The following is a 114,671-nucleotide window of genomic DNA, read 5'->3' as shown; positions in this document are numbered from 1 at the left end:
TGCCACTTATGTCAGCGAAGCCTGTTCAAAGCTTGCGCAGTTCGATCTGCCGCAGCGCCTGGTTGTGGACTTTAGCCACGCAAACTGCCAGAAGCAGCACCGCAAACAACTGGAAGTAGCTGAAGATATCTGCAAACAGATCCGCTCAGGCAGCAAGTTTATCGCCGGCATTATGGCCGAAAGCTTTATTGAGGAAGGCAACCAGCCAATGACGGATATTTCAAATCTGAAATACGGTCAGTCCATCACAGATCCATGCCTGAGCTGGGAGCACACCGCAGAAATGCTGGATATGCTGTCTGCTGCAGTAAAAGAAAGCCGATAATAGGGAGAGAAAAGATGCCTTCATTTGATATTGTTTCTGAAGTCGATACGGTTGAACTAAGAAACTCAGTAGACAACTCCAACCGTGAGCTATCAACCCGCTTCGATTTCAGAAATGTTGATGCCAGTTTCGAACTTAATGGCGAAGTAGTAAAGCTGGGTGCTGAAGATGATTTTCAGCTTAAACAGATGATGGATATCCTGCGCAACAATCTGGCAAAACGCGGTGTTGATGCCAAAGCGATGGAAGTTAAAGACTCTGTTCACTCAGGTAAAAACTGGTATCAGGATGTGGAGTTTAAGCAGGGCATTGATACGCTGACGGCCAAAAAAGTCGTTAAGACGATTAAAGATGCGAAGATCAAAGTTCAGTCATCGATTCAGGGCGACAAGGTTCGCGTAAACGGCAAAAAGCGCGATGACCTGCAACAGGCGATTGCTTTGATTAAAGAGTCGGAACTGGGACAGCCGTTTCAGTTTAATAATTTTAGGGATTGATGTACCCGCACCGCCCGTATTGCTCTCGTTCCCACGCTCCAGCGTGGGAATGCATATCTAGGCATAATATGGCACGAAACACTTTCAGCTCCACCATACTCTAATCAGATGAAAAACAATGTTTTTGCTGATAACTGACAGCTCTACCCAACCACTTTCAATACCTGAACACCCTCAACAAACTCCGCCAGTTCCTCACTTCTCTCAACCTCCCCTTTTTGCATAAAAATGCAAATCGAGTTAACACTGTCTATCTCTGCTTTATCCAGTTTGTCTTTAAGATCGTGGACTGAATAGTACTCTCGTCGCTCTGCGTCCCTGCGGCATAAATCAATAAACTCGGGCGGGCAGGTTTTCGGGTGAAGAATAAGCTCCGCTTTCTGCATCAGGCGGAGCGCTTTGATTGATAACAGCTCCACATCACTGCCATATTCAATGGCATTAAGTGACATTGTCACTCTGTATTCATGATTTAACTGCTCTGTATATAATTGTGCTATTTTCTCTTTATTATCAGCCTGTTCTAACTCAGGCATAGCGAAGAACCGCTCCCAGAAAATCCGCCTTTCTTCTACTGTCGGAAAAGTTTTCTTTATTTCCTCTCTCTGCTCTTGTGCAAAGTCGGCCAGCACCGACACATTCTGCGGTAAAGCCGCTTCCAGACGCTCTCTTATATTTCTTACCAGCACAGGTGAACTGCCACCGCTGGAAATCCCTATCTGAATCCGGCCTCTGTTTACAATAGAGGGCGTAATAAAGTCACAATAGTCTTTATCATCGACAACATTGACCAGTATATTCCCGGCCTTCGCATCAGCATGCACCTGGTGGTTTAAATCAGAATCATCTGTGGTTGCCCAAACCTGAACAAAACCCTGCATATATTTACTGTCGTAGCGCTCCTTGACCCATTTACATTTTTTATCATCCACATAACTATGCAGTGTCTCTGTCAGCTCAGGGGAAACCAGAGTGATCTCAGCCCCTGCCCTGACAAGCGTTTCGACTTTGCGGGAAGCCACTTCGCCCCCGCCAACAACCAGTACAGGTTTACCTTTTAAATCCATATACAGAGGAAAATATTGCATCGCGTTCCTTACCTAAAATAATGAACTCTGGCACAGCGCACCAAAGGTGTGCACCTAAGTGGCGAGAATGACCAGGCTTCAATTTTTTACTATCAAATTTAAATACCGCATCTGTGTGATATTTTGTTTTGCACCACCAAATCAGGACTAAATAATGACTAATTCTTTTCCGACCTACTTTATGCTCTAAATCACCAAGGTGGTGCGATTTTGCACTATTTACACGGGAGCCAGTATTCGCCATCCTAGTAATCGTTCGGTTCTGATGATTTCACTGCATGTTCAATGATTTTAACGACATTTTACGAAATCAAAACACCGTACAGATAAATATTATAAGCCTTTATAAATGACTTTAGCACTTATCAAGGCTCTGCAAAACACAACAGATTACAAACATGTATCAGGTGTTACCTGGTTCAAAGTGGATACTACAGGAAGGATACAAATGGCGAATAAACTGACTATTATTGCTGCAGCTGTAGCAGCATCAACTGCTCTGATGTCTAACACGGCATCGGCAGCAGAAGGCACACTGGATAAAGTAATGAAAGAAGGCATGCTAACTTGTGGTGTGAGTACTTCTCTTGCTGGTTTCTCTATTCCAAATGAAAAAGGTGAATGGGAAGGTATCGACGTTGCTTACTGTCAGGCTCTGGCTTCTGCAGTTTTAGGTGATAAGACTAAAGTTAAATACGTTCCGCTGACAGCAAAAGAGCGCTTTACTGCACTTCAGTCAGGTGAGATTGATGTTCTTTCTCGTAACACAACCTGGACTCTGCACCGTGATACTTCACTGGGTCTGAACTTCGTAGGTGTAACTTACTACGATGGCCAGGGCTTTATGGTGAAGAAAGATCTTGGTATTAGCAGCGCTAAAGAACTGGATGGTGCATCGGTATGTGTTCAGTCTGGTACCACAACAGAGCTAAACCTTGCTGACTACTTCCGTGAAAACGGCATGTCTTACAAGCCGGTTGTATTTGACACAGCAGCACAGACTTCTTCAGGCTTCGACGCTGACCGTTGTGACGTACTAAGTACTGACCAGTCTGGTCTTTACGGCCTGCGCATAACACTGACAAACCCGGATTCAGCAATGGTTCTGCCGGAAATTATCTCTAAAGAGCCTCTTGGCCCGGTTGTGCGTCAGGGTGATGACCAGTGGTTCAACATCGCGAAGTGGACACTATCTGCAATGATAAACGCAGAAGAGTACGGCATCACTCAGGCAAACGCTGACCAGATGCTTAAATCTAAAGATCCAAACGTTAAGCGTATTCTTGGTGTAGACGGCCCTAAAGGTAAAGGCCTGGGTATCCGCGACGACTGGGGCTACCAGATTGTTAAGCAGGTTGGTAACTACGGCGAAGTATTTGAAGCTCAGGTGGGTGAAGGCTCTCCACTTAAAATCGCTCGCGGCGTGAACGCGCTATGGAGCAAAGGCGGCTTTATGTACGCTCCACCAATCCGTTAATTCATAACTGAATAAGTTAAATGTAAGGGCGGTAGATGCCGCCCTTTTTTTATGGATTTTGAGGTCATAGCTGTATGGAACTTACAACAAGATTAACACCAGATGGGGACGCCGAAACAGCCAAAAAGGCCATCGAAGACAAAGCGTCCAAAAGCGCAAACCTTCTTTATAATCCCACTTTTCGTGCTATCGCCTTTCAGGCTATCGCGATTCTTGCTCTGGTTTATTTCTTTTATAACATTATCAACAATACCCTGAGTAACCTGGATGCCCGTGGTATCGCAACGGGTTTTGACTTCCTGTCACAGGAAGCGGGCTTTGGGATTGGCCTGACGTTGATCGAATACGATGAAACCTTCTCATATGGCCATACCTTTGTGGTTGGTCTTCTTAATACCGTTCTGGTTTCATTTTTAGGTATTATTTTTGCCACTATTATCGGCTTTACCGTCGGTGTGGCAAGACTCTCTTCAAACTGGCTGGTTAGCCGTCTGGCTGCAGTCTATATCGAGACATTTCGAAATATCCCTCTGCTGCTTCAGATCTTCTTCTGGTATTTCGCCGTGCTGCAGGCTCTGCCATCGGCAAGACAGAGTATCAGCCTTGGTGAGGCAATATTTCTAAATGTTCGCGGTCTGTACTTCCCTGCTCCTGTATTTGAGCAAGGCAGTGATATTGTTATCGGCACTTTTCTGATCGGCATCATATTTACTGTCATTATCGGCTTCATTGCGAAGATGCGACAAAAAGAGACCGGGCAGCAGACTTCGATGCTGAAAGTCGGGCTTGGGCTGATTGTTCTGCTTCCCGCGATAGTTTACCTTCTGGCAGGCTCACCTATCTCTGGTGACTACCCTGTTCTGAAAGGATTTAACTTCAGAGGTGGTGTCAGCATTATCCCTGAGCTTGGTGCTCTGCTGCTTGCTCTTAGCATTTATACGGCATCTTTTATTGCCGAGATCGTGCGTTCAGGCATCAATGCTGTAAACCACGGCCAGACAGAAGCGGCTATGTCTCTTGGCCTGCCAAAGACAAAAACCCTTAGCCTGATTGTGATCCCTCAGGCGATGAGAATCATTATTCCACCATTAACCAGTCAGTTTCTGAACCTGACTAAAAACTCCTCTCTGGCGATGGCCATCGGCTATCCGGATCTGGTTTCTGTATTTGCAGGAACAACACTGAACCAGACAGGACAGGCAATCGAAATTATTGCCATGACCATGGGCGTTTATCTGACTCTGAGTCTTGTGACTTCATTTTTGATGAACATCTATAACCGTAAAGTAGCATTGGTGGAGAGATAAGATGAGAGTACATCAATTTCAGGAAGACCTTCCGCCACCGGCAAATACTGTGGGTATACCGGGATGGCTTCGTAAAAACCTGTTTAACAGCCCGCTAAACACGGCACTGACATTTGTTCTGGGCTATTTCGCATTCTCAATTGTATCGGCGCTGTTTGACTGGGCAATTTTAAATGCAGACTGGGTGGGAACAACCCGTGATGCCTGTACCCGTGAAGGCGCATGCTGGGTATTTATCAGCACACGCTGGACCCAGTTTATGTACGGCTTCTACCCGGAGGCGCAGCTATGGCGACCTCAGCTGTTCTTTGCCACTCTGGCTATTTTTGTTGCCGCACTGGTGTACGAGAAAACACCACAGCGTAAATGGATTGCTCTGTTCTTCCTGAACATCTACCCATTCATTATCGCAGCCCTTCTGTACGGTGGCTTCTTTGGACTGGAAGTGGTTGAGACGCATAAATGGGGCGGCCTGCTGGTTACGCTGATTATCGCTATTGTGGGCATCGTTGTATCACTGCCAATCGGTATTGCACTTGCGCTGAGTCGCCGCTCAGAAATGCCGATTATCCGCAGCATTTCCACTATCTATATCGAAGTATGGCGTGGCGTACCGCTGATTACCGTACTCTTTATGGCATCGGTAATGCTACCGCTGTTTCTGGCCGGCGGCTCGGAAACAGACAAGCTGCTTCGTGCTCTTATCGGTGTGGTTATGTTCAGTGCAGCTTATATGGCAGAAGTGGTTCGTGGCGGCCTTCAGGCGATTCCTAAGGGCCAGTACGAAGCGGCTGATGCGCTTGGCCTTGGCTACTGGCAGAAGATTCGCTTAATTATTTTACCTCAGGCTCTGAAGATCACGATTCCATCCATCGTAAACACCTTTATTGGCCTGTTTAAAGACACAAGTCTGGTTCTGATCATCGGTATGTTTGATGTACTGGGTATCGGACAGGCAGCAAACAACGATCCTAAGTGGTTAGGCTTTGCAATCGAAAGTTATGTATTTGTCGCGTTAGTGTTCTGGGTTTTCTGCTTTGGTATGTCGAGATACTCGATCTATCTGGAAAACAAACTTCACACCGGCCACAAACGTTAATAGAAGATTTAAGGACATATTATGACGCAGCAACTAGAACACGTAATCAAAATCAAAGATATGAACAAGTGGTACGGTGAGTTCCACGTGTTAAAAGACATCAACCTAAAGGTGAAAAAAGGCGAAAAGATCGTTATCTGTGGCCCTTCCGGCTCAGGTAAATCAACCATGATTCGCTGTATTAACCGCCTTGAAGAGCACCAGCGCGGCCATATTCTGGTTAACGGTCATGAGCTGACGGATGACCTGAAAGACATAGAGACAATCCGTAAAGACGTGGGTATGTGTTTCCAGCACTTTAATCTCTTCCCTCACCTGACTGTACTGGAGAACTGTACTCTGGCACCAATCTGGGTGAAGAAGATGCCGAAAGAAGAAGCTGAAGAGCTGGCAATGAAGTTCCTGGAACGGGTAAAGATCCCGCATCAGGCTGAAAAATACCCAGGCCAGTTATCCGGTGGTCAGCAACAGCGTGTGGCTATCGCCCGCTCACTGTGCATGAACCCGAACATCATGCTATTTGACGAGCCAACATCCGCGCTTGACCCGGAAATGGTTCGTGAAGTACTGGATGTAATGGTAGAGCTTGCCAACGAAGGTATGACCATGCTTTGTGTAACCCACGAAATGGGCTTTGCTAAAGAGGTGGCCGACAGAGTGATCTTTATGGATGCCGGTGAAATCATCGAAGAAAACGACCCAATCAACTTCTTCGAAAACCCACAATCTGATCGAACTCAAAACTTCTTAAGCCAGATCTTGAGTCATTAAGATTTTTATATAACAATCAGTTCTAAAGGCGGCATTGCCGCCTTTGCTATATTGGGTTGAAATTTGAAACTTTCGCCCACATAAGTAAACTAAGTAATTAAATAAGTCAGTTATCTTTTGAGGAAGATTATGAACAGTCCAATGGTATCGCGCACTTCTACACAAGAAAGCGTGTTGCAAACGAACAAAGTATTACGTAATACGTATTTCCTTCTTTCCATGACATTGATCTGGTCAGCAATCGTAGCTGGCTTCTCAATGGCAATGAACCTGCCACGTCCTGGCCTAATCATGATGTTGGTTGGCTTCTACGGCCTTCTGTTCCTGGTTGAGAAAAACCGCAACAGCAGCCTGGGTCTGGTGTTTACATTCCTGTTTACCGGTTTCCTTGGCTACACAATTGGTCCAATCCTGAACGCATACATTGGCGCAGGTATGGGCGATGTTGTAGTAACCGCTCTTGGCGGTACAGCCCTTGCGTTTATGGGCGCTTCAGCATACGCGCTAACAACTAAGCGTGACCTTTCATTCCTTAACGGTATGATGATGGCTGGCTTCGTGGTTATCCTTGTAGGTATGATTGCAAACATCTTCCTGCAGATGCCTGCGCTTTACCTTGCAATGAGCGGCATGTTTATCCTGTTCTCAACAGGTGCAATTCTGCTGACAACTCAGGCAATCGTTCGTGGCGGTGAAACAAACTACATCTCAGCAACTATCACGCTGTATGTATCTATCTACAACCTGTTCATCAGCCTGCTAAGCATTCTTGGCGTAATGAACGACGACTAATAAAGTCTGTCACTAATACTTTTCAAAGCCCGGATTCAAATCCGGGCTTTTTTGTCGCTGTTAAAAGCGTTATTCTTGGCAAAATTTCTAATTAAATTATCACTATGTTCGAATACAACGGAAAACAGATAGAAACAGATAACGAAGGCTACCTGCTTAATTTTGAAGAGTGGGAAGAAGGCATGATCCAAATCCTGGCTCAGGAAGAAGGCATTGAGCTGACAGACGAACACCTGGAGATTATCCACTTTGTCCGAAATTTCTATAAAGAGTTTAATACCTCCCCTGCTGTACGTATGCTGGTCAAAGCGGTAGAAAAAGAACACGGGCCGGAAAAAGGCAACAGTAAATATCTGTTTAAGCTGTTTAAGAAGGGGCCGGCTAAGCAGGCAACTAAACTGGCTGGGTTACCTAAGCCGGCTAAGTGTTTATAGGCGGCAGGCTGACTCTTATACACAAGTTTAAGGAGCCAAAGAATGCTCCTCCCCTTAGCCTCGAAAGGCTGGATTTTCGAAGAAGTAACATCGAAGGGGAGGCTGGGAGGGGTTGTTTCTTATGAGCTTAAGTTTTGGTGGTTTAATCATGCACGGCATAACCAACCCCCTCTAACTCCCCCTTCTATTAGCTTTATCAACCAGTTAGGCTTTTTCACTCAAGGGGGAGAACCGTTCTCTGGTCACTTTAATATTTGTGTATAAGAGTCAGGGTGGCAGGAAAAGCATGACGTTCTGACTAAATAAGTCAAGGTTTTCGCTCGTTCCCATGCTCCGGCGTGGGAATGTATATGGACTCCCCCTGTAACACAAGTGGTTTAAGATAATAAGAGTTTATGCAAGTGCACGTATATTCGGTTTCATCATGGGGCGCTACCCCGAACCTTTATGGCTAAATCCACTAACAAGGCTTCTAATCGCAGTCCAGGCATTTATTGCCTCATTCCCACACAGAGTTTGCCTTGTGTGCTGTGCTAACACTTTATCTTAATTACTTGCTATTACGCTGGTTTGTCGTTTGCTCCAAATTCAGCTTTACCTTATTTCAGTTAAGCTAACTTAAGCTGGTAAGGCTGTTTTGATTTCAATATGGCACACGCCATCCTGACTATCTTATTCGCTAGAGCAATAACGACTTTATTCACATGGTTTCTCTCTAACAGAGAGCGTATCCACTGACTAAGTGGATCAGTTTTATCTTTGACATGACTAACTACAGCTCGGGCACCATGAACGACAAGAGCTCTGAGATAACGATCTCCTCGCTTAGTAATGCCAAGGTTGATATTTCTACCTCCACTTCCTGTATGAGCAGGCACTAATCCAATGCTTGCGCTTGCATCCCTACCACACTTATAAGCCGATGCATTTCCTAACCTGGCATACAAAGCACTGCCTGAAATCCATGAAATACCCGGTAACGAGGCTAAAAGCTTACAATCTTCATTTTGTTTTGCCTGATTGGTAAGAGCTTGAGTGGCATCATCAATTTGGGTATCAAGCGCGAGCAACTGTTCTTTAAGATTATTTAGAATAAACCGAGCAGCATGGGTTAATTCATTTTCAGCATTTTCCAACTCAAACGGTAGCTGTTTTCTGAGCGAATTGATTCCTATGGGAAATTTGATGCCATATTCCATCGCAAGCCCCCGGATACGGTTAGCAAGCTGTGTTCGTTGCTTAATATAACCTTCCCGCAGTCTTAGTAAGCAGGCAAGATCTTGCTGTTCAACAGTTTTAACCGGAACGAAATGAATATCTGTCCGCTGACTGGCTTCATAAATAGCCAAAGCATCATTGGGATCATTTTTATTTCCCGAGCGATACTTAGCGGCGATCTGAGCAGGCACGAGTAAGACTTGATGTCCTGCCTGCTGGAACTTTCGACCCCAATAATGAGCCGTTGCACAAGCTTCCATACAAATAACAGCTTTGGGGTGCTTAGCCACCATTGAAATTAACTTTGATTGAGATACTTTTTGATTAGATGAAAGCTTTCCGTGCTTATTAATTATCGCAACTTGAATAACAGTCTTAGCAAGGTCGATAGAAATAGTGATATTCTTGTTCATGGCATGGGCTCCTTTTTAGTTGACACTCTTACCTTAGCCGATATTTTCGACGAAGGTGAGGGAGTCCATGCCATTGCATATCCCGGCTAAAGGTGCCACCGATGATATCGCGTTCTCTGTCCGAATCACTTCACGTGTTTGCTGTTAGTTAAGCGCATAGTTTCAACTCTGGTATGCATTCCCACGCAGGAGATGTATGGACTCCCGGCTCCCTCAGGAGTAGCGTAATAAGCGACCAAACTTTTACAAAAGGAGTCCATACATGAAATATTCTACCGTTATTGCTATTGACCTTGCAAAGAGTGTTTTTCAGGTCTGTAAGATGAATTTCGATGGCAAGATTATTTTTAATCGAGAAATGAGCCGTAAGAAACTGCTGGAATTTTTAGCCAGGGAAAAAGCAACACTGGTAGCAATGGAGTCATGCAGTACAACCAACTATTGGGCTCGATATGCTAAAGAGCAAGGGCATGAAGTGAAGGCTATTGCCCCACGTCGGGCAGCTGCATTCAGGCAGGGCCAAAAAACCGATGCCAATGACGCTATTGCCATTGCTATCGCAGCTACGCAATCTCAAATAAAATCCTGTCGCATACCAACCGTTGAAGAGCAGTGTCAGCAATCCATCGTTCATATGCGAGATCTACTGGTTAGGCAGAAGGTAAGTATAAGTAATCAACTGCGTTCCTATTTACTGGAGTTTGGCATTCCGATCACTAAAGGTGATAAAGCATTGAGAGAAGCCATTCCTTATGTTCTTGAGGACGCTGATAACGGATTAACCGGCCAGTTTAGAGCTTGCCTGAGTCAGATGTATGAGCAGTTTATAAATTTGATAGAGCAAGTAGAAGCTTTTACACAACAACTACAGCAGTCAATAGCGCAAGATAAAGTGTGCAGGCGGTTACAAGCTCTGGAGGGGGTTGGCCCAGTATGCTCAGTTTTATTAAAAGTAGCGTTAGGCCAGGCAGAGCATTTTAGTAAGGGTAGAGAAGCTTCAGCTTGTCTGGGGTTAACACCCGTTCAACACAGTAGTGGTGGTAAACAGAAAATAGGTTCTATCGCTAAAAAGTGTGGTCACAACATGTTGCGTAGTGCACTCTTTCGAGGAGCCTTAACAGTTGTGTGTAAACTGGAAAAACGAGAAGCCCGGACAGGAAAAGAGCAATGGCTTAAAGATCTGACCACAAGGCGAGGCAAAAAAGTTGCAGCTATTGCTTTGGCAAATAAAACGGTGAGAACGGCTCTTGCCATGATAAAAAGTGATGAGGAATATAAGCCACAACCACTTGTGGCTTAATACCAGGTTAGTCAAAAAGAACGTAAGAACAAACAGGTAAGACCAACCTTCAAGAGACTGGCCCATGCTCAGGTAGAAACTACCGTGCGGGAGATAAAGTCATGAAGGTGCGAATACATCGAAGAGGCCGAGGTAGCTCCTCAGTTAGAGCCCGTATATAAGCAAGCATCTGACCTCTGTTCTAATAAACTTTTTGACAACACCCGGGAGTCCATATAAGCATGGGAACGAGAAAATGGTTGTAATTCAATACATTATATTGAACCCCTTATACGCCTTAAACTCAACCTCATCCCAGATTAGCTTTGATACATGTGCCGATCTTGGCCCTACTTTCAGCCACTGGATAAAATCTTCTAACTGATCTTCGCTGCCACAGGCCACAACCTCCACATCACCGTTATCCAGATTTCTGGCATAACCGGTCAGCCCGCGCTTTAGTCCCTCATGGCAGGTGTGATAGCGGAAACCAACCCCCTGCACCATTCCCGTTACAGTGAATTTATAACTTATTTTGGTCATAGCCTAACACCTGTCCCTTTTTGTATTTATTCATAATCTTAGCCTAAGATGGCGTCAGGAAAGTGTGACGAATCAAAAGAGAATTGATTTTCCCTGCTTCATCACCGACAATACCGCCCCATTTAATAAACCGGAACCTCATATGACAGCTTCTATCTTTCTCACCAAAGGACGTGAAAAATCACTTAAACGCAGACACCCGTGGATTTTCTCCCGTGGTATTGAAAGAGTGGAAGGCCAGCCAGAAAGTGGTAAAACGGTAGACGTATACGCAAACAACGGCCAGTGGCTGGCAAAGGCGGCATACTCTCCAAGCTCACAGATCCGTGCCCGCGTCTGGTCATTTGAGAAACAAGACATCAACAAGGACTTCTTTGTTAAACGCATCCAGCAGGCTCAACTGCTTCGTGATGACTGTATTGAACGAGACGGCCTGACAGGTTACCGCCTAATCGCAGCAGAATCTGACGGCCTGCCGGGTATTACCATAGACAAATATCAAAACTTTCTTGTCTGCCAGCTGCTAAGCGCCGGTGCCGAATACCAGAAATCCGTTCTTGTAGAAGCGCTTATCGAATGCTTCCCGGATTGTAATATCTACGAGCGCTCTGATGTATCGGTACGTAAAAAAGAAGGACTGAAAGAAACCGTAGGCGTTTTACATGGCGAAGAGCCGCCAAAATCCGTTGTAATCGAAGAGAACGGCGTCAAAATCTCCGTTGATATTAAAAACGGCCACAAAACCGGCTTCTACCTTGATCAGCGTGACAGCCGCCAGCAGGCAGTGAAGTACGTTAAAGATAAAGAAGTACTGAACTGCTTCTCGTACACCGGTGGTTTTGGTTTGTATGCGCTGAAAGGTGACGCCAAGCGAGTGATTAACGCAGATGTCTCTCAGCCTGCCCTGGATACCGCCAAATTTAACGCAGAACTAAACGAGTTCGACATCTCGAAAAAACGCGCCGTATTCCTGAACGCCGATGTATTTAAGCTGCTTCGCGAATACCGTGATCAGGGCACTAAATTTGATGTAGTGATTATGGACCCGCCAAAATTTGCTGAATCTAAGGCGCAGTTAAATGGCGCATGTCGCGGGTATAAAGATATTAATATGCTGGCAATGCAGATTCTTAAACCGGGCGGAACACTGCTCACTTACTCTTGCTCTGGTCTTATGGATCAGGAGCTTTTCCAGAAAATCCTGGCTGATGCAGCGGTTGATGCGGGTAGAAGCGTTAAGTTTGTTGAAAGATTTGAGCAGGCGGCTGACCATCCGGTTGATAGTGCTTATCCGGAAGGGTTTTATTTGAAAGGGTTTGCTTGTAAGGTTTTGTAATTGTTTTTAGATAGGAAAGGGCTCGGTTGAGCCATCCACAGCAATTTATCTGCGCCTTACTTATGAAACAGGCTCATTTATATGTAGCCTGTAAAGCACCCTGAACTCTACCCACAAAAAAAGGGCCCCGTCGAGCCCTTTGGTTTGCCTTACAAGTCTGTTGGATATATCAAGATATATAGGAATCTCTGTTGTTACTAATCCGTAATCACCCCGTTTGTCTGAAGGTATACTTCCAGATCAGCTAACGTTGTATCCTCAAATATAATAGTCACACTGGATCCGCCCGGTTCGCTCAGAACAAGTTGTGAGTTGGTCATACCTGTGCCACTGTCAACAAATTCTGATAGTGCGCCGGAATGAACATAGTCATCCAAATCTGTACCAGGATTAGCATCAAGCAGATCGCTAATATCGATCTTATCGCCATCAGCAATGCTGAAGTCTTTGATAACGTCGGTAGAACCATCAAGGTCGCTGCTGTACCATTTGAATACATCAGCACCTTCGCCACCGCTCATTACATCCGAACCCTGTCCACCGATCAGAAGGTCGTCACCTTCTTCGCCGTTCAGTTCATCATCACCGCCCTGGCCATAGATAATATCGCCCTGTTCACTACCAGTGAGCAGATCGCCTTCTCCAATCTGAGTTTCATTTGGATCGGTTGGGCTATGCAGCAACTCATGATTTGCTCTTACAAAGTCATACACTTCCTGCTCTGTTGGCTCACCTGTAGTTCCTGTATCCAGTTTGATAAACTCTTTAATCTGAGTAATACCATCCTCATACCTGTGCGCTTCAAATGAATCACCAGGCCAATTCAGATTTTCGGCATAAATTACATCACCGAAAATAATGTCATAACCTAAATCACCATCTAAGGTATCGCCATCAACAGGGAACAGTGAGAAGTTACTAATAGCTTCTGACAGATCATCAACGGATTGAACATCCACCGCCTCACCCGGAACAGCTTCTACCTGACCACCACCTTCAACAGTTACCGTAATAGCATCGTCCCCACGTTCAGTGTTATCGAAGAAATCAATCACATTGGTCTGTGAGTTTCTGATTGAAATGGCATGAACATCTACACCAAAATCAGTCAGCGTATTGAACTCATTCAGTGCTTCCGTAACATCCGCTACGTTGGTTGTGCCACCACTTCCGCTGGTATTGTCATTATGAACCGTTGGCTGACCGTCGGTCAGGAACAGTGCAGTATTGATGTACCCGTCGACTGCGCTAGTGGTTTCACCTGAAGGTGGGTTATACCAATCATTTGCAGCTTCAAATGCCGCTTCATAGTTGGTTGCCCGGCCACTGCTTGGTATCTGCAATACTGTATCTAGCTGTGCCAGTATTTCTGCAGGTGTACCTTCGATTTGCGCTGTCACTGTGCTGGCAAAGGCAATTAATGTAACATTGATAATACCATTGTAATTGCTTAGTGAAGTGAGCATTTGTGTCAGCTCAGCGTTAACATGTGCTAACCGGCTCATACCTCCTAAATTGGAGCTCATACTTCCTGATACGTCTACGATAAGTGCCAGGTTGTAATTGTTCGCTTCACCGCCACCATCACCGATAAGAATATCGTTATGACAGTCGTGGTCTACGATAACGGCTTCACCTTCAACACCACCAACAGTGAGTGTAAAGTTCTCTTCAACTTCCCATTCCCAGTCATGGAATGTTGGAATCGAAGCGGTGAAAGACTCAACACCAGCAGGTACAACTAACTCACCATTTTCTAAAGTAACACCATTACTAAATGTAATGTTTGCAGCCAGGGTATCGTAGTCGACACCAGGCTCTGCCCCATCAGATTCAGGGAAATCACCAAAGTTGCCCAGCTCCCAGCTAAACCTGACCTCATCGAAAGTCTCGTTACTCAATGTGATTTCAAATATAGCAGGGTCGCCTTCCGGCACACGATTACCTTCTAAATCAGGAGTAGGATCTACTCTGATTACCGTTGGATCATCGTTATCAAGAATGTTTGCAACGCCAGAAGCATCATCAACTTTAAGAGTGAAGCTTTCGACAGGTTCATCCTCTGAGTCATCTTCTGTCATTACCCCAACATTAAAGGAGGTCACACCAGGGGGAACATAGATATAATTACCTGAAACAAACATGTCTGGGTGGTTACCCGGTAGGTTCACATTGATGCTGTTCTGATAATCATCACCTTTATCCGCGGAATCATCACCATCCCCTAGCATCCAACTGAAGTAATGTCCTTCGTAAGTTTGGTTGCTCAGAGTTACCGCAAATACTGCTTCCTGTCCCTCAACAACGGTATCTCCGCCAACAACAGGCTCAACAGTCACCACAGTAGGCTCATCATCATCGATAATATTACCGGTACCGGCAACACCACCAACTTCCAGTTCAAACCTTTCAATAAGAGGCTCGTCTATAGTATCGTCAATGGTTGTAACCGTCGCTCTGAACTCTGTAACACCGGCAGGCACTGTCAGCTGACCACCTGATTCGCTGTCATAGGTAAAAGTTACGCCGCTATCAAATACAATTGAGTTTTCGTAGTCGTCTCCCAGAACCGCTTCAATATCATTCAGCGACCAGTCATAAACCATATCAGTAGTACTTGGGTGGCTTAGCTCAATAGTAAAGTCGAGCTTTTCACCCTCAGGGACATAACCGCCCTCGGTTTGCAAATCCGGTTCCACACGAATAATAATTGGAGGTCCATTTTCATCGAGGATTGTCGCAGTACCTGTCTCTCCACCCACAGTTAAGGTGAAGTTCTCGGACTGTTCATAGATTTCATCTGTCAAAGTAGGAACAGATACAGTAAACGAAGTTACTCCGGCCGGCACATTTAAAACCCCGCCGATGCTTCCTTCACCAAGAGGTGAAAAATCAGGTGAACTGACCAGAGTGACACCATTGCTAAAGGTTAGCTCATCGGTATAGTCATAGTCAGGTCCCAGCTCTGCTGTCCCTTCATCCAGCGACCATGCGTACTGAGCGGCAACATCCAGTGGATTGCTTAGCGTAACAGTAAAGACGGCTGTATCGCCTTCATTAACAACATCACCATTAACGTCAACAGCCTGGCTAACAGAAGTAACAAATGCGGTTGCTTCTTCTCTGTTAAAATCGACATCTTGCGTTCTGGAAAGTTCTGAAGCTCCGATACCACTGGTATCAAAAGCGGTTGAAGCGAGTGAAGAGGCGCCAGTACGTTGCACGGTAGCGGAGTCGGTCAAAGCAGAACCTTGCTCACCACCGGCTGCCGGTGCAAACTCTTCGCCTTCTAAAGCGGTAGGATCAACTCCACCCTCTAACTGTGCGAAAAGCGCTGCCAGATCATCATCACTAATTTGAGAAAGGCTTTCATCTCCTTGCTGAACACCTGTTATATCATTTAAATCTACAGAAACCGGACGCTCACCACTTGAGATGATAATTTCTCCCGGTTGCAGATCATTAGGATTGTCAACGAATATCATTTTTCCGTCGGCGTTTATTGCGATGAACTTATTCGTTCCCGCAGAACTATTTTGTAAGGCACTCATAACATCCATCCTTTGCGTCCAAATAGATGTGTGACTAGCTCTCCGACCAATATGTCGCAAAACTATCTACTGTTTCATTAGTAAGTAAGGTAGATAGTTCAATGTTCGTCAAAAGATCACCACGTCGGATATTGTTGTTTTATTTCAATGCGTTAAAGGGTCAATTTTAGACTATTTACTCTATCAGTAAGCACTAATAAAATAATCAATTATAAACAAAAAAGAACAGATAATTTATTTAGTCCGTTTTTCATAAAGTTACTCATTCCCCAACCTGAAGAGCAGATAATAAAACCGAAAACATAGCCAATTGTTAAATTCGAATTTGCGTTTATACAAAAGAAACAATATTTACTAAGTTAATGAAGTTTCTTAGTTATGAGACGAAAAAAAGGACTCAACCGAGTCCTTTTGGGTCCTTACACAAATTTTGGTACAGATAAGTTAGTCCACTATGATGCTATTTTGCTGAACAATATAGTTGAGTAAGTCTCCTGAATTATCGGCCGTATACCCTTCAAAAACGATAGTGACACTATCATCACCATGACTCAGAACCAGCTCTAAGCCTGTGCCATCATCATTTTCATAAAGTGGCAATGTTTTCAGATAGTCCCCTATCTCTTCCTCAGACATATCGGTAAGCAAATCAGAAAAATCTAATACATCACCCTCAACATAATCCGGATCGTCTTCAGATCCTGAAGCAATAGTAAAATCGGAAATGGTATTCACCGAACCATCAAGGTCTTCATTGCTCCAGATAAAAACTTCAGGCCCTTCACCGCCAGTTAAGATATCGCCAGCATAAAAATCATCTTTATTTTGTAAGACGTCCATACCCAAACATCCTTTACATATAAAAGAAGTACTGCTCATTCTGCAAATATCATGAATGCAAAACTTGCTACTGTCTCACTTATAATTTACGTACAAAGTTCATTATTTGTCAAAAAGCTCCGAGCAAATATATTTACATTTAAATTCAATGCATTAGGCGCGCTCATTATCAAGTAATTACTCTAATTATTTTGTTGGATTTAGCCTCTCTTTTTTTACTGTTTTATCTTAGTGGTCAAAATATGATCTTGGACAAGCTAAGTATCAAAATTAAAACAAGTTTAGAAATCTTCTTATAACGCTTTGATAAATTAAATATTGCCTCCTAGACTCTAATTGGAAGTTATCAGTTTGTTATTAATCTTACTTTTGATAAAGGCTCTGCAGCCTGAAGTCCGTCAAAAGTAGTCGCGCGTATATACCCACTAGGAGAAATTAGTTTGAAACGGACTCAACTAACTACACTTGCCTGTTTGATCGCGTTGAGTAGTCCTATTCACGGACAAACACTTGAGCAAGCAATCGCAATAACGCTCGCAACCAACCCCGAACTCAAAGCCGCCTACAACGAATACGTTAGCTACGTTGAAGTAAATAACGGCTCAAAAGGGGCTTACAGGCCATCTATTGATTTAGATGCGGGAATTGGTTACGAAGGTATTAATCCAGCACAAGGAAACGATACTGACTTAACAAGAAAAGAAGCGACAATTAGCCTTACTCAGCTACTATGGGATGGTGGCTCAACCTGGCACAATATGGACAGAACTGCTGCTGATGCTGAATCTGTCAGACTTCAGCTACTTGCAGATGCTTCAGATAAATCACTGAAAGTTGCAGAGGTCTATCTGGATGCAGTAAAAGCGCACGAAGTACTTGCTCTTTCTGAGAGTAACCTTGCCGTGCACAAGAGTATCTACAAGAACATCAAACGCCGCGCCGACTCCGGTGTTGGTTCTACAGCAGACTTAACTCAAATCGAAACCCGCCTTGCCAGAGCTCACGGCAACCTTTTGGCTGCCCAGAACAATATTTATGATGCTCATACCCAGTTTAAAAATATTGTTGGACAGGCTCCGCAAGGGCTTATCTTCCCTCAGGCCGATGCAAAGGCAATCCCTCTGACACTGGAAGAGGCCATTAACCTGGCTAACGAAAAGCATCCTGTTATCAGGATTTCGATGGCAGATGTCGATGCAGCCCGATTCCAGTATAAACAGTCTAAAGGTCCCTTCTATCCAACCTTCTCCATCGAAGCCAAGCAGACCTGGTACGATGATGTTGATGGCATAGAAGGTAGTAGTGATGAAGCAACCGTTATGCTACGTATGAGCTATAACCTGTATAACGGTGGTTCAGACATAGCTCAGAAAGAAGAAATGTCCTATATGCTGAACAAGTCAAAAGACTTAAGAGACAGCGCTTACAGAAATGTAGAGGAAAGCTTAAGGCTTGCCTGGAGTGCGCTTGATCTGACCCTTCAGCAAAAAGAGTTCTTAGCCGATCAGGTAGATACAGCATCTGAAACCGTAGACGCTTATGAGAAGCAGTATCTGATAGGCCAGCGTACCCTGCTGGATCTTCTTAATATGGAAAACGAACTGTTTGAAGCTCGTCAGGATTACCTTGATGCGCACTATGAAGAACAGCTTGCTAAGTACCGCGTACTCAATTCAACAGGCATACTGCTGGAATCACTTCTGGTTGATGTACCTGATGAATGGAACCAACCGGTTGAATATTAAGGAGCGGCTATGAAATTACTACCTTACACTATGTCAGTCCTCGTAGCAGTTACTTCATTTAACCTGCTTGCAGCTGACGATGATGAATATGATTACAGGGCCACACCTGTAGCGAATCAGATAGCGGATCTGATGGACGATGATAAAGACGGTGTAATTAACGCCCGAGATATCTGTCCTGGTACGCCATTTGAAGCACAAATCGACAACGATGGATGTGAAGCGTACGTAGACAACCTGGAAGACTGGGACCTGAAAGTATTGTTTGAACACGATTCTGCCAATATCAACCCGGCTTTCCTGAACGAGCTTAGCAGCATGGTTGAGTTTTTGGAGAAATACCCTGAAACCTCTATCGAGCTACAGGGACACACCAGTATTGTCGGTACCGATGAATACAACCAGGATCTTTCCATTCGCCGTGCAACTGAAGTCAGAGATAAAATTCTTGGTATGGGTATTGATGAAGACCGTGTGAGAATTGTCGGCTACGGTGAAGGCGTAACAGATCGTGCAGGTGAAACCCCAATCGATCACGCAATGAACCGCCGAGTAGTGGCCACTGTTGTTGGTTATGAAAGGGATATTATCAAAGAGTGGAATATCTTTACTAAGCGTAAGAAGTCTGACTCAAGAATTCGTTAAGAATTCTGAATCTTTTAATGTTAGAAAGGGCTCCTCAAAGCCCTTTCTTGTCTGTATTGAATACCAATCAGAATTCATATTTATGCAGCATTGCCTGCTGCTCACCTGCGATATTGGCCACGTTTTCTGAGCTCTTGATCATAGAGCCAAGCTGATGCTTGGTCTGCTCACCCTGCCGGTTAATATGCGCAATACTTTCCTGAACGTTCGCAGTTGCTCTCTCCTGCTGTTCTGTCGCAACAGATATCTGCTCGACACGAAGGCGAATATGGTTAACAGCCTGCTCGATATCGGTAAATGATGTCATAACCTGCTGATTTGAGCTCATCGCGCTCGCCATTTCCTGACGGCTTTCTTCTACAGAGGCTTTGGAGCTTTCTGCCGCCTTAATCAGCTCAGCCATCATTTCACGGATTTTCTCCGTCTGTTCGCTGGTTCCGCTTGCCAGTTTGCGAACTTCATCAGCCACAACCGCAAAGCCACGGCCCTGCTCACCGGCCCTTGCAGCCTCAATTGCGGCATTCAGCGCCAGCAGATTCGTGCTTTCTGCAATGCCACTGATAACATCAACCATTTCGCTGATGCTGGATACTTTGTGATCCAGCTCGTTCATCGCACCTTCATTCACTGTCAGAGTGCGATCCAGAGACTCAAGGCGGTGTGTGTTTTCTTGCAGTACCTGAGTGCCTTTTTCAGAATACTCCGTGGCAGACTGAGACTCAGTGTATGACTCAGACGTTACCTTAGAGATTTCATTGATAGACGCCTGAAGCTGCTCGATTGCCGTCACCATCTCAGACAGTGAGTCATTTTGCTCAAGAAGCAGCTTATCCGTCTGCTCTGCTGCTAAGTGACTGTCACCCGCCGTCGCGTACAGCGTCTCACAGTTCTCGGTCACTGTTTTCAGCGACAAATTCGTTGAATCGATAACCTGATTTAGCTTAGTCCCGATAACCTGAAGTTCATAAGGCCCTCTCACTTTAACCTGACCGGAAAAATCATGTTCCGTCAGACGGCTAAGCTGTCTGGTAATACTCTTTAATCCCTTATTAATCCAGTGGTTCAGATAAATACCGGAAATCAGAACAAACACACCTAAAAACAGGCTGCAGGCAATAACGGTCATGATGATGGAAGCCATTGATTTATTTACAACAGCTCTGCTGTCAGATATCAGGCTTTCCGCTTTTTCAGAAATCGAGTTCAGGGTTGCGATTGTCTGGTTTGCCGCTTCTGTGGCTTGTTGCAGCAATTCTTCCTGCTGCCCAATCACCTCCAGGCGGGAAAGAACCACTTTAAGAACTCCGGTATCAGCAAAGCCTTCCTTAACCATCTCATAAGGTGCAATCAGACTGGCGAACTCATTTACATCCGGATGCCACTGTGCAAAATCATCGAAAGCCAGCTCAATACCTGCTTTTCGGTTTTTCATTTCACGGTACTGTACTTTTGCTTTGTCCAGATCATTTTGCATAAGCAGAACCAGGAAGGTACTTTCCAGCTCACTGGATTGGGAGATAAAACGGTTCGCCGCATCTGAGGCTTCTGGATTGTCCTGAACTAGGAAAGAAGCAATACGGCTCATTTCCGGCCCTATCGAACTCAGACCATATCTGAACGTCGGAACCATTTCGTCCATCTTTGCATTCAGTTCAATGGATTTGTACTGTGCCTGGATGACAGAGCGAGAAAGCCTCTGTAACTGATCCATATTCTGATTCAGCAACGCTTTTTCTTCTGTGGAAATGGCCTGATCAAAGTCATCTGCAATCGCAAACAACTCAGCGATGATTTTGTCCGACTCTTCCGTTAATGTCTGGATCGAAGTTTCTGTACTTTTCAGCGTGTCAATGGATTTTGATTGCAGGCCCTGATTAAGGACTTTCACTTTTTGCAGCACATTCTGAGTTAACTTTGCATTATCCATCGCCAGCGGCAATGCATGTTCAGACAGAGTTTCAAATTCTACACCAATATTGTCTACACCTTTCTTGCTAACCACGGCAAGGCCAATAACAGAGAGGATTATTGCAACAAAAATGGCAACCAGTGTTTGTATCAAAGACAGCGAAAAACGCGACTTATTAACAGTAGTCATGATAATATCCAAAACAGCTCGAACGAGAATAACAGCCGTGATGATAGTTTAGCGGCGTGACATATTTATTACAGCCATTCGCCACGTAGTTTCAATGGGTTATATTATGCACCACATCAATTATCAAAGAAAAACGATTGCACTGTCTGTTATTGCATCGATATTTGTCGTGACCGGCTGCTCAACAAATTCCAGTAATTCTGCTCCTTCCTCTAAATCAATTTCAAAATCAGCTCAAACATTTAAGTTTAACGATAAAAACTCTGCATATCAGAGCGTATTTAAAGAATGGGAAGGCACACCATACCGAATCGGTGGAACCTCTAAATCAGGAGTGGACTGTTCAAGCTTTGTTCAGTCGGTATTTTTAAGCGCAAATAATAAGCTGCTGCCAAGAACAACGGCTCATCAAGTCAAACTGGGCGTAGAAGTTCCGTACAAAAATGCACAGGTGGGTGATTTGGTGTTTTTCAAAACATCCGAAAAATCAAATCACGTTGGGGTCTATCTGGGGGATAACACCTTTATGCATGCTTCCACATCAAAAGGTGTCATTATATCTCGTCTGGATAACCCGTACTGGTCATCCGCTTTCTGGCAAATGCGCCGGGTAGATTAATCGTAGGTAGCAACTGCGGTATCAAACAGGTTTTTAACCAGAGCGATATACTCATCCAGGAATATAATCTGCTCGTTGGTCGCTTTTTTCTGCCAGACACCGGCCAGAACCTCACCAAGATCCTCTACTACGGAATCCGCTTCCTTCAGAAGTTTAAAACGCACACTTGAATGAAGCTCAGGGTTTTGCTGAAACAGTGCCATGATATTTGTCGCGATCATGTCCGTAACCACATCTTCAATGGTTTCATCACCAGTATCGCCTTCACCACAGGTAAATACATTCAGATTAATTGTTAAATGCTCAATAAGAGCCAGATATCCATCTGTATCTACAACCACTTTACTCTCCAAAATTTTGAGCCACACAAATAACAGCTGCGGACTTTTTAAACCATGTTAAAACTAATACTAAATCATTGAAGCGATTGTTACCACATGAACAATCAATCTCTTTGAGCTTAATAACACGCTATATGCTTCTGCCAAATATTACACGGACATTTTTACAGTTTTTGAGCAACTTCAAGATCTATATCCTAATATATAGTGTATGTCGGCTATTTTTAGAAAATATGTCCTAAAATTAACCATATATGACGTAGAACCGGAGAGTCTTAGATATGTGGCACGCTATTTCACAGCAACTTTCAGAAACTTTAATGTTCACTTTTCAGATTAGGGAGCGCAATAGAATTGAAGGTGGAGACATCAGCGAGTGCTACATGATAAGTGACGGTGACCAAAGGTATTTTGTTAAGGTCGGTGACAAAGAGTCTTTGCCTGTCTTTGAAGCTGAAGCGGAAGGCCTTCAGGAACTACGTCTTTCTAACACGGTATCTCTGCCGGAACTTGTCCTTGTCGGTCAGGGAAAAGGCAAAGCATTTATTATCCTCAACTATATGGCAACCAAACCCCTGGAAGACTCCAAGCACAGTTTTGACTTTGGAGTTAAGTTAGCCCACTTGCACCAGTGGGGCGAGCAAAAAGAGTACGGTTTTGACCGGGACAACTATATAGGCGCAACTATCCAACCTAACTCCTGGACCAAAAAGTGGTGCCACTTTTTCTCAGAGCAGAGAATTGGCTGGCAACTGCAACTGCTGGATGAAAAAGGGATTCGCTTTGGTGATATCAGCCATATCGTTAAATCCATTGATAAAATGCTTGCGCACCATAATCCAAAACCTTCGCTTATTCACGGCGATCTCTGGCACGGCAATGTGGCAAACACTGCCTTTGGCCCCGTCTGCTATGACCCCGCCTGCTACTGGGGTGACAGAGAGTGCGATATCGCGATGACAGAGCTTTTTGACGGCTTTGATCCTGAGTTTTATCAGGGATACGAAAGTGTTTCACCTCTCGATTTCGGCTATCAGCAACGTAAAGATATCTACAACTTCTACCATATTCTGAACCACTGCAACCTGTTCGGCGGGCATTACCTGGAAGAAGCAGAGCAGCACCTTGAGAAACTTATAAGTTAATACATTGCGGCTTGTGACTGATTGAGACTATCTTTACCTTAGAGGGGCGATAATTTTTCGATTCCGAATGCCCCTCAAGGTAGAGCAAGATGAAAGACTATACAGAAAGATTCGTTATCTGCCCGCATTGCGGTTTTCAGATAGCCATGACAATAGATGCGTCAAACGGAAATCAGGAATTCTACGATGAATGCCCTGCTTGCTACAAAGCAGTTCATGTAAATATGATGGTTGATGAGCAGTATGACAAAATCAACCTGGTAGTAGATGCTGACGACGAACAGTACTTTTAAACAAGTACTGCTCCCCATATAAAGATGACTTAACTCTGATTAAGTTGTCGGGAGGCGAGCACCCTCTCAACCGTATCAACAATAGCCTGGGTTTGAGGATCAAACTCAATATTCACCCGCTCACCCGTTTTTCTCTGGCCAAACAGTGTTCTCTGCAAGGTTTCCGGTATCAGGTGTACGCTAAACCTTTTCTCTTCTACTTCACCTATGGTCAGTGAACAGCCGTCTATCCCGATATAGCCTTTAGCCAGAACATATCGCATATACTCTTTCGGCAGACTAAACCATACTGTCCGGTTATTTGGCGTGTATATCACTTCATCGATAACTGCCGTAAGCGTAATGTGTCCGGACATACTGTGCCCGCCAATCTCATCTCCGAATCTGGCTGCACGTTCTACATTAACGCAATCCCCGACTTCTAATTCACCAAGGTTGGTATGTTTCAATGTTGCCTGCATCAGGTCAAAGCTAATCTTTTTGCCATCGATCTTAGTAACAGTGAGACAGCAACCATTATGTGCGACAGATGCACCAACGCTTAACCCCTCAGATAACCTATTGCCCATTTCAATTACATGAGTCTGAAACGATTCCTTTTTCTCAATGGAAATAACCCTGGCCATCCCCTGAACAATTCCGGTAAACATTTAAAATTCTCCTAAGTTTCTGTGGTGATATCGCTCACTTTTTTTTATTATGCGCCTGTTCCAAACAACAAGCGCTTTCTTATACCAATACCAGTAATTAGATTGGTATTACTATATCAACTTCAGTTCTAAATTGGATACTTTCGTGCATCGCTATCAAAAAGAAGCTTCAGAATTAATCAAACTCGCCACACCTGTGCTTATCGCCTCTATCGCCCAGACAGGTATGGGCTTTGTCGATACCGTTATGGCCGGTGGTGTTAGTGCCACAGACATGGCTGCTGTCGCTGTTGCATCGAGTATCTGGATGCCAACCATACTCTTTGGTATTGGCCTTCTGATGGCGCTGGTACCGGTAATCGCTCAGCTAAACGGCGCAGGCAAATCAGACAAAATCGCCTACGAAGTACAACAGGGCATCTTTTTAGCCTCTCTTTTGGTCATTCCAACTTTGGCAATTCTTATTCAGACCAAATTTATCGTTGGCATGATGGATGTGGACCCTCTTCTGGCAGAAAAAACCACCGGCTATATGAACGCCATGCTCTGGGCCGTTCCGGGAAGCCTTTTATATCAGGCACTAAGGAGCTTTGCCGACGGTATGGCCCTGACCAAACCGGCGATGTTTATCGGTTTTCTGGGGCTGGCTATTAACATTCCGCTGAACTGGATGTTTGTTTACGGCAAATTTGGCGCTCCGGCTCTTGGCGGTGTAGGATGTGGTGTTGCAACTGCCATCGTTTACACATTGATGTTCCTGTTTATGCTGTTTTACATCATCAGATCAAACCGGCTTAAGCATGTTGGCCTATTCGACAAGCTGCACAAACTGGTCTGGAAAGAGCAAATCCGTCTGGTAAAGCTTGGGGTACCCGTTGCCTTTGCTATCTTTTTTGAAGTTACGCTATTCGCAGTTGTCGCACTTCTGGTCTCTCCTTTAGGACCAACTATTGTAGCTGCGCACCAGGTAGCTATTAACTTCTCTTCACTGGTATTTATGATTCCTATGAGTATTGGCGCAGCAGTAAGTATCCGTGTCGGACATAAACTCGGAGAAGAAAACACCGAAGGCGCAAAAATTGCCACCCATGTCAGCATTGCCCTTGGGCTGCTTCTTGCCGCCATTACCGGTGTAATTACCGTTGTGTTCAGAGAACCTATTACACTACTTTATACCGATGACAGTCAGGTGCTGGCCATCGCAACACAGTTGTTGATAATTGCAGCGATTTACCAGTTGGCAGATTCAGTGCAGGTAATAGGTGCAGGTGCTTTGCGTGGCTATAAAGACATGAAAGCTATCTTTATCTGTACCTTTATCGCCTATTGGGTGCTTGGCCTTCCGACGGGCTGTATTCTGGGGCTCACTGACTTAATCGTTCCGCGCATGGGCGTATATGGCTTCTGGGTTGGCTTTATTGTTGGCCTGACCTCTGCCGCTATTTTGCTCACAATAAGGCTGCGCTGGATGCACCGGCAGGAAGGCAGCGTACAATTAGAGTTCGCATCGCGTTAGTGTTTTGTTTTAGCTCAGTTAAAAATGCTGAGCTTTATATGAGATTTTTTGAGTGTTCTTCACAAATCCGGACTTTTGCCGTGTACTAACAGCATATTGTAATAGTAGAAAACTCAATAAAGCATTTACAATCTGACAGCAATATCTATCAACCAGTGTAACTATGAATTCAGAAAGCTTAATCGTCACCATATCTGGCGTTAAGGGAACTAACCATTTCAGACTAACAAAGAAGGCCATCACAAGATTAAAAATTTTGCTGGTCGCATTACTGGTCACTGCATTATCAGTCGCTACTGTCGTTCTCTTCCTTCTTGATGAAGTCACGATCTCCAAACAGGCTCAATCTACACTTGAGCAGAGATCCAAAGACCTGAATGAAGAACTGGTCGAGTACGAGCAACTTCAGGAGCAACTCAAGCAGCAAGTCGTAGCAAAAGAGCAGGAACTGGAAAACATGAATGACAGGCTCAATGATATTGAGTCTGTCCTTGGCACTTCCTCCAACGAGCTTGATATCGACTCACGCTTAGATCTTGCTGCTGTGAACACAGTGGTTCGCCAGCAAATTTTGCGCATGATTCCAAACGGAAGCCCGGTAAAAACCGGGTATATTTCCTCTGGATACGGAATGAGAACCCATCCGGTCACCAAAAAAAGAAGCATGCACCGCGGAATAGACCTTGCGGTTAACACAGGTACACCAATTTACGCCCCTGCCGATGGCGTGGTGGAAGTGACACGTAAAAGTAATCAGGGGTCAGGAAATTACCTCAGGCTGATGCACTCCTTCGGGATAACGTCTTCCTATTCGCACCTGAAAGCCTTCAAGGTGAAAAACGGAGACTTTGTTCAGAAAGGCGATCTTATTGGATTATCCGGTAATACAGGACTTTCTGCCGGAGCACATTTACACTATGAAGTTCGCTTTATAGGACGCTCTATGAACCCACGACCATTCGTGAACTGGAGCATAGATAATTTTGAATCCATTTTTAAAATTAATAAGGGTATTAAATGGGACTATTTGATAAAAAGAGTGGAGCAGCAGGTAAGCACCACGCTACAACTGTCATCGCAGAAGGCACAGTAATCGAAGGCACTCTGAACCTGACAGGCAATATTCAGATAGACGGACGGGTTAAAGGTAAGATTAACACCGAAAAAACCGTAACCATTAGCCCGTCAGGAAAGGTTGAAGGCGCTATTTTCGCTGATAGCGCCATCGTAAACGGCCACTTTGATGGTGAAATTGTTGCCCGCAATATTGAAATTCTGGAAAAAGGTAAGCTTCAGGGAGAGATCTCTTCTGCGGAATTCACTATTGTTAAAGGCGGCGTATTTTTAGGAAACTCAAAAACCGTCGCCAGTGAAGAGGTTGTAAAACTAAAAGATAATAAATCGGCCCAACAACCTCAAAAACCAGAATCAGGCAAAGCAGCCACAGCAACAAAAGCGAAGTAGTTACTCGGGAGCCCTTTCCCGTTGATAGCGCGCAAATCTGGGCAACCCTGTCACAGTCAGTCCGTTGTATTGAATAGTAATAACCGCTCCTACCGGGGGCGGGTTCTTCCTTTCAGCATCCGTTAATCCCGAACCCACGTACATCTTTTTTCCATCTCCAAGCTCAATATGCAGTGCGCCAACCATCCCGGAGTATTTACCGTTACCCTCTTTGTAGCCAATCACCACAGCTTCCGTATCCTCCGCTTTCTTTAACTTGAGCAGGTCATCGCTTCTTCCTGAAATATACGCCGCGTCGACTTTCCGGAGCATCACCCCTTCCCCGCTCTGCTGCTCTATCTGGCTCAGAAAGTCAAACAGTGCCTGTTTATCCTTGATTTCACGCTGCTCTACCATTTCTATAAATGGCCTGTCCATTTGAACTGCCCAGGCAGACAGAGCCGCGTACCGCTTGCGATAGCTCAAACCAAGATGTTTGGAGTCAAAAAGCATAAACTTAATCTCCTTCCAGTCATCGTCATTGGGCAGCTCATCAAGAACCGTCGACTGAACTTTCGCAAACTGTCCTCTTCCGGCCCACAATTCCCCCTCAATCATAAAATCGGGCAGGTCTTTAACAAACCACGATGGAGCATGAATCTGTTTCCCGGACCGGGTTAACAGCTTGCTTCCATCCCAGATAGCTCTGATACCGTCGAGCTTTTCACTCATCCAGTAACTTTTGACATCAATATCGTCATGGTATGCATTTGCCAGCACTACGGCCGGGGCAAAGCTAGTCGTTTCTGCACTTACATAAACGGGGATAAGGCTAAGTGCCGATAAAATAAGCGGCGTTGTTTTTGATACAGGCATAGGCTTTTACTCTATAAAAATGATCAGAGGCCATTTTTACTATTCACCAATAAACTGAGATAAAGGCCATTGGCTAAGTTGCGAAACACCTTTATTTTATTTTTCAAATAATCCACAAAGTTACATAGAAACTTGATAGAATTCGCGGCTTGTAATACTCACCTTCAAATACCGTGGTAATTCATGATCAAAGCAGTAATTTTTGATATGGACGGTCTGATGATCGACTCCGAACCATTATGGCGACAAGCACAAGAAGAAGTTTTTCAATCATGCGGTGTCAATATGACCCAGAAAGACGCAGAAGAGACAACCGGAATAAGAATCAACGAAATTGTTGATATCTGGTACAGCCGCCAGCCATGGGAGAAATTCAGTAAGCAGGATGTTACCACAGCGATTGTTGAACGTGTTGCAGAAAAAATCCTGATGACGAAACCAGCAATGCCCGGTATTCACAACGCCATTGAAATGGCTAAAGATCAGGGACTGAAACTAGCTGTAGCCTCCTCTTCGCCAATGTCTCTGGTAAAAGCGACCATCAATGCTCTTGGGCTTAACGGCACGTTTGAGGTTCTCAATTCGGCTGAAAATCTGGAATACGCAAAGCCACATCCAGAGGTTTATATCAATACAGCAAAGGCAATGGGTGTGGATCCAAGCGAATGTATCGCTATTGAAGATTCATTTACCGGCCTGCTGGCAGCAAAATCAGCGAATATGAAAACCATTGTTATTCCTGAAGCAGAAGCTTTCGGTGCCGATAAGTGGGTTATCGCAGATCAGAAACTAAGCAGTCTTGAAGAAGTCAGCCAACCGGTTCTGAATACCCTGCTTTAAACCCAGGAGAACAAATAAACACCAATTCGCCGATTATTACGCCAAACAGTTCAAATTAAGAGAAAATTTCCTTGCAAGGCGTAGGACGAGTGGCTAATATTCTTCTCGTTCAAGACACAATGTGGGAGTATAGCTCAGTTGGTTAGAGCGCTTGCTTGACATGCAAGAGGTCGGCAGTTCGAATCTGCCTACGCCCACCAAACCTTTTTTTGTTTTCAATACAGTTGTTTTTCCAAACAATGCTCCCCAAGCCCTTCGCGATCATTATTCAGTAAATCACCACTTTCGCAACACTTGTTAAACATTTTTAACAGCAATTCACTTTACCTTTCAATTAGGTAACGTAACTCAATGTAAACCGTCTCACACTTGAGATGCAACAAAGATGGTAGCCATATGCATATAACAATTCTGTAGAATAATTGCTCAATACAAATCCCTAAGTCGGAGCACACATTTGCACAGATTTATTTACCAAGGCATTAGCAAAACACCTGCAATTCTGCTACCGGTATACGCGGCAATTAGTCTCTATCTTGGGTATTTACTAATTAATACAGGTATTCAGTGCTGGAAATCACAGTATAGTATACAGGCAATATCCGGATGCGTAGATCATGTAAACTTTTCTAGAGAAAATAATGACGTGCATGATATTTTTATCATTGATAAATTCAAAAATGAAGTGAAGTTATCAATTGTTGGAGAGAAGCGAGCTCAGCTACTTAAGGATAACCAGCTAAGTTGCTTCACCTTTAATATTTACCTATATGATGATTTTTGGTCAGACGAAACGCACAAATACGTAGCTAATATTGACCATCTTCAACAGAAAGAGCATTCAATTAGTAAGATAGGCATAGCTGAGTATATTAACCATGTGTTAGAAACAAACGCTCCTGCAGCAGGTCATTCAACTCCTTGACTCGATTATACCAATCCCAGCAATTATCTGTTCATCCTTGCTTGTCAAAATCGCTAATACGCTAATAGTTCAAGGCCTGATTTTCATAACCCAACTTCAAATAACCTGATTCAGGTCAGGTTGTTGGTCACGGCCAACTGTATGCAGAGAAAACTAATGAAGCCTACATCTCTCTTACCAGAATAAGGTACCCTCTAGATGTGCCCGGTTTAAATTGAATTCCCCTCGTACCATTCTCAAAGCAAACCAAAAGAGGGCTTGCATCAATGTTTTCGGGTTGTTCTCTATATTTTAGGTATTGAGTATAGGATGAATAATTAGCAGTAGTATCATTACTTCCACCTCGAGTAAGATATAAAGTCGAACTCCAATAACACACTTCCCCTTCATTTGAAAAATCAGGAAAAACGCCATCATGAATTGTAGGAGAAACGTAAGTATTGCTATCACAGTAAAACTGTGACTTGTCCTGAAAAACTCCACAATAGGTTATACCCATCAGCTCATCGTATGTAGGTATTCGCCAGTCTGAAAAGCCATTTATATCTGCATTCTTTGACACTGTAAAAATATTCGTATCTTTAAATGGCTCTGGGCTGCCGGTACAATACGATTCACCAAAGAGGCTTTCTTCATAATTTTGCCCTAAACTGCATCTCATCCACATCAGGCTGGTTTTTAAATCTTTAGCTACTCCACTATCCGTTATAAAGTGCTTAATCATTTTTTCGGACGCATGGCCAGAGTTAACAAAAGCTAATAAAACAATTGATACCAATACCCATAGTTTTTTCATCTTCACTTACCGTTTACTACTCTTCACCAGAATGGAATAAACTCTGACTATTTAATACTGAATTGTCACCATAACAGTAGACATAGTGTTTCATAATACTGTCAGCAGAAAAGTGTAGCCAAAAAAATTCTGAGGAAATGGTCTAAATCTTAATATTGAGACCACTAGGAATGGACAGACCTGATATCACCCATCAAGACTAACCTCACTCAGAATCTTGTGTGAATGGGTAGCTCTGTAGAATCCAGACAGAGCAATATTTACATAACCATCTCACTATTAAGACATTTTTTGATGGTAGTATGTCCGATGCAACAAGCCAACCAATGAAGTTTTTGTGAGCACATCCCATTACGCTCACTTATGTACAACCAACCGATATTCTGCGGTTGGTTTTTTTTGTAATTTAAAAAAACGCACCATATTTAACCTCAGATCGGTTTAAACCATCGCCATCAACCTTGTCTTTTCTGTGAGAGCGAGACACTTTTTGCGAGGTGGCGATTTCATCGCTATCGAAGCAATATACTTCTGTGCTATGCAAAAAGCACATCATGAACTTATGCACAATTTCAGGGGATAACTTTGTTGACAGTTGGGTGCCTTACGCATTTTGTGAACAAACAGACAACCTTACGTTTACAACTGGTGTAGTATTTTTCACATAAGCATCAAGCAGTAACCTCTAGATCTAAGAATACCCATGATTGGTGGAGCTACCGCAAGAACGATAAATGCTGAGCCAAATGCATCCAAGGTAGCAGGCTGTAACTCCAAATAAGTGGGGTATCAATCCGCACACTAAGGAGCAACGTGTTATGCCTACACAGAAGCAGGAAAGCAATGAGCAAAAAAGCACTCCACAATATCCAGGACTCACAACCGTAATTCATGGCAACGGCGCTGTCGCCCATGTTATGGACTACGTTTGTGGCGGTGTTATCGGATACCCTATCACTCCTTCTACAGAAATCTCCGAGTTATATGAAGCATTCAGGGCACAGGGTGGCTGTAATGTCTGGGGTAAGCATCCGTTCTTCTTCGAGCCTGAAGGCGAGCATTCAGCGCAAAGTGGTGCGCTTGGTGCAGCACTGACCGGCGGAAAGTATATCTCTAACGCCTCATCCAGCCAGGGGATCCTGTACGGGCTGGAATCCCACTATGTTACCGTAGGCAAAAAAGCAGCTGGTTTTGTTTTACATATAGCGGCACGCTCCGTATCCCGTCACTCGCTTAATGTTATGGCCGGACATGATGATGTCTATGCACTGCTTTCCGCAGGTTATACCACGCTATTTGGCAGTAATGCACAGGAAGCGGCCGACCTTGCCGCTATCTCCTACCGGATAAGCGCCCTGTCTCTGATTCCTGTAGCAAACACAATGGATGGCTTTGCCACCAGCCATATTCAGAGCGAAGTGAAACTCCCAGAGCCTGAAATGTTAAAAGAATTCCTTGGTGATCCTGCAAGCCGCATTCTGGCCCCAACAGAAGCGCAAAGAATGCTTTATGGTGCCAAAGGCCGGGTATGGCAGTTACAGCAGTTTATAGAAAAATATCAGGATCAGTTCTGGGTAGAAAAATTGGGGGATTTGAAAGGCTTTATAGAAGCTAACTCAGATGCCATCGAAGCAGATAGTCAGGGGCAGTTCCTTGAAGAAACCAAGGTTTATGTTCCTGAAATTCTGCATAAAAAATGGCAGAGAAACTGGTTAAATGCTTACGAAAAAGATACCCGCCAGTTAGTCCCTGCTCTTGTTGATCCACACAACCCAGGCCTGACCGGTGGTGTACAGAACCAGCCGGATTATCAGGCAGGTATTGTCGACCACAGAAGCCACTTTATGGTGGATGTGCCGCAGTTTATTGAACAGGCCATGCAAGAGTATGGAGACCTGACAGGCCGCTACTACCAGCCTGTAATGGATTATAAGTGTGACGATGCGGATTACGTCATTGTCGGTTTAGGCTCAGTAACCGATGATGCAGAGGCTGTCGCAGGTTATCTGCGTAAACAGGGGCAAAAAGTCGGCGTCATTTCCGTTAAGCAGTTACATCCATTCCCTGAAGCTCAGATAGTTGAAAAACTGGCAGGAAAACAGGTCGTGACTATTTTAGAGCGTTGCGACGAAACCCGCCTGACCGAGCGTATCTCCCGCGCGCTATTTAAAGCACAGGAAAACTCCCGCGATAACAGACACGCCGGCATAAAGGCTCTGGAACAGATTCCACTGCTGAGCACAGGTATTTTTGGCCTTGGCGGACACGATCTTCAGCCTCGTCACCTTATTGCTGCCTTCGATAATATGCGCGCGGACAAAATCAAACCTTTCTTCTATCTGGGAAGCCAGTTCTTTGATAAAAACGCAGAAGGTGCACTAAAAGCGATTCAGGACAGACTTCGTTCAGCCTACCCTGATACTGAATTGATGGCTCTGGAAACCGGCGAAAATCCTAATCTGTTGCCAGATTCAGCTCTAAGGGTGCGTTTCCACTCAGTGGGCGGTTACGGCACCATAGCAACCGGCAAACTGCTTACCGATATTCTGTCCGGTGCACTGGGTATGAACTCCAAATCCATGCCGAAATACGGCTCAGAAAAAAGCGGCGCACCAACCAACTTCTTTATCACCCTGTCACCAGAGCCGATAAAGATCACCAACGCCGAGTTGCAACAGGTGGAAATTGTACTTTCTCCTGACCATAAGGTGTTTATGCACACCAATCCGCTTGCGGGTCTGAGCAAAAACGGCACCTTTATTCTTCAGACTCATCACGAACCTGAGCAGGTCTGGCAGGAGATACCCGCCAGTGCCCGTCAGTACATTCGTGAAAACAATATCGATTTCTTTATTGTCGATGCCTTTAAAGTGGCAAAAGAGCAGGCTCCATCTGCGGATCTGGAAATCCGTATGATGGGGATCGCCTTTATCGGCGCCCTGTGCGGTCACGCTACTCAGGTAACACAAGGCGCGGATCAATCACTGATGCTCGAGCGCATTACCCAGCAGATTGCCAAGAAGTTCGGATCCAAAGGTGAAAAAGTCGTAGCCAGTAATATGGCAGTTATCCGTAAAGGCATGAACGCCACCATGCAAGTCTGCTACAAAGACTTTGATGACGCATCTGCTGAGCAAAGTGGAAACATCACAGCGAAGAAACCAAACCAGACCCAGGCAAGCTGCGGCCTGTTCGATCCTTCCTACTTCAGTAATATTGCAGGCAGCCGCTACGCCGATGGCTCTATCGGTGAAGCGCCGGTTATTCCGGGCTCTGGTATGTTTATGCCTCCTGCAAGCGCAATAACCAAAGATAAAGGCATCTTCAGGCTCAACGTTCCAAAATTCGATGCTGATAAATGTACCGGCTGTATGGAATGCACAATAGCCTGCCCTGACGGCGCGATTCCGACCATGGTTCATGAGCTGCACGATATTGTCTATGTTGCAATTGGCAAACTGGACATTCCGCCTGCGCAGCAGGAAAGACTGAAAGTTCAGATGCCTCCGATTCTGGATGCGGTTCGCCAGTATTACCGCACCGCACCTAAGAATGAATCTCTGCCACTTCACAAAGCTTTTGTCAAAGTGACCGACAGCATGACATTCAGCGAACCTGCGATTTCTGCACATATTGCAGAGCTTAGCGTTGCTCTGGAATCGCTGCCTGTAAGCAGAACTAAACCATTCTTTGACTCTATGGAAAAAGCCGTACCGGGCAGTAGCGGTCTGTTCTCTGTTGCTGTGGATCCAAGCAAATGCAGCGGATGTATGGAATGTGTTGATGTTTGTGGCCCGAATGCACTGCAGAAAGTGCGTCAGACCAGCGAACTGAATAAAGAAATGCACGAACTGTTCGCCACTTTGGCAGAAATGCCGAACACTCCTGCCCGCTTCCTTGAAAAAGGCGTTGCCGATTCTGCCGAATCCAAACGCCTGCTTCTGGACAGAAGCAACTACTACGCCATGAGCTCAGGCCACGGTGCCTGCCGGGGTTGTGGTGAGGTAACGGCTCTGCGTCTGGTCACTTCCATTAACAGAGCATTGCAGCAGCAAAGATATCAGGCACATATTCATAGCCTGGAAACCATGCTCGACAAACTTGAAGAAAAACAGGAAAACATTGCCGACGGCGAACGTAAAGCGCGTATCGCGGACACCATTAATACACTGGAAAAACGCCTGTTCCACTTTGAACACGGCCCGACCGGTAATGGCCCTTCCGATGCTCTGATTGCAAATGCCACGGGTTGCAGCAGCGTTTATGCTTCTACTTTCCCGGCTAACCCATACAATGATCCATGGGTCAACAGCCTGTTCCAGGATACGCCAGCCCTGTCTAAAGGCCTGTTTGAAGGTGAAGCCGCCAATCAGCTTGAGCAGTTTAAAGCGCTGAGAACTGCCAAGCTTGAACTTGAAGATATGTACGATCCGCAAGTGCATGACCACCAGTTGCGCTATCTGGAGTGGAGCCATCTTTCTGATCAGGAACTCGCCCTGCTTCCGACCGTATTCAGTATCGGTGGTGACGGCGCGACTTACGATATCGGCTTTGGCGCACTTTCACGTCTGCTGACGACATCAACACCGATTAAAGTCCTGGTGCTGAATACCGGCAGCTACTCGAATACCGGTGGTCAGGCATCCACCGCCAGTTACACAGCGCAAGACTCTGATCTCAGCCGCTTTGGTAAAGAGCACAGCGGTAAGCAGGAAGCGCGTAAAGAGCTGGGCATTATTGCCACCTTCCACCCTAAAGTGATGGTGGTTCAGACCTCAACGGCTCTGCAAGGGCACTTTATGTCCAATCTGATGGAATACCTGAATTATCAGGATGCTCCGGCACTGTTTGATGTCTACACACCATGTATGGGTGAGCACGGTATCGCAGACGATGCCAGCACACGTCACGCAAGGCTGGCTGTGGAAAGCCGTATGAATCCTGTCTTTGTGCATGATCCGCGTAAAGGGGAAACGCTGGCAGACCGCTTCTCCATTGAAGGCAACCCGGATGTCAATGAAGACTGGGCAACTCATACCCTTAGCTATCTGGACGATGACGGCATGACTCAGCTAAAAGAGGTGCCATTCACCGCCGCTGATTTTGCCCTGTACGAGGGGCGCTTTAAGAAGCACTTCACGGCTATTTCTGATGCAGAAACCCCGGTTGAACTGGCTGAATACGTTAATATGAGCGCTGATGAACGCTTAGACAAAACTCCGTTTATCTGGACCACAGATCAGGAACAGCACCTGATCCGGCTTCAGGTTTCACAGTCCATTGTCGCTCTGGCAGAAGAGCGTCAGCAGAACTGGCATATGCTGCAATACCTGAGCGGTCAGCATATGGACGGACTGGAAGAGCAGTATCAGCTGAAAGTGGACGAATGGAAACAGCGTTACGACCTTGCTCTGGAAAGCAACGAACTGGCGATGGATTCCATTGCCAACGGTCTTGCAGAACTGGCGATGACAGCCGGAGCCTCCGGCGGAACCATTCCGGTAACTCAAGTGGAATCTGAACCGGTTCAGGCTACGTCTGATAAAACTCAGGACGGTGGTAAACCTCTGGTCTCTATCGCTGAAGAAGATCTGCATCTGTGTACTGACTGCAAAACCTGCTATCAGCAACTAAGCGAGCTGTTTGAGAAAACCACCATAGTTGAAGATGGTGAGCCAAGAGCCGTCAGTCATGTTATACCGGGAGCGCTGGATAAAGTAAAAGTCACTCCAGAGCTGATTGCACGGGCTAACCGGATAGCAGACGAGTGTGACGCGGAAATTATCCATGTCAACGCTCCAGCATCGGCGGAGGTGTAATTATGACGACAGTTATCAACCAGCCTCAGCAGGAACTGATGCTCAAACGTATGGAGCAGGATCCACGCCGCTTCCAGCGTATGGTTATCGAAGAGAGCCAGAGGCTTATCCGGGATACCCTAAAAAAAGGCAAGCTTAGTGCGGAGTTCACCAACAAACTTTGGCAGCTTCTGCTTGTCGGTGATGAGCTGAGTATTACTCTGCAACGCTATCTGTGGCGGGTTCCGCTTAAACAGAAACGCTCTTTTGTGGAAGCGCTGGATACGCACCTTTCCGAGCGCTATCCCATGTTTAAAGGGCTATCCGTTGGCTGGCCGGGTTCAAACAATATCCCGCCATACGTAAGGCCACCGGAAGAGAGGCAAAAAGACTTTGACCTGGTGAGCCAGGGGTATCTTGGCTATATGGGTCTTGGATATACGCTGCGCGAAGTAGAGCTCTTTGTCTGGCTGGAAGTGCTGCGGGACAAACAGTGTGAAGATCGCCCCTGCGAAGTGGGCGTTCCGAAATGCAACCGCGACGGTGAACCGGCAGAAGAAAACGATGGAGGCTGCCCAGTAAAAATCCATATTCCACAGGTTCTGAATTTAATGGGCGAAGGCCGCTTTAAAGCCGCCTTTGAATTAATCCGTGATGCCAACCCGCTGCCTAATGTTACCGGACGGGTATGTCCGCAGGAACTTCAGTGTCAGGGGGTTTGTACCCATACCAATAAACCGATAGAGATAGGCCAGCTTGAGTGGTTCCTGCCTCAGAGAGAGCGTGAGCTTTCCGAAGGCAAACCGCCTGAAATGGCAGAGTGCAATCCATGGGTAGCCGCCAGTAAGCCGCCGGTTGCTATCGTTGGCTCAGGCCCTTCCGGCCTTATCAATGCATATCTGCTCGCCAAGAACGGTTACCCTGTCACAGTATTTGAGGCATTCCATATCCTGGGCGGTGTACTGCGTTACGGTATTCCTGAGTTCCGCTTACCTAACCAGTTGATCGATGATGTGGTGGAAAAAATCAAAGCACTGGGAGGCCGCTTTGTTGCCAACTATATCGTGGGTAAAACCGCCACTCTGGAAGATCTGAAACGTGCCGGATTTGTGCGGATTTTTGTGGGCACCGGTGCCGGTCTGCCGCGCTTTATGAATGTGCAGGGTGAACATCTGCTGAATATTATGTCAGCCAATGAGTTCCTGACCCGTATTAACCTGATGCATGCCAATGAGCCCGATTATGAAACCCCGATGCCGGACATGGAAGGCAAAGAGGTAATGATTATCGGTGGTGGTAACACAGCAATGGACGCGGCCCGAAGCGCCCGCCGTCTAGGAGCTAACGTCACCATAGTTTACCGCAGGACTCAGCAGGAAATGCCGGCAAGGGTTGAAGAACTTCACCATGCACTGGAAGAAGGTATTCAGCTTAAAGAACTGCGCGCGCCGTGTGAGTTTAAAGGCAATAAAAAACACTTCCTTACCAGCACGGTTCTGGATGTCATGGCGCTTGGTGAGCCAGACTCTTCCGGTCGCAGGCGCCCTCAGTCCACAGGTGAAACTGAAGAGATGAAGGTGGACTTTGCCATTATGGCGCTGGGTAACAGCTCCAACCCGATAGTGAAAGATGCGAACCCTGATCTGAACACATCGAAATGGGGAACCCTGCTGCTTAATAAAGGCTCTCAGGAAACCTCCATCAGCGGTGTTTACAGTGGTGGTGATGCTACCCGTGGCGGCTCTACTGCCATCAAAGCCGCCGGCGACGGACAAGCTGCCGCTCAGGAAATCATGAGCCAGGTCGACTTCAATAAAAAAGAAGTCGCAGGTCTGGTCGCTAAAGCCAGTCACTATACCGACCTTGGTCAGAAAGCACCTAAAATCACCAAACGCAGACAGCTTACCGATGAAATTGTTGAATTTACCATTCAGTCTCCACTGATTGCACGTTCAGCAAAAGCCGGGCAGTTTGTGCGTGTTCTTCTGGATGAAAAGGGGGAACTGATCCCTCTCACTCTGGCCGACTGGGATGCAGAAGCAGGAACCATTGAACTTGTGGTTCAGGGACTGGGAAGCAGCTCCAAGCTTATCAACCAGATGCAGGAAGGCGAATGTTTCGAAGCTATTGCCGGACCTTTAGGGCAGCCGAGTCATGTTGTTCCTCATGATGATAAGCGCGTCATCTTTACTGCCGGCGGTGTTGGCCTTCCGGCTGTTCACCCGATCATGCAGGCTCATCTTGAAATCGGTAACAGAGTCACCCTTATTTCCGGATTCAGGGGCAAAGCACAAAGATTCTGGACCGATGAAGGCGATAAAGTGGAAACACTTCGCGATGCCTACCCTGACCAGCTTGAAGTCATCTACACCAGTAACGACGGTAGCTTTGGTATACAGGGCTTTGTGACTACACCATTAGAAGAAAGACTTGTTCATCTTAAAGAAGGAACCGGTGAAGCAATAGCTGAAGTAATCACTATCGGGCCTCCTTTGATGATGCGTGCAGTCAGCGATCTAACCAAAGGTTACGGTGTGAAGTGTGTGGCAAGCCTTAACTCCATTATGGTAGACGGTACCGGCATGTGCGGAGCCTGTATGGTGCCTGTGATCATTGACGGAAAACTGGTGCGCAAACACGCCTGTATCGATGGCCCTGAGATGGACAGCCATATCATTGACTGGGATAAGTACCTGCCTAGATTTGAGCAGTTTAAGGAGCAGGAGAAGAGGAGTCAGATTAAGCATAAGTTTATTTCTGAGTAATGCGACTCCCCCACTTCGTCATTCCCGTGAAAACGGGAATCTGATTAAAGCGCGTTGTAGAGCATGAGGTTATTGTTAACTCTACAGCGCGTTGACAGTAGATCCCGGATAAATGCTTCGCAATTTCCGGGATGACGCAAATGAAAGTAACTCAACCTCCTCGTCATTCCCGTGAAAACGGGAATCTGATTGAAGCGCGTTGTAGAGCATGAGGTTATTGTTAACTCTACAACGCGTTGATAGTAGATCCCGGATAAAAGCTTGGCAATTTCCGGGATGACATCAAGGTTATTGCTCTTTGGACTTTTCCAAATACTTCACCATCTCCTCTTCAGGAACCATTCCCCCTCCGGTCGCCCAGACAAGATGCGTTGCATTCTTCATTTTTTCTTCGGTAAATTGCATACGCTGCAAATATTCACGGTTACCCTCCACCACCAGAGGGCCATACATACCAGCAAGTGCAGACGGCTCAAGCTGAATATCTTCACTTTCGCTAAGCTCCCCCAAAAGCCGGTACATACGCTCATCAGAAATGGTGTAATAGCCATCCAGTAACCTTTCCATCGCCCTTCCGACAAAGCCGGATGGACGGCCAACAGCCAGGCCATCAGCGGCGGTAACATTATCAATGCCGATATCCTGAACAGAAATGCCATCATGCAATCCGGTATGCACGCCCAGCAGCATACATGGAGAATGCGTCGGCTCGGCAAAAATACAGTGAACATGATCACCAAAGGCCATTTTCAGCCCGAAGGCCACACCACCGGGTCCGCCGCCTACACCACAAGGCAGATAGACAAATAGCGGATGGTCAGCATCAACCGCTATTCCCTGCTCTTCAAACTGCTTCTTCAGGCGCTCACCAGCAACTGAATAACCAAGAAACAGGGTTTTCGAATTCTCGTCATCAATAAAGAAACAACTCGGATCCTTTTCTGCCTCTTTGCGGCCGTTGGCAACGGCCACACCGTAGTCCTGCTCATACTCAACCACATTTACGCCATGGGAGCGAAGTTTGGCTTTTTTCCACTCACGGGCATCCGCTGACATATGAACCGAAACCTCAAAGCCGAGTTTGGCACTCATTATACCAATGGACATCCCCAGGTTACCCGTTGAACCCACCGCAATACTAAATTGCTTAAAGAAGTTTCTGAACTCTTCGTTAGCCAGCTTACTGTAATCATCGGCTTCCGATAAGATCCCGGCTTCTAACGCCAGTTTTTCTGCATGAGTCAGAACTTCATAAATGCCTCCCCGCGCTTTAATCGAGCCTGAGATAGGCAGATGACTGTCCTTTTTCAGCATCAGTCTGCCATTAATATCTGAGCCGGATTCAGACTCATGCAGCTTCTTCATCTGAGGAATTTCAACTAGCTCAGACTCAATAATACCGGCAGACTTCGCGGTTTCAGGAAACACTCTGGCAAGATAAGGGGCAAAGCGCTTCAGCCTGTCACTGGCATCTTTAATGTCTGTACTGTCAAGCCCCACATAAGGTAATGCCTCACTCAGGCTTGTGATGGCAGGGTTAAACCAGCTCACTTCATTTAGCTGCATAAGTTGTTTAAGCAGAGGAAAATCCCCGGTTATTTTATCAACACTGATAGTTCTCATACTCCCCCCTGAGTAACAGTAAAGCGTAATTATACCAACACCAGTAATTAGCTGTTCAGTGATTGCGCAGGAAAAATCGCTAAGAGCAAGGCAAAATTTGCAGTAACTAGTGGATCTAATTACAAAAATTTTAACGCAGCTATTAGCGATTTTAACAAGCAAGGATGAACAGATAATTGCTGGGATTGGTATTATACAAAGGATTAGATTAATTATTGCTAATCAATCACATAATAAAGTTAACATTTAATCCTATACTATAATCAGAACGCCATAAATTACTTCTGGGGATAATTGACAACCAAATGGAAAAAGCTGACACAAACCTGTTCGCTGATTGCAGCACACCTTTAGAGCTGATTCAGATGGTGCTGGCAGAAATCACCGGCATTGTTGATGAAAAGTATGGGCAGGTGGTTCAGGACAACAGCATTATGATGCCCGAAGTTGGCCGCTATCTGGTGAGTGACGCTCAGCCCGTCTACACCATCGAAGTCAAAATGAAAATGCTTAACCTTTTTAATAAGCTGGAACAGTCTGATTTACTGGATATCAAACAAATCATACAGCTTGAGCACGCCCTGAGTACCAGAGAATCCGTTCTCTCTTTTTCAGACCCTGCATTCTTCAACGCGGTTAAAAAGCTTCAGACAATAAGGCAGGAGCAGTTACTTAATTTTGATCTGATTCAGTTGGAAGACGGTATCGACCATCTGTTTTTTCAGGAAGAAGTTACCCTTCAGAATACAAAAATAAAAACCGAGCTCATCATCGCAATGCATCATCTGCTCAACAATATTAATCACTAACATCAATACAACGCTTTCTTACATCATTCCGCCAACTGAAACAATTGTTGTATTCTCTGTCACCAGTAAGTCTGAGATCCTAAACAAAACAGTAAACAGGAATTCAGATGTTTCGCTTGTCACTCCTCAATCCATGCACCTGCTTTGTCGATAAAGATGGCACTGCCGCCAAAAAGGCCCGAACTGAAAAAGAGCTTCGTAAAGCACTGCAAAACTTAAATCAATTTGAGATCTGGTATCAGCCGCTGGTCTGCCTGGACAGTGGCAAGATCTTTGGTGCCGAAGCACTTTTGCGCTGGAGGCACCCGGAACAGGGATTAATTCCGCCGGATCAGTTTATCCCTGTCGCCGAATCCACCGGGATGATTGTCCCTATCGGCAATATGCTGATTGAAAAGCTGTGCCGACAGCTGAGCCAATGGAAGCCCTTATTATCAGACGAGTTCCATCTCTCCTTTAATTTGTCTCCGGTTCAGCTATACCGTTCCGACCTTTCAAAACATATACAAACAGCAATGGAGAAGCACAATATCTCCCCTGAGCAACTCTATCTGGAGATAACAGAAAACCTGCTGATAAAGGACGAAGAGAAAGCTCTGGCCGTATTAAAACAGCTCAGAGATCTGGGGCTGCAAATATGGCTTGATGACTTCGGCACCGGTTATTCTTCGCTGGCCTATCTGAGACGGTTTGCCCTCGATGGTATAAAAATAGACCGCTGCTTTATCAAAGAGGTCACCTCCTCTTATAAAGACAAAGAGCTGGTTAAAGCCATCATTGCCCTTGCAGAGAAACTCGAACTGGGCGTGATTGCAGAGGGGATAGAATCAACACAGCAATTAAGCTGTCTGAAAGAGTTTAAATGCCCTAACGGGCAGGGTTATTGCTTTTCCAGGCCATTGCCAGGCGGCGAGTTTCAGGCGTTGCTATCGGATTGGTATTACAATCTGTTATAGTATGCCTCCTTCATAAGAATCAGGAATATACAGATGCGGGTGATAGAGTTTTCAGGCAGTCATTACCAGTTGGGTTATCTTATTGGTGAACGGTCAAAGTCCATTTTTGCAACTTATATCATGCAAAGTGAAGGGTTTAAAACCTTAAGTCAGTGGAAAAACACCACCTGGTTTCAGGAAGTGAAGCAGCTTATTGCCACCCGGCAAGCAGATATTCATTCCGAGCTGCAGGGCATAGCCGATGGCGCTGAGCAATCCTATGACGATATCCTGCTCTGGAACTGCCGGGGCGATCTTATTCACTGTGTTCCCGAAGGCTGCACCTCCATCGGTGTCACTCAGGATAAACTGACTCTGGTTGCTCACAATGAAGATGGCGATCCTGAACTGAAGCCCTACATATTTCTGCTTAAAGCTGAACTGGACGCTTCTGCCAGCTTCACTTCGTTTGTGTATCCGGCCTCCGTCCCGGGCCACTCCTTTGCAATGAATGAGCATGGTCTGGCGTTTTCGGTAAACAATATCCGCTTAACCGACTATCAGGCAGGCCTGCCTCGTATGGTAACTGCCCGCTCACTTCTTATGTGCCGGGATTATCAGGAGTTTATTCAGAAGCTTGAATCTCAGACCCGAACCGGCGCCTTCCACTACACTGTTGCTGATCTTACGAACAGAAAAGCATTCAGCATTGAAGCGCCGTTTCAGAAGGTGTCCGCTATTGAAGCCGCCCCGGTACGTGTGCATGCCAATCATTTGGTTCATGACAAGCTTAACCATGTTAATCAGATAATTACTGACTCTTCTGCATCACGGCAAAGCCGAATGGAAGAACTGACTTCAGCCTGCTCAGACAGATTAGTAACAAGCGAAGAGTGCCTGAAAATACTCAGAGACAAGCATGATGAAATCTTGCCCGTATTCAGAACCGCACCGGACGACCCCGATGAAGAAAATACTCTGGCAACCGCTATCTTCAGCTTTAAAAAAGAAGGGCTACTGATGGAGGTATTTGCTCCTGACAGTAACGAGCCTGTCTATACAGAGTTAAACAAGGCTCAACAATAACAAACTGTAAGCGGAGCCTTTTTCGGCTCCCTTTATATTTCTGCCCCGGATTTATATACCGGCCATATGCTCCCTGACCTGCTCTAAATGGTAATCGTGCCTTTCAGTTAAGTACCGTAGCAGATACCCGGCAAACAGAGCGATGTATTTCAGATTCTTATCATTCGCCTGCTTTTGCTCTATATAGCGCAGGATTAACGTCTTCTGAACAGAATAGTCATGAATCAGTCCAAGGTGGTCCTGAACTTTCTTCACTTTTTTTACTCTGGTTTTATCCTGCCCGGGCTGATAGAAACTGCTTGTATACCTTAGCACCTTGACCTTTATTCTGAATCGGTGCAGCTCTTCAATGGGCAACTCCGATAACTTATCCAACCGGTTATCCAGCCATTTCTTCTGTCTGTTAATAAATTTATCTATCAATAACTTCGGGGGTTCCTGCACGGGGATTTCTTCAATGCGGTCAATTAAACGAAAGGCCAGGTCGCTTTGCTGCAAATAATCACCGCTGACAAACCAGGAGCGTATGTTATTTCGCAGCTTTACCATTTCCCACTTCATATCTTCCGTCATCAACTGTTTACCCAGTGATAAGTAGCCGTTTAATTCAAACGAATACTGGTTTAGTTGTTGCAGAAAGACTTCCGTATCCCGGAGTTCACCGGTTGGTTCCAGCAGCTTTTTTAATACGAGGTTAAGATCGGTTGCCAGAGAGGGCTCCAGTACTTTCCTGCTTGCTTTTAGCAGGCTCCGCGCCTGCCTGAGTGCAACCCGGTATTGATGAAGCGCTTCAGGATGTGAATGCTCCAGATAGAGCTTTGCATTCTGATCCGACACAGATAAAAACTCTTTCAGGCCACAGGCAAGAATCTGATTTACCTGCTGATATTCAGGGTTAGCCGAGATCTTATTTGCGCAAATATACGAAATCACACCTTCTCCTTACCTGACCAGGATCCGCATACCACATTAAGTATAGAAAACCAATTCAGCCTCGCCATAAGTATCAGATTTAAGACGTAATATTCTCCGAATCTAAATAAATCATTCATTAAAGATCAATTCATACGAAACAGAACTGTCACAAAAAACAGTAAATATACCACTCAAACGAAACACACAAACACTCGCACGAAACCTTAACTTTTATTACATAGGAAATGGAACAATGAAAAATTTATGGATCGCCGGTGTGCTTTCTGCTGCTGTATCTGGCAGTGCGTTTGCAACAACTGAAGTTACCTGGTGGCACGCAATGGGCGGTCAGCTTGGCGAAACAGTAAACAAAATCGCAACTGACTTTAACGCTTCTCAGGACGACTACAAGCTGGTACCTGTTTATAAGGGTTCATACACTGAAACTCTGACTTCCGGTATCGCAGCGTTCCGTGCAAACGAAGCACCAAATATCCTTCAGGTATTTGATGCCGGTGCGGCGACTATCATGAACGCAAAAGGCGTAGCTAAGCCGGTTGCAGACATCATGACAGAGTCTGGCTATAAGTTTAATTCTGCTGATTACCTTGCTGGTGTACGTAATTTCTACGCTGACAGCGAAGGCAAAATGGTTGGTATGCCATTTAACAGTTCTACGCCTGTTCTTTACTTCAACCGCGATATGCTAAAAGAAGCTGGCGTTGAAGCACCAAAAACTTACGAAGAAATGGAAGCTGTTGCTCAGAAGCTAAAAGCAAAAGGTCACGCTGCATTTTCTCAGTCTCACACTCCTTGGATCTTCTTCGAAAACTTCAAGTCTCGTCACAACCAACAGCTGGCTGACAAGAACAACGGTTACGATGCACCGGCAACAAAAGTACAGTACGCAACTAAGAACCTTCAAATGCACTTCTCTAAGATGAAGGAGTGGGCTGATAAGGGTTATTACAAATACTACGGTAAAGACTGGTCTGCAAACCAGACTCCGTTCGAGCGCAAAGAAGTGGCTATGTGGATCGGTTCTTCAGGCTCATTCGGCGGTCTTCGTCAGCGCGTAGACTTCCACCTTGGCACAACCTTCCTGCCTTACTGGGAATCTGTAAACAAGAACCCTAATGTTACCTTTATCGGTGGTGCTGCTCTGTTCGCGCTTTCTGGCCATGACAAAGCAGAAGATAAAGGTGTTGCAACATTCTTCAACTACCTGACAAGTCCTGAAGTTCAGATGTACTGGCACAAAACTACAGGCTATGTTCCTGTAACCAACGCTGCCTACGAACTGACCAAAGCTTCTGGCTACTACAACGAAAGTCCTGCCGCTGAAGTTGGTGTGCAGCAGCTAAGCCTTCCTGGTGGTGAGTGGACTAAGGGCTACCGCCTTGGTTTCTATCCGCAGATTCGTGAAGTGATGTACCGCGAAACAGACAAGATCTTCTCTGGCGAATCAGAGGTTAAGCCTAGCCTTGAGAAAATCGACGCAGAAGCTAAGCAACTGCTTAAGCGCTTCGCTCGTACTGTTAAGTAGCGCTGTATAACTAAAGGTTTATTTCAGCCATACAGCTCGTTGATAGTAGATCCCGGATAATTGCTCAGGCAATTTCCGGGATGACGTAAATAACTCACCCAAAACTCCTGGAGTTTCCGTGGAACGTAGACAACAATTTCGTCATACTCCTCTGCCCTACCTGTTTCTGGCACCGCAGATTTTAATTATTGCGATCTTCTTTATTTATCCGGCAGCGCAGGCAATGTACCTGTCGTTTATGCTTGAAGATCCCTGGGGATTGTCCTCTACCTTTGTCTGGTTTGAAAACTACACCATGTTGTTTGAATCAGAGGAATATTTAAAGTCTGTCGGTTTTACTCTGTTTTATTCCCTGCTGGTTTCGTTCTTTTCGCTCTCTTTTGCCCTGTTGCTTGCCGTTAAAGCAAACAACATTCTTCATGGCCAAAGCATCTATAAAGTAACCTTAACCTGGGTTTATGCTATTGCACCCGCCATTGCCGGCATGATAGGTACTTTTATTTTTAATCCGCATATTGGTGTATTTACCGACATGTTCAAAGCTGTTGGTGTAGATTTCAGTTATCAGACTAACTCTACCCACGCGATTGTAGTGCTGGTTATCGTCTCTGTCTGGAAACAAATTTCGGTTAATTTCGTCTATTTTCTGGCAGGGCTTCAGTCTATCCCTCACTCGGTAAAAGAAGCCTCAATGCTGGATTGCACCAGCGATAACCGTCGCTTCTGGACTATTACCTTCCCGCTTCTTGCACCAACAGGCTTCTTCCTGCTGGTCATTAACCTGACCTACGCCTTTTTCGATACCTTTGGTGTTATCGATATGATGACGGCGGGTGGTCCTGGCGGCTCCACTACTTCCCTGGTTTACAAAGTGTTCACTGACGGTTTTGTTGGTGCCGATCTGGGTGGCAGCTCTGCTCAGTCAGTGGTGCTTCTGGTGATGGTGCTGGGGCTGACCTACCTGCAGTTCCGCTTTGTTGAAAAACGTGTTCACTATTAAGGTGCGATGAAATGAAGTCGAATAAAATTACAGATCACATCATCCTTATTATCGGTGCTATGGTGATGCTGGCGCCTATCTGGCTGATCTTCGCCAGCTCTACCCATGATTCAAGTACTCTGCTTACAGAAGGTCTGCAGTTTATTCCGGGTGATAAATTTTTCGAGGTGTATGACAAAGCCTGGAATACCGATCAGGGTTTCTCTGCCGGCGTGACTGCCCGCACCATGATTGTAAACTCCATGATCATGGGCCTTGGGTTTGCCATTGGTAAAATTATTATCTCCATGTGCGCTGCTTATGCGCTTGTCTACTTCAGGTTGCCGCATGCCACCGCCTGGTTCTGGCTGATCTTTGTCACTCTGCTTTTACCGCTGGAAGTACGGATCATGCCCTCCTATGAAGTAGTTTCCAATCTCGGTATGCTAAACAGTTACTCCGGCCTGATTATTCCGCTTATAGCTTCGGCGACTGCGACCTTCTTTTTCCGACAGTTCTTTAAAACCATCCCGGACGAACTGCTGGAAGCCGCGCAACTGGATAACGCTGGACCGCTGCGCTTCCTTATCGATATCCTGCTTCCGCTTTCACGCACCATGATGGCAGCGATTTTCATCATTATGTTCGTGGTCGGCTGGAACCAGTATCTGTGGCCAATCATGATGACCACAGATGAAAGTTACAACACTATCGTGATGGGCATTAAACAGATTCTGGCCAATATCAACGAAACGCCGGACCCTAGATACAACTACGCTTTTGCCATGGTCATCCTGGCTATGCTGCCACCCATTCTGGTGGTCATCATTTTCCAGCGCTGGTTTGTTAAAGGCCTGGTAGAAAGTGAAAAGTAAGCAGATAAAGGAATAATAAATGTTAGATATCAAACAACTGGTAAAAACCTACGAAAATGGTCATCAGGCAGTAAAAGGCATTGATTTGGACATAGCTCAGGGCGAGTTTATTGTACTGGTTGGTCCATCCGGATGTGGCAAGTCTTCTATTCTGCGCTCAATTGCCGGTCTGGAAGCGATAAACAGCGGGGAAATCCATCTTAATAACCGACGCGTGGATACTGAAAAGCCAGCGCTGCGTGACATTGCCATGGTATTTCAGAACTATGCACTCTATCCGCATATGACGGTTTACAACAATCTAGCCTACGGTCTGAAAAACCGTGGCGTGGATAAAAACCTTATCGATGAAAAGATTCATAGCGTTGCAAAAACACTGAAAATTGAGCAGTACCTTGACCGCAAGCCGGCAAAGCTATCCGGTGGTCAGCGACAGCGTGTTGCTATGGGGCGCGCGATTGTCCGCGATCCGCAGCTCTTTTTGTTTGATGAACCGCTTTCAAACCTGGACGCCGCTCTTCGCGCTCATATGCGTCTGGAAATTAAAAAGCTGCAACGTGAATTGGGGGTCACCAGCGTCTATGTGACGCACGATCAGGTTGAAGCGATGACACTGGCAGACCGTATCGTTGTGCTGAACCAGGGTGAAATTGAACAGGTCGGCACGCCTCATGAGGTATACCACAAACCAGCCAGCCGCTTTGTCGCCAGCTTTATGGGCAGCCCGGCTATGAACTTTATCCCGGCCCAAATTTCCGGGGGTTACCTTATACTTGGAGATAAGAAGATCTTTGTTCCTGAGTACGCTGATGCAGAAGGTGAAGTGGTTCTTGGTATCCGCCCGGAGCATGCGGAAACCAATCCACTGCCAGATGCCCTGCAGTTGGAAATGAAGCTCAGTGTGGTGGAACCACTTGGTCCGAACCAGCTGGTTCACGGAAAAGTGGAAAACAGTAACTTTATTGCAGTTACTCCAGAAGTCGATTTCGATCTGGATACGCCACTAAATCTGTATGTTGAGCACCATAACCTGCACCTTTATGATACTCAGGGCAAGCGCATCGCGCTAAATCAGCAGTAAGGAACCGCCGTGAGTTTATCATCCAGACAAAACCAAGCCAGGCCGCTACGCGCCAGTTGTCAGTGGCCAGTTGGCAGAGATAAAGCGTCTGTTTGTTGACGAGTCTACTCCGGCATTTAAATCGCTGTGCAGAGCCAGTCAGGTTGAACTGGTTGTGGCAGAATAAGATAAGCACTTTATTATCAGCCAGCTTATAGAAAATTCTGCAAGGGTTAACTACAACTTCTCTGTAGTTAAGGTGAGCAAGTTCAGGAGGGATACGACCTGACTCAGGAAAACTCTCAAGGCGTTCAACCCTGGAAAAAACAGTCTGGACCAGAAGTTTAGCCGCGATATGATTCTCAAGCGCAATATACTCCGCAATCTCATTTAAGTCAGATAATGCCGTTTCAGTCCAGACTATTTCAGCCATTTTGACATTTTATCCTTTGCCTCTTCCTGACTTACCACTCTACCTTCAGCAAACGCCCTTTCTCCACGGGCAATGCCTTCTAAAATCGCAAGTCGTTTCTGCATAAACTCATAATCTTCAACATCAACAAGGTAAGCGGAAGGTTTTCCGTGTTCTGTTATTAGCACAGGCTCTTTCGTATCATGAAGATCTGCCAGGATTTTCGTTGCCTGACGCTTAAGTGAAGTAACCAATTCAACTTTCATTTTTCGCGAATCCGGAAATAAACAAAGTGATACTATTGTATCACTTCAGCAACAAGGTTCCACGCTTAAATAACAAAATCATGGTACGGGCATTTATGGAAGAAGTCCCGCTGACGCTTTCTGATTTTCGGCTCATAAGCCAAAATTGTGGGAAGAATATGCAGAAAGAAAGTAATCATCCGCCCATAAGACTCAGGCTTTGCTCTATGGGCAGATGAAGGAGTGTCAAAATCGCTAATAACTAATAGCTAATGGCAATTTATTGACATTGGTATTAGTAATTAAACTTCGTCACACTGTCACGCATAGTTTCTGTCAGCCTTGCTACCTCAAGTGAAGTGCTGCTACTCTGCTCTGCTCCTGCTGAAGTCTGGGACGAAATATCGCTGATGGAGACCACGTTCTGGTTAATTTCATCTGTCACTGAGCTCTGCTGCTCAGCGGCCGTAGCAATCTGCGCATTCATGGAATTTATCCGTTCAACATTATCCGAAATCCGGTTTAATGCCGTGCCTGCTTCATTGGCCATTTCAACCGTCATCCTGGCCTGCTCAGCGCCCTGCTCCATGCGCTGTAAAGAGCTGTTGCTGCTTTCCTGAAGACTCTGAATCATAGCTTTGATCTCTTCAGTGGACTGCTGAGTTCTGCTTGCCAGAGAGCGAACTTCATCTGCAACTACCGCAAACCCTCTGCCCGCTTCACCGGCACGCGCAGCTTCAATCGCGGCGTTAAGTGCCAGCAGGTTGGTCTGCTCCGAAATACCATCAATAACATCCACTACGCTGCCAATTTCCATACTTTGCTTGGATAGCTGCTCAATAGTACCGGTAGACTCGACGATTTCGTCATTCAGCTTGTTGATCATCTCTATGGTATTTTGCACCACCTGCATGCCTTCGTCGGTGGCTCTTTCTGCTGCATCAGAGGCCTCCGCAGCAGAAGCTGCGCTGTTTGCAACCTCCTGGACCGTTGAAGAGAACTCATGAATAGCCGTTGCGACCATCTGTGTCTGCTGCTCCTGCTCAACCACATTCTGCTTAGTCTGCACGGATACGGCTGAGCCCTCTTCTGCCGCGCTGGCAAGCTGTACAGAGAACTGATCCATATTGCTAATCACATTCTGGAATTCGCTTACGATAACGTCCACGTTATGGGATACATCGGCAAGCTCATCGTTGCCGTCAAGTTCCACTCTTCGAGTCAGGTCGCCTTCAGAGACAATCTGTGCGGTAGTCTGGATACGCTTCAGCGCTCTTCTGATCCTACGGATAATGACCCAGGCCAGAACACTGATGGCACCGGCAGCAATAAGCGCGATAATAGAAAGTTGAAAAATAAAGGTATTTATCTGCGCTTCGGTTTCATCATAAATCTGCCTGGCTGCCTCCACCTGAGCTGCAAGGAACTCACGGGCAAGCCGGCTCACCACTTTATATTTAGGGTTAATTGTGGTCAGCAGCACCCTGTTGGCATTGTTAAAGTTACCTTTATTGATTTCATTAATGGAAACCTTAAATCCCAGGTTTGTCAGAGTCGTCAGCTCTTTAAGTAACTGCTCCGCCAGTTGCTTTTGCTCATCAGTGAGTTCAGAAGCCAGTATCTCCTGACTAACCAGAACTTTCACTTCATTAAGATCGCTCATTACACTGTCAAGGTGCTGAGACGTTGGATGATCATGCATAGCCACAAATTTACCATCCGGATCATGCTGGAAGGCGAGCAGCAGCTCACTTCGGGCAGTATCGATGCGGTTTAACGCTTCATTGGCCCTGTTACTGTTTATCAGGCCCTGAGAATAAAGATGGTGTATGGACCGGGAAGCTTCCTTCATACCACTTATTGAGGCATAAGCGATAATGGATAGCGAAGCTATGACTAATAAGACTATCGTTCGAAGCCTGAAGTTGACGCTGTATAAGTTCATTGTGGTTCCTTAAATAGTACACGCAGCCACTGCGTAAGATTTATTGTTGTGCTTTCGTTATAGTTGTATTGTTTATTTACTCAAAAAGTAAATAACCTTACTTAGCATATGCCAATCATGCTTCAAAATGCCATACGGGGGCGCAATAAAAGTGATGTCTATCAATGATTGTGGCTAATATAGACGGATAGGAACTTATCAGCTTTTGTTATAACATCCCGGGCTCCTCGGACAAACATTCCCGCGAGAACAGATAAGCTGCGCTCCGGCTTCAATGCCCCGCTCAATCCAGTTAATATTCAGGATCCTGCTCACTGAGGTAAGCTCAGTTTTTATCGGCTTCGGAATCTGCACCTCTCCACCACGCTCAACACAGAGTGCACGCAGCTCCGCAGCCAGCTCCTGCCCTCTTCCACCCTGTGCATCAATTGCCGGGTTTAGATCGACTCCGGCGCACAGCACCCGCTTGTTTCCGGCCGGGTCAATCACACCTAAGGACTCACAACAGTAAATCCTTGGTTGGTCATTCACATCCAGAATGGAAAGCTGGGCACAGGAGCAGTCTTTCGGCTCGGACAACATTCGGAATACCGACCAGTGCTGGCAGGGATCATTCACTTCCCGCATATTTCCCCAGGGAAGCGGAATACCATTTCCGCGATATACCGCTTTTAGCTTGCCCGGGGCATGAGCATCAAAATAGTGCCAGTGAGGATATGGGGAAACCACCGTCATTCGCCGCATCGCCACCGAAGGAGAAACGGCTGCAGCTTTATGAACACTCACTTCGTATCCGTGCCTGTCCAGCAGTTGTCTGAAAGGCACTTTGGGGCAGAGCAGTGCGCCGGCAAAGAAACTGGCTTCAAAGCTGCGCCACGCCTGAAGGATATCCTGCGGATTAACCGGAGATCCCTGAGTAACCGCGTCATCTTCGCCCCAACTGTGGCTGCCAAGTGCCAGGGAGCTCACCAGTCCTTCACTGTTGTGCAGCACACAATGGCCGATATAAACAGCCAAATCGTACTTCAGGCGCGTTGGATGATGTCGCAAAATAGTATTTAGATGCACATTACGCGGCGGTTCAAAATAGGAGGTAACAAGCCGGTGGTTGATTACTCCAAACTCATCCAGCACCTCTTTAGGTGCTTCTTCAAACCAGTGCACTTTAAGTCCATGAGCAGTGACCAGTTCCATAATATCTTCCACTTCTACCGGAAGACGCTTAGCACCAACCTCTTCAGCCGCTCTCTCAAGGTCCGGAAAGTGGTTCTGGTGATGCTCCTGATAAGCACGAATAAGCAAGTGTGCAAACTGCCTACCGGTAACGCCGGTTTGAGAAAGCAACTCAGGAATCGCTATCTGCAGCATTTCGTTGGAGAAAAGAAAACTGGGCTCCAGTGGAATGCCGCTCAGCCCTCCCTTTCTTCCTTTTTCGGGTGTAATAGCCTGAGCTTCGGGTTCATCGTCCAGAAACCAGTGGACCTCTTTCTGAAAGACCTTAGCGATAACTTCCAGCATATCCACACTAGGCACTCTTTTTCCACGCTCTATCATGGACAGATAGGAAACCGACGGCGAGTTTTCAGGATCAAGCCTTACGCAGCGCGAGGAGAGATCTTCCATGGTCAGGTGATTACGCTTTCTGAGGTTACGTATCTTTGTGCCAAGGAAGTGCGATTTGCGAACCAGACTCTGTGATGCTCTCATACTGTCACCGCCGTTTGTAAAATTCACATTGTAAAATTTTTGTTGTGAAATTGTATCTAGCTTTTGTGTAATCTACAAATCAAGCAAGCAGACAGTTAGACCAGATCAAACTTTCACGTCTTGCAACGCATTTTAAAGGACTAATTCGAGGACAAGACGATGAATATGCCAGCACTGGATAGCCAGACCAACCAACACCAAAAACGCCACTTTATTGCAGAAGCTGTACTTGCTGTAGAGTCTTTAAAAAACCAGCAAAATCAAGAGAAGCAGCAGAAAGCAATCCACCTTCTGGATAAGATGTTCCCGCTGGATAAAGGCTCACATGAAAACGTAGCCTGCTATATCCGTGACGGCCGCCATCTGATGGCCTATTTTGCTGATGGAACTCACTGCGGCCTGGATAAACCGGGACAGTTTGTTGCCTATACCGGACGCCCGGAGCATCCGTACTCCATCGTACTGCGGGATAAAACCGGCAGTCATATTGAAGTTATATTCAAAAAAGGCTCCAACGAAAGCGGAAGAACGCCCATTGAAATCGCCGATATTCAGCTGGAAACCTGCGCTACTTTTCCGAATATGGAAAGCGAAACACCAGAATGCATGCGCCACTGGGTAAGCCTGATAAAAAGAGATGAAACCGGACATCCGGTTGTCTGTCTGGATGACAAAGATTACACCGCGAAGAATGGAGATGATTACTTTTTGAATTGTTGTTACTAAGGCAAGCCAGTATCGCTTCCTCGCCAGGGATGGCGAGGCTGTGAGGTTTTCTTAACGACTTTCCAGATAAATCATAAACAGGCGGGCATCGAACTCTAACTGGTGATAGTCAGGCTCCATATGACAGCAGAGCTGATAAAAAGCTTTATTGTGCTCTTTCTCTTTCAGATGAGCCAGCTCATGTACCACCAGCATTCTCAGCAAAGGTTCCGGGGCATCTCTGAACACGCTGGCAATACGAATTTCATTCTTTGCCTTCAGCTTGCCTCCGTGATTACGGGATACAAATGAGTGCAGACCCAGCGCATTATTGATCAGATGAATTTTACCGTCATAAACCACCTTACTCAAAGGAGACGATTTCCTCATATAACGGTTTTTAATCTCAACCGTATAGTCAAACAGAGCCTTTTCGCTTTTTATTTCATGGTTATCAGGATACTTATTCTCAAACCAACTCCCGATCTTGCCTTGCGTTATAAGCTGTGAAACCTGCTGAACAATATTCTCCGGGTAGCCCTGAATATAGCGAAGTGAACTATTCATACAAACCTGTGGTGTAAAAAAAGAAGCAGTATAATTCCTTGGCGCAAACGAGTACACTGCTCCGACATTTCAGACTATCAGTAAACGACTATGAAACGTGTTGTCCTTTATATCAAAGATAAGTGTCCGCATTGCAAAGATGCACAAAGATATCTGGATTCCAAGGGAATCAAATACCGCCTGACCAATGCAAAAATGCAAAGAGGCAGAAAGGAGCTCGACGCCATTGGTGCACGTTCAGTGCCGGTATTAAAAATTGGCGATCAGTTAATGATTGGCTGGAACCCGAAAAACTTCGACCGAATCTATAACTCAAAGAATAACTAATTCTCCGGTAATGACTTATGCAACTGACTCAACTCACACAGACTATCTACGACCATATTTACCAAGACATCTGCGAATTCCGTTCTACCTTTGACCTGGCAGTCAATGAGCCGGAATCCATGGACGAAAACTCTGATACTTTGCACTCTTCACTGATTATCGAGGAGATGACTGAACTGGCTCAGGCCGACTCCAAACAAGAGCAGGCTGATGCCATTGTAGATAGCGTTTATGTTTTAATGGGCCGCCTGGTTCATCTTGGTCAGGACAAAGTAGAAGACAACCTGTCTATCAGCTACCTTATCGACGTTCTGCTGAACGCCGCAGCGAACCTGAATATCAACTTTATTCCCTGCTGGGACGAAATCCACTCAAGTAACATGAGTAAAGTCTGCCGCAACGAGCAGGAGTATCAGGAAACCGAAGCGCACTACGCAAAACAGGGAATTACGCTGATGCCGGTAACTAAAGGGGATTATATTATCGCGAAATGCGCAGAAGATTTTGTCGCAGAAAGCAAAACCATCCGCAAAGGCAAGGTCTTGAAATCAGTCTACTACCGCCCGGCAGACCTTTCAGCTCTGGTATAAACCTGCAACCTGCAACCTGCAACCTGCAACCTGCAACCTGCAACCTGCAACCTGCAACCTGCAACCCAAAATTAAGACAAAAAAATGCGCCTTAATCAATAACTTGATATAAGGCGCCAATGCCTAACGAAAGTAGAACGAGAATGTATCACTCTTATTAATGCCAATAGCGTGCCAAAAACACAAAAATCTTTAACTCACTGTTTTTATTAACTTTTCTCTATTTCACCTTCGTTATGCTTCTTTTTTCATGCACCAGCCTGGTGCCGTTGCCCTAAATTAATCGTAAACCAGCTGGTCGTTTTCGTAACGCGTTTCAACTTCACACACCATCAAAGCAGCGCGATGTCCCAGCTCAACGTTTTTATTCGGGAACACAACCGCTTCGTGATCCACTTTAGCAAACAATAACTTATCGCCATCATGGCCAATCACCTGGCCATGTTCAAAGCGGGTAAAGTTTTCAACATCATCACTAAAGTTAAAGTCGAAATCTTCCTGAGTACGCCTGATGGTTTGTGTGACACGGTACGGAATTGGCTGATAGCCCTCCAATGCCTCCAGGCTATCAGCCAACAGCGCTCTGAGTGCCTGCTCAAACGGATCGATAAGCTCAAGATTATTCTGACCAAGAGGCGCTATCTGTCCCAGCTCCACGGTTAATGCCTGAGCACCGAACTTATCGGCGCTGTACCAGCTAAAGGTCGGAGCCGGTGCGTTCGACAGAAGAATCGCTTCAAGCTTAGCTTTCTCAACAAATGAGAATAACTCATGGCTGCGAGTCTTTTTGGTTGTCTTTGGCGATACCGCAAAGGTGAAATGCTTTGACTTTCTGATCGCACAATGGAGATCCAGATGCCAGCACAAACCTTCGTTGGCAGATTTGAAGAAGTCAGCAATATCGTCTGTCAGCTCCTGTGCCAACTTTGTTTCAGCCGTATCCAGTTCGAATCTCATATCAAACAGGCGGTTCAGGTTCTCATCAATATAGCGCAGCTGATTGTGTGTAGCCTTCGGGTGCGCCAGCATAAACAGGCAACGCTCTTTGACTTCCATACGACCATCAATAATGTCAGAAACAATCGAGTCCAGCATTTCCATTGGAGCGGTTTCATCACCGTGAACTCCCACAGAAACCACAATCGACTTAGTTGAATCCGTTACCTCTTGAGGTACAACTTCCAGCAAACCACGCTTCAATAACCTGACCGTCAAACCGGAAGGCAACTGAACCTGATTTGCCACTACTTCTGTTTCTATATCTAAAGAGTCAAAAAGGAATGATTGACGAAACAGAGGTTTTACCATGCATTACTCCTTTGTCACACAGCAGTTTGCCAGTGAAGCTTTTTAATCCGTGCATTTAATCAATTGGGGTTAATCTTAACCTCATATAGTACTGAGTACCAACCCAAGAGCGTGTTTTTTGAGCCTTATCGCCAAGTTATTGGAGAACAAGCAAAATCAAACCGTTACACCTGCACTCTCAAAACTGGCCATCTCGTTATAAAACTCAGCGGCAGCCTTTACCAGTGAATAGGCAATGGCCGCGCCCGTACCCTCGCCCAGTCTCATTCCCAGGCTCAGAAGCGGTGCTGCCTCAAGCTCCTGCAAAACAATTTTATGGCCAGGCTCCTGGGAGTGATGAGCAAAAATCATAATATCCCGACAATCCGGATTGATTTTCTGGGCAACATAAGCCGCCACTGTGATAATAAAGCCATCCACCAGCACAGGAATATTTCGCTGCGCCGCAGCCAGAAAAGCGCCCACAACCTGAACGATTTCATAGCCGCCAACCTCAGCCAGAACAGAAACAGGATCTTTGCCTTTGCACCTTTCAACGCCCTGAGCAACAAGCGCGACTTTTTTTGTCAGTTGCTCTTGCGTTATGCCGGTACCCGGACCAACACATTCCGCCGCCTCACAGCCAGATAATGCGCTCAGTATTGCAGATGCTGAACTGGTATTTCCTATACCCATCTCACCGAACATCAGGATATTACTGCCGTTATCTATACTCAGGTTCGCCACAGACTGACCCAGTTCAATGCCTTTTTGCACCGTCTCTTGCGTCATAGCAGCAGACAGCGCGAAATTATTGGTTCGCTCACCCAGCCTTTGCGAAATAAAACGGCTGGAGTCAGACTCCACAGGCAGAAGAATCCCGGCATCAACAACCTTTAATTCAATACCGTTCACACGGCAAAAGCAGTTTACGGCTGCTCCGTCATTAAGAAAGTTCAGTACCATCTGCTGGGTCACAGCGCTTGGAGCAATACTGACCCCCTCATCGGCAATGCCATGGTCACCGGCAAACACCAGCATGGTCGGATTAGAAAGCGTTATTTTTTCAACAGCACTTTCACGCCCCTGGCTCTGGATCAATGCCAGCCGCATTGCCAGCGTTTCCAGTTCGCCAAGAGAGCCTAAAGGTTTGGTTTTTTGATCAATACGGTTTTGAATCCAGGATTGGTATTTATTCTCTAACATTCTGTTTTTACGGCTTTGTTGTTATTTCTGGTTACATTTCCTCATTATACTCATACCGCCTGAAGATGCATGCCCAATAAGAATTTATTAACTTCACCTCAGCTCAAGATTGCCATTGTATGGGCTCAGTGGTCTAATACACAGCAAAAGCAGATATATCAGGTAAATAGACAGATGCAGCATGAACACCAGCCCACGTTTTTCTTCTTTGATTACGAAACTTGGGGGACAAATCCCGCAACCGACAGGCCAAGCCAGTTTGCCGGTGTTCGTACCGACATGAATTTTAATATTATTGGTGAGCCGCTGGTGATTTACTGTCAGCCGCCAGCCGATTACCTGCCCTCCCCTGAGGCTGCGCTTATTACCGGCATCACACCTCAAAAAGCGGCCTCACAGGGCCTTCCTGAGCCTGAGTTTATCCGTCGTATCCATGAGGAGCTTTCAACGCCAAATACCACAAGTCTTGGTTATAACAGCATCCGTTTTGATGATGAAGTCAGCCGCTATACCCTGTACAGGAATTTCTATGACCCTTATGCATGGAGCTGGCAAAACGGTAACTCTCGCTGGGACCTGCTGGATGTGATGCGTACCTGTTATGCGCTGCGCCCGGAAGGAATTGTCTGGCCTGAAGATGAAGAAGGTTTGCCAAGCTTTAAGCTTGAGCGCCTTTCGGTTGCCAACGGCATTGAACACGCAAATGCGCACGATGCAATGGCAGATGTGATTGCAACCATTGAACTGGCTAAAAAGCTGAAAGCGGCACAGCCTAAGTTATTTGATTATCTGTACAGCATGCGTGGTAAACGTAAAGTTACAGATCTTATCGATATCGTCAATATGACTCCGCTGGTTCATGTTTCCGGCATGTTTGGCCGGGAGTGTTCAAATACCAGCTGGATTGTTCCTGTCGCCTGGCACCCTAAGAATCCTAATGCCGCAATCACGGTAAATCTGGCAATGGATGTAACTCCGCTTATTAAACTGGATAGTGAGCAGCTAAAAGAGCGTCTATACACAAAACGGGATGATCTGGCTCCGGATGAATCTCCGGTACCGGTTAAACTGGTCCATATGAACAAATGCCCGATCCTGGCACCGGCAAAAACACTTACCGCAGAGAATGCCGAAAATATCGGTATTAACCGTGAGCAGTGTCTTGCGAATCTGGCCACGCTCAAACAGCACCCAGAGATCCGGGAAAAACTCATTTCTCTCTACTCAGAAGAGAGAGAGTACCCAGCAGGCGATAATGTCGATACCCAGCTGTACTCCGGATTTTTCTCAAATGCAGATAAAGCCTCTATCGACATTATCCGCCAGACCAATCCTGAGCACCTTGCGGCACTGGATATCTCCTTTGAAGATGACCGGATTGCCCCTTTACTGTTTCGCTACAGAGCGCGAAACTTCCCGCATACACTGACTCAGGATGAGCAAATTAAGTGGGCCGCGCATTGCCGTGATTACTTCGAGCAAAAGCTTCCCGACTATATGCTTAATCTTGAAAACCTGGCTCATGAGCATGAATCAGATGAAAAGAAAATGGCTATCCTGAAATCTGTTTATAAATATGTAGAAAACCTAGTTTCTTAAAATGGTTATAAAAACAATAAAATACGTCGGTTCGGCACTACTGATTGTCTGCTCACTTTATGCAGGGAACACTGTTCAGCACTATTTCGGGTTGGGCATTCCCGGCAGCATTATTGGCATGCTGCTGCTCTTTACCCTAATGGCAACCGGAATTGTTTCCCCCGAGTGGGTCAAACCCACGGCCGCGCTGTTTATCCGCTATATGATCATTCTGTTTATCCCGATCAGTGTCGGGCTTATGCAGCACTTAGAGCTGCTTAGCGCAAATGCAGTGCAGATCCTGGCCAGTACCATTGGCGGAACAACACTGGTCATCATACTGGTAGCCTTAATGCTGGAAAGAATATTGGCAGGTAAAAAATGATCTGGCTGCTGGTAACCTTTATCGTTTTTCTTTTTGCCCGCTTTGTCAGCAAAAAGGTTAATCATCCGTTAGCGAACCCGCTGCTGATCAGCATCAGTATTATCATTCCTCTATTGCTTTTCACCGGTGTTTCCTATCAGGAATACAATGAAAAAAACCAGTGGCTGACCTACCTGCTCCAGCCTGCGGTGGTTGCACTGGCATTTCCTCTGTATCAGCAGCTAAAAGAGATTCGCTCAAACTGGAAAATCATCTTTCTTGCCTGTGGTGTCGGCAGCCTGCTTTCTATGCTTACTGCCTCGGTTATCGCCGTTCTGCTGGATACGGATATGCAGCTTATCGCCGCTATTCTTGGCAAATCCGTTACAACACCCATTGCGATGGAAGTGTCCAGTCACCTTGGCGGCGAGCCAGCCATAGCCGCAATTATGGTGCTTATTGTTGGTGTATTTGGTGCGGTTATGGCGTACCCCATCTACAACTGGCTTGGCATCACTCATCCCATTGCAAAGGGGCTTACCATGGGAACCGTTTCCCACGCTTTGGGCACAGCGACCTGCGCTGAAAAAGATCCCCGGGACGCCGCGTTTAGCTCACTGGCTCTGGTTTTATGCGGAGTTATCACCTCATTCCTCGCTCCAAGCTTCTACTGCTTCGTAGAGTGGCTCGACGCACTTATTCATTAATCCCGTTCAGTTCCAGTAATAATACCAATCCCAGCAATTATTACTGGAACTGATACTAATTACCTAAATCAGTGTAAAACCCGACTGACTAATCAGTTTGAGGCCGGTTTAGCCCCAAAAGCGTGACATCACTCAATTAATGAAACATGAAATGGCATTACATTCCACATGGTGATCATCATCACAGTAACACAGCTATTTTGTTCTAAAATAAGCCTCGTAGATAACCGAAGGAATCTTTGATGAACGAAAGAATGAAAAAGGCACTTAGCCAGATGCCGTCAGATATCGAGCAATATTTGACCACGGCAATTAAATCAGACGATTTTGATGCAACCATTTCTCCTGAGCAGTTCTCAGATCTTATCCGGTTATCGGGGCTAAAAGATGACGAACTGCGCGTAGCACTTCTGCCACTGGCAGCTGCTTACGCCTACACACCGATTTCAGATTTTAACGTTGGCGCTATCGTTCGCGGACTCTCTGGCCGCCTTTATTTTGGTGCCAATATGGAGTTTGAAGGTGCTCAACTGGGACAAACCGTTCATGCTGAGCAGTGCGCCATCAGCCACGCCTGGATGAAAGGCGAGAAAGGCGTCAAAGACATCACCATCAACTACAGCCCGTGTGGTCACTGCCGTCAGTTTATGAATGAGCTAACCACCGCTGATGAAATGATGATTCAGCTTCCCAAGCGGGATGCCCGCACTCTTCAGGATTATCTGCCAGAGTCCTTCGGGCCGAAAGACCTTGGTGTGGAAGCAAGGCTGATGGATGGTAGCTCACTAGGCCATGTATCCCCGGAAAGCGACCCTTTACTGGTAAAAGCCATCGACGCACTGAACAAAAGCCACTCTCCGTATACAAAAAACAACAGTGGCATCTCACTGGAAATGACGGACGGCTCTGTTTATCAGGGTGCTTATGCTGAAAACGCCGCATTTAACCCAAGCCTGCCTCCGCTTCAGGTTGCGTTTATGCAAATTTTGATGGCAGGTAAAACTTTTGATCAAATCAGACAAGCTGCCCTTGCTGAAATGTCTGATGGCATGATCAGCCATCTGGCTTACACTCAGGCGGTACTGGAAACCATTAACCCTGATATTCAGGTAAGTTATATTTCCTTATAATTTCAAATGCCCCCTTGAAAGCCCCCGGCCTGGAAACGGTCCGGGGGCTTTTTTTATTTAACACTTTTTATCGGCAAACGATTGCGCAACCAGTAAATATAAGTATGATCCGCTAAAACTAACCGCAAACAAAGGAAATCAATAATGTTTGGGACGGCTACCCGTAAGAATGCAACTCGAGTATTGCTGCTTGGTTCAGGCGAGCTTGGTAAAGAGGTTGCTATTGAATGTCAGCGCCTTGGTCTGGAAGTTATCGCCTGTGACAAGTATGAAAATGCTCCGGCTATGCAGGTCGCTCATAAAAGCTATGTTATTGATATGCTCGACGGTGGAGCACTGAAAAAAATCGTTGAGACAGAAAAACCTGATTACATTGTCCCTGAAATTGAGGCCATTGCTACCGATACCCTGATCGAACTGGAAGAGAAAGGCGTAAATGTTGTACCAAGTGCAAAAGCGACCAAACTCACCATGAACCGTGAAGGGATCCGGCGTCTGGCAGCAGAAGAGCTCTCTATTGAAACTTCTCCTTACCGCTTTGCTGACAACTTTGAAGATTTTCAGAAAGCCGTGGCTGAAATCGGCACGCCTTGTGTTGTTAAACCAGTAATGAGCTCTTCCGGCAAAGGCCAGAGCGTTATTAAGTCTGAAGGTGATATTGAAACGGCATGGAACTATGCTCAGGAAGGCGGCAGAACTGGTGCCGGTCGCGTCATCGTTGAAGGCTTTGTTGATTTTGATTATGAAATCAGCCTGCTTACGGTTCGTGCTGTAGATGGCGTTCACTTCTGCCAGCCTATCGGCCACCGCCAGGAAGACGGCGACTACCGCGAATCATGGCAACCTCAGGAAATGTCTGAAAACGCACTTAAAGTTGCTGAGTATGTATCTGAGCAGGTGGTTAATGCTCTGGGTGGCTATGGGCTATTTGGCGTAGAACTGTTTATTAAGGGTGATAAAGTCATCTTTAACGAGGTTTCCCCTCGCCCGCACGATACCGGCATGGTCACTATGATGTCCCAGGAACTTTCTGAGTTTGCCCTGCATGTGCGTGCATTTACCGGCCTTCCGGTTAACAGGATCGTAAACTATGGCCCGTCAGCATCGGCTGTCATTCTGGGAGAAGGCACTTCAGAAAATATCCGCTTTGATGCGCTGGATGAGGTTTTGGCAACAGCAAAAACCCAGCTACGCCTGTTTGGCAAGCCGGATATCGATGGGAAAAGACGTCTTGGTGTTGTTCTGACCAGGCGCAAGAACACAGAAAGGGCCATTGATGTTGCCGTAGAAGCGGCATCAAAAATCAAGATCTCTTACGACTAAGGATCTCAGGATAAACGAAGACCACGCTTTAGGGCGTGGTCTGTTTGAACAGGCTGCTTACTTTTCGATTTTGATGTTCTCGACCCGGGCCTTCAACTTCTGCCCCGGACGGAATGTCACAACGCGTCGAGCGGTAATTGGAATGTCTTCACCAGTTTTTGGGTTTCGACCTGGTCGTTCACTTTTGTCTCTCAGATCAAAATTACCAAACCCTGACAGTTTTACCTGTTCGCCACTTTCCAGAGCCTTTCGAACTTCCTCGAAGAACACCTCAACCGTTTCCTTGGCATCCCTTTTACTAAATCCAAGTTTTTCGAATAGGTTCTCAGCCAAATCGGCTTTTGTGAGCGCCATAAAAACTTCCCTCAAAGCTGTGTTAATCATTGCTACTACGCGTAGCGCCATCGGTATTGCTGAGCCGATATTAACAAGTGCTTATCGGCTTATTCATAGGAAGTTTATGCCAACCTCATGATTTTCGCCAATTTTTTTCAGAAAATATTAGACTAAATAATGAGAACCAGAGCTTTATTTGATGATTTTCTCAGATTAGGATACTGACAATATTGTAATTACATTGCTAATTACATGATATCTAACTGCATTCACACAATGAATGGAATATTATTCTGAATTTAGGCTGTCTAATCAGTTTTTTAGTTTTATTTAATCATTTCATGATCATGCATTCAATTTCTCAATTATTTGAGCACTTTTTCAGCACCACCATTTGTTGACAACTTTAATAAGAAGTTACAATCATGTTGTGACAGGCATCACACTTTGTACCATAAGTTAAATATCTTCATGAAATTAATATTTCTTTATCGAGAAGAGTGACCTAGCGCAACAAAGTCTAACGCCAAAACATAGTACTGTTAAGGCACTGGCGCAAGGCCCCCTATCCCCTTCAAGCGCCAGACATTAATTATTTGTTTTATTAAAAGGCTTTAGATTTATGTCAAGTAACAATTATTCGCATGCTGATACCAATAGACTCGTTCGTGAAACGAGCGCACTGATTTTGGCGGGAGGCAAAGGAACACGATTAAAACAATTGACAAGCAACAATGCGAAGCCAGCTGTTTCATTTGGCGGTAAGTTTCGAATCATTGATTTCACATTATCAAACTGTATTAACTCAGGTATACGTAAGGTAGGCGTTCTAACACAATATATGGCGCAGGATCTTATCGACCACCTTCAGGACGGATGGCAGGTACTGTCTCCTGCTATGGGTGAAGGCGTTCGTATCGTTCCGGCACAGCAAAGAACAGGTGAAGACTGGTACCGTGGTACAGCCGATGCGGTTTATCAGAACCTTGACCTAATCAAAAAACAAAACTCTAAGTACGTGATTATTCTTGGTGGTGACCACATCTACAAGATGGACTACTCACGTATGCTTAACTTCCATGTTGAGAACGATGCAGCTGTAACCGTTGCATGTATCCATAAACCAATCGAAGAAGCTTCTGAATTTGGTGTTATGGGTCTTGACGAAACAGGCGAAATCAAAACATTCGTAGAGAAGCCAGCAAACCCACCAGCAGACCCGGAAGACGAGACTAAAGCGCTTGTATCAATGGGTATCTACATCTTTAACGCTGACCTTCTTGAAGAAGAGCTGGTTAACGCTCTGAATGACCCGGATTACAACCATGACTTCGGTCACAACATCATTCCTGGCCTGCTAGGTCGTCACAAAGTCTTCGGCTACAAGTTTGCTAACGGCGGCGGTCACCCTGGTGCAACTGCGTACTGGCGCGATGTTGGTAACCTGGATGAGTACTATGTGGCAACTATGGATCTGCTATCTCCAGACCCAGAGCTGGACCTCTACTCTTTCGACTGGCCAATCATCACAAACCAGTCTCAACGCCCTGGTGCTAAGTTTGTGTTTAACGATGAAGGTCGTCGTGGCTACGCTGTTGACTCAGTACTGTCTGCAGGTGTAATCGTTTCTGGTTGTGCTGTAGAGCGCTCTCTGGTTTCTCAGAATGTTCGTCTACACAGCTACGCAGAAGTGAAAGACTCTATCCTTCTTCCAAACGCTGAAGTTGGCCGCCACTGTCGTCTGACTAAAGTAATCGTTGGTGAAGGTTGTCAAATCCCTGAAGGCACTGTAATCGGTGAAGATCCGAAAGCAGATGCTGAGAAGTACACAGTATCTCCGAATGGTGTAGTACTGGTTACTTCTGAGATGTTTAAGTAATCGTTCTTAAACTAGCTGATAATAGAAAGGGCTCACGATTGTGAGCCCTTTTTGTTTTTGCTTTTTGGGCCCTAGGCCCTGGGGACGGACTTCGTCCTAAAGGCCCTGGGAAAGAGGTATTGTGCGCAACTTTCCCAGGGCCCAGGGCCTATAAACCCAGGGCCTTTAATCCCTCAGCGTAGCACCAAACTGCTCAGCCACAGCGGCAACGATCGCTTCTACAGAGCCTGCAATATCCGCATCTTCCAGCGTACGCTCAACAGACTGTAGCATCAGTGCGATAGCAAGGCTCTTCTTGCCTTCCTCTACGCCCTTACCTACGTATACGTCAAATAGCTTAGCATCTGTCAGGAATTCACCGCCGGCTTTCAGGCACGCTTCTACAACGTCACCAGAGGCAACAGCTTCGTCCACAACCAGTGCGATATCACGACGGTTTGACGGGAACTTAGAAACCGCTACTGCTTCTGGGATAACGCGACCGTTAATTGCGTTCCACTCAATTTCAAAAACGATAGTGCGGCCGTTCAGACCAAACTTACGCTCAAGCTCAGGGTGAACCGTACCGATAACGCCCACTTCCTTGCCGTCAACAACAATTGCAGCTGACTGACCAGGGTGAAGTGCAGGATGCTTAACCGCTTTAAAGCTGTATGCTTTTTCGTTTGCAGTCAGCTCAAGAATCGCTTCAAGGTCACCTTTCAGGTCAAAGAAGTCCACTGTGTTTGTTTCAATGTCCCAGTGCTCTTCGCTGCGTGTACCGGCAATAACACCAGCCAGCATAGGCTCCTGGCGCATACCGTTTTCTGCTGCCTGGTCAGGGATAAAGCGAAGGCCTTGCTCGAACAGACGAACACGTGGCTGCTGACGCTTCTGGTTGTGAACAACCGTATTCAGAAGACCCTGGATCAGACCAAGACGCATTGCTGACATTTCCGCAGAAATAGGGAAAGGCAGTACAAGTGGCTCAACATCAGGAACAACCAGCTTCTGCTGCTCAGGCTCTACAAAGCTGTAAGTAATCGCTTCGTGGTATCCACGGTCAACCAGAAGATCACGAACACGCTTAAGCGGCATATCCGCTTCTTTGTGCAGGTTCATATCCAGAGAAGCTAGCGGAGCCTGGTTAGGAATGTTGTCATAACCGTAGATACGGCCGATCTCTTCAATCAGATCCTGCTCGATAGCGATGTCAAAACGCCATGTCGGAGCAACTGCATTCCAGCCTTCTTCTGTTGTTTCAACAGCCATACCAAGACGCTCAAGGATCTCAACTACATCGCTTGATGCGATGTGATGGCCAAGCAGGTTATCCAGCTTAACGCGACGCAGAGAAACCGTGTTTGGCTTAGGCAGGTGAGCTTCAGAGTCTGCATTAATAACAGGACCAGCTTCACCACCACAAATGTCGATAAGCAGCTGAGTTGCGCGCTCCATTGCCGCAGGCTGAAGTGCGTAATCCACACCACGCTCGTAACGCATAGAAGCGTCAGTGTGCAGGCCATAGCTACGTGCGCGACCACGGATAGCATCAGGTGCAAAGAAAGCACACTCAAGAAGCACATCTTTAGTTTCAGTCGTTACACCTGAACCTTCACCACCAAATACACCACCGATAGCAAGCGGCTTATTGTGGTCACAGATGATTAGCGTATCGCTGCTAAGCTCAGCTTCGTTACCATCAAGAAGCGTCAGCTTTTCGCCTTGCTCTGCCAGACGAACAACAATACCACCTTCAATCTGATTCAGATCGAATGCGTGCATTGGCTGGCCCTGCTCAAGCAGAACATAGTTAGTGATATCAACTACCGGGTCGATAGAACGGATACCACAGCGACGCAGTTTTTCCTGCATCCAGATTGGTGTTTCTGCTTTTACGTTAACGTTCTTAACCACACGGCCAAGGTAACGCGGACATGCATCAAACGCTTTGATATCGATAGAAACAGTGTCATCAATGCTTGGTGCTACCGTTTCAAATGCCGGCTCAGTTACGTCCGCACGGTTCAGAACACCAACTTCGCGAGCAAGACCACGAATACTGAAGCAGTCAGCGCGGTTTGAAGTCAGGTCAACGTCAACTGTTACGTCGTTCAGGTCCAGGAACTCACGGAAGTCTGTACCGATAACCGCGCTTTCAGGCAGTTCCATAATACCGTCAGACTCTACGTCAATGCCCAGTTCAGTGAATGAACAAAGCATGCCGTGTGAAGGCTGACCGCGAAGTTTTGCTTTTTTGATTTTAAAATCGCCCGGAAGTACAGCGCCAACCGTTGCAACCGCAACTTTCAGACCCTGACGACAGTTTGGCGCACCACAAACGATGTCCAGAAGCTCTTCTTCGCCAACATCCACTTTAGTTACGCGCAGCTTGTCAGCATCCGGGTGTTGACCACATTCAACAACCTGACCCACTTTTACGCCGGTAAATTCGCCAGCAACAGGAAGAACGTCGTCTACCTCAAGGCCAGCCATAGTGATCTGATGTGTTAATTCGTCAGTGGTAACTGCAGGGTTAACCCACTCACGAAGCCATGATTCGCTGAATTTCATTTTCTGATTACCCCTGAATTACTTGAACTGTTTTAGGAAACGAAGATCGTTTTCGAAGAAAGCACGAAGGTCGTTTACGCCATAACGAAGCATTGTCAGACGTTCAACACCCATACCGAATGCGAAACCAGAGTATTTCTCAGGGTCAATACCTACACTGCGAAGTACGTTCGGGTGAACCATACCGCAGCCAAGTACTTCAAGCCATTTGCCGTTCTTACCTTTAACGTCAACTTCTGCTGAAGGCTCAGTGAACGGGAAGTAAGATGGACGGAAACGTACTTCCAGATCTTCTTCAAAGAAGTTGCACAGGAAGTCGTTAAGAATGCCTTTAAGCTGAGCAAAGTTCACATTCTCATCCACAAGCAGACCTTCCACCTGATGGAACATTGGGGTATGAGTCTGGTCATAGTCGTTACGGTATACACGACCCGGCGCAATAAAGCGGAAAGGAGGCTTACCGTTTTCCATGGTACGGATCTGCACACCGGATGTGTGAGTACGCAGCATCAGCTTAGGATTGAAGAAGAAGGTATCGTGGTCAGTACGAGCCGGATGGTCTTCTGCAATGTTCAGAGCATCAAAGTTGTGGAAATCATCTTCAATTTCTGGACCTGACTCAACGCTAAAGCCAAGCTCACCAAAAAAGCTTTCAATACGTTCAATAGTGCGAGTTACCGGATGCAGTCCACCATTTTCAATACGGCGGCCAGGCAGAGTGACATCGATGGTTTCTGCTGCCAGTTTTGCTTCCATTTCTGCACGCTGAAGTGCTTCTTTACGTGCAGCAATCGCCTGCTGAACGGCACCTTTCGCTTTGTTGATCTCCTGACCAGCACTGCGACGCTCTTCTGGTGGTAGTTTACCCAGGCTCTGAAGCTGAGCCGTCAGCTCACCTTTTTTACCCAGAAACTGAACGCGCACTTCATCAAGTGCAACTAACGAATCAGCACTTTCAATCGCTGATGTTGCGTTAGCAATGATCTCTTGTAGATGTTGCATTATTTCCTCGTCTACCTTTCTTCGGTAGTGTCCATAATAAGGGCGTTTTGGTCTTTCCAAATGTGTATACCCGAGTATGCTCAGGTACTCCCAGTTGGAAAGATCAACACGCCCAGAAGTTCTTTTTCGAATAGCTGTACATAGTAATAAAACCAAGCGTCAAAGCCAAATTGAATCTACGTTAAATTCATATTCTTGCTCAATAAAACAACAATTTATTTCCGACAAAGAAAATTCTTTTAAAACGCAAAAAGGAGACCCGAAGGTCTCCTTTCTAAAAGCCTGTAAACCGCTTCTAATTAAAGAGCAGCTTTCGCTTTTTCAACTAGTACTGCGAATGCAGCTTTGTCGAATACAGCGATATCAGCAAGGATCTTACGATCGATCTCGATAGAAGCTTTCTTAAGACCGTTGATGAAACGGCTGTAAGATAGACCATTCTGACGAGAAGCAGCGTTGATACGAGCGATCCATAGCTGACGGAACTGACGCTTCTTAGTGCGACGGTCACGGTATGCGTATTGACCAGCTTTTGTAACTGCCTGGAAAGCTACACGATAAACACGAGAACGTGCACCGTAGTAACCTTTAGCTTGCTTTAGAACTTTTTTGTGTGCAGCGCGAGCCTGAACACCACGTTTTACGCGAGGCATATTTGTCTCTCCTAACTAAACTATTAAATAAACTAAAAAGAATTATGCGTATGGCATCATGCGAACAACTGCAGCCACTTCACACTTAGGAAGGATTGCATTTGGACGAAGCTGACGCTTGTTCTTAGTAGTACGCTTGGTCAGGATGTGACGCTTAGTCGCGTGCTTGTATTTGATACCGCCGCCAGTTTTCTTAAAACGCTTAGCAGCACCTTTGTTGGTTTTCATCTTAGGCATGATGAATAACTCCGCATTGTAGTTTGTTAATTAAACACAGTAATTAGGGCGAATAAAACCTGGCCGCCTTAACAGCAGCCAGGCTGTATTACTTGCAAAGCCGTTAATTACTTCTTCTTAGGGGCTAGCACCATAATCATCTGGCGACCTTCAATACGCGTCGGGAAAGATTCAACAACAGCAAATTCTACTGTATCTTCTTTCAGACGGTTTAGAACGTCGACACCGATGTCCTGGTGTGCCATTTCTCGGCCACGGAAGCGAATTGTTACCTTCACTTTGTTGCCTTCTTCAAGGAAACGCGTCAGGTTGCGTAGTTTTACCTGATAGTCTCCGATATCAGTTCCAGGACGGAATTTTACTTCCTTAATCTGGATCTGCTTTTGCTTCTTCTTCTGCTCTTTAGCAGCTTTGCTCTTCTCGAAGAGGAACTTGCCATAGTCCATCACACGACAAACTGGTGGCTCGGCGTTAGGGCTGATCTCTACAAGATCCATACCAGCTTCTTCAGCTGCAGCCAGTGCTTCAGCGATTTTAACGATACCTACTGATTCACCATCTGCGCCTGTTAAACGAACTTCACGAACGCCACGAATTTCACCGTTTAAACGGTGCTGGTTTTGTTTGGCCGGTTGTTGGCCACGTCTTCCGCCTTTAATAGTTTATTCCTCCAGATTAAGAGTACGGCTAAATACCTCGTCCTGAAGACGTGCAATGAAGTCTTCAACTTTAAATTTACCGAGGTCTTTGCCCTTACGGGTACGTACTGCAATTTCGCCAGCTTCCATTTCCTGGTCACCACAAACAAGCATATACGGTACACGCTTCAAAGTATGTTCGCGGATTTTAAAGCCAATCTTCTCATTTCTCAAGTCCGCTTTGACTCTAAATCCATTTTTTTGCAATTTATTTGTAACTTCCTGAACATAATCAGCCTGTTTGTCCGTAATATTCATAATTACAGCCTGCTCAGGAGCCAGCCATGTCGGGAAGAAACCTGCGTATTCTTCGATAAGAATACCGATGAAACGCTCAAGTGAGCCAAGAATAGCACGGTGAATCATTACAGGAACTTTACGTTCGTTGTTTTCATCAATGTAAGTCACATCAAGGCGATCTGCCTGAGGCATAGAGAAGTCCAGCTGAATTGTGCCACATTGCCATGCGCGATCCAGACAGTCATGCAGAGTGAACTCGATCTTAGGACCGTAGAACGCACCCTCACCCGGCTGTACTTCATACTTCAGACCATTAACTTTAAGTGCTTCAGCCAGAGATTCCTCTGCCTTGTCCCACAGCTCATCAGAACCGATACGCTGCTCAGGACGAGTAGAAAGCTTAACTTCAATCTCATCAAAGCCAAAAGTCTTGTAGGTGTCATACACCATCTCGATGCAGCTACCCACTTCATCAAGGATTTGCTCTTCAGTACAGAATACGTGAGCATCATCCTGAGTAAATGAACGTACGCGCATCAGGCCGTGCAGAGAGCCCGATGGTTCATTACGGTGAACCAGACCAAACTCAGCCATACGGTATGGCAGATCACGGTATGATTTCAGACCTTGCTTAAAGATCTGCAGGTGACCCGGACAGTTCATTGGCTTAACTGCATAAGTACGCTTCTCAGACTCTGTCGCAAAAATCATCTCAGAGTACTTGTCCCAGTGACCAGAGCGTTCCCACATAACACGGTCCATAATCAGAGGAGTACGTACCTCTTCATATTCGTATTTATGTAGCTGCTTACGCATGAAGTTTTCCAGCTCTTTATAGATAGTCCAGCCATCGTTGTGCCAGAATACCATGCCCGGAGCTTCTTGCTGCCAGTGGAACAGGTCAAGCTGCTTACCCAGTTTACGGTGGTCACGCTTCGCCGCCTCTTCAAGGCGAGTCAGGTGCGCTTTCAGAGCTTTCTTATCATGGAAAGCCGTACCGTAGATACGCTGAAGCATCTTGTTGTCGCTGTCGCCACGCCAGTATGCACCAGCAACGTTCAGCAGAGTAAAGTGCTGACAAAAGCCCATGTGCGGTACGTGCGGACCACGACACATATCTACATATTCTTCATGATGGTAAAGACCCGGACGGTCGTCTTTAGATACGTTTTCGTCCAGAATTTCCATCTTATAAGTTTCGCCGCGAGCTTCGAAAGTATCGCGCGCTTCCTGCCAGCTTACCGTTTTCTTGATAACCTGATACTTGGTTTTCGCCAGCTCTTTCATACGCTTTTCAAGCGCATCAAGGTCTTCTTGGGTCAGAGAGCGGTCAAGATCGATATCGTAGTAGAAACCGTTGTCGATGGTTGGACCAATCGCCATTTTAGTTTCTGGGAACAGCTGCTTAATAGCATGACCAAGAAGGTGAGCACATGAGTGACGAACAATTTCAAGACCATCAACTTCATCTTTAGTTGTAATGATCTCAAGGCTTGCATCATTTTCAATCAGATCACAAGCATCAACACGAACACCATCAACACGGCCAGCAATGGTCGCTTTCATCAGGCCAGGGCCGATAGATTCAGCAACTTGCAGAGTTGAAACAGGGTTATCGAATTGACGTTGACTACCGTCAGGAAGAGTAATTACAGGCATGTTTAATCCTTTACAGTGGTGTTGCACACGAAGCAACACTTGATAAATAAAATAACTTTTTAAATCAGCTAGTTACAACTAGCGAAATTAGTAGTTTTTGAATTTGGTACATTCTTAGGTACAAATACAGATGTAGCTTCAAATGACCGAGGAAAGAATTCTAATTCATTCATCACAAAAAAACACTAATTTTGTTGCTACATATTAAAGCGTTACGCGTCACACCCTGATTCCCTAGAACGGCCTTTATCGCCACCACCTCATAACAGAGGCTTACTTCTACGGGTTAATCAATTATACCTTCTCGTTCAAGCACTAATCTTATATCTTCAAATATCGCCGAAATATTACCTTTGGGAAATCGAATTTGTCCCAACCCTTGAATGTTGCTGAACTCCTGACATCCTTCTTCTAAAAGAACTATTGCACGCTCAAAGCCAAGCCTCCCTTGGAAAAGCCCAACTTCATGAATAACATTCATTCTTGCATGCATATCCCCATCTGCCTGTTCATCTTCTGCAGTCATCACTAGAAATGCTATACAGGCCTGATCAAGCATTTGTGCTAGCCTTGTAATATTCGTTACCCCGGCAATTGGAACCCTATTAAACTCGTCCCATGGTAGGTTTAGTCGTTCATTAACAAAATCCTTAAGATCTCTCCACGCATACGACCGACCATGCCCAATAAAAATGTTTGTTCCTATTCTTTCTTCTTTCACAGTTTGTTTTTCCAAATTTTGAATATGACTAGCTAGCTTGTTGATACTGCTTTGTAGATCTTTGCAAGAAATAAATGGCTGACCCATAGCAAAGTACTTCGCCTCTACAGCTATGTGAGGAGGGGTCACACAACCTTTTTCAATGGCAATCATATCTCTTGAAATAATCTGTCCTGAAGGTCTCAGATATTGGATGTATTCTGCTTCAGTAAAGATTTTCTGCTCCTCAATCTTTTCAACTAAGCCAGCTAAAAATTTATCATCATCTAATGAAAAATTTGAGTGAACCAGTGATAAAACAGAAGATTTTATGTCATCAAACTTCTCAGATGCTTCTTCTGACAGAACGAAGTATTTTTCTGTCTTGGGCTTTCCGGCCTTTGCTAAGATATAGTCGACAACAGCATTAAAGTCATATTCACACCAATCCCCTCTACTACCTAAAGACGAAGAGAATATATCTTTTAGTCCCCACTCTCCGCTAAACGCAGCTCCTGGAGGTGGTACTTGAAAATTATTGTAATAAACTCGGGAGTGGTAGCCCAACCAAGAACCTGACCAAGACTGACCAACCTCTTGTGCAACGTCTTTTATTTTTTTTACTTCTGGAGCATCCAGGCTGGTAAATTCGTCTAACTCATTTGAGTAGCGAAAAAGCTCTTTTGAAATTGACATATGATTTCCTAATTGAATTCACTCTGAATATCGCAGTTGAGATACTGATGTTGAATGCGACCGAACAGTCACACTATACGCTTAAAGTGCAAGAACCACCAATACGCTGAGTTTCTAATGGGATGATTTATATAACAAAATCATCAATAGACAGAGGTTACTTTATTATTCCATACCTACGTTAGTATCAATTGCGTTACGCGTCACGCTCTCACTTATAACCAACAAATAATTCCCGTATCGATTTTCTTGGTGGTGGTGCCCTAAGAGGCCAAAAAATTTTTATTTCCCGAGGGTTGCCCTCGTTTGCTTACAAACAGGCTCTAGAAGAACCTAATCGAGTTATTTGTTTGATATGCATCAATATGAAGTTCTTCTTTGTAGCGACTTGATTATAATTTCCTAGTCTTATTCATAGTTAGTGCTGAAAGGGAATAAGCAAGATGAAAGACAAAAAGCATGTGAACTTCCGTGAAGATCATGAACTCAACAATAGACTGCGTAACAAGGAACTAAGACAGACTAAAGAAAACCGTGAGACCCTAAAAGACATTGGAGATAAGGCCAAAGAGCAATTAGGTAAGAGAGTTCTAACTCATGAGGAGCTTGACAGTGCAATCGAGAAAAACAAAAGCAAGTTCGACTAAAGCACTATCCAGTTGCTGAACTCCCATCCTGTCTAAAGCGCTTCTTCAGTTCTTTGGAGGAAGCGCCTTGCAGTTCGAATTACAGTACTGCTAAGCTACCCCATGCAAGAGCTATAATGAACGCCCCCCATGAGAAAACAATCATCCACTTGTCTGTTGCCAATTTGAATTTAGGTGTAACTTCTTCCGTTCGATCTATTAGACCTAAGATAGCTAGCAGAGCAAAAACAATTGAAGCAATGAGCCATATTGCAGGAATAGACAGAGATGAAAAATCTACGTTGTCACCTGAAAGAGTTTTAGCTCCGGCTAAAAGAAGCCCAAGCAGGCCAGTATTCAACGTAATTAATACCTTAGATACCTCTAAGACTAAAGTGTTTCTGTGTTCAACATTCATACCGCAGTTTCCATGTTAACTAAAAATGTTGAAATAATTGTACACAAATCTATTCACCCAACAAGTAACTAAACTCCATTCCCCCTGTTTGATGTGCTCCTCCCATTCGTTGGAGGAAGCGCTTTTCATATAGTCCCTTTAATAACGTGCTGGCGAAACTCACGGACAGATCGCAGCGTTCTGCTATTAGTGAGGCTGTTACGCTTTCGCCCTGCCGGATTTGATTCAGGATTTTCAGTTGTGTTTTGGTTGGCTTTACATAAACCACCTGGTGAGGGGAATTACGCGCGGCGGTTATAAGAGCCTCGTTTATTGGCTCGTTTGGGCATAAAAATGACATACGAATATCATCCTCTTAGATTTAAAACAGAATTGATTGGATCACTTGATCTAAATGGCTTCGTTAATGATCTGATGATCAATTGAGACAGGTGTGAAACAGGTTCGCCAGCAGTTTTTTAGCCACTGATGATAGGTTGAAATAGCTTCTTTCTTCTGCAGTTCCATGTGGGAATGGATGTACACAAGATCCAGACCGCCTTTTGCGTGGTTTAATAGCGACTCACCGACAATGTAATCGATCCCTAAGTCATTCCAGACCGAGCGAGCTCTCTTTCTCAGGTCATGGCCACGCCAAGTGGTTGAGACAGATTTTACCCATTGATTAGCGATCTGGCTGTAGATTGGTACATTTTGTCTCAGGCTAACCGGAAACAGATAATCGCCTTTATAGCCTAGCTCCTTTTGCCACTCTTTGTATGATTGCAGCAACTCAGCCATAGATTCAGAAAGTGGATAAACCATCTCAACACGGCTTTTGGTATCACCTTTGGGGATGGTCCAGCGCTTTAGCGTAAAACTGATATCACTCCACTTTGCCTTTCTGGTTTCACCTATCCGAGATCCATGACCCAGCAGCATCATGACAAGAACACGCACTGGGGCATCAACCTTCTCTATCTGTTCCAACACCTCAGGGATCTGATCTGCAGGTAACCGGCACTCACGAACCTGAGCTTTGGTGATAGAGAAGTTATCCGGAAAGAACTGCTTAAACTTAACTTCGGCCAATGGATTAATCGTTAGGTGCTTCAGTTCTCTGGCAGTCGCATAAGCTGCCTTAAGCAGGTTAAACATCGCCTTCACATAACTCAGTGAATAACCCGCCTCGAACATAGGTTGAATTAACTCCTCATCCACCACGCTAGCGTCCATTGACATAACAGGCTCTCCATGGAAAACCCCCATCAAATGACGCTCGGCCATACTCTTAATATTCGCCAGGCGCTCCTTAGAAGAATTGCCCAATTTAAACTGGCGAGAAACATGCCAATCAAGCAACTGATCTACAGTCTCAAACCGTTGGAAGTTCACTACATTATCAAGCTCTATACTTACCGTTGCCGCACTAACCAACTCCTCAATATCTTTGGCCTTAGTTGTCGGGTACCGCCCGATTCTATGCTGAAACTGCTTTCCGTCCCGGTACAACATCAGCCACCAGGTACCACCTGTTCTTCCAGCGTTAAATCGCAAATACAAAGAACGGCGCTCATCCTTTAACTGAGCCACCCGCGGATCTTTAGCATACTTCCTGATTTGAGCATCTGAAATCTTGCAGCGAACGGTACGGGCGAAATGCACATTATCGTTAAACCTCACCATCTAATCCCCCAACAATGTAGCCTGAATACTCATAGACGCAGGCTGACGGCCTCGCCCGTTGAATACTAATGAATCAATAGAACTGCTTCCTGCAAATGGAGCTGGGAATGAAGCATCAAGCACCACAATTCCTTCACAAAATGCCCTTGCATTGGCCGGGGCAGAGATCGACAACTTACGCCCTTCACGGGAAAGTTTTCGAAGCTCAGCTGCCGCTACCTGCTCGGCTTCAGATTTACTATTGCAGTCTTTCCGAATCTTCTTAAATGAGCTGGTTCCTACGCTTACTTCATGCCTGGTACCGTCATCGGAAGACACATAATGAGCGCGAACCCCATTGAACGTATTCCGGCCATCCAGTTCGATGTCCACGCTGATTAACTTACGCTCTTGCTCGTTCTCAGAAAGTGACAACGTAATAGTTTCAATCGGTTTTCCTGACGCGCTCTTACTTTCACCTTTCGGGGCTAATACATAGACACCATTAACCGGCTTTGCCACTGAGTCATACATCTTAGCCAGACGTTTTAAAAATGGTCCCGTGCTCTCATCCGTGCGATCGATATGCTCAATTTTAATTTTTTCTAATCGAGGGTGGATAAAAACTGAATAGCCGTGTTCGGTTACACAGTCTGAGACAATCTGGTACAGAGATGCATTATCCCAACTGGCCGATTTAGGCTCACGGAAACCGGAGCTGTCTGTTACATTAAATTTCGCCACCGACAACACCAGGCGAACTTCACGGGGTGTTAAAGTCGCTTTTCGTTTACTAATCTGAAAATCATCCCGAAAAACATCATTCAGATACACCTCATATTTCTCACCTTTATCCGGCAGGTCATTAATCCCTTCCGAACTCAGGGCAAGCACCAGGCTATCGCCCTCCGTGCCGTTCCCGTCTGTTAACTGCCATGACTTCAGATTTTCATGGATCATTTCAGCATTCTTACCAACTAACTTAATCATCAGCTCCAGCTCCTTGTAACATCTTGCGACTGACTGCCCACAGGCACCTCAGGAATTAAAACCGAGCAATCTTCGGGGAAAATGGCAGCACGAACATGAGTATTCAGTTCATAGAATGCCGCTTCCGTCTGATCGTCATCCTGCCCGGTGTACTTAAATAATAAATCGGTGACCAACTCACCCTTTCTGGCGTTTACCCGCATTCCTGTCCTCCAGTAACTGAATAGAAACGTCCGTTTTCATGGCCCGGCCATTGTGGACAATTGAGGTTTTACCCTCACGGATACTCTGAATCGTCCAGCGGCCAAGGTTATTGCCCTGACCGTCACTCACCTGCTGCGAGGAAGTGATCATGGAACGAAGCTTTTCAACTGAAGCGGTCGCGGAATCCCTTAGCCAAACCGCCGTAATATCGAGCTTTTCAAGTGGGAGGCCTGCACGCTCAGAGCAGGCATCATAGATAAGAGAGACCTCTGTAAACGGCCCCTCTGTAGTGCGTTCTATCTTACTGACGGGGGTTTTATCCCCCACCGAAAACACAAACTCACCAATAACCAAATGGTGCATAACGTATTAACCCCTATCGATATAAGAAACGGAGAGAGAATCACTAATAGAAAGGCCAGGGATGTTATTGAACTGTTGATCTAACAGGTCTGCCATCTGACGGGAAACCAGATTTGCCAACTGCTGCTCGTCCATACCGGGAGCGGCATTAACTGTTTGCGCGATCTGAATAGGTGGCATAGAACGGGCAATTGCCTCTTTTCGTTCCTTTTCAACCAATTTGTCTTTAACCTCGGTCGAAGCCATTAACTTATCCGGCGGATCCATCAGCTTATCGCCAAACCAGCCACCGAGAAGCTCACCACCAATATCACCAACCAGAGAGCCGACAATACCACCCGCAACAGTACCAATGCCAGGCATCAGTATAGTACCCAGTGCAGCACCAAGGCTGGCACCGCCCATACCACCGAGCAGGCCACCTCCTTCAGTAATCGCTCCTTTGGTATCACCCTGAGAAATTGCAGTAGCAATATTGCCTGCAGAAATCGCCATAGATAACGGCCTGAGGATTCTAGAAAGTCCGGCCTTACCTGCACCTTCCGCAATATCCCCGGTCACATCGATAGCGTCCTGAGCCATGGCTACAGCGGGGGTTAATGCCAGCGCACCGCCGCCTAGCGACAATGGCAAAGCACCACGGTTATGAGTAAATGCAGAGGAAGCGAAATTAAGCACACGGCCTAATGGCTTGCGGGAACGGGAGCGACGCGATCGAGTAGAGCGATTAGAACGGGTAGAACCACCCATGCCCCCACCTCTGCCGCCGCGACCACCACGGCTAGTATCACGAAGAACATCACTTAGCCGGCTAAATTGTCTGGCTGCGAACTGGGCTGCTTTGCCGCTTTCTTCCGTTTCACGGTTAAGCCCCTTTCGGAAAAGACGGCCTTTATCGAGCAGATTTCCAGAGAAAAGCCTCAATGCCTTAATACCAAGCATTGCGGCCTTAAAACCAATTAAAGCTGTTATACCTGTCCCAATTACTGTTGTTACCGTTTCATTAGCTTCTGCGAGATCAGCAAGGCGATCTACCATCCAACCTAACGGAACTAAGACAGCATCCAATACAGGCAACAGAGCTTTACCTACAACAATACTTAGTCGGTTCAACTTGTTCATAAAGATGCTGATACCAACCCCTGAAGTAGCTAATACAGCATTAAATTCATCCTGAAGACTTTTTAAGTGAACATCTTGTTCTTGGTTTGCTAGTTTGAGCATTTTCTGGAAATAGCCCATATTTCCAGCCAATGCAGCAACTGCTCCTTTAGACTCTTCACCGAATATCTGCGACATCAAAGCACTCTGCTCTTCCAGAGGAGCATCTTTGATTGCCTCAAGAACCTGTAAAAAAGTTCCTGAAGCATCTTCCTGCATAGAGGCAGCAAGTTCGACAGAATCAAAGCCAATAGCTGCAAGCGCCTGCTGTTGGGAACCAGAGGCAGCAGCACCTAACGTTAAGCGACCTGAGATGTTTTTCAAGGCGGTTGCACTTCGTTCTTCACCAAGACCAGCAGACAACATAGTTGCTGATAATGCTGTAGCTTCATTGACCGAGAAGCCTGCCATTTTGGCTGAAGCCCCCTGACGAGCCATAACTCCAGCAACATCTTTTGCTTTTGCATTAGAGTTATTCGATAGGTAGTTAGCCAAACCAGCTAAGTTCATTGCTTCAGCATGATCTAAGCCAAGCGAAGCTTTCCACACAGCCAAAGTTTCCCCAGCCTTCTCTGCATCCATATCAAATGCAACACCCATCTTGGCCGAGTCTAATACAAAGTCTTTTAGCTCTTTTTCACCCTGAATTCCGCTTTGTGCGCCCGCCTGGAGAAGAGCGTTTATATCATTTGAATTCAAGCCTCCACCTTCTTTGGAAGCTGCTACTTTTAACGACCATTCGCGGAGGTTATTAGCTTCTTCTGGTGTGCCATTAAAAACTTTCTTTACCCCGGCAAAAGAGGCTTCATTTTTTACAGCACTCCAAATACTTCCTGCTATCGGAGCAGCAGCCACCGCCAAAGAAGTAGCCTTCCCCCCAATCTCCCCAAGCTTAGCCTTCCGCTGATCAATCCTCCCCTGAATCACCTGCATCTGCTTCAAATGAGCATTCTGCTTAGCAATAGCCGCTGTAGCTTTCTCAGACCTCTGCTCTAACCGCCGTTGCTCATCAGCCATACGCTTAGTATTAATGCCGGACTCTTTAAGCTCGGTACCCAGCTTCTTCAGCTTATCCCGCTGCTTATCCTGCTGCTGCGTCAGCTTCGCACTGCGGGCAGTGGCAGATTTAAACGCCTTATTCAGATCAGTGGTTTTAACCTTGCTCTCATGAATCTCAGTATTCAGAGAACTCATTCGCAGCTCAGTATCCTTGATCTGCAGCTTTAACCGCTCGGCACCATCACCGGAGGTTTTCTTGAGCTGATTATTCAGCCCTTTCAGCTCAGCCTGCGCCTTGCTGTAAGAAACCCGTAACTGATTGGTGTGAGCTTTCTGATCATCCAGCTCCTGCCCCAAACGTGCAATACTGGCCTCTGAACTTTTCGCCTGCTGCTGCAGTTTTGCCATACGTTTCACTGCAGACTGATAACCCTCAGCCTTCTTTAGCTGACTGTTAACCGAAGCAATCTCATTACGCTGGTCGGTTATTGCCTGAGTTAAACGCTCAGTGGCCGTAGTGGTCGAGACAATATCCTTTGCCCCTTTAACCGTTGCATCCAAAATAAAACTAATTTTTTCAGCCACGTTTCACTCCCAGTTTATCGAGGATCATTTCATACCGGCGCACCGCAGCGTCCTGAGGCCACAAAAGCAGTTCAGATTCCGAGGTATTTCGGTGCATAGGTATAAGGTCGATTAAAGACTCAACATCTACTGGCGAAAGTATCCCGCCGATTGTTGAAAAAAAGCGCCCACCTGCGGTTTTAGCGCGAGGTAATCGTTAATAGAGAGGTAGTTAAAATCTTCTTTCTGCAGATTCGTCACCACACGGAACATAAAATCTTCCCGTTCTTCCGGGTCATCGATGTTCGCCAGCTCGCGGGAATGGATAACACCCGGTACCTTAAACTTAATATGACTGACCTTCTCCTGTACCTCATTGGTAAAGGGATGCAGCAGATCAAACTCAAAATCATTACCGCCCAGTTTTTCGCGGTCGATTTCATCACTGGGTTTCAGGATAAGATCGCGGATATCTTCATACAGCTGGATAAAGTCCGGAGCTGATAAGGTGGCAAACTTCTCTTCCGAGATATCAGAGCAGGCAAAAATCAGAGCTTCACGCTGTGCGAACTCCTGTGCATCGGTCGTTTGGTCCAGCTTGATAAACGGCAGAGCTTTAAACTGAGCAACACTGATGGTTTTCAGCTTCACTGTTTTCAGCTCATCGGCTTCGGCCTGCAGGGTATCGATCTGTTTCTGCAGGTTAGCGATTTCAGATTCCGGGGTTTCATTGGTGATCTGCTTTAGTTCCTGTCTCAGCGATTTGATTTCCGCATCCAGTTCCTGACTCTTTTGCGCATCACTGGAATAAAAACGTAGCAGGCTTGTTTGTTTCATAATATGGCATCCATAAAAAAAGCCCCCCGGGTTGGGAGGCTTGGTATTAAAAAAGACGGTTAACTATTTAGGCTGTGTCGAATCTTTAAGATTCTTCCGCTCGTAGTCAGCGAGAATTATTGCTCCTTCAATGGTGCCATAGGCAAATGTCCCGCTCTCAAGTTGCTCTAAAACAAGGCACAGAGCTGATTCAATGCTGTTTAACACCATCTGTGCACTCTCAATAGCATCCATAAGTGACGAATGTTCTTTTGAATTGATGTTTGAGTTATCTGATACTAAGATATCCACGATAATTTTTCCTTACTTCTGGATTAAATATCACCACTGTGTACGGAGGGCCAACTCCGTACACAGTACCAACCAAAAAAGCCTATCTTTCTGGCTGCAAATATAATTAACCCTCGAACAAACTTTTTCAAGCCGATTATTTTGCTTTCGGCGTTCCCAGCGCATTCAATCTATTGATAGGAAATAATCATGGGTGATATAGCCTGATTTTATACAAAACACGATACAATAAGATAAACTCATCAGCATATAAATACTTAGTTATTAATAGGTTATTTTAATAAATATAAATAATAGCAATGATAGAGCAGTTATTTGAATTGCACCGTAAAAGAGCAAATTAAAAAATATATTTTTGGTTAGTTAACCTGAGCGAAAAATATCGCTCAGGTTAAATCCCGTCAGGTAATATTCACCTCCTGCATCAGGTTCGCACCAAACACTACGCACTGGCCTGTATCCACATTGATATCGTGGATCGTAATGCCCGAATCCGTGAGTTTATAACCCGTACAAACACCCTCAATAGTGCAGCTGGGCATTTCGCCCATTTTCATCGGGTCTTCTTTCATACTGGTGATGGTTGAAAAGCAGGAGTGCTCTTTATAGTAAGGGATGCCATCAGTAGAAGCGCCCTTCTCGTAGAAGTTAAACTGGCCCTTCTTCATCATAAACTTACCGAATACCGCCGCCAGTTTGGCATGCTCACCGCGTACCTTAATCGACCAGCTTAGTTTATTCACACCAACAGCATGCTCTGTTTCCACAAACGAGCCTTCAGATGCCACCGTTTTAAAGGTGATCTCCGGTGGAGTAATCTCCATAATCTCGTTCATGATCGGCATGCCTTCCATCAACGCCCATAAACGTCTGCGAACACGATTAGCCATTAACTGCCCCCTCTAACCAGGCTTCAATCAGCCCGTTATCTACACTCATTTCATACACCATATGTTCGTTAGGCGAGTAACGGCCATAATCCACACACAGGAACCAGCGACCGGAGTTATAGCTCTCCAGGTTATTCTTGCTCGGATGCAGATAGGCTTTGAAGACCGGCACTACACCATCAGCCACCAGGCTCTGTCCCCAGTTGTTCAGGCGATCTACCACCTGATTCATAAAATCTTCGGTCAACAGCTCACCCATATACGGCTGACTGGTTTCTTCCAGCTTACGGGCAAGCAGATCTTCCAGACCAACATGAGCAATAAACCGTCCGGTATTAGTACGGTTACCGATAATCGAATAACCGCCCATACGGGTACGGGCAATGGTCACCACACCATGTTTGTTAAGGAAGTTAGCCTGAGTGGTTTTATCGTTGATCTTATAGGCCACGTTTCTGGCCGTCTCCAGACAGATCACCCCCTGATTCTGCGGGCTCTCATAACCCTCAATTGCTGCCATAGCCGCAACCAGAGCAATAGAAGCAGGCATCAGCACCTCTGCCCCGTCGTACTTCTGGATAAACCAAGGGTCAATAATGCAAAGCTTATCCTCGCCCGTTCCTTCTGCACCAAATTCGGCGGCAAACTCAGCTGCAGCCATATCATTGGTATTCGGACCATCCAGAACAGGACGACAGCGGATATCACGGGAAATCAGAGAAAGCGTCTGACCTACCGTTTTGCTGTTAAAGCCAGGAGCGGCTACAACGGTTGGTGTTTCCGGGCAGGCCTTAATGGTCTGAAGCCCGGTTAATCCACCTGTTGTTGCATCCACACCACCAATCACATTGGTTTCAGTTTCTTCCGGGGTTAAGCCTTCTTCAACCACGGTTACATAGAGCACGCACTGAACGTACTCCAGAAGATAGCGGACAAGGTTCGGAAGTGTACCCAAGCGATCACCTGTGCTATCGAGCATCAGCATTGCCTGGGAGTAATCAAACAAGCGCGTTGGCTCGTTGTATTCCAGTGCCAGGTTCTTGTCAGGTGCGGTGCCGGTTAAATGCACCACCTGAGCGGCCAGTGGCCCCATACTTGGCATTGGCTCGATGGTGATAACCTCTGCACCATTGAGTTCAAAATCCTGAATAGGAGAAAGCGTTGCTGCTGCCATTATTTGCTTACCTCTTTGGTTTCAGTTTGTTTAACAGCTGCACTGCCAGGCTTGCCCAGCTTGCCGTTAAGCAGCAGGAAGTTGGCCTGTGAAGGCAGCAGGGAAATTGTTTTGTCTTTCGGGTGGTGCCATTTCCCGTTTAGGCGGAAGGGCTTGAGGATTGGGTAATCCTGCTGTTTGCTTATTGGCTTAGCGGTTTTATCTGCCATAGATTGCTCCAAAAAGAAAACCCAGCGCAATGGCTGGGTTATAGGGTGATTTGATTGTTTGGTTATGCGGTTGGCGGTACAGGCCAGGGGTTTTCTTGCTGGATTCGTTCTCGCTCTGAGAGGGCTAGTTGTTCGAGTTCTGCAGCTTCTGTCGCATTACCCTGAAGGTGTTTTATCTGAGCTTCACTGATTTTAGGATCGACATGCTGATTGTATTGTTGCTTGCGAATGGAGTCTACCCGGATTAGCTCGGCATCGTATTGAGCCTGCAGGTTGGTTACCCATTTTGAGTTAAATCGTTCATCGTACTCTGTTAACGGCTTATCCTGGGTAAAACCTTCCTTGATCGGGCCTAACTTTGAAACCACTTCTGATTTGGTACAATTTGATTCATCATAAATAGTTGAACCACGATAGTCTTCTATATATTCTGAGCCAATTGTGTTGCCAACCTCATCAAAAGAAGCGATAACAGCAAGTCCGTCTTTCGCATGCAATGGTTCAACCAACAAAGCATTTTTCGGAATGTGGAAGATCCCCCCTCGAAACTGTGCTTGTCTCTTAGCTAAAACTTCTTTTGTATTCGCATCTACAGGCCAATAGTATTTTGCTTTATTTGACATTTCTTTACCTTATATGGCTATTGCCATAGGACGAGCCACACTTCTTGGTGCAGTTTCAGTACCACTACCTATTTTGACATATTGCATAGTATGAGAAGCTCCGTCACCAACAACTGAAATATTATTCGCCGTAGACGTTATAGTTACCTCTCCGTGTGGTGAACTTAATAAAGGAGAACCACCTGCGTCATTTCGAATGTTAAAGCCACCCTGTTTAATACTATCTAATGCAAATGAACCCAATTGCCTATTTGGATCTACGCCACGCCCTTGGTCAAGCACCCTTAAAAACTCACCGCGAATTTCACCTGTATTGATAGTCTCCCCAGAAACCAAATGTGGATACCTCCGAGCCAAACGCCAATACACAGCAATAGGTAAATCCGCATTAATTTCCATTACAGCCCATTCAGGAGAAGCGCTATCTAACCAGAAAAATGGCATACCAACCTGTTCACCTGTATAGGGTATCCAGTAAAATGGTTTAGTATTATCTGTCCACGCATCATGACGATTAGCGAGGTTTAGAGGATCTTTACCAGCTAGGGATTCAACATTTGAATACCACTGCCAGTACGCTATTTCACCTGCTGTTATGGTGGTACATACCTCACCACACCTATACACACGTTTGGGATCATAGGGTAGGAACTGTGAAACCGACTCATGCACTTTAATCGCATTATCCAAATCAGCAGGTGTAGCAAACTGAACCGAAGGGTCGATCTTGGCCTCAATCACCGAAGAATTACCCGGAATAAACTTCAGGCGAATGGTATAGCTCTTAGCCGCACCCTCAGCCAGCATGGGCTTATAATCCCCAGGCTGACGGGCATAGCAATACAAATCACCATTAGCATCCGTCACCTTCACCCCTGCCTCATTAATAGTAAACCCACCATCTTCAGCAGGTATCTCAGCCCGGGCAATCCATATAGTCGGGTCTGTTTCATCCACCTCAATAGTGACCGGATAACTACGAACCTGATTAATCAGGTCAGTCTGTACTGAAGGGTTCTGATCATCAGGTAACACACCATCACCCACAACCAGCACCGCGAAATCTACTTTTGTACCCTGCTGATTAGCCAGTGCCTCCAGGCCAAAACCTGTTTGGGTCACATAGGTACGATATCTGTCAGCATTTTGATTTGTACTCATTGAATTGCTGGCTCCGATGTTGATATTAATCTGATATGGTTATAAACCGCAATGCGGTCTAAACAGGAACTGGTATAACCGAGTGGAACAAACGGCTCTGAGGTCATAGTGATCCCCTGTTCTGTGGTAACACCTACAAACACCGTAGCCTGAGACTGACGTGAAATATTCACATCAATACTGTCCCGCTCCGATTTATAGGTATTGATACGGGAATCTACCCGCCTGCTGCTATCCTCCGTTAAAGGCGTATCCAGCAGGAAGGCCTCCACATCCAACGAATATGGAAGAGCGCCCCTGGAGATAACAGAGTCAAACACAAGCGCATCCAGTGCATTTTTCAAACCACCACGAGTACCAGCTTTCTCATGAATCTGAAACGCCCGCTCAGCCGTTGTCCTCTGCTGGTCAATGGTATCCGTAGCCTGCCAGTCCATAACCCCGCGTTCTCCGGCCAACAGAGAAACAAAGTCATCCTGCGTTAAAGCCGGGCTTTTTAACTCCGGATAAGGACACTCAAGATCAGCGATAATTGCGCCCCAGGCATATTCCATAGACTCTTCAATTAGTGACCGACTCTCCGGCTGGACACTCACAAACTCACTCTGCACGGACATTGATTTTCACCTCCGTACAATAAGGGGCTTCATCCCAGCTGCAGACTACATCTGCAGCTGGCTTAACCACCTTGGCCCGTTTAGCACCCAGCGCATAAAACACATGGCCGACTTCTTCACGGTCTATGGTGGTTTCCAGCCTGTGCATCTGTTTGGCAAAACTCCAGGCTGCCTCTTCAGCCTGCTCCTGAGTCACATAGTGGTTTGGGTCACCGCCTGTATAAAGGTCAACATGTATCTGATAGTTCTTAATAACCGCGGATTTAGTCGTTATCTCATCCGTCTCCTGACCGATATCATCACGGGTAAGATAACGCTTCACACGATCCAAAAGACCGGCACTTGGAAGACCGTTTTCCGTTTCCCGGCTTAGCACCGCAATCTCCACCTTTCCGGAGTTTGGCTCCAGCATACGCGGCTCTGCATCCTTAACAGGATTGGAAATCACATCAGTAGGAAACTCATAACGCATGGTAATTACGTTATCCTGAGAATCTATGGTGATAAGCGGACGCTCATCCAGAGTAAGTGAATGGAACTTATACCCAAGCCGGGTACCCGTTGTATGAAACTGATAGGGCGCCAAATCAAAACGGCGCAGCAGATCTTCATCCGACTCCATCACCGCCGGAATAGGCGGATAAACCGAATCATCCTCCGGTACCAGAACCTGACGTTTCAGGCCGTACTGCATTGCCAGCATATCCACCATATCGGTTTCAGTAACATACTTGCGGAACATCTGCAGAGCCTGATAATTCTGCTCACGTATTTCAGCCTGGCGTTTGGTAATAAAGGCCTGAGTGATCTGAGCCAATAGTTCAGAATCGTTTTCTAACGACTCCCGTAACAGCCTGGCTTTGTCTTCATCACTCTCAGCGCAATATTCCACAGCATAATCAATATAACTTTTCAGCAGCGTTTCAAAATCAGGAACCTGAAACGCTTCAGGTGCATTTTTCATAACATCACACTCGTTTCAAAGGGCTGGCCCTGCCACTGCCCATGTACCCGAATTTTGAATCCGTTGGTACCCATAACGGCCTGACAGCGTTTCACCTCATAATCAATGACACCATTTACCGGATTGGTTAGCGCCTCGATAGACAGGTTCTGAACTATCATTGCCTCGTTCGGAGTCTGGTTTTTACCCAGCCGTTCTACCGCCCGGTTACCAAAACCCCGGCGTTTAATCCGGCTGGTTACCTGAGTGGTTAAAATTTTCTGAAACCGGCAGGCCAGAGCAGCCAGTCCGGTAACGGTTTTACCCGTATCAGGATCAACACCTATCATTTTTTCGCTCCGCTGGTTGGTCTGCCTTCTGCATCCATGTGGTGATGCAACTTCACGCTGTAACCGTCCACATCAATATCACCGCCCACAATCTTCATAGAGCCTTCGAACGTAGGCGTACCACCGCCAGCTGCACCACCAGAAACGGCAAAACCACCCATATGGTTAAACATGCCGGTACTGATAATGTTTCCGGTTGAAACGGTATCACCTGTCCGGTTCAGATTTCCGGTATGCTCGGTATTACCCAAATGAGTCAGGTCTGCGTTCAGCACCATTCCACCCGGGTAATCACAAACCAGAGCACCGCTATCGAGGTTATACACCTCTTTCATACCGCCGCCGTAATCGGTCATCACCTCATTTTCACTCAGTGTCGGCAGCGGAAACTCATCAGAGCGCAGCCCCATCAGAGCAACGGCCTGATTTAAGTTATCGCCTGCCCCCAGGTTAATCAGAATGCACTGCTCACCTACTGTTGGTGGTCGGTAGTGCCGGACACGGCCGGAAGAGGAAACAAAAAAAGGGATCTGCTTAGGATTGTTGTTCCCGGTGCTGATATCCACGGTATCACCATGAACCGCCGATACCGTGCCAAGCCGGATAATGTTTGAAAGGCAGCGTTTGGTTTCTTCCAGTTCTTCAGTAAGGGAACTCACCGAATACTCAAGCTCCCGGATTCGTTTCACTATCTCCATGGCTTAACTCCCATCCCGCCAATTTGCCATACTCTTCTTCAACCGGCCCCATCATGATCTGCTGTCTTATGGTTACCGTCCGGGCAAACACACCCAGCACCGGGCTGAACTGACTTGGCAGGTTAGAAACAACCCTGGCCGTTTCCGTATCCGGGGAAACCGACTCATTCATATTCAGGATTTCGCGCTCAATACGGGCTGACGCATCCATAGCTTCGAGGTCGAAATCATTGATAGAGGTTGGCACCTCAACCAGAAAGCGCAGCTCTATATCGTGTTTATGCCTGCCATCGCAGGAAAACTCGTTCACCGCTTCCAGTTCACCAACCTGATAGCTGATTGTTGTCTCTTTCAACTCACTGGGCTTGCGCTTATATACCGTGTCTATGTTGGTACCCATGCGCTCACCAAGGTCTTGCACTACCTTAGCCACCCAATCACGCGGCTTTTTGATAAATGCTTCTGAACTCACGGACAAAAAACTCCTCAAATTTGCGGTTAATATCCGGCAGGTAGTTGTTGATGATCTCTTCCGTATCTTCTGAGATATCTTCCGTTACCAGCTCAATACTGCTGCGGCTCTTTCCGGTTCTCCTGAACACCAGCAACTCATCACTTTCCATGGGTGAAATAAACGCCCCTTCATAGAAACGATCACCCACCCGTACCCCCAAACGGTTCTGAACCGGACGGCCTAACCGGTGAACTCCAATCTCATTCAGGCCGATCCACAGCTTGGACATCCTGCCGTTCTTATAGATACGGAAACGGGAGCGCAGGCTTTTGTTGTCGATCTGCAGTTCATAACCCAGTTCCGTCATTGTGATTGCTGCCAGCCATTCATTAGTAAGACGAGCTGCCCGTTGGACTATTTTCGGCAACTCCTTTTCAAAACTGGCATATTGCTGCAAAAACTCGCTGTTAATCAGCGCACGATTACCACTAATACTCCGACCAGCCATCACTCTTACCCTCAGCCACCAGGGCCATTGTGTATTCCCTTGCTATCTGGCTGTCTGATCCGCTGTCGCGCAACGGGGCTTCATAGGTCAGAAAATACCGCCTGCCCTTATGAGTTAAGGTGCAACCTTCAGGCAATGAGGAATCAGATATCAACCGATAGATAGTGTGGTTCTCTTCTTTAGACTCGCGGATATAACCGTTAATCTCTCGCGGATCGCCTTCTGCGGTAGTCACGGTTATGGGATACCCAAAGCAATCCGCGATAGATGCCCGGAGCAGTTCCCGGGCAGATTCAAACGCGCCTGGCATTATGGCCCTGCAACCAGGTCGGTGATGGTTTCACCTGTGAGCAGCACACCATCATCAACAAACACACCGACAGGCTGGGCGATCTCACCTGCTGTTGTTGGCTGAGTTTTGGTAAATTCACCCGCTTCAAAGTAAGCCGGTTCACAGCTGAAGGTTGGCGCATCACCAACTTTGATGGGGCCGCTATACAAACCACTGTATGAGCAGGTCACCACTTCACCTTCTACAGCAGTGAAATGCGGTACCACCAGTAAAGCCCCGACTAAAACGGGAATATCTTTTGTAAAACCGCCTGCAGGTGCAGGAACGGCAATCTTAACGCCTTCACTTAATTTCATAATTCGTCTCTGTTATCCGGATAAAAGAAAAGGGAGAACTTTCGTCCTCCCCCAATTGATTAAGTCGCTTTGAAAATACCCTTTGCCAGACCGCGACGATCCAGCACTTTAGAAGCAATGTCGTAGGTAATACGCATCTTGGCACCGTCACTGCTCCAGCCGTCCCCGGTTTCCAGCCACGGGTCTTGCTGACCGTCAAGGAAGCCCATCACAACGCTGTCAAAGTCTTTGGATGTCAGGCCGATGGCACCATCAACCGAAGCAATACGGGCAGTTTCAACCACTCGGTTGAACTTCTTATAAGCCGGGTTGAAGGTATCCGGCTTACTTGCCGTGTTCAGCACTGCTTCAAACATAGAAGCATGGTCAGGGTTAGCCAGAAGCACCTCACCACGCAGATCCAGCACATCACCTTCATCAGTGGTTGCCGTTGCAAACGCCTTATGCAAAGCCATAATCAAAGCTACATGGTCATCTTTGGTGATGTTATCAATCAGGTTGCCCCACTTACCGCCAGTGCCTTTAATAAACACATCGCCACCGTCCTGCATCTTGCCTGCCAGAATAGCGTTAAACATCAGCTTATCGGACAGTCGGTAAGCAGACTGCATAAACTTACGCGGCACCTTAGAGATCAGTCCGATTTCATCATTGATAATCGCCTGGCGGGTAAACTGAATTTCACGGCCAAAGGTAGCAAGCTGCATACGCTCACCAGTCCCTTTAATCAGAACCGTTTTGTATTCACCATCTTCCTTAATTTCCATCAGATCTGGTGCATCATTCACTGTCACCAGTTCAGTTTCGCGGAAGTCTGGCAGACTTTCGGTGTTCGCCAGTTCACGCCACAAAGGTGCGCGAACCTTTAGCTCGTCACGCATTACGGTACGGATACCCTCAGTAATAATGTCACCGAAATCCTGAGAGTTAAACGCACGGTTAACCAGTTCGGTTTTAGTCATAGCGCTTCGGGCGTTCTCCCCCAAGCTGGCTCTAGCCATATTCAGCAATGACTCATGACCAAACGAGTTATCTTTCTCCAGTTCTTCGGTTCCACAACGGGCATTCAGTGCGTTTTGCAGCTCTTCTTTCACATGGTTACCGTTGCCTGCACGGATATGTGAAGCGGTCAGATTGGTTTCGGTTTCACGCTGACCGTTCACGCTGGACTCACCAAGGTTTGCAAGGATCTTCACAGATGCGTTTTGAACTGTGCAGTCCACATCGTTGAGCATTTCATTTGTCAGTTCTTCACCAACTTTATGCTGATTACACAGCGCACGAATCGCTGTCTGACGCTCGTTCTCAGCCTTTACTGCATTCTGCAGTTCTTCATTTGGTTTCGGCATATCGCTTACCTGTTCTTGTTTAGATTGAATGGAAGGTGAATTGGTGGCGTTTGCCGCCAGTGGTTCAGGCTCCGGCTCGGTTTCCCCTTCCGGCTCATCCTGAACAGTGATTTGATTGAGTAACGCCTCCGGCACGTTCTTAAACTTCTTAATGCCTTCAACATCGTTTTCGTTTAACTGGTTCTGCAGGTTAACCGGGTCAATCACCTCATCGATCAACCCCCACTCCAGAGCTTCATTTGCGGTAAACCAGGTTTCTTTGCTCATGGCTTCCAGAATATCTTCAACCGGCTTTCCGCTTCGCTCGGCATAAGCATCAGAAACCGTAGCTTTCGCGTTCTTCACCTGAGTGAGTGCGCTTTCGATTTCTTCCTCTTCACCCCATGCACCGATAGTCGGGTTGTGGATCATAAAGGTCGCGTTTTCCGGCATATGAATTTCATCAAAGGCCATCAGCACATAAGTCGCAATGGAAGCAGCAAGCCCATCTACAACACCGATAGTTTTGCCTTTGTGGGCCTTAATGGCGTTGTACATTGCCAGCCCTTCATAGACGCTGCCGCCGTAGCTCTGGATGCGCGCCACCAGATCTTTATCGCCGATCTGCTGCAGTGCTTTGATTAAATCTATCGACTCAATATCCCAGTCACCGATAATGCCGTGAATGTAGAGCTGAGCCGTATCGTTACTGGCTTCGTTCTTTAACGTGTACCAGCTTTTTTCAGGTTTTGAATTTGCATTAGGCATTGAATGTTCCCTGATTTTTTTCTGATGAGTCTTTCAGGCTGTGCGACGGGTCCGATGTACTGACAATATCCATCTCGTTCATCTGGGTTCGCTCAGACTGAACCTCTTTACGGGTAGAAAGTGGGTTAATGTTTCGCTCGCGCTGAGCATGGCTAAGTGAGAACAGGCTTAAACGAGTACCTTTCTCGATACCTGTCATTTCCTTGGCCGGGTCGATCCACGGCATAACCGGAGCCTGATAAATCGCATTAAATACGCTGGATGGCTCCACATCTACGGGGATTTTCAGCTCACCATTCAGCACCGCCATAGCAATGGCATTGCGGTATTGCGGACGGGTCCAGTTAAGCACAAACTTACGCTGCAGCACCCGGTACCGCCCGAATGAATCCACCAGTTCCTGACGCTGAGATGAGTAATTGCCATCGTAATGACGGGTTACCGATGAGTTGTTTACACCAGCTGCCCCGCTCACCAGTTTTTGCTGCCCCTGCCGGAACGGTGAACTCATGGACTCGCGGCGGTTAGACTCGATAATCCCGGCATCCTCACCCGGAGCCAGTTCAAAGGAGTTACCCATTCCAAGGAAAATATCCCCGCTATTGGTAAGCTGGGTACCGTTCTCATCACTTACATGCGGGTCACGTTTAATGAAATAGGCAAAGCGGGAAGCAATTTCCGCACTCACCATTTCCGACTGATCGTAACTTTCGATTCTGAATATCAGATCTAACGCTGAATGCAGAATTGAAATCCCCCGGTTCTGGTGAAGACGTCGGGTAAACTTGAGATGGCACATAAACTCAGCCGCCACCTCTGCAAAGTCAAATCCCTTAGCATCCTTCTGAATCAGATAGCTGATGGCCTGCCCCAGTTTGTTACGTTTAATCCCTTCAATCACACCGTTATCCGCTTCGGTAATACGGCGGGGAATAAAGTCCGGCTCAAAGGGTTGAATGGCGAAAGGTGTTGAAGAGGGATAGCTGATATCCGGATGAACACCCATATACATACGGCCAAACACTTCACCATCACGCAACCAGGTACGGCAGGCTAACCACTCGGTTTCACTGCGGGAGGTTTCTGCATCTATGTTCTGGTTCAGTGAATGTTGCTCATGCCAGCGGGCAATCTCCTGAGCAAACTCGGTATGCACCTCGCCTTTTCGGTTTAACGGCTGAGGCTCAACCATGATCCCGTTGGGACCGACAATATTGGCACACAGCTCATCCAGAATGGCGGTAACAAAGGGGTTGTTTTCGTCTCCCTCCCGCGCCCGTTCTGCAATGGCCTGAGCCCCCTTGTTTAATTGGTTGGCATTGCCTTTGGAGAACTTGCGCCTCTGTTTAGTGTTAGGATCTACAGGAAGCGCAGCGGTATATTTGTTTAACAGGTTTCGCCCGTATAAACGCTTCAGTCCTGCCTCAGGACTGAACACAGCAACTACTTTGTCGATCAGGTTTAATGGATTACTCAAGGTAATTTCTCCTAATCATGGAACGCCTGCCGCCCTTTTGCTCCAGAGCTATCTGCCGCATAAGACGCTCAATCTCTTTTCGTACTGTAGAGAGTGAAGCCAGAGTGAGCTTTTCACCTTCTGCAGTTGTCACTTCCTGCTGCTTGAGGATCTTCTGCTCTGCATCCAGATACCATCTCAGGCGTTCACGGTTTGTCGGTAATTCTGTCATCCGAATATTCCTCTTGAGTGCCGGTACCTGCGGGTTGGTTTACGTTCAAATTCCGGTGTTACATCGGCATCCACCACATTGGTGTTGATCTGCCACTGCGCCGCCCACATTGGCGGGCTGTCCCAGTTGATGGTGTCACCGCCCAGATAATGCATACCCGCCTCGGCATAGGCGCAAAGGTCTAAGCTTTCGTTTCGGGTATTGTCCGGGCAGATCCAGTTGCCTTTGTCGTCTATGTATTCCGCGGTCAGTTCATCGAACCATTCCCGGTTAGCCCAGCCGGGCAAATGGAAATAACGGGCACCAAATTCCAGCCGCGAATAACTGGCAGCGACACGGTTTTTTAATCGGTTGGAGTGAAGCAGCAGCAAAGGGATCTCACCATGAGCGAGTTTGCTGCGCTTGTCCGGATAGGTTTCTTTTACCAGCTGTTCGATATCCCGGCTTGCCCCTTTCACCAGGCGAAACAGGTGCGCCAGATTTTTTGGTTTTAGCCGGTTATAAAACTGATAGGCAAAATCGGTGACTGAGGTTTTCTTTCCGTCTTTTTTGGCACCGGAACCACCGGAGTCACACAGGGTTAAGGCGGGTTTCATTACCCTACCGGAACCGTCCGCTAACGGGTAAGTTTTCTTGATAACCTGCTCTATCAGCAAATCCCAATCCTCGGCATACACTGCCGGGTTTATCCGTTCATTATTGCGGTTCGGGTTGGTGAGAATTTCAAAGCGGTCTATTACCCAGCGTTGCAGGCCAATGCCGTAAACCTGAGCCTGAACCACAAAACGGGCGTTGCTTTTACCGCCCTGAACGTCAACCGTCATTATCAGGAAACGGGCATCATGAGGGATTTCTGCACGGGGGTGATCCAGTGCTTTTTCCATCAGTTCATGGGCGCCAATTTCACTGCTGGATGTTTGCAGAATGTATGGTCTGCCGATATCAACGTTGTAGACGGTTTTCAGGGAATCTTCATCACCGCTTTTGTCATAAAGTTCTTGCGCACTCAGGTAACGATAAACCAGATTTTCCCAACTCTGATAAGTTGCCACTACGCCTTCAAACCAGAACGACGCCCATTTGGACTGACGGATTTGTGACTCATCAAATACCTGTTCGCCATACTGATCGATTTCACCTTCACGGAACCAACGTCCCGCCAGGTTATAATCCTGTTTTTCATGTTCCTGAATCTTATGAGAGCAACGAGGGCAACAGCACACAGCGCTTTTAGCCTGCTCTTGCAAATCAGTGAGTGATTCATCCCACATCATGGTTTCAAACACAGGCTGAAACCATGCATTACAATCACCACATAACCAGTAAAAACGGCGGCGATCTCCCTGATTGTATAGCTGCGCAATACCATCACAGTTCTGCGCTTCATGGGAGCTAAGCTGCTCTTCAGGAATAGGGTTGCGAACCACACGGCCCGGGGAGCTTTCAGCCATTGCCATTCCGGAAGATTTAGCATTCTGAACACGCTTGAGCATTAGCTGAAATTTACTACCTTCCTGACCGATACCATCATCTGCCCTGTCATAATCCGAGCAGCCTGCATAACGGTAAGTTTCAGCGGATAAACTACTTTCTGTTGCTGAATCTAAGGTTAGATTCATGCCATTAAGAAAGTGCTTAAAGGTCAGGGTATCGTCTGATTTCCTTCCCGTTCTCAGCTTGCTAATTTTTTCGGTAGAAGCAAAGCATCGGGCTAAATCCTTCTTAGACATGCTTTCTGCTTTTTTCTTGGTAGAGTAAATCAGCAGCATATCGCCAGGTGCTTGCGTAACTGCGTAATTAACCCACCCCTCAACCAAGCCTTTGGTTTTACCGCTTCGGGCTGGCCCCATTAGAATCACAGCATCATAAATGCGGCGAGCCAGACAGTTCATCGGCTCCCGTACATAAGGAACCTGTGACGATAAGAATTTTGTTACATCCGTACCATCGGAAATCCATAGCCCTTCATCAGCCGCTTCAACAGGCATTCTATCGGTTGGCCTGCAAAGGTAAGCGAGTTTTCTGCGTATCGCAGCTGCATCGGCAAACTCAATTCCAAGGCGAGGATCAAATGTTTTCAAGCTCATCTGCTACCGCCTTCAAATCAAAATCTAATAAACGCTCTAAATCTTCCAACTGGTGAGAACGAACATTCGGGATGGCGGTTTCAATTCGTGTAATCACCTTATCTTTGAAGCTTTTGATAGTTGTGATTAATGCGCCTATCTCATGCTCATACTCATCCTTAGAAACAGCTTCCTTCGAATCCTGCATCAGCTTGAGCTTTTCACTTTGCGCCTGAATATAAGCGCGCAATTCAGCCGCCGATTTAAACCCCATTAAATCCGGGGCATCGCTCTCTTTTACCGGAGCTTTGCAAAGGTAAGGTGCTACCTGAACCACATCGTATAAAGGTGTGGAACCTTTATGCGCAATTGGCTCTATGCCTGCATTTTTCAGTTTTTTGCGGATAGTGGATCGGTGATAGTTGAATGCCTCTAACTCTGACAAGTTCCAAAGGCGCTTTTCGTTGTTCATGTTTTCGCCTCCGAATTAGCCCCGTCTCTCCGGGTGTCACGCCGCTTTTTCGCCTCAGGCTGACGTTTCCTTTACTTGTGACTTACCAGTCTGACTTATACCTTTTTGACTCCTGACTCGCGTTCGCATGTTAAGGAGTAAGCAGCTGCAACTGCTTCATGGTCATCACTAACGAATCAGGACTGCGAGGTATCACGCACCGAGAATAAGGTCACCACCGTAAGCACTGCTGTTAAATGGCCGTAGCCTGGCAACGCTCGACGACGTTGCATGTCACTAGCATTACGTTGCTGTTGGTGGTGAGTGATTGCTGGTTTTGATGGCAACCAGCAGCCGTAACTCTTTATTTGTAGCTACTTATGCATTAAAGGGGCGCTAACCCTACCTAATCCCTTCCCTTCGGACCCATGCGGGATACGTTGCTATCACATGCTGGCTTAACGGATAACAGGTGCAGCCAGTAAGAACACCCGGATACGTTATTGAGTACTAGCCAGGATGCATTTGGTAATACTCAATACAGTCGTTCAGTTGCTCAATGTAGATCTGCAACTGAGTAAACGAATTCTGAGGGTAGAAAACACCGCCGCCCTCTACCTCATACCATTCCAGTTGGGGAGCAACCGGAGCGCATAGCGGAGTAACTGAATGTTCAGGTGTTATCAGTTCTGTCGATCCGCACCCTGCCACTGCTACCGCCAAACCGCTGAGAGTGACTGCCAAGACTATCGTTTTTGATATCCTCATATTTCTGCTCCCGCTCTTTTTGCTGTTTGGCTCTTTGCTGACGTTCCCAGAGCTCCATACCTTTCAGCAGGAGCTTACCCAGTACCGGAAGTGTTTTTAGCCAGCTCATTTGGGCTTAACACTTTTCATGTATCTGGGATCGTTACTGTGCAGGTTTTTAGCATAGCCCCGGTTGGCCGCGAAAAACTCCAGCAGGTTGATAGCCCATTCCGGTAACCAGCTGAGTTTTTCCGGTTTAATAAACTGCCGGAGCATAGCCCAGCCATAACCCACCAGACAGACCACCATTACAGCAAACTGCCCTTTTTCACCAAGCAGGCTAATTGCTGCATCGTAGACCGTGACCTGCGCATCACCTGTTACTGCCAGAGCAACCGATGAAAACAGGGAAATACAAAATAAAACCAATAGCTTCATGACGTTTCTCCATTAAAAAAGCAGCCCGTAAGCTGCTCTGTTATAAGTCCAGTATTTCGCTGGGGAACTTGTCGATAAAGTCGGTGACTTTTCCGGCCCCCAGTTCGGTGTTGTAGTACTTTTTCCAGTAACGGGCCATGGCTTCTGTATCACCGGCTCTTGGCAGAGCTTCGGGAACGCGAAGGTAATGCACCCGGCACATTGCTGCGGCATAACGCAGGTTGGCGATAAGCTCTTGCGCTTTTACCGGAATGGCTGAGCCCATTCGATAGGAATCGGAAGCAACGCAATCCAGCACTTTATTTGCCAGTGTGGATTTGTATTTCAGGTAGTTTTCCCAGATGTCGTCATGGGTTGCTGGTTCCATCTGGATAATGCCCAATGCAGGGCCACCACCAACCTGTTTAAGATATTTCGCCAGGCTTTCAGTAAAGATGGTACCGACAACCAGCTGTTCTGCAGCCGGGCTGTGATAACCGATTTTTTTCAGCTCTTCTCTAACTACCAGGAGAGTCAGTTGTTTTGCATCCATTTTGTTTGCTCCGCTTTAAACGCCGCTGGTCGATATAAACCACAATGTCGAATATGAGCCGACCACCGACAAAAATTAAACCCAGTGCTGTAAACAGGTTGGCAGTGAACATATCCGGGGCCACTGTGGTTGTTACCTCTGCAGCCTGTTTCGCCTGCGCTGTTACGTTTGCGCTAAACGCACTCAGGCCACCGCCCCCCAGATACGCGATTAAACGCCCCTTCCACTCCTGCCAACGTTGCAGGGCAGAATCCAGCCAGTGAACAAGCGTTAAATTCATAGAAATCAGGCTCTTGTTTTTAGATAAAAAGAAGGCACCGAAGTGGTGCCGTTAATGGATCTGAATTGCAGGTATAAAAAAACCCCGCCGGGTGGGCGAGGTTTTGCATCGTGGTAATCATCCCCCATGTTAGGGTGAATGTCAAGAATCACCCTTGGTTCAATTTGCCAGTCCTTTTTCTCGAAGCTGTTTTAATACGTCATTTATCGCCATCGCTTTTTCACGGTTTCCGCTTATAACAGCATCCTCTATCATCTCTCCTAATGTTTGGGTTACTGGTCTAATGAAGTGATTTTCAAAGGCCAGCTCATTAACGAAGATAAACATTTCATGGTTCGGTTTTTCGCGCTCTACCCAGTTGGCGAGGTCCATGGCGATTTTCGATTTGTGTTCTTTGCTTAGCTCTGACATACCAACTCCCCATTCCAAGCCGAAATATCATCTTCACTAACATCACTAGTCGGATAGCTAATAAACTGCCAAACCATCGCTACCTGCGTGGCGGTAAACTGATGATCAGTAAGCAAAGCAAACCCTCTGCGAATAACCTTTCCCCCAAACTGTCGAATATGCTTAGCCACGGATTCAGCAGATATTTCACAAGGCGTTTCTATTTTGTATAACCCTGTCATGCTGCCTCCTCCTGCTCAATCCTATTCATCAGAGCCAACATAGCGGCATTACGTTTATCCGATAGCCAACGTGCCAAAGACTCCAGAACCGGAAGGTAATAGCGTTTAAAAACAGAATAAGTACAAGCAAAGCCACCAGAGCACACCGAAGCAAAACGGATTTCAGAATCCCAACTAACACGACCCTCTTTGCAATGCTGACAATTGCGCTTTGTATAGTTGGCGTTCTTGTACACCCCAGAACCACTACAAGTAGGACAGATTTTCCCCATTGGTGAAATCGCCTCTTCAATCGCTGCATTCACCACCGCATTAAACGCCTGCTCACTTTTCTGGCCGCGCCAGTCTGCAGTCTGAGCAATCAGTTCCAGCATAACGGCTTTTTCCAGCATTCTGCGGGAATGTGCATTGCCCTGAGTTTCTGCAAACAGCACCAGAAACCCAATTGGTGACTCTTTCCAGGTAATACCAACCATCGCCAGCTGGTCCTCCAGACTAAACTGACCTTTACCACCTCCGTTATGCATCTGCTCATAGTTAAGCCCTTTTAGATCAAACTTAGCCAATAACGTTTCTGGTCTCATGCTGCCTCCTGTAGACGGGTGCGGAAGTTTATGGATAGCTCATCAGATACGCCCCGCTTAAACGGGATCTTCGGTGTGTAGTGGGTGTAATGCGGGGTCCACAAAACAAAGGCTGAAGGGAAGTTAACCCCGCGCTTTTTGGTTACGCCATCGATATCCAGAAAGTTATAACGCCCGTCTGGTTCGTAAACTGCGGTTGCCTTTCCGTCTACCAGTTCGCGCCACCAGGTGGTTGCCGGTTCGTATGGCAGTAGCATTAAACCGCTGTTCCCTGCCCTTGCCTCATGGAATGCTTTTTTGATAAACAGCTGCTTACCATCGAACGGAGGGTTACACCAAAAATCGTTTTCCCATGGCAGGCGCAAAGCATCGAAACCGACGATCTGCGCGTTCGGGTTAAAATCTTCTGCAGTGAAACCTTCACCACGGGCAAAGTGATTACCGTTATGACGCTCCAGCCATTCCAGCGATGTGTAGAACCGGTTCACTTTGGTGGTTTCCGGCTCTGCGCACACATCTAGTTTGAACTCGCGGCCATAGAGGGCTTTGCCGTCTTCGAAACATTCCCAGGTTGTGGCCCAGCGGTTTTTATTGCTGGCCGGGGTTGCGCTTTGGACTAAGATTGTCATGTTCGTCTCCCCAGTTCGGCTATGCGGGCAAATACCGAACCTGACGGAAACCGGGACGGATCCGGACTTTCGCGTTTGGCGATTTCTTCCTCGTAGGATTTATCCTCAATCCGCATCAGATTTCTGACCGGCAGTGTCCCGGCCTTGGCTTTGCCGATGTATTTCTTGAGAGTGTCCCGGTGTTTTGCCCGGGCTTTCGGTTCGGCCAGATAGCACCGGCACATGTAGCCCACTTCCTGACTCGCCCAGTATTCCACATCGCCCTTCGGGTTCCCGCGGATCATACGGCTGAATGCTGCATCAAAATCGATTTCCATCAGCTCACCCTTTGCGATAAATTCCGGCAGGCTCGGAGGCCATGCCCCGCCCTCAGTCAGACACATGCTCACCGCCTTGCGGATCTCCGCTGTCGACATGGTGGTAATCCCCTGAGCCCAGGTTGATGGTAGTTCCCGGTGCGGCCATTTCGCCCCGTAAGCTTCCACGAACTTGGTGTTGATCCACTCCTGGGGACTGAGGTGGATAACCTGCTCCCCCAACCGGTGTGGCAGTGTGTCCGTACTCTTCGAGTAATCGCCGGTTGTGTTCGTCGTAGCGGTTGGCTGTACCGCCTGCTCCAGTGCTGTTTGTGTTATTGGTCTCATGCTCATCAGTCCATCGCTCTTGGTTCAGGTATGTGGTTGGGTGAAGTTTGTCAAAGCCAAACTGCCTTCGGCGTACCCGTTCGCTTACGTCACGACACAGCATGTCGGTGAACGCCTGTATGGGCTCTGTTCGCCCCTTGATGATGGACTGGAATTTCTGCAGAGCCTGTTTCTTGCCCTTCTTGGTCGGAAAGAGCTTCCAGAACTGTTCAAACAAAACTTCAGTCTGATCCCTTTTTTTTGTTTTATTTTTTTTAAGATCTATATGACTGGTTCTATGACTGGTTCTGGGTGACACTGTGTCACCAGGGTGGTGATCCTCTGTCACCCCCCCTGGTGACAATTTGTCACTAGGGGGTGTCAAAATGTCACCCCCTAAATTGAGCTGAAAAATGTTACTTTTGTTGCCCTTTTCCCCTTTTCGCCAGGAGCGTTTTACCAACCCGGCTTTCTCCAGTTCGTTGATGTGCCGGATAGCCGATCGGCGGCTTATCTCGCACTGCTCGGCTATGTTGTCGTAGGAAGGCCAGCAAGCCCCGTGATCGTTGGCGTTGTCTGCCAGTTTAAGCAGCACGAGTTTACGGGTTGGATTGCCAACCTTAACCTGCATGGCTTGTACCATTAGGATCATGCTCATGGTGTTGCCCTCTCCGCTTTCATCTGCCGGAACAGTTTTTCTGCTTCAGCACGGGACACAACTCGTTTGCCGTTTGGGCTGTCGGCTATCCAGAAGCGGAAGCCGTGTTTGATCATCATATAAAGACTCATTGCACAAAGTTCTCCATTTTTGACGTTACGCATCACGCTAATCATTGAGTGGTCAGCTCTTAAGCGTGATAAGTTTTTCAAGGTAGTTCATCAGCGGTTCGTGGGAACCGGCTGACTCCTGTACTTCTTTGTAGGCTGCGCGAAGTTGGTCAATCGTCGCGGTTTCAGGAAGCAGCAAAATAGCGCGGAATGCTTCGCTGGATTCTTTGTTGAAGTCGGCCAGTAGTGCATCACGATCGGCATGGGTATTGGTGCTGCCAATTTTGGCAACCGAGAACCCGAGCGGATTTAAGAACTGGTTAAGCGCAGTGCATGCCCGTTCTGCCGGCAGTGCTTTTAAGATGGCCGGAAGCAGATCCATGATGGTGGCTTTGGCTTCCACTGAACTGCGATCGATATAACGGAAAAAGTTTTGCGCGTTGTTTTTGTCGTCCGCGCCAGGGACTTTTAACAGCAGCTTGCGTTGGGCGTCTACCTCGTTGGGTATGTCGAGTTTGTGATAGAACAGTGCCGCTTTGTGGGCAATGCACTCTTTGCTGAGCTCCGTTCGCCAACTTTCTATGGCGTTACGGATAACGGTTTTCAGGCTGATTATCATTTTGGGTCCTTTACTGGTTGTTTATACAGAATGCTATTTTTCATGCAGCAGAACGAAACTTCTGTAACCTAGAGTTAAATCCTTCTGGAGATTTAAACGCTGACGGAGTGAGCATTTTGTAATCTAAACCAGTTAACTCATGAGCTTGTTGCATGCGTCCGAGCTTGGCAGGAAACTCCTCTGAAGCCTCCCATTTACGGACAGCCATTGGCGAAACGCCGAAAGTTTCTGCCATGTGTGCGTAGTTTCCACTAAAATATTTAGTGAGAACTATTTTTACTATGTTGGGCATTTTTCACCTCAAAGTGTAACTATGGGTTTTTATATTAAACAGTAACTGAAAGTATATGGCAAGAAATTTAGAATAACCTTTGGTTACTCTAGGAGCTGTCCGGAATGAATTACGAAACGAATAACAAGAAAACTTTTGCTGATAGACTGAATGAAGCCTGCACTAACGCGGGTATACCTGTTCGCGGCCGAGCCCAGTACATTCAAGATCGGTTAAGTGTAAAAATTTCTCGTGTTGCGGTTCGTAAGTGGTTAGTTGGTGATGCAATACCGGAAACCAAACGGCTAGGTGAAATCGCTGATATCGTTCATTCTTCCGTAGAAGAATTGCTTGGTAGTGAAGTAAACACATCTAAGAAGATCAGAGAAGAAGCTCACTCCAAAGGCGTTGTTCTGCCAGCTCTAAAAGCTTTCGAGGTTCCAGTCCTTTCTTGGAGCCAGGTTAGTGAGTTCTGCAATTCTGACTCGCCAGATATTTCTGATGATTGTGAAACCATACTCTGCCCTAACAAATCCGCATCAAAGCGCACTTTTGCACTGAGGGTAGTTGGCGATTCCATGACTAACCCATACGGGCGAACATATAGCGAAGGTTCCGTTATTTTTGTAGACCCGGAAAAAGAAGCGGCAGCTGGTCAGCGTGTAGTTGCCAGAACCGGACAAGGCCATGCGTTTAAGGAACTCGCTGTTAATGAACTTGGCGAGCATTATCTGAAGTCTCTCAATCCACACCATCAGCCTATTTTTAATGATGGGATTGAGATTTGTGGTGTGGTGATTGGATGTTATGTGCCTGAGTGAAACTCTCGATTGCCAATCAAGATGTCCAAAAACTCCAATTGATTACAGGTGTATGTGTCACTGTAACTTCGCAATAGCGGGGCATATGCCTGATATCTTACAAGTCCGTAGTACATCTCGTTTTTTACTTCATCCCACCCCATAGGTGCAGCGTTCTTAACTTGCAGAGAGACACCGGTTCTACTTTCAAATGTATCGCCTTCTTTAAAGGCAATAATTGGCCCTTGAGTCCATACCTGAACATTTTTTTTATTTTCCACACGCTGTTGATACATTAAGTCCAAAGCATCTCGAAATGCATAGCCAACTTTAAATTTCCAGTGAGAGTTGTTTAGATCACCTGTCATTGTTTTTCTATCATACGACACTTCAGGAACAACCAAGTGCTCTTTCAACCGATCGAAGGTTTCTTTCTTTTTTGAGACCCGAGTTTTGATAATATGTTCGATTAGCCCTACTTCACTAAGCTTTGACAGATCACTTTCAATTTGTTTTTTCGGAGCAGAACCTGTGGGCTCGATCTCGAAAACAAAATCCATGAACTTCTTAGCCGCTGCGTTTATATGATGAAAACTTGCTGGTTTCAGGCCTTTAGCACGAACAGACCAAGGACGCTTGTTAATAGGAACAAGGTCTAAATTAATATCATTAGGATCTTCATATACCTTCCCATCTAACTGGAGAAAGAAGCTTATAGATACTGCTTTTCCTGGCTTCATTTTTCCGTTTTTGAAAAAACCATGAACCCCCAGGGAGCTATTGCAACTGACTCCCCACCCCATAGATTCCAGTGTATCTTTATAGTATTCGAATACTTCTTGAAGCGAGTTTAGTTCCGGAAGCGGATCTAGTTTGGGTACCAACTTTGTTGCTTCAAAGCATTGCTGATCGATCAACTCAATCTTCTCTACCATAAAGGTTTTCACTATATTGGTGTTGTAACACCGAGCACGAACTTTTCCAGTATCGTTATCGATGCTAATAGGCCCCAACTCCCTTGCTTTACCGCAGTGTGACCCACCATGGTACTTCGCAAACACTCTATCTTTATTCTCTATAGCTCTTTCAATTATTTTTATCTTCATAACAAACCTAGCAATAACAATGACATAGGAATTAATAGTATGCGCAAGCTATAAAAATAAAGTTATGGCAGGGTTCAAATTCAATCTCAAATGTAACTATTGGTTATTGACAAATAAAAACCAGTGGTTACACTAACCGATAGTTACACAAGAGAGTGCAATGAGACTTTCACGCGGACTAACCACCCGCTAAACAGGAAACATCAAAATGAAAAAACTAAACCTATGGGACCTAACATCCCTGCTAAGAGCCATCCACGGCTACTACGAAAACCGTGAAGCCTTTATGGAGTATGTCCGCGGACTGGAAATTAATGACCCTATCCGCATCCAGTTTGAAGAAGCGGAAGAGGAAATGGTTTCGCTGATTAAAAGTATCGAGTTCTACATCGAGCCGGTTCAGGAAGATATCGCCGCGCTGGCACTGAATTCGGTGAATAACCTGCGGGAGCAGATTGAGATCCGCACCTGCGGGGGGAACTAAAAAAAGAAAACCCCCACGGTGACCAAACCGCAGGGGCATCTTTGTGCAATGAGACTTTCGCCTCGCAATCAAGTATATACAGGGCAGACCTCCCTGACAAGTCTATAGCTGATTGCAGGCACTCACCTTAAAGGAGTACTTGTAATGACAATTGGTATTGATGAATTGATGATCTTCTGCGACCAAACCGCACCCGGTTTCAAGCAGCAGCCATTTACCCTAAACGGTTCCACATACGCAACCAACGGCGCGGTAATTGTTCGGCTTAATAAGTTTTTGGATGCGCCAACTCTTGATGATATTTCGAAAGAGACAGATACAAAGCTGCTCGATAAAGAACGCATTTACGAAATATACCAGAACTCACCAACTAGCGAGTTGTTACCGCTTCCAATTATCACCGCAGAAACCATAACCTGCATTTGGTGTGCCGGTTATGGTTACCTCAGCTTATGCCCTGAGTGCAATGGCAATGGAGAGTTGGAGTTCAAAACAGAACACAACGAATATTACGTTCCATGTAAAACCTGTTTGGGCATAGGCCAGGCACCAACAAACCGTAAAGATGCCAATACTTGTAAACACTGTAACGCAACGGGAAAAGTGCATATGCGTAACAGCCGCACGGACTTTGGTGAGTTCCGTGGTGCTAACTGGTTGTTAGTCAAAATAGCCACTCTTCCAAATGTGAAGTTTGCTACTTGCAATAAGGATATGGCTAAGTTCGTTTTTGATGGCGGTGATGGCTATCTGATGGGAGTAAAGCGACCAGAGGGGCAGGCAGCAGCATGAGCAATGATCACCAAAAGGAACTTGGCCGTAAACGCGCCCAACGTTACCGGGACAAGAAAAAAGCCAGCGACAACTTTGAGGTTCGCGGCCTATACCTTCACCCGGTGGTGAAAAGGCAGTTGGATCAGGTTTGCGAGTTCTACGCCTACCCTGCTGAGCCCTATTCAGTTAATGAGGCGATTGAGGCCTGCATTCTCCGGGCATTTAAAGATATTGAGCGCATTAAGAAGGAACTGGGTACCTGCAAAAAGTGTGGCGAACCACTTCCGAAAGGCTGTGCCGCTCTGACTGAAGGAGGCTTGTTCAACGGTGATGCCACCTGCTGGCACACCATGAACCGGGTAAGGATTTTTATTCCGGGAGGAAACCAATGATCGCTTTAGGTATTAGCCTTTATGCCGTGGTCTGCGTGATTTTTTACGGCATCTATTCATGGAGTAACCGCAATGCAAACTAGAAAACAGAGTTTATTTGAGAGTGTGGTGAATGTGGTTATCGGGTATCTGGTTGCGCTGATTAGCCAGCTGCTTATCTTCCCGTTCTTTGGTATCCACCTGCCACTGAGCGACAACATGCTGATTGGTGCGTTTTTTACTGTGGTTTCGGTTGTTCGGAGTTATGCGCTGAGAAGGTTGTTTAATCGTCGGTGTAGTGAGAATCCTATTTTGGATATGGAGGTTAGGTGATGAACCACGAGCTAAACGGCATTGAAGGTGTTCCCGCAATAGCTGCTGCATACGGCATGAACAGAAACACGCTGTATACCAGGCTAAGAAAGGGAATGAGTTTAGAAGAAGCGGTATCCACCGAGGTAAAGGTGGTCGCCTCCTCTGCCAAACCTAAGGCTAAGGCTAATCCCAAAACTGAAGCCCAAAAGAAAACAATTGGCCTCCGCAAGCCTTCGTTACATCCGCTGTGGCGGTTAGCGTTGGGGATGGCGGCGTAACCCACTTGAATTAATAGCCGTTTGACCAACGGCAAATCTGAAAACAACCAAAGGAAATTTGTGCAATGAGTAAAAAAACAGAAATTATGATCGACCTCGAAACAATGGGCAAAAGCAGCAATGCACCTATTGTTAGCATTGGCGCAGTGGAATTTAACCCGGCTACCGGAGAGTTAGGTGCGGACTTTGAAACCGTAGTAAATCTAAACAGCTCTGCCTACTACGGCAAAATGGATGCATCGACCGTTCAGTGGTGGCTGCAGCAATCAGAAGAAGCCCGAGCGATCTTCAGTAAAGAGACTAAAAGTGTAACGCTTAGGAACGCTCTTCAGGAGCTTAACGACTGGCTGGCCCAGTTCGGTGAACCAAAAGACATCTACCTATGGGGCAATGGCTCCGGTTTCGACAATGTAATTCTAAACAATGCATTTAAAGCCGTCTGTATTCGCCCGAACTTCACTCACTGGAACGACACCGATGTACGAACCCTGGTGAAATTGGGACGTGAGATTCTTGGTATTGATCCTAAGTACACGCTTAAAAGAGAAGGTACCCACCATTCTGCGCTGGATGATGCTAGGTTTCAGGCCAGGTATGTGAGTGTGATATGGCAATACCTTGCTGCACGTAATAAGCCGGTGATCGATTGGCAATCTCCAGAAACAACGCCTGATATACCCAAAGGCGAAACAAAAACCTTTTGGTTAGCAACCCGATACAAGCGTAAAGACAAATGGCACACCGCTGTATTTGATGCTCAGTATGTCAATAAACCTCTTGAGTACGCTGAAGATGATTCTGATAAAGAGTGCCCACTTGACGATGAACATTTCGTTGATTGCGATGGTTGCCCAATAGAGGCACTAGGCTGGCATAGCCTTAAAGAGCATGCTGACTTCCATGGATACTACGAACCGATTGTGTTCAATGAGGAACGGGAGCTGCTTGGTTGGGGTGAATACTTGGCACCAGAGTTTAAATAGGCATTACTACCAGCTGCCTAAACAGCGGCTGGTAATATCAAACAATTGAGGAACTTGTGCAATGAGTACTGACGGTTATTTTTATCGCTTCCCTGCTGCTCAAGGCTTTCAGGCAGGACGGTGTTTTTATAATATTTCTGTCCCAATGCGGGTGTTAGTAAAACTGCTCCACATCGATGGCGGTAACGTTCTGGAGCGTTCACAGAGAACGGTTAACGATGGACGCGCGAAAAAAGTCGCGCAGTACATCAATGAAAATCAGGACAGCTTTATTATTCCATGCCTGACCGGAGTGGTTGAAACTCCTGATGGCATCGAACTACCAGAATTTATTGAGGTTGAGGAAACGGGTGTTGGTTCTCTGAAAATCTCCATGGACTGTAATATCAGGCTCTTCGACGGCCAGCACCGGGCAACAGGTATTGCCTATGCTCTGGAAACCAATCCGGATCTTGCTAGTCAGACTGTGCCGGTAATGCTGTTCACCAAACTATCTTTGGCTGAACGTAAGATGGCGTTTGCCGATATCAATCAAAATGTATCCAAGCCTGCTCAGAGCCTGAGTGATGCTTATAACTCTCGCGATCCCCTGCCCCAGTTAGCTATAGAACTGTCTACCAGCCTGTCATGCTTTAAGGGGCTGGTTGATTTCGAGCGCAACACGATAACGGCAAAGAGTGAATACCTGTTCCCACTGAAAACCATTAAAGACGCAACCGCCGATCTACTTAGCTTAGGTAAAAAACCTGCAGCCATTGAAGACGGGCAAGTTCAGTTTGCGAAGGAGTTCTGGACAGAGATCAGCAAGGCTATGAACTGGGGTGGTCTGTACTATGGTGACCAAACACCAGGTGAAATCCGCGAGAGCACTATCATCACTCATAGCGTTATGGTTAAGGCTATGGGGCTGGCAGGCAAGCACCTGCTGGCTGAAAAGTTCGATGTTAGCAATATTGATTTCTCAGGCCTGCAAGCTCTGGATTATTCAAAATCATCCTCTGATTTTATTGGCCGCTGCATTCAGAAAGAAACAGGCCGGATGATAGCAGATGCAACAGCAATCAAGCTTACCGCTATTAAACTATTACAGGCTGTTGGTTGTACCATCACGCCAGAACTAAAGGCTCTGGAAAAGCAGTTCTTTGGTGATGAAGAGTCTGTTCTTGGGTTTGATAATAACTATGACCGTCTGCAGTACATCCTGCATAAGCAGTTTGAAATGCATCCTGAGTATAAAGAGGTGTTTTTTAGCAAAGAGATGCAGGAAGAGTTGGTTGACAAGGTGATTGCAGCTGCAGATAAGCTGAAAATGGATATTACCAATCCTGCAATTAACTTCAATATCCAGCAGTTCTTCTGGTCTATCTTCAGCGCAGAAGAGCCCAACCGATATATCAATATCCGTTTCATTCAAGCTGAAATGGCTGCGTTTAAGCGGCTGTCTAGCTGGTTACCGAAAGAAACAACAGCCGCCTGACCAGCGGTTGATTATCAACTCAATTTTAGGAATTAATGCAATGAGTACGAATAGCCAAACAGAAACAGTTTTACCAAGAGTTCTTATCTCTGATAAAGAGATCAAAGAGAAGTTTGAAATTAGCCAACCAACACTTTGGCGTTGGACTGATAGGCAAGGCTTTCCCAAAGCAGTTAAAGAAAAGCGAGGTATGCGCCCTTACCACGCAGTAATTGCCTGGGCGGTAGAGCGCGGGATGTTGCCAGAAAATATGATAGCCAACTAAATAGCCAGGAGGATTTATTCCTCCTTTTTTGGTCCCTGTAAAACAGCACACCACCGTTTATAGGCGAGCCGCTGCTCTTCAATGTAGTCATAGTCTAAGTAGTGACTTTGCACCCCAGTATGAACTTTATGCCCAAGCATTGTTTCACCAACATGATATGGTACGCCGTGGGACTCCCATATATTCCGCGCTGTTCGTCTTATATCGTGATTGGTAGTTCTTGGATAGCCTAGTTGCTCCATCTCTTTACCCAATTTATCACCAAAATTCACAGGAGTGTTAGGCGACATTGGCCGATCTTCCTTCCGGTTTACTGGTGGGAACATAATTTCAAAATCAGGCCAAAGCGCAAATTGGTTTGTGATTGTTTCTACAGCTAGCTCTGGTATGGCTCTGCGTATCGCCCTGCCATCTTTTTTTCGGGTTTTATTGTTATCTTTGGGTACCGTCCAGATCATAGCGTCCAGGTCAAAATCACTTTTCTTTGAAAGCCGGAGCTCATTGGAGCGGTTTGCAAATATTACCGTTAACCTAAGAAAGTTACGGTTGCTCTCATGGATATCAACGTCATCTATCGCCTTCCAGAGAACTGGTACTGCATCAACAGATTGGCGGCTGCGTTTAACGTCTGTAGGCAATCCAACATCCCGCTTTTTCAGCTCTGATATTACATTGTGCTGTATCAGGCCATGACGAACGGCATATGAGATAACCTGTTTTAAGCGGGACATTAAGTTAGCTGAGTGTTTAGGCCCTACTCTATTTTTGGCTTTTTGGAAAACCGATATGAAATCTGCGAGCTCCAGCTGTTTTATCGGGTAAACCCCAATATAAGGGCTAATATCCGTCTGGAACATTTTCTCCAATGCTCGCCACTGCTTTACATTATCTTTGGCGTGGTGGTTAACCCAGTATTCAATGACATCATCTAAAGTAACCGGCTTACTCCCTAGCGTTGATGAAGTAGCCTTTCTTGGATCGATTCCCTGAGCAACCAGTTCTGCTTTACCATCCCGTTCACGAAGTGCGTCTCTGATCTTCATTGCTGGATACTCGCCCAACTTCATTTTGATGGGTTTACCATAAAAGTTAACTCGGTAGATCCAGGTAACCTTACCTTTTGGACTAATACGAACGCCTACGCCATCTCGATATGTTATCTCTGATTTCCCGCTATACGGTTTGCCATAGACTGACCGAAGCCAGGTATCTGTGATTGCCATAATTCTTTGTCCAAATAACTTTTGGTACAAATTTGGTACAAGACTCTGGCGAATGCAAGGGAATTTTCACGAATCTCTAACAACGTTCCAAAAAGAAAAATTAAACGTAACTATATGATTAACGGTAAAATACCAGAGAAAATGGAATTAATAAGAATGGTTGTGAATTTGGAATTTAGCTAGATGTGAATCACACGAAGCAACACATGTTCAAATAAATAAATGAATTCTAGTTCTTTTTGACCGACATTCAGTAATACGTATACCAGACGATCTCCAAGGAAGAGGGATTGTACCTGTGTATGTTTATGAATGCAAAGACAAAGGGCCCTGGGGTTCCGGGCCCTAGGCCCTGGGAAGGCGCTATTATTAGCTTTCTTTATAAAATCATACGTTTTCCCAGGGCCCAGAACCCATAGGACGAAGTCCGTTCCCAGGCCCCTTCCCCCCATCCCAAGTTTAAGAATTCCCCCAGTATTTCGTCACTTCCCCACTGGTTATACCAATTATTCCCAAAAACTTAGGTATACTTCGCCCGTTTTTGGTAATCAGCTAAGAGTTATGTTTTTAAAACCTTATTTTTCTACTATTCGTGAGCAATTTCAGTTCACCCGTCAACAGGCTAGCCACTTTGCAAAAAAGGTAGCTGGTGACTTCAACCCTATCCACGATGAAGATAACAAGCGCTTCTGCGTTCCGGGCGATCTTCTTTTTGCTGTGCTTCTTAAAAAAGAAGGCATCAGCCAGAAGATGCGTTTTAACTTCTCAGGCATGGTAGGTGAAGGCATTGGCCTGCAGGTAGAAAAGAAAGGAGAAGGCGACAGCGCACTTGTGGATGAGAAAGGTAAAGAGTACCTGCACATGACACATGAAGGCGAGACCAGCCGTAACCCTGAATTTATCGAGCACGTTGTTAAAAACTATGTTCAGTTCTCAGGTATGAACTTCCCGCACATCATGGTTCCTCTGATGGAAGAGAAGCAGATGATGATTAACTGTCAGCGCCCGTTGGTAATGTACGAAAGCATGGAAGTGGAATTTGACCGCCTGGACCTGACTCACCCTGAAGTGACTTTCGCTGGTGCAACCTTCGATGTTGAAGGTAAACGTGGCGTAGTGACACTTAACTTTGACTTTAAAGAAGACGGTGAAATTGTAGGCAAAGGCAGTAAACGAATGATCGCCAGCGGCCTTAGACCTTATAGCCAGGAATCGATTGATGATCTTGTTTATCGGTTTAACGAGCGGAAGGGTAGTTTTTTGGCTGATGCGATGATAGCGGCATAATTTAAAAAAGGCTATGGGCTATGGGACGGGCTTTGCCCTTGAGGGTTTAAGGAGCCAAGACGCTCTTCCCCATAGCCTATAGCCCTAAGCCCTCAATCCCAATAATTTTAAATCCACCTTCTAACCTCCCCCATATACCGCACATACTCATCCCCAAACCTTCCTTCTAAATGCTTTTCCTCAGGCATAATCTGAAATTTATTCATAAAGGGAACAAACAGCGCGGATACAAACAGAGAAAGTAAATCCTGCTGCCAGTAGCCGTAAGCGATAAGTAAAAGAAGAAGGCCGAAGTACATAGGGTTGCGGGAAAAGCGGTAAATTCCGGTGTTTACTATTCTTTTGGTTTTGTGGACGTGCATTGGGTGGACTGTGGTTTCGAACTTTTTAAATTCGTATAAACCCACCAGGCCGAATATTCCGGAGGCGACAAAACAGCCTCCGGATACCAGCCAGACAAAAGGAAGTGACACAACGAACATGCTCTGAATACTGTGCAGCCAGTACATCGCCGCCACCCAGACAATAAAGGTGAATACCGGCGGTATTTTGAGTTCCAGAATTTTCAATTACCTCTCCCTTTACGAAATAACAAAACACTCCACATTCGTCATTCCGGAAATTGCGAAGATTTTATCCGGAATCTACTGTCAACGCGCTGTAGAGCCTAATGTAATATTTTTACCTTACAACGCTGCCTCAGCCAGGTTCCCGTTTTCACGGGAATGACAGAGAGTTGGAATCCTGTTTCTCGTTTTACCTGCGACTGAGCTAAATCAGCGCATCAACTCCAGCAATGCCTGCAGTGGATGTTTCGGCTGGAACTGCTCCTGGCGTTTAACCTGACTGCGACAGGAATAACCCGTTACCAGACAGCGCTCCTTCGGCAACTTCTCAAAGTTCTGCTTCCAGCTTAGATCATAGATATCCCGCGACATCTGCAACTTATCCGCCTCATGACCAAAGGTACCGGCCATACCACAGCAGCCGACAGAAACCGTCTCCAGCACGCCGCCAAAGAACTTAAATATGGTGGTCCACTCTTTCTCGGCGTTTGGCATTCTGGTTTTTTCAGTACAGTGAGCAAACAGATACCATGGAGGCAATTCAGAAGGCTCTCCGCATTCAAAGCTATCCAGCCTGTTTATCATCCACTCATGAACATTCAGAACCTGAAACTCACCACGCTTCTCGCCAAGAATGTCCACATACTCATCCCGGTAACAAAGTACCAGCGCCGGATCAACGCCTACCATAGGGATCTCAAGGTCGGCCACCTGCGAAAGGAAAGCGGATGTGGTCTTAGCCGTATTGGTAAACTGCTTTAAGAAACCTTTAATATGCTGAGCTTTACCATTTGGCTTAAACGGCAGAATAACCGGCGTCTTACCCAGTTTTTCAACCAGAGCAATAAAGTCTTCCACCACCTGAGCATCGTAGTAAGAAGTAAAAGGATCCTGCACAATCAGTACATGGTTCTGCTTATCCTCTTTGGAAAGCGCAGCCAGAGCCTGCATATCAAACTCTGTCAGTGACCTCTTCGAAAGACGCTTTTTCAGAGTCGGGGAAGAAAGTAATGGCGCATCAACATAACCAACCGATGCCGCGGTTAAATTCTGCACCCACTTTTGTGACAGTGTAGCATTAACAATCTTAGGCATCTTCGCCATCATAGGCAGCATATTTTCAATATTCGCTACCAAGTAGTCTTTTGCCGGTCTTTGGTATCTTGAGTAGTAGATATTCAGGAAACGAGCCCTGAAGCTTGGCACATCAACCTTAATCGGACACTGAGTTCCGCACGCTTTACAGGCCAGACAGCCGTTCATGGCTTCATAAACTTCGTGTGAGAAGTCATACTCATGACGTTTGTTCAGATTATTCCGGACCCGGTCAATCATCTCTTTAATAGTCGGTGTGCTGTTTAGCGTCTTCTCTTCCAGATCCAGAACATCAATGCCCTGCTCCGTCAATTGACGAAGCCATTCACGAACCAGACCAGCGCGGCCTTTCGGTGAATGTCTGCGGTCTGCAGTAATTTTCATGGAAGGACACATTGGCGAACTGGTGTCATAGTTAAAGCACAGGCCGTTACCGTTACATTCCATCGCCATTTTAAAGCTGTCTCTGACCTTCACATCAATCTGTCGGTCATAGTAGGCACGTTTACGACCACTGACTTTAACCAGCTCTTCGCCGCTTTCCAGAGGCGTACAGATCTTACCCGGGTTCATTTTGTTATGCGGGTCGAACGCCGTTTTAACCCGGCGAAGCTCATTAAACAACTCTTCACCGAAAAACTCAGGGCCATATTCAGAGCGGTAACCTTTACCATGCTCGCCCCACATCAGGCCGCCATACTTAGCAACCAGAGTGACAACACGGTCGGAGATTTCCTGCATCAGCTCTTCCTGATGCGGGTCGCACAAATCCAGCGCAGGTCTTACGTGCAGAACACCGGTATCCACATGTC

118 protein-coding genes, 1 tRNA gene and 3 pseudogenes (2 of these 122 cut by a window edge) are annotated in these 114,671 nt (G+C 46.2%); 51 read left to right on the top strand and 71 right to left on the bottom strand.

From position 1 onward, the window contains the following. On the top strand, positions 1-325 hold the final stretch of the coding sequence (locus L3Q72_RS07125) for a 3-deoxy-7-phosphoheptulonate synthase (protein WP_275131955.1). It extends 728 nt beyond the left edge of the window; 325 of the gene's 1,053 nt are visible here — the last part of the coding sequence; its start codon lies beyond the left edge, outside the window; its stop codon occupies positions 323-325. Positions 326-339: 14 nt separating this feature from the next. After that, positions 340-822 (top strand): YajQ family cyclic di-GMP-binding protein, encoded by a 483-nt coding sequence (locus tag L3Q72_RS07120; RefSeq protein ID WP_275131954.1) that lies wholly within the window; start codon positions 340-342, stop codon positions 820-822. 143 nt (positions 823-965) lie between these two features. Here the strand turns inward: L3Q72_RS07120 and L3Q72_RS07115 are convergent, their stop codons facing one another. Then, a complete protein-coding gene (locus L3Q72_RS07115; RefSeq protein WP_275131953.1) occupies positions 966-1,910 on the bottom strand; it encodes an NAD(P)-dependent oxidoreductase in 945 nt (314 codons plus the stop codon). Positions 1,911-2,358: 448 nt separating this feature from the next. Here L3Q72_RS07115 and L3Q72_RS07110 point away from each other — a divergent pair, with 448 nt between their 5' ends. From L3Q72_RS07110 to L3Q72_RS07085, 6 genes are all read left to right on the top strand, one after another. Beyond that, entirely contained in the window at positions 2,359-3,387 is a 1,029-nt protein-coding gene (locus tag L3Q72_RS07110) for an amino acid ABC transporter substrate-binding protein (protein WP_275131952.1), read from the top strand. Between the two features lie 74 nt (positions 3,388-3,461). Beyond that, complete coding sequence (locus tag L3Q72_RS07105) at positions 3,462-4,694, top strand: amino acid ABC transporter permease (RefSeq protein ID WP_275131951.1); 1,233 nt, start codon at positions 3,462-3,464, stop codon at positions 4,692-4,694. A 1-nt stretch (position 4,695) separates the two neighbouring features. Continuing rightward, a complete protein-coding gene (locus tag L3Q72_RS07100; protein WP_275131950.1) occupies positions 4,696-5,793 on the top strand; it encodes an amino acid ABC transporter permease in 1,098 nt (365 codons plus the stop codon). A gap of 21 nt (positions 5,794-5,814) precedes the next feature. Then, positions 5,815-6,564 carry an amino acid ABC transporter ATP-binding protein gene (locus L3Q72_RS07095; protein ID WP_275131949.1) on the top strand — a complete coding sequence of 250 codons (750 nt, stop codon included), beginning with the start codon at positions 5,815-5,817 and terminating at the stop codon, positions 6,562-6,564. Between the two features lie 129 nt (positions 6,565-6,693). Then, positions 6,694-7,356 carry a Bax inhibitor-1/YccA family protein gene (locus L3Q72_RS07090; RefSeq protein ID WP_275131948.1) on the top strand — a complete coding sequence of 221 codons (663 nt, stop codon included), beginning with the start codon at positions 6,694-6,696 and terminating at the stop codon, positions 7,354-7,356. 104 nt (positions 7,357-7,460) lie between these two features. Continuing rightward, the gene (locus L3Q72_RS07085) at positions 7,461-7,790 is read left to right on the top strand and encodes a TusE/DsrC/DsvC family sulfur relay protein (RefSeq protein ID WP_275131947.1); all 330 of its coding nucleotides are present in this window, start codon (positions 7,461-7,463) and stop codon (positions 7,788-7,790) included. 608 nt (positions 7,791-8,398) lie between these two features. Here L3Q72_RS07085 and L3Q72_RS07080 read toward each other — a convergent pair. Then, the gene (locus L3Q72_RS07080; RefSeq protein ID WP_275129409.1) at positions 8,399-9,421 is read right to left on the bottom strand and encodes an IS110 family transposase; all 1,023 of its coding nucleotides are present in this window, start codon (positions 9,419-9,421) and stop codon (positions 8,399-8,401) included. 262 nt (positions 9,422-9,683) lie between these two features. Here L3Q72_RS07080 and L3Q72_RS07075 point away from each other — a divergent pair, with 262 nt between their 5' ends. Then, on the top strand, positions 9,684-10,721 hold the full coding sequence (locus L3Q72_RS07075) for an IS110 family transposase (RefSeq protein WP_275129398.1): 1,038 nt from the start codon (positions 9,684-9,686) through the stop codon (positions 10,719-10,721). A gap of 246 nt (positions 10,722-10,967) precedes the next feature. On the opposite strand, the gene yccX is transcribed toward L3Q72_RS07075, so the two are convergent. After that, entirely contained in the window at positions 10,968-11,243 is a 276-nt protein-coding gene (yccX, locus tag L3Q72_RS07070; RefSeq protein ID WP_275131946.1) for an acylphosphatase, read from the bottom strand. Between the two features lie 142 nt (positions 11,244-11,385). On the opposite strand from yccX, the gene L3Q72_RS07065 reads away from it, so the two are divergent. Further along, positions 11,386-12,579, top strand: a complete 1,194-nt coding sequence (locus L3Q72_RS07065; protein ID WP_275131945.1) for a class I SAM-dependent methyltransferase — start codon at positions 11,386-11,388, stop codon at positions 12,577-12,579. Between the two features lie 197 nt (positions 12,580-12,776). On the opposite strand, the gene L3Q72_RS07060 is transcribed toward L3Q72_RS07065, so the two are convergent. Together L3Q72_RS07060 and L3Q72_RS07055 are read right to left on the bottom strand one after the other, a co-directional pair. After that, entirely contained in the window at positions 12,777-16,130 is a 3,354-nt protein-coding gene (locus L3Q72_RS07060; protein WP_275131944.1) for a Calx-beta domain-containing protein, read from the bottom strand. A gap of 444 nt (positions 16,131-16,574) precedes the next feature. After that, the gene (locus L3Q72_RS07055) at positions 16,575-16,970 is read right to left on the bottom strand and encodes a type I secretion C-terminal target domain-containing protein (protein WP_275131943.1); all 396 of its coding nucleotides are present in this window, start codon (positions 16,968-16,970) and stop codon (positions 16,575-16,577) included. Positions 16,971-17,410: 440 nt separating this feature from the next. Between L3Q72_RS07055 and L3Q72_RS07050 the strand changes: the two genes are divergently transcribed. Together L3Q72_RS07050 and L3Q72_RS07045 are read left to right on the top strand one after the other, a co-directional pair. Beyond that, positions 17,411-18,715, top strand: a complete 1,305-nt coding sequence (locus L3Q72_RS07050) for a TolC family outer membrane protein (protein ID WP_275131942.1) — start codon at positions 17,411-17,413, stop codon at positions 18,713-18,715. Between the two features lie 9 nt (positions 18,716-18,724). After that, the gene (locus L3Q72_RS07045) at positions 18,725-19,360 is read left to right on the top strand and encodes an OmpA family protein (RefSeq protein ID WP_275131941.1); all 636 of its coding nucleotides are present in this window, start codon (positions 18,725-18,727) and stop codon (positions 19,358-19,360) included. 67 nt (positions 19,361-19,427) lie between these two features. Here L3Q72_RS07045 and L3Q72_RS07040 read toward each other — a convergent pair whose 3' ends face one another. Continuing rightward, positions 19,428-21,458: a methyl-accepting chemotaxis protein gene (locus tag L3Q72_RS07040; RefSeq protein WP_275131940.1), complete on the bottom strand. Its 2,031-nt coding sequence runs from the start codon at positions 21,456-21,458 to the stop codon at positions 19,428-19,430. A gap of 106 nt (positions 21,459-21,564) precedes the next feature. On the opposite strand from L3Q72_RS07040, the gene L3Q72_RS07035 reads away from it, so the two are divergent. Then, on the top strand, positions 21,565-22,077 hold the full coding sequence (locus L3Q72_RS07035; RefSeq protein WP_275131939.1) for a C40 family peptidase: 513 nt from the start codon (positions 21,565-21,567) through the stop codon (positions 22,075-22,077). Here L3Q72_RS07035 and L3Q72_RS07030 read toward each other — a convergent pair. Then, positions 22,074-22,418, bottom strand: coding sequence for a DUF3802 family protein (locus tag L3Q72_RS07030; RefSeq protein WP_275131938.1), 345 nt, complete (start codon positions 22,416-22,418; stop codon positions 22,074-22,076). The genes L3Q72_RS07035 and L3Q72_RS07030 overlap by 4 nt on opposite strands. A gap of 281 nt (positions 22,419-22,699) precedes the next feature. Between L3Q72_RS07030 and L3Q72_RS07025 the strand changes: the two genes are divergently transcribed. Together L3Q72_RS07025 and L3Q72_RS07020 are read left to right on the top strand one after the other, a co-directional pair. Further along, positions 22,700-23,563 carry a fructosamine kinase family protein gene (locus tag L3Q72_RS07025; protein ID WP_275131937.1) on the top strand — a complete coding sequence of 288 codons (864 nt, stop codon included), beginning with the start codon at positions 22,700-22,702 and terminating at the stop codon, positions 23,561-23,563. Positions 23,564-23,652: 89 nt separating this feature from the next. Beyond that, positions 23,653-23,856: a CPXCG motif-containing cysteine-rich protein gene (locus tag L3Q72_RS07020; RefSeq protein ID WP_275131936.1), complete on the top strand. Its 204-nt coding sequence runs from the start codon at positions 23,653-23,655 to the stop codon at positions 23,854-23,856. A gap of 29 nt (positions 23,857-23,885) precedes the next feature. Here L3Q72_RS07020 and L3Q72_RS07015 read toward each other — a convergent pair whose 3' ends face one another. Further along, positions 23,886-24,506, bottom strand: a complete 621-nt coding sequence (locus tag L3Q72_RS07015) for a riboflavin synthase subunit alpha (protein WP_275131935.1) — start codon at positions 24,504-24,506, stop codon at positions 23,886-23,888. Between the two features lie 145 nt (positions 24,507-24,651). On the opposite strand from L3Q72_RS07015, the gene L3Q72_RS07010 reads away from it, so the two are divergent. From L3Q72_RS07010 to L3Q72_RS07000, 3 genes are all read left to right on the top strand, one after another. Continuing rightward, entirely contained in the window at positions 24,652-26,022 is a 1,371-nt protein-coding gene (locus tag L3Q72_RS07010) for an MATE family efflux transporter (protein WP_275131934.1), read from the top strand. 163 nt (positions 26,023-26,185) lie between these two features. Then, the gene (locus tag L3Q72_RS07005) at positions 26,186-27,115 is read left to right on the top strand and encodes a M23 family metallopeptidase (RefSeq protein WP_275131933.1); all 930 of its coding nucleotides are present in this window, start codon (positions 26,186-26,188) and stop codon (positions 27,113-27,115) included. Next, the gene (locus L3Q72_RS07000; RefSeq protein WP_275131932.1) at positions 27,040-27,486 is read left to right on the top strand and encodes a polymer-forming cytoskeletal protein; all 447 of its coding nucleotides are present in this window, start codon (positions 27,040-27,042) and stop codon (positions 27,484-27,486) included. Before L3Q72_RS07005 ends, L3Q72_RS07000 begins: the two co-directional genes overlap by 76 nt. Here the strand turns inward: L3Q72_RS07000 and L3Q72_RS06995 are convergent, their stop codons facing one another. After that, positions 27,487-28,341 (bottom strand): DNA ligase, encoded by an 855-nt coding sequence (locus tag L3Q72_RS06995; protein ID WP_275131931.1) that lies wholly within the window; start codon positions 28,339-28,341, stop codon positions 27,487-27,489. It lies immediately after the preceding gene. Between the two features lie 183 nt (positions 28,342-28,524). Between L3Q72_RS06995 and hxpB the strand changes: the two genes are divergently transcribed. From hxpB to L3Q72_RS06980, 3 genes are all read left to right on the top strand, one after another. Next, complete coding sequence (gene hxpB / locus L3Q72_RS06990; protein ID WP_275131930.1) at positions 28,525-29,181, top strand: hexitol phosphatase HxpB; 657 nt, start codon at positions 28,525-28,527, stop codon at positions 29,179-29,181. 123 nt (positions 29,182-29,304) lie between these two features. Beyond that, positions 29,305-29,381, top strand: a tRNA-Val gene (locus L3Q72_RS06985). A 257-nt stretch (positions 29,382-29,638) separates the two neighbouring features. Beyond that, a complete protein-coding gene (locus L3Q72_RS06980; protein WP_275131929.1) occupies positions 29,639-30,106 on the top strand; it encodes a hypothetical protein in 468 nt (155 codons plus the stop codon). Between the two features lie 163 nt (positions 30,107-30,269). On the opposite strand, the gene L3Q72_RS06975 is transcribed toward L3Q72_RS06980, so the two are convergent. After that, the gene (locus L3Q72_RS06975) at positions 30,270-30,902 is read right to left on the bottom strand and encodes a DUF1566 domain-containing protein (protein WP_275131928.1); all 633 of its coding nucleotides are present in this window, start codon (positions 30,900-30,902) and stop codon (positions 30,270-30,272) included. Positions 30,903-31,720: 818 nt separating this feature from the next. Here L3Q72_RS06975 and L3Q72_RS06970 point away from each other — a divergent pair. Both L3Q72_RS06970 and L3Q72_RS06965 read left to right on the top strand, forming a co-directional pair. Continuing rightward, positions 31,721-36,721, top strand: a complete 5,001-nt coding sequence (locus tag L3Q72_RS06970; protein WP_275131927.1) for a 2-oxoacid:acceptor oxidoreductase family protein — start codon at positions 31,721-31,723, stop codon at positions 36,719-36,721. Positions 36,722-36,723: 2 nt separating this feature from the next. Then, on the top strand, positions 36,724-39,465 hold the full coding sequence (locus L3Q72_RS06965) for a sulfide/dihydroorotate dehydrogenase-like FAD/NAD-binding protein (RefSeq protein WP_275131926.1): 2,742 nt from the start codon (positions 36,724-36,726) through the stop codon (positions 39,463-39,465). 288 nt (positions 39,466-39,753) lie between these two features. Here the strand turns inward: L3Q72_RS06965 and L3Q72_RS06960 are convergent, their stop codons facing one another. Further along, entirely contained in the window at positions 39,754-41,088 is a 1,335-nt protein-coding gene (locus tag L3Q72_RS06960; protein WP_275131925.1) for a D-serine ammonia-lyase, read from the bottom strand. 305 nt (positions 41,089-41,393) lie between these two features. Here L3Q72_RS06960 and L3Q72_RS06955 point away from each other — a divergent pair, with 305 nt between their 5' ends. The 3 genes from L3Q72_RS06955 to L3Q72_RS06945 all read left to right on the top strand — a co-directional run bounded on the left by L3Q72_RS06955 (position 41,394) and on the right by L3Q72_RS06945 (position 43,918). After that, the gene (locus L3Q72_RS06955) at positions 41,394-41,897 is read left to right on the top strand and encodes an MltR family transcriptional regulator (RefSeq protein WP_275131924.1); all 504 of its coding nucleotides are present in this window, start codon (positions 41,394-41,396) and stop codon (positions 41,895-41,897) included. Between the two features lie 107 nt (positions 41,898-42,004). Further along, the gene (locus L3Q72_RS06950) at positions 42,005-42,853 is read left to right on the top strand and encodes an EAL domain-containing protein (protein WP_275131923.1); all 849 of its coding nucleotides are present in this window, start codon (positions 42,005-42,007) and stop codon (positions 42,851-42,853) included. Positions 42,854-42,886: 33 nt separating this feature from the next. After that, positions 42,887-43,918 (top strand): C45 family peptidase, encoded by a 1,032-nt coding sequence (locus L3Q72_RS06945; protein WP_275131922.1) that lies wholly within the window; start codon positions 42,887-42,889, stop codon positions 43,916-43,918. A 51-nt stretch (positions 43,919-43,969) separates the two neighbouring features. Here L3Q72_RS06945 and L3Q72_RS06940 read toward each other — a convergent pair whose 3' ends face one another. Next, positions 43,970-44,851, bottom strand: a complete 882-nt coding sequence (locus L3Q72_RS06940) for a CHAD domain-containing protein (protein WP_275131921.1) — start codon at positions 44,849-44,851, stop codon at positions 43,970-43,972. A 235-nt stretch (positions 44,852-45,086) separates the two neighbouring features. Between L3Q72_RS06940 and L3Q72_RS06935 the strand changes: the two genes are divergently transcribed. From L3Q72_RS06935 to L3Q72_RS06915, 5 genes and pseudogenes are all read left to right on the top strand, one after another. Beyond that, the gene (locus tag L3Q72_RS06935; RefSeq protein ID WP_275131920.1) at positions 45,087-46,379 is read left to right on the top strand and encodes an extracellular solute-binding protein; all 1,293 of its coding nucleotides are present in this window, start codon (positions 45,087-45,089) and stop codon (positions 46,377-46,379) included. 118 nt (positions 46,380-46,497) lie between these two features. Further along, entirely contained in the window at positions 46,498-47,379 is an 882-nt protein-coding gene (locus L3Q72_RS06930) for an ABC transporter permease subunit (RefSeq protein WP_275131919.1), read from the top strand. 11 nt (positions 47,380-47,390) lie between these two features. Beyond that, entirely contained in the window at positions 47,391-48,233 is an 843-nt protein-coding gene (gene ugpE, locus L3Q72_RS06925) for a sn-glycerol-3-phosphate ABC transporter permease UgpE (protein WP_275131918.1), read from the top strand. Positions 48,234-48,252: 19 nt separating this feature from the next. After that, positions 48,253-49,314 carry a sn-glycerol-3-phosphate ABC transporter ATP-binding protein UgpC gene (ugpC, locus tag L3Q72_RS06920; RefSeq protein ID WP_275131917.1) on the top strand — a complete coding sequence of 354 codons (1,062 nt, stop codon included), beginning with the start codon at positions 48,253-48,255 and terminating at the stop codon, positions 49,312-49,314. A 25-nt stretch (positions 49,315-49,339) separates the two neighbouring features. Continuing rightward, positions 49,340-49,480 (top strand): annotated as a pseudogene (locus L3Q72_RS06915) (DeoR/GlpR transcriptional regulator); the annotation flags it as partial. Here the strand turns inward: L3Q72_RS06915 and L3Q72_RS06910 are convergent. The 4 genes and pseudogenes from L3Q72_RS06910 to L3Q72_RS06895 form a co-directional block, all read right to left on the bottom strand. Next, a pseudogene (locus L3Q72_RS06910) lies at positions 49,475-49,726 on the bottom strand (type II toxin-antitoxin system RelE/ParE family toxin); the annotation flags it as partial. The pseudogenes L3Q72_RS06915 and L3Q72_RS06910 overlap by 6 nt on opposite strands. Beyond that, a complete protein-coding gene (locus L3Q72_RS06905) occupies positions 49,714-49,971 on the bottom strand; it encodes a type II toxin-antitoxin system Phd/YefM family antitoxin (protein WP_275131916.1) in 258 nt (85 codons plus the stop codon). The pseudogene L3Q72_RS06910 and the gene L3Q72_RS06905, both read right to left, overlap by 13 nt. 274 nt (positions 49,972-50,245) lie before the next feature. Next, a complete protein-coding gene (locus L3Q72_RS06900) occupies positions 50,246-51,895 on the bottom strand; it encodes a HAMP domain-containing methyl-accepting chemotaxis protein (protein ID WP_275131915.1) in 1,650 nt (549 codons plus the stop codon). 198 nt (positions 51,896-52,093) lie between these two features. After that, the gene (locus L3Q72_RS06895) at positions 52,094-53,602 is read right to left on the bottom strand and encodes a DUF3612 domain-containing protein (protein ID WP_275131914.1); all 1,509 of its coding nucleotides are present in this window, start codon (positions 53,600-53,602) and stop codon (positions 52,094-52,096) included. Positions 53,603-53,761: 159 nt separating this feature from the next. Here L3Q72_RS06895 and L3Q72_RS06890 point away from each other — a divergent pair, with 159 nt between their 5' ends. Beyond that, positions 53,762-54,328 (top strand): hypothetical protein, encoded by a 567-nt coding sequence (locus L3Q72_RS06890; protein ID WP_275131913.1) that lies wholly within the window; start codon positions 53,762-53,764, stop codon positions 54,326-54,328. Between the two features lie 51 nt (positions 54,329-54,379). Here the strand turns inward: L3Q72_RS06890 and L3Q72_RS06885 are convergent, their stop codons facing one another. After that, the gene (locus tag L3Q72_RS06885) at positions 54,380-54,874 is read right to left on the bottom strand and encodes a M48 family metallopeptidase (protein WP_275131912.1); all 495 of its coding nucleotides are present in this window, start codon (positions 54,872-54,874) and stop codon (positions 54,380-54,382) included. Between the two features lie 90 nt (positions 54,875-54,964). Between L3Q72_RS06885 and L3Q72_RS06880 the strand changes: the two genes are divergently transcribed. Continuing rightward, complete coding sequence (locus tag L3Q72_RS06880) at positions 54,965-55,201, top strand: glutaredoxin family protein (protein WP_275131911.1); 237 nt, start codon at positions 54,965-54,967, stop codon at positions 55,199-55,201. 17 nt (positions 55,202-55,218) lie between these two features. After that, positions 55,219-55,791 carry a nucleoside triphosphate pyrophosphohydrolase family protein gene (locus tag L3Q72_RS06875; RefSeq protein ID WP_275131910.1) on the top strand — a complete coding sequence of 191 codons (573 nt, stop codon included), beginning with the start codon at positions 55,219-55,221 and terminating at the stop codon, positions 55,789-55,791. Positions 55,792-56,070: 279 nt separating this feature from the next. On the opposite strand, the gene L3Q72_RS06870 is transcribed toward L3Q72_RS06875, so the two are convergent. Together L3Q72_RS06870 and cobT are read right to left on the bottom strand one after the other, a co-directional pair. Beyond that, entirely contained in the window at positions 56,071-57,099 is a 1,029-nt protein-coding gene (locus tag L3Q72_RS06870) for a succinylglutamate desuccinylase (protein ID WP_275131909.1), read from the bottom strand. Between the two features lie 156 nt (positions 57,100-57,255). Beyond that, positions 57,256-58,284: a nicotinate-nucleotide--dimethylbenzimidazole phosphoribosyltransferase gene (gene cobT / locus L3Q72_RS06865; RefSeq protein ID WP_275131908.1), complete on the bottom strand. Its 1,029-nt coding sequence runs from the start codon at positions 58,282-58,284 to the stop codon at positions 57,256-57,258. 174 nt (positions 58,285-58,458) lie between these two features. On the opposite strand from cobT, the gene sbcB reads away from it, so the two are divergent. The 5 genes from sbcB to purT all read left to right on the top strand — a co-directional run bounded on the left by sbcB (position 58,459) and on the right by purT (position 63,386). Beyond that, positions 58,459-59,883, top strand: a complete 1,425-nt coding sequence (gene sbcB / locus L3Q72_RS06860) for an exodeoxyribonuclease I (RefSeq protein WP_275132082.1) — start codon at positions 58,459-58,461, stop codon at positions 59,881-59,883. A gap of 1 nt (position 59,884) precedes the next feature. Continuing rightward, positions 59,885-60,247: a CidA/LrgA family protein gene (locus L3Q72_RS06855; protein WP_275131907.1), complete on the top strand. Its 363-nt coding sequence runs from the start codon at positions 59,885-59,887 to the stop codon at positions 60,245-60,247. After that, positions 60,244-60,933 (top strand): LrgB family protein, encoded by a 690-nt coding sequence (locus tag L3Q72_RS06850; RefSeq protein ID WP_275131906.1) that lies wholly within the window; start codon positions 60,244-60,246, stop codon positions 60,931-60,933. The genes L3Q72_RS06855 and L3Q72_RS06850 overlap by 4 nt, the downstream gene beginning before the upstream one ends. A 242-nt stretch (positions 60,934-61,175) precedes the next feature. After that, on the top strand, positions 61,176-62,063 hold the full coding sequence (cdd, locus tag L3Q72_RS06845) for a cytidine deaminase (protein ID WP_275131905.1): 888 nt from the start codon (positions 61,176-61,178) through the stop codon (positions 62,061-62,063). Between the two features lie 144 nt (positions 62,064-62,207). Then, positions 62,208-63,386, top strand: a complete 1,179-nt coding sequence (gene purT / locus L3Q72_RS06840; protein WP_275131904.1) for a formate-dependent phosphoribosylglycinamide formyltransferase — start codon at positions 62,208-62,210, stop codon at positions 63,384-63,386. A 57-nt stretch (positions 63,387-63,443) separates the two neighbouring features. Here the strand turns inward: purT and ihfA are convergent, their stop codons facing one another. Next, positions 63,444-63,740: an integration host factor subunit alpha gene (ihfA, locus tag L3Q72_RS06835; RefSeq protein ID WP_275131903.1), complete on the bottom strand. Its 297-nt coding sequence runs from the start codon at positions 63,738-63,740 to the stop codon at positions 63,444-63,446. Positions 63,741-64,344: 604 nt separating this feature from the next. Here ihfA and glgC point away from each other — a divergent pair. Continuing rightward, positions 64,345-65,601, top strand: a complete 1,257-nt coding sequence (gene glgC, locus L3Q72_RS06830; protein ID WP_275131902.1) for a glucose-1-phosphate adenylyltransferase — start codon at positions 64,345-64,347, stop codon at positions 65,599-65,601. 165 nt (positions 65,602-65,766) lie between these two features. Here glgC and pheT read toward each other — a convergent pair whose 3' ends face one another. From pheT to L3Q72_RS06795, 7 genes are all read right to left on the bottom strand, one after another. After that, positions 65,767-68,154 (bottom strand): phenylalanine--tRNA ligase subunit beta, encoded by a 2,388-nt coding sequence (pheT, locus tag L3Q72_RS06825; protein ID WP_275131901.1) that lies wholly within the window; start codon positions 68,152-68,154, stop codon positions 65,767-65,769. A gap of 18 nt (positions 68,155-68,172) precedes the next feature. Continuing rightward, positions 68,173-69,156: a phenylalanine--tRNA ligase subunit alpha gene (gene pheS / locus L3Q72_RS06820; protein WP_275131900.1), complete on the bottom strand. Its 984-nt coding sequence runs from the start codon at positions 69,154-69,156 to the stop codon at positions 68,173-68,175. A gap of 299 nt (positions 69,157-69,455) precedes the next feature. Further along, a complete protein-coding gene (gene rplT, locus L3Q72_RS06815) occupies positions 69,456-69,809 on the bottom strand; it encodes a 50S ribosomal protein L20 (RefSeq protein WP_275131899.1) in 354 nt (117 codons plus the stop codon). Between the two features lie 42 nt (positions 69,810-69,851). Further along, the gene (gene rpmI / locus L3Q72_RS06810; RefSeq protein WP_275131898.1) at positions 69,852-70,046 is read right to left on the bottom strand and encodes a 50S ribosomal protein L35; all 195 of its coding nucleotides are present in this window, start codon (positions 70,044-70,046) and stop codon (positions 69,852-69,854) included. Between the two features lie 107 nt (positions 70,047-70,153). Beyond that, the gene (infC, locus tag L3Q72_RS06805; protein ID WP_275132081.1) at positions 70,154-70,705 is read right to left on the bottom strand and encodes a translation initiation factor IF-3; all 552 of its coding nucleotides are present in this window, start codon (positions 70,703-70,705) and stop codon (positions 70,154-70,156) included. 3 nt (positions 70,706-70,708) lie between these two features. Next, positions 70,709-72,643 carry a threonine--tRNA ligase gene (thrS, locus tag L3Q72_RS06800; protein WP_275131897.1) on the bottom strand — a complete coding sequence of 645 codons (1,935 nt, stop codon included), beginning with the start codon at positions 72,641-72,643 and terminating at the stop codon, positions 70,709-70,711. 286 nt (positions 72,644-72,929) lie between these two features. Beyond that, the gene (locus L3Q72_RS06795) at positions 72,930-74,039 is read right to left on the bottom strand and encodes a TIR domain-containing protein (RefSeq protein WP_275131896.1); all 1,110 of its coding nucleotides are present in this window, start codon (positions 74,037-74,039) and stop codon (positions 72,930-72,932) included. 443 nt (positions 74,040-74,482) lie between these two features. Between L3Q72_RS06795 and L3Q72_RS06790 the strand changes: the two genes are divergently transcribed. Beyond that, entirely contained in the window at positions 74,483-74,686 is a 204-nt protein-coding gene (locus L3Q72_RS06790) for a hypothetical protein (protein ID WP_275131895.1), read from the top strand. A gap of 79 nt (positions 74,687-74,765) precedes the next feature. Here the strand turns inward: L3Q72_RS06790 and L3Q72_RS06785 are convergent, their stop codons facing one another. From L3Q72_RS06785 to L3Q72_RS06590, 40 genes and pseudogenes are all read right to left on the bottom strand, one after another. Then, positions 74,766-75,083, bottom strand: coding sequence for a hypothetical protein (locus L3Q72_RS06785; RefSeq protein ID WP_275131894.1), 318 nt, complete (start codon positions 75,081-75,083; stop codon positions 74,766-74,768). A 49-nt stretch (positions 75,084-75,132) separates the two neighbouring features. Next, on the bottom strand, positions 75,133-75,423 hold the full coding sequence (locus L3Q72_RS06780; protein ID WP_275131893.1) for a helix-turn-helix domain-containing protein: 291 nt from the start codon (positions 75,421-75,423) through the stop codon (positions 75,133-75,135). Positions 75,424-75,473: 50 nt separating this feature from the next. Further along, on the bottom strand, positions 75,474-76,748 hold the full coding sequence (locus tag L3Q72_RS06775) for a site-specific integrase (RefSeq protein WP_275131892.1): 1,275 nt from the start codon (positions 76,746-76,748) through the stop codon (positions 75,474-75,476). Then, on the bottom strand, positions 76,749-77,717 hold the full coding sequence (locus L3Q72_RS06770; protein ID WP_275131891.1) for a hypothetical protein: 969 nt from the start codon (positions 77,715-77,717) through the stop codon (positions 76,749-76,751). It lies immediately after the preceding gene. Next, positions 77,717-77,920, bottom strand: coding sequence for a hypothetical protein (locus L3Q72_RS06765; protein WP_275131890.1), 204 nt, complete (start codon positions 77,918-77,920; stop codon positions 77,717-77,719). The genes L3Q72_RS06770 and L3Q72_RS06765 overlap by 1 nt, the downstream gene beginning before the upstream one ends. Further along, positions 77,895-78,284 carry a phage tail protein gene (locus L3Q72_RS06760; RefSeq protein WP_275131889.1) on the bottom strand — a complete coding sequence of 130 codons (390 nt, stop codon included), beginning with the start codon at positions 78,282-78,284 and terminating at the stop codon, positions 77,895-77,897. Before L3Q72_RS06760 ends, L3Q72_RS06765 begins: the two co-directional genes overlap by 26 nt. A gap of 6 nt (positions 78,285-78,290) precedes the next feature. Continuing rightward, complete coding sequence (locus L3Q72_RS06755) at positions 78,291-81,029, bottom strand: phage tail tape measure protein (RefSeq protein ID WP_275131888.1); 2,739 nt, start codon at positions 81,027-81,029, stop codon at positions 78,291-78,293. A 126-nt stretch (positions 81,030-81,155) separates the two neighbouring features. Then, positions 81,156-81,845 carry a phage tail assembly protein gene (locus L3Q72_RS06750; protein WP_275131887.1) on the bottom strand — a complete coding sequence of 230 codons (690 nt, stop codon included), beginning with the start codon at positions 81,843-81,845 and terminating at the stop codon, positions 81,156-81,158. 63 nt (positions 81,846-81,908) lie between these two features. Next, positions 81,909-82,136, bottom strand: a complete 228-nt coding sequence (locus L3Q72_RS06745; RefSeq protein WP_275131886.1) for a hypothetical protein — start codon at positions 82,134-82,136, stop codon at positions 81,909-81,911. 401 nt (positions 82,137-82,537) lie between these two features. Continuing rightward, entirely contained in the window at positions 82,538-83,026 is a 489-nt protein-coding gene (locus L3Q72_RS06740; protein WP_275131885.1) for a phage major tail tube protein, read from the bottom strand. After that, positions 83,019-84,200: a phage tail protein gene (locus L3Q72_RS06735; RefSeq protein ID WP_275131884.1), complete on the bottom strand. Its 1,182-nt coding sequence runs from the start codon at positions 84,198-84,200 to the stop codon at positions 83,019-83,021. The genes L3Q72_RS06740 and L3Q72_RS06735 overlap by 8 nt, the downstream gene beginning before the upstream one ends. Continuing rightward, positions 84,200-84,409, bottom strand: coding sequence for a hypothetical protein (locus L3Q72_RS06730; RefSeq protein WP_275131883.1), 210 nt, complete (start codon positions 84,407-84,409; stop codon positions 84,200-84,202). The genes L3Q72_RS06735 and L3Q72_RS06730 overlap by 1 nt, the downstream gene beginning before the upstream one ends. 62 nt (positions 84,410-84,471) lie before the next feature. Next, entirely contained in the window at positions 84,472-85,032 is a 561-nt protein-coding gene (locus tag L3Q72_RS06725) for a hypothetical protein (protein ID WP_275131882.1), read from the bottom strand. Between the two features lie 9 nt (positions 85,033-85,041). Further along, positions 85,042-86,193, bottom strand: coding sequence for a phage tail protein (locus L3Q72_RS06720; protein WP_275131881.1), 1,152 nt, complete (start codon positions 86,191-86,193; stop codon positions 85,042-85,044). Next, complete coding sequence (locus L3Q72_RS06715) at positions 86,190-86,810, bottom strand: phage tail protein (RefSeq protein ID WP_275131880.1); 621 nt, start codon at positions 86,808-86,810, stop codon at positions 86,190-86,192. The genes L3Q72_RS06720 and L3Q72_RS06715 overlap by 4 nt, the downstream gene beginning before the upstream one ends. Beyond that, positions 86,794-87,774, bottom strand: a complete 981-nt coding sequence (locus L3Q72_RS06710; RefSeq protein ID WP_275131879.1) for a baseplate J/gp47 family protein — start codon at positions 87,772-87,774, stop codon at positions 86,794-86,796. Before L3Q72_RS06710 ends, L3Q72_RS06715 begins: the two co-directional genes overlap by 17 nt. Further along, positions 87,771-88,103 carry a phage baseplate protein gene (locus L3Q72_RS06705; protein WP_275131878.1) on the bottom strand — a complete coding sequence of 111 codons (333 nt, stop codon included), beginning with the start codon at positions 88,101-88,103 and terminating at the stop codon, positions 87,771-87,773. The genes L3Q72_RS06710 and L3Q72_RS06705 overlap by 4 nt, the downstream gene beginning before the upstream one ends. Continuing rightward, positions 88,100-88,801, bottom strand: coding sequence for a phage baseplate assembly protein V (locus L3Q72_RS06700; protein ID WP_275131877.1), 702 nt, complete (start codon positions 88,799-88,801; stop codon positions 88,100-88,102). Before L3Q72_RS06700 ends, L3Q72_RS06705 begins: the two co-directional genes overlap by 4 nt. Then, positions 88,770-89,273, bottom strand: coding sequence for a hypothetical protein (locus tag L3Q72_RS06695; protein WP_275131876.1), 504 nt, complete (start codon positions 89,271-89,273; stop codon positions 88,770-88,772). Before L3Q72_RS06695 ends, L3Q72_RS06700 begins: the two co-directional genes overlap by 32 nt. Further along, positions 89,239-89,763 carry a phage tail protein gene (locus tag L3Q72_RS06690; RefSeq protein WP_275131875.1) on the bottom strand — a complete coding sequence of 175 codons (525 nt, stop codon included), beginning with the start codon at positions 89,761-89,763 and terminating at the stop codon, positions 89,239-89,241. Before L3Q72_RS06690 ends, L3Q72_RS06695 begins: the two co-directional genes overlap by 35 nt. Then, positions 89,744-90,073, bottom strand: a complete 330-nt coding sequence (locus L3Q72_RS06685; RefSeq protein ID WP_275131874.1) for a hypothetical protein — start codon at positions 90,071-90,073, stop codon at positions 89,744-89,746. Before L3Q72_RS06685 ends, L3Q72_RS06690 begins: the two co-directional genes overlap by 20 nt. Beyond that, entirely contained in the window at positions 90,073-90,411 is a 339-nt protein-coding gene (locus tag L3Q72_RS06680; RefSeq protein WP_275131873.1) for a hypothetical protein, read from the bottom strand. The genes L3Q72_RS06685 and L3Q72_RS06680 overlap by 1 nt, the downstream gene beginning before the upstream one ends. 59 nt (positions 90,412-90,470) lie before the next feature. Continuing rightward, entirely contained in the window at positions 90,471-92,507 is a 2,037-nt protein-coding gene (locus L3Q72_RS06675) for a ClpP-like prohead protease/major capsid protein fusion protein (RefSeq protein ID WP_275131872.1), read from the bottom strand. After that, complete coding sequence (locus L3Q72_RS06670; RefSeq protein ID WP_275131871.1) at positions 92,500-93,984, bottom strand: phage portal protein; 1,485 nt, start codon at positions 93,982-93,984, stop codon at positions 92,500-92,502. The genes L3Q72_RS06675 and L3Q72_RS06670 overlap by 8 nt, the downstream gene beginning before the upstream one ends. Then, the gene (locus L3Q72_RS06665; RefSeq protein WP_275131870.1) at positions 93,977-94,195 is read right to left on the bottom strand and encodes a hypothetical protein; all 219 of its coding nucleotides are present in this window, start codon (positions 94,193-94,195) and stop codon (positions 93,977-93,979) included. Before L3Q72_RS06665 ends, L3Q72_RS06670 begins: the two co-directional genes overlap by 8 nt. Continuing rightward, complete coding sequence (locus L3Q72_RS06660; protein ID WP_275131869.1) at positions 94,192-96,282, bottom strand: terminase gpA endonuclease subunit; 2,091 nt, start codon at positions 96,280-96,282, stop codon at positions 94,192-94,194. The genes L3Q72_RS06665 and L3Q72_RS06660 overlap by 4 nt, the downstream gene beginning before the upstream one ends. Beyond that, entirely contained in the window at positions 96,263-96,733 is a 471-nt protein-coding gene (locus tag L3Q72_RS06655; RefSeq protein ID WP_275131868.1) for a hypothetical protein, read from the bottom strand. Before L3Q72_RS06655 ends, L3Q72_RS06660 begins: the two co-directional genes overlap by 20 nt. A gap of 652 nt (positions 96,734-97,385) precedes the next feature. Continuing rightward, positions 97,386-97,589 (bottom strand): hypothetical protein, encoded by a 204-nt coding sequence (locus L3Q72_RS06650; RefSeq protein ID WP_275131867.1) that lies wholly within the window; start codon positions 97,587-97,589, stop codon positions 97,386-97,388. Next, positions 97,586-97,897 (bottom strand): hypothetical protein, encoded by a 312-nt coding sequence (locus L3Q72_RS06645; protein WP_275131866.1) that lies wholly within the window; start codon positions 97,895-97,897, stop codon positions 97,586-97,588. The genes L3Q72_RS06650 and L3Q72_RS06645 overlap by 4 nt, the downstream gene beginning before the upstream one ends. A 40-nt stretch (positions 97,898-97,937) precedes the next feature. Next, positions 97,938-98,429, bottom strand: coding sequence for a hypothetical protein (locus tag L3Q72_RS06640; protein WP_275131865.1), 492 nt, complete (start codon positions 98,427-98,429; stop codon positions 97,938-97,940). After that, on the bottom strand, positions 98,395-98,709 hold the full coding sequence (locus tag L3Q72_RS06635) for a hypothetical protein (RefSeq protein WP_275131864.1): 315 nt from the start codon (positions 98,707-98,709) through the stop codon (positions 98,395-98,397). The genes L3Q72_RS06640 and L3Q72_RS06635 overlap by 35 nt, the downstream gene beginning before the upstream one ends. 159 nt (positions 98,710-98,868) lie before the next feature. Beyond that, positions 98,869-99,120: a hypothetical protein gene (locus L3Q72_RS06630; protein WP_275131863.1), complete on the bottom strand. Its 252-nt coding sequence runs from the start codon at positions 99,118-99,120 to the stop codon at positions 98,869-98,871. After that, complete coding sequence (locus tag L3Q72_RS06625; protein ID WP_275131862.1) at positions 99,108-99,341, bottom strand: hypothetical protein; 234 nt, start codon at positions 99,339-99,341, stop codon at positions 99,108-99,110. Before L3Q72_RS06625 ends, L3Q72_RS06630 begins: the two co-directional genes overlap by 13 nt. Next, positions 99,338-99,925: a hypothetical protein gene (locus L3Q72_RS06620; protein WP_275131861.1), complete on the bottom strand. Its 588-nt coding sequence runs from the start codon at positions 99,923-99,925 to the stop codon at positions 99,338-99,340. Before L3Q72_RS06620 ends, L3Q72_RS06625 begins: the two co-directional genes overlap by 4 nt. Next, positions 99,922-100,554, bottom strand: coding sequence for a DNA N-6-adenine-methyltransferase (locus tag L3Q72_RS06615; RefSeq protein WP_275131860.1), 633 nt, complete (start codon positions 100,552-100,554; stop codon positions 99,922-99,924). The genes L3Q72_RS06620 and L3Q72_RS06615 overlap by 4 nt, the downstream gene beginning before the upstream one ends. Further along, positions 100,551-101,198, bottom strand: coding sequence for a hypothetical protein (locus L3Q72_RS06610; protein ID WP_275132129.1), 648 nt, complete (start codon positions 101,196-101,198; stop codon positions 100,551-100,553). The genes L3Q72_RS06615 and L3Q72_RS06610 overlap by 4 nt, the downstream gene beginning before the upstream one ends. A gap of 448 nt (positions 101,199-101,646) precedes the next feature. Then, positions 101,647-101,808 (bottom strand): annotated as a pseudogene (locus L3Q72_RS06605) (helix-turn-helix domain-containing protein); the annotation flags it as partial. 23 nt (positions 101,809-101,831) lie between these two features. Then, positions 101,832-101,966, bottom strand: a complete 135-nt coding sequence (locus tag L3Q72_RS06600; RefSeq protein ID WP_275131859.1) for a hypothetical protein — start codon at positions 101,964-101,966, stop codon at positions 101,832-101,834. A 52-nt stretch (positions 101,967-102,018) separates the two neighbouring features. After that, the gene (locus L3Q72_RS06595; RefSeq protein ID WP_275131858.1) at positions 102,019-102,564 is read right to left on the bottom strand and encodes a toxin YdaT family protein; all 546 of its coding nucleotides are present in this window, start codon (positions 102,562-102,564) and stop codon (positions 102,019-102,021) included. 40 nt (positions 102,565-102,604) lie between these two features. Next, on the bottom strand, positions 102,605-102,856 hold the full coding sequence (locus tag L3Q72_RS06590; protein ID WP_275131857.1) for a hypothetical protein: 252 nt from the start codon (positions 102,854-102,856) through the stop codon (positions 102,605-102,607). Positions 102,857-102,960: 104 nt separating this feature from the next. On the opposite strand from L3Q72_RS06590, the gene L3Q72_RS06585 reads away from it, so the two are divergent. Further along, positions 102,961-103,656: a S24 family peptidase gene (locus tag L3Q72_RS06585; protein WP_275131856.1), complete on the top strand. Its 696-nt coding sequence runs from the start codon at positions 102,961-102,963 to the stop codon at positions 103,654-103,656. Here L3Q72_RS06585 and L3Q72_RS06580 read toward each other — a convergent pair. Beyond that, on the bottom strand, positions 103,641-104,741 hold the full coding sequence (locus L3Q72_RS06580) for a hypothetical protein (RefSeq protein WP_275131855.1): 1,101 nt from the start codon (positions 104,739-104,741) through the stop codon (positions 103,641-103,643). The genes L3Q72_RS06585 and L3Q72_RS06580 overlap by 16 nt on opposite strands. 208 nt (positions 104,742-104,949) lie before the next feature. Between L3Q72_RS06580 and L3Q72_RS06575 the strand changes: the two genes are divergently transcribed. The 8 genes from L3Q72_RS06575 (at position 104,950) to L3Q72_RS06540 (ending at position 109,688) form a co-directional block, all read left to right on the top strand. After that, positions 104,950-105,225, top strand: a complete 276-nt coding sequence (locus L3Q72_RS06575; RefSeq protein ID WP_275131854.1) for a hypothetical protein — start codon at positions 104,950-104,952, stop codon at positions 105,223-105,225. Positions 105,226-105,369: 144 nt separating this feature from the next. Then, positions 105,370-106,017, top strand: coding sequence for a hypothetical protein (locus tag L3Q72_RS06570; RefSeq protein WP_275131853.1), 648 nt, complete (start codon positions 105,370-105,372; stop codon positions 106,015-106,017). After that, on the top strand, positions 106,014-106,391 hold the full coding sequence (locus tag L3Q72_RS06565; protein ID WP_275131852.1) for a hypothetical protein: 378 nt from the start codon (positions 106,014-106,016) through the stop codon (positions 106,389-106,391). The genes L3Q72_RS06570 and L3Q72_RS06565 overlap by 4 nt, the downstream gene beginning before the upstream one ends. A 72-nt stretch (positions 106,392-106,463) precedes the next feature. Next, on the top strand, positions 106,464-106,703 hold the full coding sequence (locus L3Q72_RS06560) for a hypothetical protein (RefSeq protein ID WP_275131851.1): 240 nt from the start codon (positions 106,464-106,466) through the stop codon (positions 106,701-106,703). After that, on the top strand, positions 106,703-106,963 hold the full coding sequence (locus L3Q72_RS06555) for a hypothetical protein (RefSeq protein WP_275131850.1): 261 nt from the start codon (positions 106,703-106,705) through the stop codon (positions 106,961-106,963). The genes L3Q72_RS06560 and L3Q72_RS06555 overlap by 1 nt, the downstream gene beginning before the upstream one ends. A gap of 65 nt (positions 106,964-107,028) precedes the next feature. Then, entirely contained in the window at positions 107,029-107,946 is a 918-nt protein-coding gene (locus L3Q72_RS06550) for a 3'-5' exonuclease (RefSeq protein ID WP_275131849.1), read from the top strand. 61 nt (positions 107,947-108,007) lie between these two features. Further along, positions 108,008-109,423 carry a DNA sulfur modification protein DndB gene (locus L3Q72_RS06545; RefSeq protein ID WP_275131848.1) on the top strand — a complete coding sequence of 472 codons (1,416 nt, stop codon included), beginning with the start codon at positions 108,008-108,010 and terminating at the stop codon, positions 109,421-109,423. Between the two features lie 40 nt (positions 109,424-109,463). Further along, positions 109,464-109,688, top strand: coding sequence for a hypothetical protein (locus tag L3Q72_RS06540; RefSeq protein ID WP_275131847.1), 225 nt, complete (start codon positions 109,464-109,466; stop codon positions 109,686-109,688). Positions 109,689-109,702: 14 nt separating this feature from the next. On the opposite strand, the gene L3Q72_RS06535 is transcribed toward L3Q72_RS06540, so the two are convergent. Next, positions 109,703-110,911 (bottom strand): site-specific integrase, encoded by a 1,209-nt coding sequence (locus L3Q72_RS06535; protein ID WP_275131846.1) that lies wholly within the window; start codon positions 110,909-110,911, stop codon positions 109,703-109,705. A 561-nt stretch (positions 110,912-111,472) separates the two neighbouring features. On the opposite strand from L3Q72_RS06535, the gene L3Q72_RS06530 reads away from it, so the two are divergent. Next, a complete protein-coding gene (locus tag L3Q72_RS06530) occupies positions 111,473-112,198 on the top strand; it encodes a DUF3581 domain-containing protein (protein WP_275131845.1) in 726 nt (241 codons plus the stop codon). A gap of 107 nt (positions 112,199-112,305) precedes the next feature. Here the strand turns inward: L3Q72_RS06530 and L3Q72_RS06525 are convergent, their stop codons facing one another. Then, entirely contained in the window at positions 112,306-112,767 is a 462-nt protein-coding gene (locus L3Q72_RS06525; protein ID WP_275131844.1) for an isoprenylcysteine carboxylmethyltransferase family protein, read from the bottom strand. A gap of 207 nt (positions 112,768-112,974) precedes the next feature. Then, positions 112,975-114,671: the 3' portion of an FAD-binding and (Fe-S)-binding domain-containing protein gene (locus L3Q72_RS06520; RefSeq protein WP_275131843.1), read on the bottom strand. The gene runs 1,342 nt beyond the window's last position; 1,697 of the gene's 3,039 nt are visible here — the last part of the coding sequence; its start codon lies beyond the right edge, outside the window; its stop codon occupies positions 112,975-112,977.

It is taken from the genome of Vibrio sp. JC009 (assembly GCF_029016485.1).
Lineage (GTDB): Bacteria > Pseudomonadota > Gammaproteobacteria > Enterobacterales > Vibrionaceae > Vibrio.
This window is presented reverse-complemented; position numbering and strand designations above follow the sequence as displayed.

Excerpts from the sequence above, each read along its gene's own strand:
- L3Q72_RS07120 (WP_275131954.1), top strand. The coding sequence starts at position 340 with ATGCCTTCATTTGATATTGTTTCTGAAGTCGATACGGTTGAACTAAGA.
- L3Q72_RS07115 (WP_275131953.1), bottom strand. The coding sequence starts at position 1,910 with ATGCAATATTTTCCTCTGTATATGGATTTAAAAGGTAAACCTGTACTG.
- L3Q72_RS07110 (WP_275131952.1), top strand. The coding sequence starts at position 2,359 with ATGGCGAATAAACTGACTATTATTGCTGCAGCTGTAGCAGCATCAACT.
- L3Q72_RS07105 (WP_275131951.1), top strand. The coding sequence starts at position 3,462 with ATGGAACTTACAACAAGATTAACACCAGATGGGGACGCCGAAACAGCC.
- L3Q72_RS07100 (WP_275131950.1), top strand. The coding sequence starts at position 4,696 with ATGAGAGTACATCAATTTCAGGAAGACCTTCCGCCACCGGCAAATACT.
- L3Q72_RS07095 (WP_275131949.1), top strand. The coding sequence starts at position 5,815 with ATGACGCAGCAACTAGAACACGTAATCAAAATCAAAGATATGAACAAG.
- L3Q72_RS07090 (WP_275131948.1), top strand. The coding sequence starts at position 6,694 with ATGAACAGTCCAATGGTATCGCGCACTTCTACACAAGAAAGCGTGTTG.
- L3Q72_RS07085 (WP_275131947.1), top strand. The coding sequence starts at position 7,461 with ATGTTCGAATACAACGGAAAACAGATAGAAACAGATAACGAAGGCTAC.
- L3Q72_RS07080 (WP_275129409.1), bottom strand. The coding sequence starts at position 9,421 with ATGAACAAGAATATCACTATTTCTATCGACCTTGCTAAGACTGTTATT.
- L3Q72_RS07075 (WP_275129398.1), top strand. The coding sequence starts at position 9,684 with ATGAAATATTCTACCGTTATTGCTATTGACCTTGCAAAGAGTGTTTTT.
- yccX (WP_275131946.1), bottom strand. The coding sequence starts at position 11,243 with ATGACCAAAATAAGTTATAAATTCACTGTAACGGGAATGGTGCAGGGG.
- L3Q72_RS07065 (WP_275131945.1), top strand. The coding sequence starts at position 11,386 with ATGACAGCTTCTATCTTTCTCACCAAAGGACGTGAAAAATCACTTAAA.
- L3Q72_RS07060 (WP_275131944.1), bottom strand. The coding sequence starts at position 16,130 with ATGAGTGCCTTACAAAATAGTTCTGCGGGAACGAATAAGTTCATCGCA.
- L3Q72_RS07055 (WP_275131943.1), bottom strand. The coding sequence starts at position 16,970 with ATGGACGTCTTACAAAATAAAGATGATTTTTATGCTGGCGATATCTTA.
- L3Q72_RS07045 (WP_275131941.1), top strand. The coding sequence starts at position 18,725 with ATGAAATTACTACCTTACACTATGTCAGTCCTCGTAGCAGTTACTTCA.
- L3Q72_RS07040 (WP_275131940.1), bottom strand. The coding sequence starts at position 21,458 with ATGACTACTGTTAATAAGTCGCGTTTTTCGCTGTCTTTGATACAAACA.
- L3Q72_RS07035 (WP_275131939.1), top strand. The coding sequence starts at position 21,565 with ATGCACCACATCAATTATCAAAGAAAAACGATTGCACTGTCTGTTATT.
- L3Q72_RS07025 (WP_275131937.1), top strand. The coding sequence starts at position 22,700 with ATGTGGCACGCTATTTCACAGCAACTTTCAGAAACTTTAATGTTCACT.
- L3Q72_RS07020 (WP_275131936.1), top strand. The coding sequence starts at position 23,653 with ATGAAAGACTATACAGAAAGATTCGTTATCTGCCCGCATTGCGGTTTT.
- L3Q72_RS07015 (WP_275131935.1), bottom strand. The coding sequence starts at position 24,506 with ATGTTTACCGGAATTGTTCAGGGGATGGCCAGGGTTATTTCCATTGAG.
- L3Q72_RS07005 (WP_275131933.1), top strand. The coding sequence starts at position 26,186 with ATGAATTCAGAAAGCTTAATCGTCACCATATCTGGCGTTAAGGGAACT.
- L3Q72_RS07000 (WP_275131932.1), top strand. The coding sequence starts at position 27,040 with ATGGGACTATTTGATAAAAAGAGTGGAGCAGCAGGTAAGCACCACGCT.
- L3Q72_RS06995 (WP_275131931.1), bottom strand. The coding sequence starts at position 28,341 with ATGCCTGTATCAAAAACAACGCCGCTTATTTTATCGGCACTTAGCCTT.
- hxpB (WP_275131930.1), top strand. The coding sequence starts at position 28,525 with ATGATCAAAGCAGTAATTTTTGATATGGACGGTCTGATGATCGACTCC.
- L3Q72_RS06975 (WP_275131928.1), bottom strand. The coding sequence starts at position 30,902 with ATGAAAAAACTATGGGTATTGGTATCAATTGTTTTATTAGCTTTTGTT.
- L3Q72_RS06970 (WP_275131927.1), top strand. The coding sequence starts at position 31,721 with ATGCCTACACAGAAGCAGGAAAGCAATGAGCAAAAAAGCACTCCACAA.
- L3Q72_RS06965 (WP_275131926.1), top strand. The coding sequence starts at position 36,724 with ATGACGACAGTTATCAACCAGCCTCAGCAGGAACTGATGCTCAAACGT.
- L3Q72_RS06960 (WP_275131925.1), bottom strand. The coding sequence starts at position 41,088 with ATGAGAACTATCAGTGTTGATAAAATAACCGGGGATTTTCCTCTGCTT.
- L3Q72_RS06955 (WP_275131924.1), top strand. The coding sequence starts at position 41,394 with ATGGAAAAAGCTGACACAAACCTGTTCGCTGATTGCAGCACACCTTTA.
- L3Q72_RS06950 (WP_275131923.1), top strand. The coding sequence starts at position 42,005 with ATGTTTCGCTTGTCACTCCTCAATCCATGCACCTGCTTTGTCGATAAA.
- L3Q72_RS06945 (WP_275131922.1), top strand. The coding sequence starts at position 42,887 with ATGCGGGTGATAGAGTTTTCAGGCAGTCATTACCAGTTGGGTTATCTT.
- L3Q72_RS06935 (WP_275131920.1), top strand. The coding sequence starts at position 45,087 with ATGAAAAATTTATGGATCGCCGGTGTGCTTTCTGCTGCTGTATCTGGC.
- ugpE (WP_275131918.1), top strand. The coding sequence starts at position 47,391 with ATGAAGTCGAATAAAATTACAGATCACATCATCCTTATTATCGGTGCT.
- ugpC (WP_275131917.1), top strand. The coding sequence starts at position 48,253 with ATGTTAGATATCAAACAACTGGTAAAAACCTACGAAAATGGTCATCAG.
- L3Q72_RS06905 (WP_275131916.1), bottom strand. The coding sequence starts at position 49,971 with ATGAAAGTTGAATTGGTTACTTCACTTAAGCGTCAGGCAACGAAAATC.
- L3Q72_RS06900 (WP_275131915.1), bottom strand. The coding sequence starts at position 51,895 with ATGAACTTATACAGCGTCAACTTCAGGCTTCGAACGATAGTCTTATTA.
- L3Q72_RS06895 (WP_275131914.1), bottom strand. The coding sequence starts at position 53,602 with ATGAGAGCATCACAGAGTCTGGTTCGCAAATCGCACTTCCTTGGCACA.
- L3Q72_RS06890 (WP_275131913.1), top strand. The coding sequence starts at position 53,762 with ATGAATATGCCAGCACTGGATAGCCAGACCAACCAACACCAAAAACGC.
- L3Q72_RS06885 (WP_275131912.1), bottom strand. The coding sequence starts at position 54,874 with ATGAATAGTTCACTTCGCTATATTCAGGGCTACCCGGAGAATATTGTT.
- L3Q72_RS06880 (WP_275131911.1), top strand. The coding sequence starts at position 54,965 with ATGAAACGTGTTGTCCTTTATATCAAAGATAAGTGTCCGCATTGCAAA.
- L3Q72_RS06875 (WP_275131910.1), top strand. The coding sequence starts at position 55,219 with ATGCAACTGACTCAACTCACACAGACTATCTACGACCATATTTACCAA.
- L3Q72_RS06870 (WP_275131909.1), bottom strand. The coding sequence starts at position 57,099 with ATGGTAAAACCTCTGTTTCGTCAATCATTCCTTTTTGACTCTTTAGAT.
- cobT (WP_275131908.1), bottom strand. The coding sequence starts at position 58,284 with ATGTTAGAGAATAAATACCAATCCTGGATTCAAAACCGTATTGATCAA.
- sbcB (WP_275132082.1), top strand. The coding sequence starts at position 58,459 with ATGCAGCATGAACACCAGCCCACGTTTTTCTTCTTTGATTACGAAACT.
- L3Q72_RS06855 (WP_275131907.1), top strand. The coding sequence starts at position 59,885 with ATGGTTATAAAAACAATAAAATACGTCGGTTCGGCACTACTGATTGTC.
- L3Q72_RS06850 (WP_275131906.1), top strand. The coding sequence starts at position 60,244 with ATGATCTGGCTGCTGGTAACCTTTATCGTTTTTCTTTTTGCCCGCTTT.
- cdd (WP_275131905.1), top strand. The coding sequence starts at position 61,176 with ATGAACGAAAGAATGAAAAAGGCACTTAGCCAGATGCCGTCAGATATC.
- purT (WP_275131904.1), top strand. The coding sequence starts at position 62,208 with ATGTTTGGGACGGCTACCCGTAAGAATGCAACTCGAGTATTGCTGCTT.
- ihfA (WP_275131903.1), bottom strand. The coding sequence starts at position 63,740 with ATGGCGCTCACAAAAGCCGATTTGGCTGAGAACCTATTCGAAAAACTT.
- glgC (WP_275131902.1), top strand. The coding sequence starts at position 64,345 with ATGTCAAGTAACAATTATTCGCATGCTGATACCAATAGACTCGTTCGT.
- pheT (WP_275131901.1), bottom strand. The coding sequence starts at position 68,154 with ATGAAATTCAGCGAATCATGGCTTCGTGAGTGGGTTAACCCTGCAGTT.
- pheS (WP_275131900.1), bottom strand. The coding sequence starts at position 69,156 with ATGCAACATCTACAAGAGATCATTGCTAACGCAACATCAGCGATTGAA.
- rplT (WP_275131899.1), bottom strand. The coding sequence starts at position 69,809 with ATGCCTCGCGTAAAACGTGGTGTTCAGGCTCGCGCTGCACACAAAAAA.
- rpmI (WP_275131898.1), bottom strand. The coding sequence starts at position 70,046 with ATGCCTAAGATGAAAACCAACAAAGGTGCTGCTAAGCGTTTTAAGAAA.
- thrS (WP_275131897.1), bottom strand. The coding sequence starts at position 72,643 with ATGCCTGTAATTACTCTTCCTGACGGTAGTCAACGTCAATTCGATAAC.
- L3Q72_RS06795 (WP_275131896.1), bottom strand. The coding sequence starts at position 74,039 with ATGTCAATTTCAAAAGAGCTTTTTCGCTACTCAAATGAGTTAGACGAA.
- L3Q72_RS06790 (WP_275131895.1), top strand. The coding sequence starts at position 74,483 with ATGAAAGACAAAAAGCATGTGAACTTCCGTGAAGATCATGAACTCAAC.
- L3Q72_RS06785 (WP_275131894.1), bottom strand. The coding sequence starts at position 75,083 with ATGAATGTTGAACACAGAAACACTTTAGTCTTAGAGGTATCTAAGGTA.
- L3Q72_RS06780 (WP_275131893.1), bottom strand. The coding sequence starts at position 75,423 with ATGTCATTTTTATGCCCAAACGAGCCAATAAACGAGGCTCTTATAACC.
- L3Q72_RS06775 (WP_275131892.1), bottom strand. The coding sequence starts at position 76,748 with ATGGTGAGGTTTAACGATAATGTGCATTTCGCCCGTACCGTTCGCTGC.
- L3Q72_RS06770 (WP_275131891.1), bottom strand. The coding sequence starts at position 77,717 with ATGATTAAGTTAGTTGGTAAGAATGCTGAAATGATCCATGAAAATCTG.
- L3Q72_RS06765 (WP_275131890.1), bottom strand. The coding sequence starts at position 77,920 with ATGCGGGTAAACGCCAGAAAGGGTGAGTTGGTCACCGATTTATTATTT.
- L3Q72_RS06760 (WP_275131889.1), bottom strand. The coding sequence starts at position 78,284 with ATGCACCATTTGGTTATTGGTGAGTTTGTGTTTTCGGTGGGGGATAAA.
- L3Q72_RS06750 (WP_275131887.1), bottom strand. The coding sequence starts at position 81,845 with ATGAAACAAACAAGCCTGCTACGTTTTTATTCCAGTGATGCGCAAAAG.
- L3Q72_RS06740 (WP_275131885.1), bottom strand. The coding sequence starts at position 83,026 with ATGGCTAATCGTGTTCGCAGACGTTTATGGGCGTTGATGGAAGGCATG.
- L3Q72_RS06735 (WP_275131884.1), bottom strand. The coding sequence starts at position 84,200 with ATGGCAGCAGCAACGCTTTCTCCTATTCAGGATTTTGAACTCAATGGT.
- L3Q72_RS06730 (WP_275131883.1), bottom strand. The coding sequence starts at position 84,409 with ATGGCAGATAAAACCGCTAAGCCAATAAGCAAACAGCAGGATTACCCA.
- L3Q72_RS06725 (WP_275131882.1), bottom strand. The coding sequence starts at position 85,032 with ATGTCAAATAAAGCAAAATACTATTGGCCTGTAGATGCGAATACAAAA.
- L3Q72_RS06720 (WP_275131881.1), bottom strand. The coding sequence starts at position 86,193 with ATGAGTACAAATCAAAATGCTGACAGATATCGTACCTATGTGACCCAA.
- L3Q72_RS06715 (WP_275131880.1), bottom strand. The coding sequence starts at position 86,810 with ATGTCCGTGCAGAGTGAGTTTGTGAGTGTCCAGCCGGAGAGTCGGTCA.
- L3Q72_RS06710 (WP_275131879.1), bottom strand. The coding sequence starts at position 87,774 with ATGAAAAATGCACCTGAAGCGTTTCAGGTTCCTGATTTTGAAACGCTG.
- L3Q72_RS06705 (WP_275131878.1), bottom strand. The coding sequence starts at position 88,103 with ATGATAGGTGTTGATCCTGATACGGGTAAAACCGTTACCGGACTGGCT.
- L3Q72_RS06700 (WP_275131877.1), bottom strand. The coding sequence starts at position 88,801 with ATGGAGATAGTGAAACGAATCCGGGAGCTTGAGTATTCGGTGAGTTCC.
- L3Q72_RS06690 (WP_275131875.1), bottom strand. The coding sequence starts at position 89,763 with ATGGCTGGTCGGAGTATTAGTGGTAATCGTGCGCTGATTAACAGCGAG.
- L3Q72_RS06685 (WP_275131874.1), bottom strand. The coding sequence starts at position 90,073 with ATGCCAGGCGCGTTTGAATCTGCCCGGGAACTGCTCCGGGCATCTATC.
- L3Q72_RS06680 (WP_275131873.1), bottom strand. The coding sequence starts at position 90,411 with ATGAAATTAAGTGAAGGCGTTAAGATTGCCGTTCCTGCACCTGCAGGC.
- L3Q72_RS06675 (WP_275131872.1), bottom strand. The coding sequence starts at position 92,507 with ATGCCTAATGCAAATTCAAAACCTGAAAAAAGCTGGTACACGTTAAAG.
- L3Q72_RS06665 (WP_275131870.1), bottom strand. The coding sequence starts at position 94,195 with ATGACAGAATTACCGACAAACCGTGAACGCCTGAGATGGTATCTGGAT.
- L3Q72_RS06660 (WP_275131869.1), bottom strand. The coding sequence starts at position 96,282 with ATGAGCTTGAAAACATTTGATCCTCGCCTTGGAATTGAGTTTGCCGAT.
- L3Q72_RS06655 (WP_275131868.1), bottom strand. The coding sequence starts at position 96,733 with ATGAACAACGAAAAGCGCCTTTGGAACTTGTCAGAGTTAGAGGCATTC.
- L3Q72_RS06650 (WP_275131867.1), bottom strand. The coding sequence starts at position 97,589 with ATGAGCTGGCTAAAAACACTTCCGGTACTGGGTAAGCTCCTGCTGAAA.
- L3Q72_RS06645 (WP_275131866.1), bottom strand. The coding sequence starts at position 97,897 with ATGAAGCTATTGGTTTTATTTTGTATTTCCCTGTTTTCATCGGTTGCT.
- L3Q72_RS06640 (WP_275131865.1), bottom strand. The coding sequence starts at position 98,429 with ATGGATGCAAAACAACTGACTCTCCTGGTAGTTAGAGAAGAGCTGAAA.
- L3Q72_RS06635 (WP_275131864.1), bottom strand. The coding sequence starts at position 98,709 with ATGAATTTAACGCTTGTTCACTGGCTGGATTCTGCCCTGCAACGTTGG.
- L3Q72_RS06630 (WP_275131863.1), bottom strand. The coding sequence starts at position 99,120 with ATGTCAGAGCTAAGCAAAGAACACAAATCGAAAATCGCCATGGACCTC.
- L3Q72_RS06625 (WP_275131862.1), bottom strand. The coding sequence starts at position 99,341 with ATGACAGGGTTATACAAAATAGAAACGCCTTGTGAAATATCTGCTGAA.
- L3Q72_RS06620 (WP_275131861.1), bottom strand. The coding sequence starts at position 99,925 with ATGAGACCAGAAACGTTATTGGCTAAGTTTGATCTAAAAGGGCTTAAC.
- L3Q72_RS06615 (WP_275131860.1), bottom strand. The coding sequence starts at position 100,554 with ATGACAATCTTAGTCCAAAGCGCAACCCCGGCCAGCAATAAAAACCGC.
- L3Q72_RS06610 (WP_275132129.1), bottom strand. The coding sequence starts at position 101,198 with ATGAGACCAATAACACAAACAGCACTGGAGCAGGCGGTACAGCCAACC.
- L3Q72_RS06600 (WP_275131859.1), bottom strand. The coding sequence starts at position 101,966 with ATGAGTCTTTATATGATGATCAAACACGGCTTCCGCTTCTGGATAGCC.
- L3Q72_RS06595 (WP_275131858.1), bottom strand. The coding sequence starts at position 102,564 with ATGATAATCAGCCTGAAAACCGTTATCCGTAACGCCATAGAAAGTTGG.
- L3Q72_RS06590 (WP_275131857.1), bottom strand. The coding sequence starts at position 102,856 with ATGCCCAACATAGTAAAAATAGTTCTCACTAAATATTTTAGTGGAAAC.
- L3Q72_RS06585 (WP_275131856.1), top strand. The coding sequence starts at position 102,961 with ATGAATTACGAAACGAATAACAAGAAAACTTTTGCTGATAGACTGAAT.
- L3Q72_RS06580 (WP_275131855.1), bottom strand. The coding sequence starts at position 104,741 with ATGAAGATAAAAATAATTGAAAGAGCTATAGAGAATAAAGATAGAGTG.
- L3Q72_RS06575 (WP_275131854.1), top strand. The coding sequence starts at position 104,950 with ATGAAAAAACTAAACCTATGGGACCTAACATCCCTGCTAAGAGCCATC.
- L3Q72_RS06570 (WP_275131853.1), top strand. The coding sequence starts at position 105,370 with ATGACAATTGGTATTGATGAATTGATGATCTTCTGCGACCAAACCGCA.
- L3Q72_RS06565 (WP_275131852.1), top strand. The coding sequence starts at position 106,014 with ATGAGCAATGATCACCAAAAGGAACTTGGCCGTAAACGCGCCCAACGT.
- L3Q72_RS06560 (WP_275131851.1), top strand. The coding sequence starts at position 106,464 with ATGCAAACTAGAAAACAGAGTTTATTTGAGAGTGTGGTGAATGTGGTT.
- L3Q72_RS06555 (WP_275131850.1), top strand. The coding sequence starts at position 106,703 with ATGAACCACGAGCTAAACGGCATTGAAGGTGTTCCCGCAATAGCTGCT.
- L3Q72_RS06550 (WP_275131849.1), top strand. The coding sequence starts at position 107,029 with ATGAGTAAAAAAACAGAAATTATGATCGACCTCGAAACAATGGGCAAA.
- L3Q72_RS06545 (WP_275131848.1), top strand. The coding sequence starts at position 108,008 with ATGAGTACTGACGGTTATTTTTATCGCTTCCCTGCTGCTCAAGGCTTT.
- L3Q72_RS06540 (WP_275131847.1), top strand. The coding sequence starts at position 109,464 with ATGAGTACGAATAGCCAAACAGAAACAGTTTTACCAAGAGTTCTTATC.
- L3Q72_RS06535 (WP_275131846.1), bottom strand. The coding sequence starts at position 110,911 with ATGGCAATCACAGATACCTGGCTTCGGTCAGTCTATGGCAAACCGTAT.
- L3Q72_RS06530 (WP_275131845.1), top strand. The coding sequence starts at position 111,473 with ATGTTTTTAAAACCTTATTTTTCTACTATTCGTGAGCAATTTCAGTTC.